The organism is Streptococcus lishijunsis, from assembly GCF_047290665.1.
Lineage (GTDB): Bacteria > Bacillota > Bacilli > Lactobacillales > Streptococcaceae > Streptococcus.
Window position 1 is genome coordinate 1 of record NZ_JBLBUC010000006.1, and the last position, 84,911, is coordinate 84,911.

The 84,911-nt window shown below is 40.6% G+C and carries 82 protein-coding genes, 2 tRNA genes, 2 pseudogenes, 1 riboswitch and 2 other annotated features; of the genes and pseudogenes, 73 read left to right on the forward strand and 13 right to left on the reverse strand.

Annotated features, from left to right (window positions below; translation table 11 throughout):
• Positions 1–79: 79 nt before the first annotated feature.
• The 12 genes and pseudogenes from ACLN19_RS03850 (at position 80) to ftsX (ending at position 8,707) form a co-directional block, all read left to right on the forward strand.
• Entirely contained in the window at positions 80–958 is an 879-nt protein-coding gene (locus tag ACLN19_RS03850; protein ID WP_413383477.1) for an ABC transporter ATP-binding protein, read from the forward strand.
• On the forward strand, positions 955–1,683 hold the full coding sequence (locus tag ACLN19_RS03855) for an ABC transporter permease (protein ID WP_413383479.1): 729 nt from the start codon (positions 955–957) through the stop codon (positions 1,681–1,683). Before ACLN19_RS03850 ends, ACLN19_RS03855 begins: the two co-directional genes overlap by 4 nt.
• Before the next feature lies 1 nt (position 1,684).
• The gene (locus ACLN19_RS03860; protein WP_413383481.1) at positions 1,685–2,230 is read left to right on the forward strand and encodes a hypothetical protein; all 546 of its coding nucleotides are present in this window, start codon (positions 1,685–1,687) and stop codon (positions 2,228–2,230) included.
• A 12-nt stretch (positions 2,231–2,242) separates the two neighbouring features.
• Positions 2,243–2,395 (forward strand): annotated as a pseudogene (locus tag ACLN19_RS03865) (histidine kinase); the annotation flags it as partial.
• Positions 2,396–2,494: 99 nt separating this feature from the next.
• Positions 2,495–2,779, forward strand: coding sequence for an ATP-binding protein (locus ACLN19_RS03870; RefSeq protein WP_413383637.1), 285 nt, complete (start codon positions 2,495–2,497; stop codon positions 2,777–2,779).
• Positions 2,776–3,375, forward strand: a complete 600-nt coding sequence (locus ACLN19_RS03875) for a response regulator transcription factor (protein WP_413383483.1) — start codon at positions 2,776–2,778, stop codon at positions 3,373–3,375. The genes ACLN19_RS03870 and ACLN19_RS03875 overlap by 4 nt, the downstream gene beginning before the upstream one ends.
• Positions 3,376–3,551: 176 nt before the next feature.
• Positions 3,552–4,169: a hypothetical protein gene (locus tag ACLN19_RS03880; RefSeq protein WP_413383485.1), complete on the forward strand. Its 618-nt coding sequence runs from the start codon at positions 3,552–3,554 to the stop codon at positions 4,167–4,169.
• 9 nt (positions 4,170–4,178) lie between these two features.
• Positions 4,179–4,688 carry an HdeD family acid-resistance protein gene (locus ACLN19_RS03885; protein ID WP_413383487.1) on the forward strand — a complete coding sequence of 170 codons (510 nt, stop codon included), beginning with the start codon at positions 4,179–4,181 and terminating at the stop codon, positions 4,686–4,688.
• 109 nt (positions 4,689–4,797) lie between these two features.
• A complete protein-coding gene (queG, locus tag ACLN19_RS03890; protein WP_413383489.1) occupies positions 4,798–5,925 on the forward strand; it encodes a tRNA epoxyqueuosine(34) reductase QueG in 1,128 nt (375 codons plus the stop codon).
• Positions 5,926–5,974: 49 nt separating this feature from the next.
• Positions 5,975–7,076, forward strand: a protein-coding gene (prfB, locus tag ACLN19_RS03895) for a peptide chain release factor 2 (protein WP_413383491.1) whose coding sequence is annotated in 2 segments (ribosomal slippage) — positions 5,975–6,046 and positions 6,048–7,076 — 1,101 coding nt in all. Because the reading frame shifts where the segments join, the coding sequence is not laid out codon by codon here.
• Positions 7,077–7,098: 22 nt separating this feature from the next.
• Positions 7,099–7,791 carry a cell division ATP-binding protein FtsE gene (gene ftsE / locus ACLN19_RS03900; RefSeq protein ID WP_413383493.1) on the forward strand — a complete coding sequence of 231 codons (693 nt, stop codon included), beginning with the start codon at positions 7,099–7,101 and terminating at the stop codon, positions 7,789–7,791.
• Positions 7,784–8,707 carry a permease-like cell division protein FtsX gene (gene ftsX / locus ACLN19_RS03905; protein WP_413383495.1) on the forward strand — a complete coding sequence of 308 codons (924 nt, stop codon included), beginning with the start codon at positions 7,784–7,786 and terminating at the stop codon, positions 8,705–8,707. The genes ftsE and ftsX overlap by 8 nt, the downstream gene beginning before the upstream one ends.
• Before the next feature lie 33 nt (positions 8,708–8,740).
• On the opposite strand, the gene ACLN19_RS03910 is transcribed toward ftsX, so the two are convergent.
• The 3 genes from ACLN19_RS03910 to ACLN19_RS03920 form a co-directional block, all read right to left on the reverse strand.
• A complete protein-coding gene (locus tag ACLN19_RS03910) occupies positions 8,741–9,370 on the reverse strand; it encodes a DUF4811 domain-containing protein (protein WP_413383497.1) in 630 nt (209 codons plus the stop codon).
• A complete protein-coding gene (locus ACLN19_RS03915; protein ID WP_413383499.1) occupies positions 9,367–10,872 on the reverse strand; it encodes an MDR family MFS transporter in 1,506 nt (501 codons plus the stop codon). The genes ACLN19_RS03910 and ACLN19_RS03915 overlap by 4 nt, the downstream gene beginning before the upstream one ends.
• Positions 10,873–11,004: 132 nt before the next feature.
• Positions 11,005–11,643 (reverse strand): MBL fold metallo-hydrolase, encoded by a 639-nt coding sequence (locus tag ACLN19_RS03920; RefSeq protein WP_413383501.1) that lies wholly within the window; start codon positions 11,641–11,643, stop codon positions 11,005–11,007.
• Positions 11,644–11,740: 97 nt separating this feature from the next.
• Here ACLN19_RS03920 and ACLN19_RS03925 point away from each other — a divergent pair, with 97 nt between their 5' ends.
• The 3 genes from ACLN19_RS03925 to ACLN19_RS03935 are packed head-to-tail and all read left to right on the forward strand — an operon-like array spanning position 11,741 to position 15,962.
• Entirely contained in the window at positions 11,741–14,200 is a 2,460-nt protein-coding gene (locus ACLN19_RS03925) for a bifunctional DnaQ family exonuclease/ATP-dependent helicase (RefSeq protein ID WP_413383503.1), read from the forward strand.
• 31 nt (positions 14,201–14,231) lie between these two features.
• Entirely contained in the window at positions 14,232–15,455 is a 1,224-nt protein-coding gene (gene pepT, locus ACLN19_RS03930) for a peptidase T (protein ID WP_413383505.1), read from the forward strand.
• A gap of 15 nt (positions 15,456–15,470) precedes the next feature.
• On the forward strand, positions 15,471–15,962 hold the full coding sequence (locus ACLN19_RS03935; RefSeq protein ID WP_413383507.1) for an EbsA family protein: 492 nt from the start codon (positions 15,471–15,473) through the stop codon (positions 15,960–15,962).
• On the opposite strand, the gene ACLN19_RS03940 is transcribed toward ACLN19_RS03935, so the two are convergent.
• Positions 15,949–16,146 (reverse strand): ferredoxin, encoded by a 198-nt coding sequence (locus ACLN19_RS03940; RefSeq protein ID WP_413383509.1) that lies wholly within the window; start codon positions 16,144–16,146, stop codon positions 15,949–15,951. The two genes, ACLN19_RS03935 and ACLN19_RS03940, sit on opposite strands and share 14 nt — an antisense overlap.
• A gap of 45 nt (positions 16,147–16,191) precedes the next feature.
• On the opposite strand from ACLN19_RS03940, the gene ACLN19_RS03945 reads away from it, so the two are divergent.
• The 20 genes from ACLN19_RS03945 (at position 16,192) to msrB (ending at position 30,051) form a co-directional block, all read left to right on the forward strand.
• A complete protein-coding gene (locus tag ACLN19_RS03945; protein WP_413383511.1) occupies positions 16,192–16,719 on the forward strand; it encodes an SAG1386/EF1546 family surface-associated protein in 528 nt (175 codons plus the stop codon).
• Positions 16,720–16,730: 11 nt separating this feature from the next.
• Positions 16,731–17,414 carry a (d)CMP kinase gene (gene cmk / locus ACLN19_RS03950; protein ID WP_413383513.1) on the forward strand — a complete coding sequence of 228 codons (684 nt, stop codon included), beginning with the start codon at positions 16,731–16,733 and terminating at the stop codon, positions 17,412–17,414.
• 20 nt (positions 17,415–17,434) lie between these two features.
• Positions 17,435–17,562: a sequence feature (ribosomal protein L20 leader region), on the forward strand.
• A gap of 14 nt (positions 17,563–17,576) precedes the next feature.
• Positions 17,577–18,107, forward strand: a complete 531-nt coding sequence (gene infC / locus ACLN19_RS03955) for a translation initiation factor IF-3 (protein ID WP_413383515.1) — start codon at positions 17,577–17,579, stop codon at positions 18,105–18,107.
• 38 nt (positions 18,108–18,145) lie between these two features.
• The gene (gene rpmI / locus ACLN19_RS03960) at positions 18,146–18,346 is read left to right on the forward strand and encodes a 50S ribosomal protein L35 (RefSeq protein ID WP_413383517.1); all 201 of its coding nucleotides are present in this window, start codon (positions 18,146–18,148) and stop codon (positions 18,344–18,346) included.
• A gap of 48 nt (positions 18,347–18,394) precedes the next feature.
• Complete coding sequence (rplT, locus tag ACLN19_RS03965; RefSeq protein ID WP_413383519.1) at positions 18,395–18,754, forward strand: 50S ribosomal protein L20; 360 nt, start codon at positions 18,395–18,397, stop codon at positions 18,752–18,754.
• A 103-nt stretch (positions 18,755–18,857) separates the two neighbouring features.
• Positions 18,858–20,027, forward strand: coding sequence for a CapA family protein (locus ACLN19_RS03970; RefSeq protein ID WP_413383521.1), 1,170 nt, complete (start codon positions 18,858–18,860; stop codon positions 20,025–20,027).
• Positions 20,008–20,559 (forward strand): GNAT family N-acetyltransferase, encoded by a 552-nt coding sequence (locus ACLN19_RS03975; RefSeq protein WP_413383523.1) that lies wholly within the window; start codon positions 20,008–20,010, stop codon positions 20,557–20,559. Before ACLN19_RS03970 ends, ACLN19_RS03975 begins: the two co-directional genes overlap by 20 nt.
• A 68-nt stretch (positions 20,560–20,627) precedes the next feature.
• Complete coding sequence (locus ACLN19_RS03980) at positions 20,628–20,969, forward strand: metal-sulfur cluster assembly factor (protein ID WP_413383525.1); 342 nt, start codon at positions 20,628–20,630, stop codon at positions 20,967–20,969.
• Between the two features lie 22 nt (positions 20,970–20,991).
• Complete coding sequence (gene ilvD / locus ACLN19_RS03985; protein WP_413383527.1) at positions 20,992–22,698, forward strand: dihydroxy-acid dehydratase; 1,707 nt, start codon at positions 20,992–20,994, stop codon at positions 22,696–22,698.
• Positions 22,699–22,818: 120 nt separating this feature from the next.
• Positions 22,819–22,893: a sequence feature (ribosomal protein L21 leader region), on the forward strand.
• Between the two features lie 17 nt (positions 22,894–22,910).
• Positions 22,911–23,225, forward strand: a complete 315-nt coding sequence (rplU, locus tag ACLN19_RS03990) for a 50S ribosomal protein L21 (protein ID WP_413383529.1) — start codon at positions 22,911–22,913, stop codon at positions 23,223–23,225.
• Positions 23,226–23,230: 5 nt separating this feature from the next.
• Entirely contained in the window at positions 23,231–23,563 is a 333-nt protein-coding gene (locus ACLN19_RS03995) for a ribosomal-processing cysteine protease Prp (RefSeq protein WP_413383531.1), read from the forward strand.
• A gap of 22 nt (positions 23,564–23,585) precedes the next feature.
• Positions 23,586–23,879 carry a 50S ribosomal protein L27 gene (gene rpmA, locus ACLN19_RS04000; protein ID WP_018164419.1) on the forward strand — a complete coding sequence of 98 codons (294 nt, stop codon included), beginning with the start codon at positions 23,586–23,588 and terminating at the stop codon, positions 23,877–23,879.
• A 118-nt stretch (positions 23,880–23,997) separates the two neighbouring features.
• Positions 23,998–24,189, forward strand: coding sequence for a helix-turn-helix domain-containing protein (locus tag ACLN19_RS04005; protein ID WP_413383534.1), 192 nt, complete (start codon positions 23,998–24,000; stop codon positions 24,187–24,189).
• A gap of 122 nt (positions 24,190–24,311) precedes the next feature.
• Positions 24,312–25,151, forward strand: coding sequence for a thymidylate synthase (locus ACLN19_RS04010; protein ID WP_413383536.1), 840 nt, complete (start codon positions 24,312–24,314; stop codon positions 25,149–25,151).
• An 87-nt stretch (positions 25,152–25,238) separates the two neighbouring features.
• On the forward strand, positions 25,239–25,745 hold the full coding sequence (locus tag ACLN19_RS04015; RefSeq protein ID WP_413383538.1) for a dihydrofolate reductase: 507 nt from the start codon (positions 25,239–25,241) through the stop codon (positions 25,743–25,745).
• A gap of 2 nt (positions 25,746–25,747) precedes the next feature.
• Positions 25,748–25,918, forward strand: coding sequence for a hypothetical protein (locus ACLN19_RS04020; protein WP_413383540.1), 171 nt, complete (start codon positions 25,748–25,750; stop codon positions 25,916–25,918).
• A 45-nt stretch (positions 25,919–25,963) separates the two neighbouring features.
• Entirely contained in the window at positions 25,964–27,193 is a 1,230-nt protein-coding gene (clpX, locus tag ACLN19_RS04025) for an ATP-dependent Clp protease ATP-binding subunit ClpX (RefSeq protein WP_413383542.1), read from the forward strand.
• Positions 27,194–27,202: 9 nt separating this feature from the next.
• Positions 27,203–27,799 carry a ribosome biogenesis GTP-binding protein YihA/YsxC gene (gene yihA / locus ACLN19_RS04030; RefSeq protein WP_413383544.1) on the forward strand — a complete coding sequence of 199 codons (597 nt, stop codon included), beginning with the start codon at positions 27,203–27,205 and terminating at the stop codon, positions 27,797–27,799.
• 424 nt (positions 27,800–28,223) lie between these two features.
• Positions 28,224–28,802, forward strand: coding sequence for an aminodeoxychorismate/anthranilate synthase component II (locus ACLN19_RS04035; RefSeq protein ID WP_413383546.1), 579 nt, complete (start codon positions 28,224–28,226; stop codon positions 28,800–28,802).
• 304 nt (positions 28,803–29,106) lie between these two features.
• Positions 29,107–30,051 carry a peptide-methionine (R)-S-oxide reductase MsrB gene (msrB, locus tag ACLN19_RS04040; RefSeq protein ID WP_413383548.1) on the forward strand — a complete coding sequence of 315 codons (945 nt, stop codon included), beginning with the start codon at positions 29,107–29,109 and terminating at the stop codon, positions 30,049–30,051.
• 26 nt (positions 30,052–30,077) lie between these two features.
• Here msrB and trhA read toward each other — a convergent pair whose 3' ends face one another.
• Together trhA and ACLN19_RS04050 are read right to left on the reverse strand one after the other, a co-directional pair.
• Entirely contained in the window at positions 30,078–30,734 is a 657-nt protein-coding gene (trhA, locus tag ACLN19_RS04045; RefSeq protein WP_413383550.1) for a PAQR family membrane homeostasis protein TrhA, read from the reverse strand.
• Positions 30,703–31,167 carry a DUF1836 domain-containing protein gene (locus ACLN19_RS04050; protein WP_413383552.1) on the reverse strand — a complete coding sequence of 155 codons (465 nt, stop codon included), beginning with the start codon at positions 31,165–31,167 and terminating at the stop codon, positions 30,703–30,705. The genes trhA and ACLN19_RS04050 overlap by 32 nt, the downstream gene beginning before the upstream one ends.
• A gap of 267 nt (positions 31,168–31,434) precedes the next feature.
• Between ACLN19_RS04050 and murB the strand changes: the two genes are divergently transcribed.
• From murB to nt5e, 6 genes are all read left to right on the forward strand, one after another.
• Positions 31,435–32,340 carry a UDP-N-acetylmuramate dehydrogenase gene (murB, locus tag ACLN19_RS04055; RefSeq protein WP_413383554.1) on the forward strand — a complete coding sequence of 302 codons (906 nt, stop codon included), beginning with the start codon at positions 31,435–31,437 and terminating at the stop codon, positions 32,338–32,340.
• A gap of 24 nt (positions 32,341–32,364) precedes the next feature.
• Positions 32,365–33,519 (forward strand): ABC transporter ATP-binding protein, encoded by a 1,155-nt coding sequence (locus ACLN19_RS04060; RefSeq protein WP_413383556.1) that lies wholly within the window; start codon positions 32,365–32,367, stop codon positions 33,517–33,519.
• Positions 33,503–34,297: an ABC transporter permease gene (locus ACLN19_RS04065; RefSeq protein WP_413383558.1), complete on the forward strand. Its 795-nt coding sequence runs from the start codon at positions 33,503–33,505 to the stop codon at positions 34,295–34,297. Before ACLN19_RS04060 ends, ACLN19_RS04065 begins: the two co-directional genes overlap by 17 nt.
• Positions 34,294–35,070 (forward strand): ABC transporter permease, encoded by a 777-nt coding sequence (locus tag ACLN19_RS04070; RefSeq protein ID WP_413383560.1) that lies wholly within the window; start codon positions 34,294–34,296, stop codon positions 35,068–35,070. Before ACLN19_RS04065 ends, ACLN19_RS04070 begins: the two co-directional genes overlap by 4 nt.
• Entirely contained in the window at positions 35,063–36,136 is a 1,074-nt protein-coding gene (locus tag ACLN19_RS04075) for an ABC transporter substrate-binding protein (protein ID WP_413383563.1), read from the forward strand. The genes ACLN19_RS04070 and ACLN19_RS04075 overlap by 8 nt, the downstream gene beginning before the upstream one ends.
• 150 nt (positions 36,137–36,286) lie before the next feature.
• Complete coding sequence (gene nt5e / locus ACLN19_RS04080) at positions 36,287–38,584, forward strand: cell surface ecto-5'-nucleotidase Nt5e (protein WP_413383565.1); 2,298 nt, start codon at positions 36,287–36,289, stop codon at positions 38,582–38,584.
• Positions 38,585–38,657: 73 nt separating this feature from the next.
• On the opposite strand, the gene plsY is transcribed toward nt5e, so the two are convergent.
• Complete coding sequence (gene plsY, locus ACLN19_RS04085; RefSeq protein ID WP_413383567.1) at positions 38,658–39,296, reverse strand: glycerol-3-phosphate 1-O-acyltransferase PlsY; 639 nt, start codon at positions 39,294–39,296, stop codon at positions 38,658–38,660.
• 186 nt (positions 39,297–39,482) lie between these two features.
• Between plsY and ACLN19_RS04090 the strand changes: the two genes are divergently transcribed.
• The 5 genes from ACLN19_RS04090 (at position 39,483) to pabB (ending at position 47,951) form a co-directional block, all read left to right on the forward strand.
• Positions 39,483–40,616 carry a hypothetical protein gene (locus tag ACLN19_RS04090; protein ID WP_413383569.1) on the forward strand — a complete coding sequence of 378 codons (1,134 nt, stop codon included), beginning with the start codon at positions 39,483–39,485 and terminating at the stop codon, positions 40,614–40,616.
• Positions 40,617–40,716: 100 nt separating this feature from the next.
• The gene (gene parE, locus ACLN19_RS04095; RefSeq protein ID WP_413383571.1) at positions 40,717–42,666 is read left to right on the forward strand and encodes a DNA topoisomerase IV subunit B; all 1,950 of its coding nucleotides are present in this window, start codon (positions 40,717–40,719) and stop codon (positions 42,664–42,666) included.
• 9 nt (positions 42,667–42,675) lie between these two features.
• The gene (locus ACLN19_RS04100) at positions 42,676–43,725 is read left to right on the forward strand and encodes a hypothetical protein (RefSeq protein WP_413383573.1); all 1,050 of its coding nucleotides are present in this window, start codon (positions 42,676–42,678) and stop codon (positions 43,723–43,725) included.
• A 60-nt stretch (positions 43,726–43,785) separates the two neighbouring features.
• Positions 43,786–46,239 (forward strand): DNA topoisomerase IV subunit A, encoded by a 2,454-nt coding sequence (gene parC / locus ACLN19_RS04105; protein WP_413383576.1) that lies wholly within the window; start codon positions 43,786–43,788, stop codon positions 46,237–46,239.
• Between the two features lie 2 nt (positions 46,240–46,241).
• Complete coding sequence (gene pabB / locus ACLN19_RS04110; protein WP_413383579.1) at positions 46,242–47,951, forward strand: aminodeoxychorismate synthase component I; 1,710 nt, start codon at positions 46,242–46,244, stop codon at positions 47,949–47,951.
• 29 nt (positions 47,952–47,980) lie between these two features.
• Here the strand turns inward: pabB and ACLN19_RS04115 are convergent, their stop codons facing one another.
• Positions 47,981–48,268 (reverse strand): DUF2316 family protein, encoded by a 288-nt coding sequence (locus ACLN19_RS04115; RefSeq protein WP_413383581.1) that lies wholly within the window; start codon positions 48,266–48,268, stop codon positions 47,981–47,983.
• 139 nt (positions 48,269–48,407) lie between these two features.
• Here ACLN19_RS04115 and ACLN19_RS04120 point away from each other — a divergent pair, with 139 nt between their 5' ends.
• The 18 genes from ACLN19_RS04120 to ACLN19_RS04205 all read left to right on the forward strand — a co-directional run bounded on the left by ACLN19_RS04120 (position 48,408) and on the right by ACLN19_RS04205 (position 65,252).
• Entirely contained in the window at positions 48,408–49,430 is a 1,023-nt protein-coding gene (locus ACLN19_RS04120) for a branched-chain amino acid aminotransferase (protein WP_413383583.1), read from the forward strand.
• Between the two features lie 69 nt (positions 49,431–49,499).
• Positions 49,500–49,730, forward strand: a complete 231-nt coding sequence (locus tag ACLN19_RS04125; RefSeq protein WP_413383585.1) for a DUF2969 domain-containing protein — start codon at positions 49,500–49,502, stop codon at positions 49,728–49,730.
• A gap of 133 nt (positions 49,731–49,863) precedes the next feature.
• Positions 49,864–49,944, forward strand: a tRNA-Tyr gene (locus ACLN19_RS04130).
• Between the two features lie 52 nt (positions 49,945–49,996).
• Positions 49,997–50,068, forward strand: a tRNA-Gln gene (locus tag ACLN19_RS04135).
• 127 nt (positions 50,069–50,195) lie between these two features.
• Entirely contained in the window at positions 50,196–51,398 is a 1,203-nt protein-coding gene (rpsA, locus tag ACLN19_RS04140; RefSeq protein WP_413383587.1) for a 30S ribosomal protein S1, read from the forward strand.
• Positions 51,399–51,596: 198 nt separating this feature from the next.
• Positions 51,597–52,454 carry a GRP family sugar transporter gene (locus ACLN19_RS04145; protein ID WP_413383639.1) on the forward strand — a complete coding sequence of 286 codons (858 nt, stop codon included), beginning with the start codon at positions 51,597–51,599 and terminating at the stop codon, positions 52,452–52,454.
• 63 nt (positions 52,455–52,517) lie between these two features.
• Complete coding sequence (locus ACLN19_RS04150) at positions 52,518–53,468, forward strand: competence protein CoiA (RefSeq protein ID WP_413383589.1); 951 nt, start codon at positions 52,518–52,520, stop codon at positions 53,466–53,468.
• Between the two features lie 10 nt (positions 53,469–53,478).
• Positions 53,479–55,281, forward strand: a complete 1,803-nt coding sequence (gene pepF / locus ACLN19_RS04155; RefSeq protein WP_413383591.1) for an oligoendopeptidase F — start codon at positions 53,479–53,481, stop codon at positions 55,279–55,281.
• A 463-nt stretch (positions 55,282–55,744) separates the two neighbouring features.
• Positions 55,745–56,794: an LLM class flavin-dependent oxidoreductase gene (locus tag ACLN19_RS04160; protein WP_413383593.1), complete on the forward strand. Its 1,050-nt coding sequence runs from the start codon at positions 55,745–55,747 to the stop codon at positions 56,792–56,794.
• An 11-nt stretch (positions 56,795–56,805) separates the two neighbouring features.
• Positions 56,806–57,417 carry an HAD-IA family hydrolase gene (locus ACLN19_RS04165; protein ID WP_413383595.1) on the forward strand — a complete coding sequence of 204 codons (612 nt, stop codon included), beginning with the start codon at positions 56,806–56,808 and terminating at the stop codon, positions 57,415–57,417.
• A gap of 96 nt (positions 57,418–57,513) precedes the next feature.
• Positions 57,514–58,083, forward strand: a complete 570-nt coding sequence (locus ACLN19_RS04170) for an NAD-dependent epimerase/dehydratase family protein (protein WP_413383598.1) — start codon at positions 57,514–57,516, stop codon at positions 58,081–58,083.
• 5 nt (positions 58,084–58,088) lie between these two features.
• Positions 58,089–58,532 (forward strand): SRPBCC family protein, encoded by a 444-nt coding sequence (locus ACLN19_RS04175; RefSeq protein ID WP_413383600.1) that lies wholly within the window; start codon positions 58,089–58,091, stop codon positions 58,530–58,532.
• Entirely contained in the window at positions 58,519–58,986 is a 468-nt protein-coding gene (locus ACLN19_RS04180) for an RrF2 family transcriptional regulator (protein ID WP_413383602.1), read from the forward strand. Before ACLN19_RS04175 ends, ACLN19_RS04180 begins: the two co-directional genes overlap by 14 nt.
• 45 nt (positions 58,987–59,031) lie before the next feature.
• On the forward strand, positions 59,032–59,742 hold the full coding sequence (locus ACLN19_RS04185; protein WP_413383604.1) for an O-methyltransferase: 711 nt from the start codon (positions 59,032–59,034) through the stop codon (positions 59,740–59,742).
• Positions 59,743–59,838: 96 nt separating this feature from the next.
• A complete protein-coding gene (locus ACLN19_RS04190; protein WP_413383641.1) occupies positions 59,839–60,906 on the forward strand; it encodes a peptidylprolyl isomerase PrsA in 1,068 nt (355 codons plus the stop codon).
• 255 nt (positions 60,907–61,161) lie between these two features.
• Positions 61,162–61,644 carry an LURP-one-related/scramblase family protein gene (locus tag ACLN19_RS04195; RefSeq protein WP_413383606.1) on the forward strand — a complete coding sequence of 161 codons (483 nt, stop codon included), beginning with the start codon at positions 61,162–61,164 and terminating at the stop codon, positions 61,642–61,644.
• Positions 61,645–61,662: 18 nt separating this feature from the next.
• Positions 61,663–64,281: an alanine--tRNA ligase gene (alaS, locus tag ACLN19_RS04200; RefSeq protein WP_413383608.1), complete on the forward strand. Its 2,619-nt coding sequence runs from the start codon at positions 61,663–61,665 to the stop codon at positions 64,279–64,281.
• Positions 64,282–64,388: 107 nt separating this feature from the next.
• Positions 64,389–65,252 carry an arginase family protein gene (locus ACLN19_RS04205; RefSeq protein WP_413383610.1) on the forward strand — a complete coding sequence of 288 codons (864 nt, stop codon included), beginning with the start codon at positions 64,389–64,391 and terminating at the stop codon, positions 65,250–65,252.
• A 29-nt stretch (positions 65,253–65,281) separates the two neighbouring features.
• Here ACLN19_RS04205 and thiT read toward each other — a convergent pair whose 3' ends face one another.
• The 5 genes and pseudogenes from thiT to nrdH form a co-directional block, all read right to left on the reverse strand.
• Complete coding sequence (gene thiT, locus ACLN19_RS04210; protein WP_413383612.1) at positions 65,282–65,842, reverse strand: energy-coupled thiamine transporter ThiT; 561 nt, start codon at positions 65,840–65,842, stop codon at positions 65,282–65,284.
• A 57-nt stretch (positions 65,843–65,899) separates the two neighbouring features.
• A riboswitch (TPP riboswitch) is annotated at positions 65,900–65,998 on the reverse strand.
• Positions 65,999–66,053: 55 nt separating this feature from the next.
• The gene (gene nrdF, locus ACLN19_RS04215) at positions 66,054–67,016 is read right to left on the reverse strand and encodes a class 1b ribonucleoside-diphosphate reductase subunit beta (RefSeq protein WP_413383614.1); all 963 of its coding nucleotides are present in this window, start codon (positions 67,014–67,016) and stop codon (positions 66,054–66,056) included.
• 92 nt (positions 67,017–67,108) lie between these two features.
• A pseudogene (locus tag ACLN19_RS04220) lies at positions 67,109–67,354 on the reverse strand (nuclear transport factor 2 family protein); the annotation flags it as partial.
• Positions 67,355–67,460: 106 nt separating this feature from the next.
• Positions 67,461–69,620: a class 1b ribonucleoside-diphosphate reductase subunit alpha gene (nrdE, locus tag ACLN19_RS04225; protein ID WP_413383616.1), complete on the reverse strand. Its 2,160-nt coding sequence runs from the start codon at positions 69,618–69,620 to the stop codon at positions 67,461–67,463.
• Positions 69,621–69,655: 35 nt separating this feature from the next.
• Entirely contained in the window at positions 69,656–69,880 is a 225-nt protein-coding gene (gene nrdH, locus ACLN19_RS04230) for a glutaredoxin-like protein NrdH (protein ID WP_413383618.1), read from the reverse strand.
• A gap of 412 nt (positions 69,881–70,292) precedes the next feature.
• Here nrdH and ACLN19_RS04235 point away from each other — a divergent pair, with 412 nt between their 5' ends.
• From ACLN19_RS04235 to rlmD, 9 genes are all read left to right on the forward strand, one after another.
• Entirely contained in the window at positions 70,293–70,556 is a 264-nt protein-coding gene (locus ACLN19_RS04235) for a phosphocarrier protein HPr (RefSeq protein WP_413383620.1), read from the forward strand.
• 2 nt (positions 70,557–70,558) lie between these two features.
• A complete protein-coding gene (ptsP, locus tag ACLN19_RS04240; RefSeq protein WP_413383621.1) occupies positions 70,559–72,292 on the forward strand; it encodes a phosphoenolpyruvate--protein phosphotransferase in 1,734 nt (577 codons plus the stop codon).
• Positions 72,293–72,451: 159 nt separating this feature from the next.
• The gene (locus ACLN19_RS04245; RefSeq protein WP_413383623.1) at positions 72,452–77,638 is read left to right on the forward strand and encodes a G5 domain-containing protein; all 5,187 of its coding nucleotides are present in this window, start codon (positions 72,452–72,454) and stop codon (positions 77,636–77,638) included.
• Between the two features lie 153 nt (positions 77,639–77,791).
• The gene (locus tag ACLN19_RS04250) at positions 77,792–79,222 is read left to right on the forward strand and encodes an NADP-dependent glyceraldehyde-3-phosphate dehydrogenase (protein ID WP_413383625.1); all 1,431 of its coding nucleotides are present in this window, start codon (positions 77,792–77,794) and stop codon (positions 79,220–79,222) included.
• 136 nt (positions 79,223–79,358) lie between these two features.
• Positions 79,359–80,642, forward strand: a complete 1,284-nt coding sequence (gene aroA / locus ACLN19_RS04255) for a 3-phosphoshikimate 1-carboxyvinyltransferase (RefSeq protein WP_413383627.1) — start codon at positions 79,359–79,361, stop codon at positions 80,640–80,642.
• Positions 80,635–81,111: a shikimate kinase gene (locus ACLN19_RS04260; protein WP_413383628.1), complete on the forward strand. Its 477-nt coding sequence runs from the start codon at positions 80,635–80,637 to the stop codon at positions 81,109–81,111. The genes aroA and ACLN19_RS04260 overlap by 8 nt, the downstream gene beginning before the upstream one ends.
• The gene (pheA, locus tag ACLN19_RS04265) at positions 81,108–81,932 is read left to right on the forward strand and encodes a prephenate dehydratase (protein ID WP_413383630.1); all 825 of its coding nucleotides are present in this window, start codon (positions 81,108–81,110) and stop codon (positions 81,930–81,932) included. Before ACLN19_RS04260 ends, pheA begins: the two co-directional genes overlap by 4 nt.
• 22 nt (positions 81,933–81,954) lie before the next feature.
• Positions 81,955–83,283: an LCP family protein gene (locus tag ACLN19_RS04270; protein ID WP_413383633.1), complete on the forward strand. Its 1,329-nt coding sequence runs from the start codon at positions 81,955–81,957 to the stop codon at positions 83,281–83,283.
• A gap of 75 nt (positions 83,284–83,358) precedes the next feature.
• Positions 83,359–84,711 (forward strand): 23S rRNA (uracil(1939)-C(5))-methyltransferase RlmD, encoded by a 1,353-nt coding sequence (rlmD, locus tag ACLN19_RS04275; RefSeq protein ID WP_413383635.1) that lies wholly within the window; start codon positions 83,359–83,361, stop codon positions 84,709–84,711.
• Positions 84,712–84,911 lie beyond the last annotated feature (200 nt).

Sequence of the window (84,911 nt, forward strand, 5' to 3'; positions counted from 1 at the left end):
TTTCTTTAGTGTAGAACACTTTATAAATATTGTCTAGTTTAGTGTAACCGATTCAATAATAGTGTAAAGGAGACAAGCTATGATTGAGTTAAGTCACGTATCCAAAGTGATTAAGAGTAACCTTATTTTACAAAAGATGTCCTTTAGCATTGGTAAAGGTGAGTGTGTGGCCTTGATAGGTCCTAATGGCGCTGGTAAGACGACCTTGATGAGGTGTTTGTTAGGTGACAGTTTAATTAGTTCAGGGCGTATTAGCATCAATGGGCTATCACCTCGCGATGATAAACTTAAACAGACAGTGGCTTTTTTGCCACAAGAAAATGCTTTGCCAAAAGACTTAAAAGTGATTGAACTGCTTCATTTTTTTCAAGAGATTTATAAATCGCCCCTTTCTGAGGTAGAGATAGATGCTCTTTTGGGATTTACAGATGAGCAAAAGCAACAATTTGCCGGTAAGTTATCAGGTGGGCAAAGACGCCTCTTGTCTTTTATCTTGACCTTAATCGGAAAGCCATCTGTTCTCTTTTTAGATGAGCCGACGGCAGCTATGGATACTTCGACACGCAAGCGTTTTTGGGAGATTGTGGGCCACTTGAGGGAACAGGGTGTGACGATAGTGTATTCGTCTCATTATATCGAAGAAGTAGAGCATACCGCAGGGCGTATCTTAGTGCTACATAAGGGGCAGCTCATCAAAGACACTACCCCTTATCAGATGCGTTCAGAAGAGCGTGAAAAGCAATTTACGCTACCAAAAGAGTATATGAGCATACTGGATGATTTAGATGATGTCCGTGACATTGCTGACACCTTAGATAGCTTTAGCTTTAAGACTAAAGATCCTCGGAGAGTATGGCATTTGTTAGAGCGCTTGGAGTGTCCTATAGCAGATATTGAGATGGTCAATAAAACCTTGCTCGATAGCTTATTTGATAACACAGAGGAGGTCCTCAAATGATTGCTTTATTAAAAATCGACTATTTACAGACGAAACGTCAGTGGCTTGCCTTTGTGATGGGGATTGGTATGCCAGTCTTGTTTTTCCTTTTGTTTTCTTCTATGTTTACCAACTCTACCGATGATTTTCATGAGTTGACACGCAACTATCTGTTGACCATGACAGGCTTTAGCATGAGTGGTTTTGGTTTGTTTAGTTTTCCTAGTATTTTAGACGATGATAAAAGAACAAACTGGTTTACCCAGATTCAGCACTCTCCAATCACCCTTAGCTGTTATTATGGTATCAAATTGTTGAGAGTTATTATCTGCTATATCCTAGCTATTGTGGTTAATTTTACGGTAGGGGCACTCTTTCGTGAGGTGAGAATGCCTGCTTTTGATTGGTTGATGTCGGCTATTTTGTTGCTTTTAGGCAGTTTAATCTATCTGGCTATTGGGTTGCTATGTTCAACGATTACGTCAAAGCAGTTAATGATGGGTTTATCTAATATCTTATTTTTTGTCTTGGCTATTTTTGGAGGTTCTTGGATGCCTTATGAAGTTCTTCCGTCTTGGATGCAGCAAGTAGCTCATGTGATGCCTAGTTATCATGCTAATCAGCTGGTATTGACTTTTGTCAATAAAGGTCAGCTAAATGTCTTATCATTTTGTATAGTTCTTGGCTATGCTGTAGTTATTACTATGATAGCGATCTTTCTTCGAAAACGACAAGAGGTGAATTGATGTGAAGGCTTTTTGGCAGTTCCTAAAGGACAAACATTCGATGTACTACGTCTCTTTACTGTATCTGATTTTTCCCTTTTATTATTCCTTAACAGGTGTGTATGATAGCTATGTCCTTAGCTTGACGGTCTTATTTATGGCTAGCTATCTAGGACTGTTGTCACGGCCTAAGGGTTTGTTGGTAAATGTCTTGTGGGTTTATCTATGTGTGTATGTCCTTGTGATGACTTACACGCAGTCACCACAGATGAGCATGTTTTCCTTTTATTTATCCAATATTTTGACATGGCATTTCCAAGATGATAGTAAATTAAGTTTTCGCTATGTGACGTTTTATGCTTTGATGATAGCTCTTTTATACCCTATTACCGTAGGGGTGAGTATTGAAGTGACTATTTTTCTTTTGGTGATGTGGTTTGTCAATATCGGGATGATGTATGGTATGCAAGTGGAGATTTATCAGAGACGTCTAGAGACAGAATTGAGCGCTAAAAATGAGTCTATCAACTTGCTACTAGCTGAAAATGAGCGTAATCGCATTAGTTAGGATTTACATGATACGCTAGGTCATGTTTTTGCGATGATGAGTGTCAAAAGTGAGCTCGCTTTGACCTTACTAGAGCAGAAGCACTATGAGCAAGCCAAAAAAGAGATTACAGAATTACAAATCATTAGTCGCAAATCGATGAAAGAAGTCAGAGAGTTAGTCCATACGATTAAACACCATAGCTTTGAGACAGAGTTACGTATCTTAGCAGATATGCTAGAGTTGGCAGAGATTGAGGTGAGCGTTAAGCAAGAGCCTATCTTAATGACTAGTGAACAAGAGACGATTTTGAGCATGGTATTACGAGAGCTATGCAATAACCTCATCAAGCACGCTAGATGTCAGCATTGTTGTATTAGCGTTTATGCTAGTCAATCAAGTCTTCATCTGAGTATTGAGGATGATGGTGTTGGCTTTTCAGATATTACTGGTCAAGAGTTGGCGGCGATCAAAAATCGCCTTTTGCCTTATGGAGGGCAGGTGGAGATTGTCTCAGCTTACAGTCCTACGCATATCCAAGTTGACTTGCCTAGAGAGGAGTCTATGTGAAATTATTGGTAGCAGAAGATCAGAGTATGCTAAGAGATGCTATGTGCCAGCTTCTTAGTATGCAAGAAGGTGTTACAGAGGTTCTACAAGCCTCAAGCGGTACAGAAGCCATGGCTATACTCGCTAAAGAAGCGATAGATGTGGCTGTCTTAGATATCGAAATGCCAGAAGCTAGTGGCTTAGATGTCTTAGACTGGGCTAAAAAAGAGGTTCCTACTATTAAAATCATCATTGTCACGACCTTTGAGCGTCCAGGCTATTTTGAAAGAGCCTTAAAGTCTGGTGTGGATGCTTTTGTGCTAAAAGAAAGACGCATTGCAGATTTGATGAGCACGATTAGACATGTCTTAGAGGGGCAAAAAGAGTATTCGCCTGAGCTAATGGCAGGCTACTTTACACAGCAAAACCCTCTAACCCATCAGGAACAAACCTTATTAAGGGCTGTGGCTAAAGGTTTATCAAACAAAGAGATTGCTAAAGAGTTGTTTTTATCCAATGGGACAGTTCGTAATTACATGTCCACGATTTTGACCAAGCTAGATGCAGACAATCGTACAGACGCTCTACGTATTGCCAATGATAAGGGATGGCTTTAAAAGCGCTACCTGCGCTTTTTTTGCTGTCTGATATAACAGGTGGGAGCTTTTATTAGGGCAATTACTTTTTAGACATAGTGTTAATAAGCGACTAAAATAATGAGAAAAAAATGACAACTATATTGCAAGTAAATGAGACACGTGTTATACTAATGGCGTTAGAAATGAGGTATGTTATGGAAACCATAATTGTAACAAACTTTGCAGTGGAAAGCCAAGCCTACCAAGCTTTTTCTGAAATCAAGAACAGTAGAAGTAACGCCCTGTCTTTGATTTCACAAGCTGCCTTGGTGGTTAAGGTTGATGAGCATGTGAAGATTTTGGAGTCTTTCAATGACTCGTCTAATGACGAAACCATTGTTGGCGGTATTGTCGGTGGTCTTATCGGCGTTTTAGCAGGTCCTATTGGCTTGATTTTTGGCTCTGCGATTGGTGTCTTAGCAGGTGCTGCTATTGATGATAATGCTGATGATAAGGAATCTCTCTTGATTGAGCAGGTGATGCAAGATATTACTAGCGCTGATGGTGTGACCTTGGTCGCTTTTGCGCAAGAAGAAGATGGTCAGCTCTATGATAGCATTATGGCCAAATTTGACACAGCAACGACACGCTATGATGCGGCAGAAGTGGCAGATGAGCTCTCTTTGGCACATAAAATGGAAGCTGATTTGAAAAAACAAGCTAGCCTTGAGTTGCGTAAGGAAAAACGTCAGAATCGTCAAAAACGTCATCAAGACCGCAAGGAAGAGATGAAACGTTATTTTGATGCCTTAAAAAGCAATTCAAAACACTAGGAGGCGTCCATGGTATCCAATCGTATTTTGTCCTTTATTGCTGGCCTTATCTTAGCTTTGGTTGGTATTTATCTCTTTTTTGTACCATCTGTAGATTTGTTTTCACTGAGTTGGCTTTTAGCGCTAGCCTTTTTAGTAGGAGCTATGGCAGAAATCATTCGTTACTTTAGTACAGATAAGGCCTATCGTAATATCTGGCTCTTGTTGGCAGCTATTATTTCTGGTTTGTTTGGGATTTATTTGCTCTATGGTTACTTTTTGACCTTGCCTATTATTGTACCGACTGTGGTTGGTTTTTGGATTTTACTCTTAGGTTTTGTTCGCTTGTTCCAAAGCTTTGGGACAAGTAGTCAAGCCAGCACGGCAGCTAAACAGTTATGGCATGCCGTAGGAATGATTATTTTAGGTGTCGTTTTGATGTTTAATCCTTTGTTAGCTAGTATTATTGTCGCTTATGTGGTGGCTATTACCTTGATTTATCAAGGCTTTGTGCTGATGATTATGACCTTTAAGCCTTAAGGATGATGATTATTATTTAGACTGAGAAAGAGGTGAGTGATAAGCTCAGCTCTTTTTTGTCATCAAACTTTAACTTGTGTCATAGACGCTTTTTCTTTACAATAAAGCTATGGACTTGAAAGAAGAAATCAAGCATTTAGCCCAATCTATTGGTATTTCTAAGATAGGATTTACCACAGCTGATGATTTTGCTTATCTTGAAAAATCACTGCGCCTTGCTGTCGAAGAAAAGCGTCAGTCAGGGTTTGAGTATAAGGTGATTGAAGATCGTATTTACCCAGAGCGCTTGCTGGAAGGCGCAAAGACCATTATCTCAATTGCGGTTGCTTACCCGCATAAACTTCCCCAACAACCGCAGAAAACCACTTATAAGCGAGGAAAATTCACCCCTAATTCCTGGGGTTTAGATTATCATCATGTGGTCGGTGATAAGTTGGAGCGCTTAGCGCGTGGCATCGAGGATTTATGCGACGGTGTCTCCTTTAAGCAAAAAGCTATGGTTGATACAGGGGCTTTGGTGGATACGGCAGTAGCTAGGCGAGCAGGTATTGGCTTTATCGGAAAAAATGGTCTGGTCATCTCCAAAGAGTTTGGCTCTTATATGTTTTTGGGAGAGTTAATCACTAATTTAGAGATTGAGCCAGACAGCCCAGTAGATTACGATTGCGGTGATTGCACAAGATGTTTAGAGGCTTGTCCGACATCCTGTTTGATTGGTAATGGCAGTATGGATGCTAAGCGTTGCTTGTCTTTTCAAACGCAAGATAAAGGCATGATGGCGCTAGAGTTTCGCAAGAAAATCAAGACCGTCATCTATGGTTGTGATATTTGTCAGATTTCTTGCCCTTATAATAAAGGACTTGATAATCCACTAGCAACACCGATAGAGCCTGATTTAGCACATCCTGAGTTGATTCCTTTTTTAGAATTATCTAATAAACAATTTAAAGAACGTTTTGGCATGGTTGCGGGTTCTTGGCGGGGTAAAAATATTTTACAGCGAAATGCGATTATCGCTCTAGCCAACAGCCATGACCGCTCCAGTGTGCCTAAGCTGCTTGAAATCATTGACAAAAATAACAATCCTATCCACACGGCTACGGCTATTTGGGCTTTAGGTGAGATTGTCAAAAAACCAAACAGTGAGATGATAGCCTTTTTAGAAGCTATAAAGACCGAGGATCAAGCAATTGAAGAGGAGCGTTCGGCAGTTCTTTTGCGATGGCAAAATAGCTAGTCTTATGTTAAAATAGATGAGATTATACTAAGAAAACGAGGTATGTAATATGGATATGGCAGAAATTCGCCAAAAAATAGTAGCCAATCAAGAGAAGTTGACTAGCTTCAGGAGGTCTCTTTGACTTAGAACGATTAGAAGAAGACATCGCCCTCTTAGAAAATCGGATGACAGAGCCAGATTTTTGGGATGATAATATCGCTGCCCAAAAAACCTCACAAGAATTAAGTGAACTCAAGCAAACCTATGACAATTTTCATACCATGGAAAGTCTGTGCGAAGAGACAGAGTTGATGCTTGAGCTGTTAGAAGAGGATCCTGACCTTATGGATGAGTTGGAGGAGAGCTTAGCTAAGCTAGAGCGTTTGATGACTAGCTATGAGATGACGCTCCTTTTGTCAGAACCTTATGATAATAACAATGCTATTCTTGAGATTCATCCTGGCTCAGGTGGTACCGAAGCTCAGGATTGGGGCGATATGTTACTTAGGATGTATACACGCTATGGTAATGCCAAGGGCTTTAAGGTAGAAGTCCTTGATTATCAAGCAGGTGATGAGGCAGGTATAAAGTCTGTGACGCTTTCTTTTGAAGGCCCTAATGCCTACGGTCTTTTGAAGTCTGAGATGGGGGTTCATCGCTTAGTGAGGATTTCGCCTTTTGACTCAGCTAAGCGTCGTCATACGTCTTTTACATCTGTTGAGGTCATGCCAGAGTTGGATGATACCATTGAGGTGGATATCCGTGATGATGATATCAAGATGGATACCTTTCGCTCAGGCGGAGCTGGTGGGCAAAATGTCAACAAAGTCTCAACAGGTGTACGTCTCACCCATATTCCAACAGGAATTGTCGTCGCCTCTACTGTTGATAGAACGCAGTACGGTAACCGTGATAGGGCAATGAAGATGCTTCAAGCAAAGCTCTACCAGCTGGAGCAAGATAAAAAAGCCCAAGAAGTTGATGCACTCAAAGGAGACAAAAAAGAGATCACTTGGGGTAGTCAAATTCGCTCATATGTCTTTACGCCCTATACCATGGTCAAGGATCATAGGACTGGTTTTGAAGTGGCGCAGGTCGATAAGGTCATGGATGGTGACATTGACGGCTTTATCGATGCTTATCTCAAATGGCGTATCAACGAAGATTAAAAACTAAAATAAAGGAAATATTATGGCTTTAATAGAAATGCGAGATGTGACGAAGAAATATCGTCGTTCATCAACAGCTCTTAGAGGCATTACACTTAGTGTCAGCCAAGGCGAATTTGTCTATTTGGTAGGTCCGTCTGGAGCAGGGAAATCAAGCTTTATCAAACTACTTTATCGTGAGGAAGCAGTGACGTCTGGTCGATTGAGCGTAGGTAGTGTTGATTTGACTAAGATTAAACGACGTCACATCCCTAAATTAAGACGCAGTATAGGGGTTGTCTTTCAGGATTTTAAGTTGTTGCCGACAAAAACCGTCTATGAAAATATAGCCTTTGCTATGCAAGCTATCGGTAGCAGACGGCGCGATATTAAAAAACGTGTCCCAGAAGTGCTGGATTTGGTTGGTCTAAAGCATAAACAACGCTCTTTTCCACATCAATTATCAGGTGGGGAGCAACAGCGTGTCTCAATTGCGCGTGCGATTGTCAATAACCCTAAATTGCTCATAGCTGATGAGCCGACAGGAAACTTAGACCCTGAGATTTCGATGGAAATCATGAAGGTGTTAGAGCGTATCAATCTACAAGGGACAACGATTATCATGGCAACGCATAATAGCCAAATCGTCAATACCCTACGCCATCGTGTGGTTGCTATTGAGGATGGACGTATTGTCCGAGACGAAGAGAAAGGAGAATACGGTTACCATGATTAGATATTTCTTTAGACCTTTGTGGGAATCTATCAAGAATCTAAAGCGTAATTTTTGGATGGTGTTTGCTTCAGTCACTTCAATGGTGATTACGCTAACGCTTTTAGGGGCAGTCTCTGCTGTTCTTCTTAATATGGAAAAAACAGCTAGCAGTGTGGAAGAAAAGGTTCAGATTCGAGTTTATCTGGACTTTACCTCAACTGATGGACAAGAGCAGGTCACAGACTTGACAGGGGCTAGCGTCACCAATAACGACTATCATAAGATTTATGACCAGATTGCCTCCATTAAGGGGGTTAAGTCGATTAGTTACTCCAGTAAAGATGATGAGCTAAAAAAACTACAAGAAACCAATCCAGATACCTATACCTCCCTTGAGGGTGACGGTAATCCGCTATCAGATGTCTATGATGTCAAAGTCTCACGAGACAATGAAGTTAAGACAGTTGCTGAAGAGATTAAAAAGATTTCAGGTGTTGAGGATGTGACCTACGGAGGTGCAGACACAGACAGTATGATTAGTTTCTTACAAGGTGTGCGTCTTTGGGGAATGGTTGGTGTTGTCGTCTTTATTGTGATTGCCATTTTATTAACCTCAAACACGGTTCGCTTGACTATTCGAGCGCGTAAGCGTGATATTGAAATCATGCGCTTGGTTGGTGCGACCAATGCTTATATCAGAGGACCTTTCTTTTTTGAGGGGATTTGGATTGGTATTTTAGGGGCGATTTTACCAGCTTTAGCTCTTTATTTTGGTTATCATTTTGTCTATAAAGATGTGATATCAACCTATCCAGGCTTCTCCTTTTACACTCCACAGGAGTTTCTGCCATATGCGATAGGAGGGCTCTTTGCCTTTGGTATTATTATCGGCTCTTTTGCCTCTATTTTATCAATGCGTCGCTATTTAAGAGCTTAATGAAAAATACTGCTGACAATCAGCAGTATTTTTTTATGGCGTTAAGAGTCTTTTTTTGAGATTAGTGAGCTGTTCACTTGTGGTAATGGTCGCTAGCTCTGATCCTAAGCTTTGGTTTTGCTCAGGTGTCAGGGCAATCCAATTGTCTTGTGGAAGGGTGACCAGGTTACTCTCAGAGATGAGTTCTTTATCCTCCTTAGCAAAGCCGTAGAGGAGTTTGGCTAGCTTTGAGGTGAAGGTATAGTGGGTCTTTTTCGTTGTTAAGGTGGCTAAAGGGACATTGGCATAGGTGAAGTTAGAGCTGATTTTGATAGCTTCTGTCGGATTTTTCATATCAGGGACAAAATGTTTGCTAGCGGTTTTATCTGAAGCCTTATCACGATAAATCAAGATAGTATCGGTGGCTTTTTTACCAATAGGACTATAGAGGAGCAGATTGTAATAGTTTTGATTAGGAGCTGCGCTGTAGATAGTTTGGGTGCTGGTATCTGTCTTTAGGGCCATACCTGTGTGGTTGACAAAGTGGTCTGTCAGCGCATAAATAGAGGCCACAAAGGTAATAAGCGAGAGACTCCCTAGCAAATAGCACCAAGTCTTTGAGCTAATCAAACACCAACTGACAAATGTCAAGAGTGTAGTGGCTATGATAAGGACAATGATCATTCTTGTTCTCCTTTCTCAGTAGCAATAACCTTACCTTTACGTAACAAGAGGGAGATGAGAAAGCCAATGATGGCAAAGGCTACCCCTATGGCAAATGAGGCATGAAAACCATCAAGGCTTGCTTCAATCGTTTGGTTGGCATATTGGATGGGGTCATCTAATTTTAGATTGTCCAAGGGTTTGTGGGTATTGATAATATTTTGCGTAACGCTAGAGAGCAGTGCGACAACGACAGCTGATGCGATTTGGCGTACAGTGTTGTTGGCTGCGGTAGCATGAGAAGCTTGATGAGGTGGCAAGGCACTCATGGCACTAGCTGTCAGAGGCATAAGCACAACTGCGATCCCAAACATTCGGACGGCATATAGCAGTGTAATAAAATGAACAGGCATATCAGCGCTAAAAAAGATGAACGGTATTGTGCCAATAGCCAAAATGCTAAAGCCAATCAAAGCCATTGGTCTAGCGCCAATCTTATCATAGACTTTTCCTGCTATGGGGCTTACAATCCCCATGACAAGGGCACCAGGCAGTAAAGCTAGGCCAGATTGTAGTGCGGAGAGACCGTGGACATTTTGCATATAAGGGGCAAGCATCATCTCAACCCCCATCATAGCCATCATGGCAAAGGCAATAGCAGCAGTTGTTACTGAAAATTGCTTGTTTTTAAAAATAGCGACATTTAAAAATGGCCTTTTCATATGAAGTTGTTTCAGAGCAAAAAGCGCAATGATAGCAATCCCCAATAAGATAGGAACGATGACGTGAATAGGATCACTCCATCCGTGACTAGCGACATTACTAAATCCCCATAAGAAACTTCCGAATCCTAAAACCGATAGTAGTAAAGATACCATGTCTAGGCTAATAGCCTCATTAGCGATGACATCCTTAATAATAAAGGGGGAAAAGATAAGAGTGATGATAAGAATAATCAAAGGAAGGATAAAAATAGCTCTCCAGAGCAGATGAGTGTGATAAAAGATAAAATCCTGTTTTAAAATCCATCCAGCTAGTGTCGGACCTACAGCAGGCGCTAGCCCAACGACCAAACCGTTTAATCCCATCGCTGCACCGCGCTCTTCAGCAGGAAAGACATTGACCATGACGACTTGCATAAGGGGCATGGTAATACCGACCCCACAAGCTTGGATAATGCGACCAAACAAAAAAATGCTCCAGTTGGATGTTGGAGTAAAGGTAGTGATTAAAAGTCCTAAAATGATGAGACTATAGGCCGATATGTAGAGCTTTTTAGTGGAAAAGCGTGTCGCTAAAAAAGCTGAGACAGGAATCATAATGCCGTTTGCCAGTAAAAACCAAGTTGTGGCTTGCTGGGCGGTTGACATGCTGATATGAAAACTTTTCATCAAGGTAGGAATGGCGGTTCCAAGACTGGTTTGATTGAGTACACCAGCAAAAGTGGCTACCAATAAAAGCAAAATCATCAGATTCCGATTATAAGGTTTGCCGTGAATATCATGTGTCGTATAAGCGTTCATGGTATCTCCTTTTCTATATAATAATGAAAATCCTAAAAAATAAGGTATTTTAAGATTCTTGTCATATTTTATGCCTATTTTGATCATTTGTCAATGCTGACTCAAAAAAAGCTGGCAAACCAGCTTTGTTGACTATGAGATAAAGAAGGGATTGAAGTGTTTTTCGTGGCCGATAGTTGTCTGCTTGCCATGACCAGGATAGACCTTGTAGTGATTGGGGAGAGTAAAGAGCTCAGTCTTGATACTAGAGAGAAGTGTCTCTAAATCCCCTGTCGGCAAGTCAACACGACCAATGCTATTGTTAAAAAGAGTATCACCAGAAAAGACGACCTCATCTTTAGGAAATACAAAGGAAACACCACCAATAGAGTGCCCTGGTGTTTTTCTAACGCTAAAGTCAAAACCAGAGAGATGGTAGTCTTGTCCGATGGTAAAATACTCATCAGCGTCTTGGATGATGACATCTGCCATATCATCATGACGTGGTAGCCCTGAGAGATTGTCAACAGGCGAGCCAAGCCATGTCCTTTCTTCCTTAGAGACATAGACAGGAGGATGATTAAAAGTACGACGTAGCTCATCGACACTCATGATATGATCGTAGTGTGTATGCGTCAGTAAAATAGCAGCGACTGGCTTATGGATAGCCTTTAGTGTCTCGATAATAGTTTCAGTGTCACTACCTGGGTCAATGACAAGGACAGCTTGGTCATTGACGAGGTAGTAGGTGTTTTCATAAGCAATAGCATTTAGGGTTTGTTTAATAATCATAAGTCTAGTGTAGCAAAAAATGGCAGAAAAAAACAGTCCTTTTAGGCTAGGGTTTCTATTGTTCAGATGGGAAAAAGAGTGCTATAATGGTAATGTTATGGTCAACAAAGAAAAACAAAAATATGCTGTCGTTGATTTGGAGGCGACTTCAGCAGGAAGTCAGGCAGCTATTATCCAAGTAGGCATTGTTATCATCGAAGGTGATCGCATTACTAAAACGTACAGTACAGATGTCAACCCCCACGAAACATTAGATGAACATATCGTTCAGCTGACAGGGATTAGTGATGAACAACTAAGTTTGGCTCCTGATTTTGGAGAGGTAGCAGCTCAGATTTTTGAGTTGATAGAAGATTGTATTTTTGTCGCGCACAATGTCACGTTTGATGCTAATTTGTTAGCTGAGCAGCTTTTTTTAGAGGGCTATGAATTGCGGACGCCTCGTATGGATACTGTGGAGCTAGCGCAGCTCTTATATCCGACTTATGATAAGTACAATTTAGCTTATCTAGCAGAGGTCTTGGGTTTAGACTTGTCGCAAGCTCATACAGCTATTGCAGATGCTTATGCGACAGCGCAGCTTTTTTTACGTTTGCAACAAAAAGCTCAAAGCCTGCCAAAAGAAGTCTTAGGACAGCTCTTAGTCTTGGCTGATAATTTACTGTTTGAAAGCAGAATGCTGTTGGATGAAGCTTATAAGAAAGCTCATTATCTTGATAATCCTGACTACAAGATTTGTCACGGTCTAGTCCTTTATCGTCCCCATCAAAGCCTCACACCAAAAGTCTTGTCAGAGGACTTTGCGCTCAATATGGCTCAGCTATCCTTGGAGGCACGTCCGCTACAAAGTATGGTAGCAGACGCTATCACTAAGCAGCTCACCACACAGGCACCTACTTTTATAGAAGCGCAAGCAGGCATTGGAAAGACTTATGCTTACCTTTTGGCACTATTAGCTAGTCGTCTTGATGAGCAGCTGATTATCTCGGTTCCGACTAAAATCCTACAGGACCAGCTCATGGCAAAAGAGCTACAATCTATTTTAGATGTTTTTGGTATAGAAGCGATTAGCTTAAAGGGACCTAGGAATTATATCAAGCTTGATGCCTTTTACCAGAGCTTACAAGAGGTGAGTGATAATCGACTCATCAACCGTTTTAAAATGCACCTGTTAGTCTGGTTGACAGAGACTAGGACAGGAGATTTGGATGAAATCAAGCAAAAACATCGTTTTGAGAGTTATTTTGATCGTCTAAGGCACGATGGTCAGCTAGCCTCTAGTTCTTTATTTTCCGAGTTTGATTTTTGGTTTAGTCAGTATGAAAAGGCAAAATATGCCCCACTTTTAGTGACCAATCATGCTTATTTTTTAGAGCGAGTCCAAGATGATAAGGCTTTTGCTAGAGGAAAGTACCTTGTTTTTGATGAGGCACAAACCTTGGTCAGTCGTCTCGATCAGTTTTCACGCCAACGTCTTGATATGACAAGTCTTCTTGAGGACTTATCAAAGCTATCAAAGACCTGTCAGGATGTGCTCCAAAAGCGTATTTTGGAGAGTTTAATCTTTGAGTTGTCCTATCTCGTAGAACACTACCATAAGACTAAGATTTCAGAAATAGCAATTGAGCATGTCAAGAACATCCGAGAGCTGATCGCAGAGTCCAGTGCGCCACTTGATGCCTTAAGAGCACTTTTTGATGAGCGATACAGTAGTTTTTGGTTTAGTTGTGATAACTTAGAGGATAAGAGAGTGGTAGTATTGCAAGCAGCCACTAGTGAGCTCCTTCATTTTCCAAGCTTTTTACCTGAGACCAAAAAATGTTACTTTATATCAGCGACCCTATCCATTAGTCAAGAAGTCAGCTTAGCTGACTTACTAGGTTTTAGTGAGGCTGAGTTGATTTGTTTTTCTAAGGAAAAGCTAGCGCAACAAAAGCTGTTTATTGATGAGACGATGCCTGATGTGCCTAGGGGAAAAGACGAGGAGTATATCACAGCTATTGCACAGCGTCTCAAATCATTACTAGCTTTGGGACATCCGATTTTAGTCTTATTTACTAATAAAGCAACCATGCTAGAGGTATCAGAAATGTTAGAGGTGTGGGAGATTAAGCATCTGACTCAGGATAAAAATGGTCCTTCTCAAAATGTCAAGCAACGCTTTGATAAGGGGGAGTCTCTTTTACTCCTGGCTACGGGTGCTTTTTGGGAAGGTGTCGATTTTGTGAGTGCCGATAGGATGATTGAGGTGATCACACGTCTGCCTTTTGATAATCCGTCTGATGCTTTTTCTAAAAAAATCACAGAGTATCTCACTAAGCAAGGTAAAGAAGCTTTTTCAGCTTATTTTTTACCTGCCATGTTGTTAAGACTAAGGCAAGCTATCGGTAGAACCATGCGTCGTACGACGCAACGCTCAGCTGTATTGGTATTAGACAAGCGTATCGTAACCAAGTCTTATGCGCCATTTGTTTTAGAAGCGCTGGAAAAAGATTATGAGATTTCTTGTCAAAATTTTGACAAATCATTGGTAGAGATAGAAAAATTTCTGTTATAATAGTATGTAATGAGAATGAGGTGACTTAACTATGAAGTATCCAGATTTACTAGAGCGTTTTTTGACCTATGTCAAAATCAATACGAGAAGTAATCCAGACAGTACAACAACACCAACAACACAAAGTCAGGTTGATTTTGCCCTTAAGGTATTAAAACCTGAAATGGAGGCTATTGGTCTTGTTGATGTGCATTATCTCCCTGAAAATGGCTATATTGTAGGGACTCTTCCTGCGACAGATGAGAGTGTTAAGACTAAGATTGGCTTTATTGCGCATATGGACACAGCTGATTTTAACGCTGAAGGGGTCAACCCTCAGATTGTTGATTATAAAGGTGGTGTGATTGAGCTTGGTCAATCTGGCTATCAGCTAGATCCCAAGGATTTTCCAGCTTTAGAGCATTATCATGATCAGACGTTGATTACAACAGATGGGCATACGCTTTTAGGAGCAGATGATAAGGCAGGGATTGCTGAGATTATGGCAGCTATGCATTATTTAAATCAACATCCTGAGATAAAGCACGGTGAGATTCGAGTCGGTTTTGGTCCTGATGAGGAAATCGGCATCGGTGCCGATAAGTTTGATGTAGCTGATTTTGATGTGGATTTTGCTTATACTGTTGACGGTGGTCCACTAGGAGAGTTGCAATATGAAACCTTTAGTGCTGCAGGTCTTGAATTGACCTTTGAGGGACGCAATGTCCATCCTGGAACAGCCAAAAATCAGATGATCAACGCTCTTCAAATGGCTATTGATTTTCATAATCGCTTGCCAGAAGACGACAGACCTGAAAAGACAGATGGTTACCAAGGTTTTTACCATTTACTAGAGATGGCAGGTAATGTCGAGGAGGCTAAAAGTAGCTATATCATCCGTGATTTTGAAGATGCGTCTTTCAAAGCCCGTAAAGCCCGTGTTGAAGCTATCGCCAAAGAGATGAATGACGCTTTTGATAGCCCGCGCGTGACAGTGTCGCTCTATGACCAATACTACAATATGAAAAAAGTCATTGAAAAAGATATGACGCCTGTGGATTTGGCTGAAAAAGTGATGAAAGAACTTGATATTACACCGATTATCGAGCCAATCCGTGGAGGGACAGACGGCTCTAAGATTTCCTTTATGGGAATTCCAACACCTAACCTTTTTGCTGGTGGGGAAAATATGCATGGCCGTTTTGAGTTTGTCAGCCTTGAAACTATGGCAAAAGCAGTCGATGTTATCGTTGGTATCGCTAAAGAAGTTGAGTAATAAAAGGGGTCTTAGATGATTAAACTCTTTGGGAAAATAAGATACCATTGGCAGCCTGAGCTGTCTTGGTTGATTATTTACTGGTCTATTGCCTTTATTCCAATTTTTATTGGCTCTGCCTTGATTTTTGAGCGACTCGAAATTTCTAGACAAGCCCTTATTTTATTTGCTTTATTTATTGTTTTGATTGGAGCAGGTTTTCATCGTTACTTTATCATTGAAGATGATGGGATACTCAATATCGTCTCACTCAACATCTTTAAAAAATCACGAGTAGCGCTTTGTGATATTACTAAAGTCGAGGTGACACGCTCTACGCTAACGCTTTATATCAAAGGGCAAAGTAAGCGTAGCTTTTACATGCGCAAGTGGCCTAAGAAGTATTTTATTGATGCTCTTGTCATCAATCCAGCGTTTGCTGGGGAGGTAGAGCTGATTGATAATTTCATCAAATTAGACTATTTTAAAGCTTATCAAAAGGATAAAAAAGCTCTTACAAAATCGTAAGAGCTTTGGTAGGGCAAGCTTTGACAGCTTGCAGCGTATCCTTATCGCTATCTGGAACTTGGCATTCCTTATCATCAGTCGTTGAAAATAAGACGATACCTTCATCGTCATAATCAAAAAGAGATGAGTAGGTTTGACAAAGTCCACAAGCGATACATTTTTCTGGCGTAATCTTTACTTTCATATAACTATTGTAATATGATTTTATCAATTTAACAAGGGGGATAGCATGGCTAAGGAACCATGGGAAGAAAAAATGGTTGACACAAAGGAGGAATCACGTTCACGTCGTAATTCTATTAGCACATCTTGGATTACAGGTATCTTGAGTGTCTTTTTCATTATTGTTGTAGCGATATTATTTATTGTCTTTTATACCTCAAATCGAGGTGGTGATAAGGCGACAGAAACAGCAGGTTTTGCAGGAGCTAGCTCATCGTCAAGCTCTGTGGTGAGTCAAAGTTCAAGCTCCAGCCAAGCCAGTCAAGCTAGCCAATCTAGCGCAGAAGAAAGCCAAGAATCAAGTAGTGAGGAGAGCAGTCAAGCTAGTGAACCTAGCACAGAAGAAAGTGTAGAAACGTCAACTTCATCTACGGTTTCAAATGGTTCAACAATTACCGTTTTAGCTGGTGAAGGTGCTGCTTCTATTGCTGCTAGAGCAGGTATATCTGTCGCTCAACTTCAAGCACTTAATCCAGATCATATGACACTTGGTTATTGGTATGCCAATCCTGGTGATCAAGTTTATATCAACTAGTAAGGAGCCTTATGACATCTATTTGTATTGCTATTGATGGACCTGCCTCTAGCGGAAAAAGTACGGTGGCTAAGTTGATTGCTAAAGACCTTGGCTACACTTATCTGGATACAGGAGCCATGTATCGTTCAGCGACATACTTGGCGCTAAAGTATCATCTTGATGAGACAGATGTAGAAGCTATCTTAGAGGTTTTAAGAAAATCACCCATTTCATTTGCAAGTGCCGATGACGGAAGCCAGCGTGTTTTTCTAGGGGAAGAAGATGTCACTCTAGCGATTAGACAACCTGATGTGACTAATGCTGTCTCAAAAATTGCTGCTTTATCTGAGATTCGACAAGAACTAGTGGCGCAGCAGCGTCGTATTGCCAAAGATGGTGCCATTATCATGGATGGACGTGATATTGGTACAGTTGTCCTCCCTGATGCCCAATTAAAGATTTTCTTGGTTGCATCTGTTGAGGAAAGAGCTGAGCGTCGCTTTAAGGAAAATATAGAAAAGGGGATTGCTTGTGACTTAGAGACCTTGAAAGCAGAAATTGCGGCGCGTGATTATAAGGATAGTCATCGGGCTATCTCCCCCCTAAAACCTGCTAGTGATGCCATTATATTTGACACGACAGGAGTCTCCATAGAGGGTGTTGTAGCTTTTATTAAAGAAAAAGCGCAAAAAAAGATTGACAGCATGAATTAGTCATGCTATACTAGTAACAATGAGAAAAGCAGAAGTGAGAGCTTCTCGCCTTGCGACTAACGTTGTCTGGCTCTACAAGTCAAAGTTTCTAGTGAAACGATAACTGTAGTGCGGACTTGGTTTGTCAAGTCCGCTTTCGTTTTTCTCTAAAAATATGAAGAGGTGAAGATCATAGCTAAGAAAGATCTATTCATTAACGATGAGATTCGTGTTCGCGAAGTTCGTCTAGTTGGTCTTGATGGTGAACAATTGGGTATCAAACCACTGTCAGAAGCGCAAGCTATTGCTGATGATGCAAATGTTGATTTGGTCCTTATTCAGCCCCAAGCTACACCACCTGTTGCGAAAATTATGGACTATGGTAAGTTCAAATTTGAGTATCAAAAAAAACGTAAGGAACAACGTAAAAAACAAAGCGTTGTAACGGTCAAAGAGATTCGTCTAAGCCCTGTAATTGATAAAGGGGACTTTGAGACAAAACTCCGTAATGGACGTAAGTTCCTTGAGAAAGGAAACAAAGTTAAGGTTTCCATTCGTTTTAGAGGACGTATGATTACTCATAAAGAAATTGGAGCAAAGGTATTGGCTGATTTTGCTGAAGCAACCCAAGACATTGCTATTATTGAGCAAAGAGCTAAGATGGACGGACGTCAAATGTTCATGCAGCTTGCACCAATTCCAGACAAGAAATAATTGTCACTTAATTATTTAGTATCAGAGGAGAAATTATCATGCCAAAACAAAAAACACACCGCGCATCAGCTAAACGTTTTAAACGTACAGGTTCTGGTGGTTTGAAGCGTTTCCGCGCTTACACATCACACCGTTTCCACGGTAAAACTAAAAAACAACGTCGTCATCTTCGCAAAGCTTCAATGGTATCTGCTGGAGACTTTAAACGTATCAAATCTATGCTTACTCGCATGAAATAAGCCTAGACGACTAGTATTATCATATTATAAAATTCGGAGGATATATAAATGGCTCGTGTTAAAGGTGGCGTTGTATCACGCAAACGTCGTAAACGTGTTTTAAAATTAGCTAAAGGTTACTATGGTGCAAAACACATCTTGTTCCGTACAGCAAAAGAACAAGTAATGAACTCTTACTACTATGCATACCGTGACCGTCGTCAGAAAAAACGTGATTTCCGTAAATTGTGGATTACACGTATCAATGCGGCAGCTCGTATGAATGGTTTGTCATACTCACAATTGATGCATGGTTTGAAATTAGCTGAAATCGAAGTTAACCGTAAAATGCTTGCTGATTTGGCAGTTAACGATGCAGCAGCCTTTACAGCTCTTGCAGATGCAGCTAAAGCAAAATTAGCTAAATAAAACTAAAGCCTAAGATAACTTAGGCTTTTTATTTTTAGAGCAGATGTGACTTTTGAATTACCTTTTATCTATGCTATAATAAAGGTATTAGGAGGGATTAGCAATGAAATACAAATGGACGACTGTTTTAGCTTTAGCCTCTCTGTTGGTTTTATTAGCAATTGGTGCTTTTAGGGATATGACGGCTAGTAAAGAGCTGTCAAAAGCTAGTCATCATGATACCAAGACAGCTAGAGTTGTAGCCAATGGTGATATTTTGATTCATAATGTCCTTTATGCTAGTGCGCAAAAAAATGATGGTAGCTATGATTTTAGACCTTATTTTAAGTATATTAAGACTTGGATTGAAGAAGCTGATTTAGCGCTTGGTGATTATGAGGGGACGATTCGGCAAGACTATCCGTTAGGAGGCTATCCGTTATTTAATGCTCCTGAGGATATCGCTTATACACTGAGAGATGTTGGTTACGACGTGATTGATTTGGCGCATAATCATATCCTAGATTCTGGCTTAGATGGTGCCTTAAATACAGCCCAACTCTTCCAAGAGCTTGGTTTGGATACTATCGGTATCTATGCTACTGATAGGCAAAGTGAACCTATTTTAATAAAGGATGTCAATGGGATTAAAATAGCTATTTTGGGTTATGCTTATGGTTATAATGGTATGGAAGCTAATCTAACACAAGAAGAATACAACAAGCATTTGTCAGATTTGGATGAGGCTAAGATGGAGGAAGAGATCAAAAAGGCTGAGCGTTTGGCTGATGTCACTATCGTTATGCCACAGATGGGTGTAGAGTACCAGTTAGAGCCAACTGATGATCAAGTCACTTTGTACCATAAGATGATTGATTGGGGAGCAGATGTCATCTTTGGTGGGCATCCACATGTAGTAGAACCTGCTGAAACCGTGATGAAAGATGGCGATAAAAAATTTATTATATACTCCATGGGCAATTTTCTCTCTAATCAAAGACTCGAGACAGTTGATAATAGTTGGACAGAGCGAGGGCTATTGATGGATATCACCTTTAAAAAGACAGGACAAAAAACGGTTATCGAGACAGTCAAAGCGCATCCGACAATGGTTTGGGCATGGTCTAAAGGGAGTGTAGGTAGCGAAGGATACGACCTTTACAACTACCGTACCTTAGTGTTGGAAGATTTTATTGAGGGTGGAAAATACCGCAATGAACTAGATGATACAATGAAAGAGAGGGTTGATACCGCTTATCAGGAAATGGTTGAGCATGTCAACCTCAAATGGTGATATGAAAACAAAACAAGTACGATTGATGACTGCTAGCTCTGCTGATGTGAAAGGTCTCTACTATCATTCCTTTCCCAAGGAAGAGCGTCTGCCTTATGTTTTATTGACTTTAGGAGCTTATCGGCATAAAGTAGATTTTGACGCTTATTATGATAAAGATGCCTTTTGTGGCTTTTCTTATACTTATATGTCACAAGACTATGTCTATGTTCTCTTTTTAGCAGTAAATGATAAGTATCAAGGACAAGGTTATGGGACACAGATATTAGAGAGTCTTAAAGCTAAAGCAGGAGATAGAGCTCTCGTGTTGACCATTGAACCTTTGGATGAGTCAGCTGCGAATTATCAGCAACGTCTCAAGCGTCTCGCTTTTTACGAGCGTAATGGTTTTAAAGCAACCCCGTACACTTATCACGAAAAGAAAGAGCGCTATACGGTTCTTTCGACGCGACCAATCAAAGATAAGAAAGCTTTAGAGAAGGTCTTTAAAGATGCTGTTGCACACCTTATTCCTACAAAAATAACAAAATAAAGATTTTTCTGAAAAATCTTTATTTTGTATGGTATAATAGATAGCAAGAATTAAGGAGAGGTGATGACATGAGAGATGATATTAAGATAAATACTAGAGCCGCTGCGATTAGCCACAAGCTAGTCGAGAAGTTGCAGACCGTCTATGATCCAGAAATCGAATTAGACGTTTACAATCTTGGCTTGATTTATGAAATTGATTTGGACGAGAAGGGGCATTGTCATCTCGTCATTACTTTCACTGAGGCGAGCTGTACGTGTGTGGAGACATTACCTGCTGAGTTGGTGAAGGTCTTAGGAGAGATTGAGGAGATTTCTTCTGTGACAGTTGAGGTGGTGTGGAAGCCTGTTTGGAAAATGACACGCATCAGCCGTCTTGGAAGAATCACTCTAGGTATTAGCCCAAGGTAATATGTGAAAAAAGGAGACTAAAATGACAGAAGAAACAAAAGATTTTCGTATTAGAAGTCACGTCTATGATGGCATGGTACGTTCTCCAAACCGTGCTATGTTGCGTGCAACTGGAATGACTGATGACAACTTTGACAAGCCTATTGTAGGTGTCATCTCGACATGGGCGGAAAATACACCTTGTAATATCCATTTGCATGATTTTGGGAAATTGGCTAAAAAAGGAGTTAAACAAGAAGGTGCCTGGCCTGTTCAGTTTGGAACTATTACCGTAGCAGATGGGATTGCTATGGGGACACCAGGGATGCGCTTTTCATTACCATCACGTGATATTATTGCAGATTCCATAGAAGCAGCCGTCAGCGGTCATAATTGCGATGCACTTGTGGCTATTGGTGGTTGTGATAAAAATATGCCAGGTTCTATGATTGCAATTGCTAACACAGCTATTCCAGCTATTTTTGTCTATGGTGGTACTATTGCTCCAGGTCATTTAGACGGAAAAGATATTGATCTGGTGTCTGTTTTTGAAGGGGTAGGACGTTGGAATCATGGGGATCTTAGTGCTGAGGAAGTGCGTCGTATCGAGTGTAATGCTTGTCCTGGTCCTGGTGGCTGTGGAGGAATGTACACGGCAAACACCATGGCATCTGCCATTGAAGCGATGGGCATGAGTCTTCCAGGGTCATCGTCTCATCCTGCGGAATCTAAAGAAAAAGAGCGCGATGTCGAAGAAGCGGGTCGAGCTGTTGTCAAGTTGCTTGAGATGGGTATTACACCAAAAGACATTATGACACGAAAAGCCTTTGAAAATGCGATTACAGTTGTTATGGCACTTGGCGGATCGACCAATGCGATTCTACATTTGATGGCTATTGCGCATGCAGCTAATGTTGATTTGACTTTGGATGATTTCAATGATTTTCAAGAGCGTGTACCTCACTTAGCTGATCTTAAACCATCAGGAAAATATGTTTTCCAAGACCTCTATAATGTCGGTGGCGTGCAAGCAGTGATGAAGTATCTCTACCAAAATGGCTATCTTCATGGAGATTGCTTGACGTGTACAGGTAAAACGCTAGCGGAGAATCTAGAGAGTGCCCCAGATCTTAAAGAAGGTCAAAAAGTCATTATGCCACTTGATAAGCCAAAACGTGAAGATGGACCTTTGATTATCTTACGAGGCAATCTTGCCCCAGATGGTGCAGTAGCTAAGGTTTCTGGGGTTAAGGTGCGTCGTCATGAAGGGCCAGCCAAGGTCTTTAACAGTGAAGAAGATGCTGTTAAGGCTGTACTAGCTGATGAGATTGTTGACGGGGATGTTGTTGTTGTTCGCTATGTAGGTCCAAAAGGTGGTCCTGGTATGCCTGAGATGCTCTCTTTATCGTCTATTCTTGTCGGTAAAGGACAGGGCGAGTCAGTCTGTCTTTTGACAGATGGGCGTTTCTCTGGCGGTACGTATGGTCTGGTGGTAGGGCATATTGCTCCAGAAGCACAGGTAGGCGGTCCTATTGCTTATCTAAGGGATGGTGATACGGTTATTGTTGATCAAGATACTAAAGAGATTACCATGAAAGTATCTCAAGAAGAGCTTGATAAGCGAAAAGCTGAGACGACGATTCCATCACTTTATTCACGAGGTGTTCTTGGTAAGTACGCTCATATCGTCTCATCATCGGCTAAAGGAGCTATCACAGACTTTTGGCGTCCAGATGATACTAAAAAGTAGGCTATATACTGTGTTAAGAGAGTGCCTATCTTTTTGTCAATAAAATGTTTAGAATAGTTGGGCCAAAAATCTTGAAAGTTCTCTAGAAGTATGATAGAATAATAGCTGTTGACTTATGCACATCCTGTGCAACCGCACGAACACTGTCTTTAAGCAGTACGATACTCACAGTGCAAGGCGAGTCTTCACCAAAATATTATAGGAGGTGCATCATGAGCACATATGCAATCATCAAAACTGGTGGTAAACAAGTAAAAGTTGAAGTCGGTCAAGCTATCTACGTTGAAAAATTGGACGTTGAAGCAGGCGCTGAAGTGACATTTGACCAAGTCGTTCTTGTCGGTGGAGAAACAACTAAAGTTGGTACACCTGTTGTTGAAGGTGCTAGCGTTGTTGGAACTGTTGAAAAACAAGGAAAACAAAAGAAAGTTGTTACATTTAAGTACAAACCTAAAAAAGGTAGCCACCGTAAACAAGGTCATCGTCAACCTTATACAAAAGTAGTGATTAAGGCTATCAACGCTTAAAAACAATGATTCAGGCAATATTTACAAGGGATGCTAAGGGCTGGTCTGAGATGACAATCACAGGTCATGCTGGTAGCGGTGAGTATGGCTTTGATATTATTTGTGCATCGGTATCTGTCTTAGCTTTTAACTTTATCAATTCAGTGGAGTTAATGACGAAACAGACGCCTGTTGTTGATAGTGTTGATGATGGCGGTTATCTCGTCGTTAGGCGACCAGATGACCTGACAGAAGAAGAGTGTAGGATTTGGCAGACTCTTTTTGAATCAGTCGTGATTGGCTTGACCAATTTGTCTGAAAATGAAGGAAATTATGTCAAAAAACCTATCATTCACTAAGATTCAACGAAAGGAAAAACTCATGATTAAACTTAATCTTTCAAACTTACAATACTTCGCCCACAAAAAAGGTGGAGGTTCTACATCTAACGGACGTGACTCACAAGCAAAACGTCTTGGTGCTAAAGCTGCAGACGGTCAAACTGTAACAGGTGGATCAATCCTTTACCGTCAACGTGGTACACATATCTATCCAGGTGCCAACGTTGGACGCGGTGGAGATGATACCCTTTTTGCAAAAGTTGAGGGCGTTGTTCGTTTTGAGCGTAAAGGTCGCGATAAAAAACAAGTTTCTGTTTACCCTATCGCTAAATAAGCCTTAAACGTTCGTTAACTAAGCTTTCCTAGATATCTAGGAGAGCTTATTTTGTTATATGAAAACTATTTGAATCGTATTGGTTAGAAACTATGGTTTAGGTTGAAAAGAGGTAAATATGATTGAAGTATTATCAAAAGAAGAGTTACTGCTTTTACTGACAAGTCATTCTCGCTATCAGATAGCAAAAGTGACGGGTATTTCTCAGCAGACGTTGTCCAATTATGCAAATGGTGTAACCAAAATAGGTGGTATGTCTTATGATAATGTTATTAAGCTGACTGAGTATGCTAAGAGTCAAGCGTTATAAGCCTAAACATACTGTTAAGGGTGATATTTTTCTGAACTACAGTATTGTATTTAGCGCTTTTTGGAGGTTGCTAGTAGCAAAGCGCTCACTTTTTTGTTAAAATAATCTTTTGGAGGACAGTTATGACAAAAGCAGATACTATTTTTAAGCATAATATTAGAAAGATTATGTCAGAAGGTGTTTTTTCTGAAAATGCCCGTCCAACCTATCAATCAGGTGGGCAAGCTAATTCTAAGTATATTACAGGTGCTTTTGCTGAGTATGACCTTAGTAAAGGGGAGTTCCCAATCACGACCTTACGTCCTATCCCTATAAAAAGTGCCATTCGTGAAATCTTTTGGATTTATCAAGATCAATCTAATAGCCTTGAATTGTTAAATGATAAGTATCAAGTCAAATACTGGAATGAGTGGGAAGTGGATGGTACAGGTACCATTGGACAGCGCTATGGGGCAGTGGTCAAAAAGCATGCCATTATCCAAAAAATTCTCCAACAATTAAAGGAGAACCCTTGGAATCGTCGTAATGTTATTTCTTTATGGGATTATGAAGCGTTTGAAGAGACTGATGGGCTTTTGCCTTGTGCTTTTCAGACTATGTATGATGTCAGACGCGTTGATGGTGAGATCTACCTTGATGCAACCCTAACCCAACGCTCCAATGATATGTTGGTGTCTCATCATATCAATGCCATGCAGTATGTCGCGCTTCAGATGATGATTGCCAAGCATTTTGGCTGGAAGTTAGGAAAGTTCTTTTATTTTGTTAATAATCTTCATATTTATGACAATCAATTTGACCAAGCAGAAGAATTGCTTAGACGTGTTGAGACTGATTGTCAACCACGATTAGTCCTTAATGTGCCTGATGGGACAGATTTTTTTGACATTAAGCCTGAGGATTTTGAATTAGTGGATTATGAGCCTGTTAAACCCCAATTAAGTTTTGACTTGGCTATTTAATGTTAAGGAAAGTTAATAACCATAACTTTATCTCAGCAATTTTGTTGAGATTTTGTTACAATAATAGAAATCAAAAAGGAGGCGAAGATGACATCAAGAGTGATAGCCCTTTGGGCAGAGGATGAATCGGGTGTGATTGGACGTGATAATCGTCTGCCCTGGCATCTTCCAAAGGAACTCCAACATTTTAAACAAACAACCATGAATCAAGCCATTTTGATGGGACGTGTCACTTTTGAAGGGATGAAACGTCGGGTCTTGCCTGGTCGTGTGACCCTGGTTTTGACCCATGATAGGTCTTATCAGGCAGAAGGGGTCCTTGTAGTCCATAGTGTAGAAGAAGCACTTGAGTGGTTCAAGACACAAGAGAAAGACCTCTATATTATTGGTGGCGCCAAGGTTTATGCGGCTTTTGATGGTTATTATGATGCAGCTATCAAAACAGTAGTTCACGGTCATTTTGAAGGAGATAGATCTTTTCCTAGTCTGTCAAAAAGTGCTTTTGTCAAGGAAAGTGAGAGCTATTATGAGGCTGATGAGGCAAATGCTTATCCTTTTACTGTCCAAACATATATCGTAGGAGAGAAAAGATAGTTATGGAAAAAAGTTTATTTGGTCTTTTTACAGCTTTTTTGACCGTTATCTGTCTTTGTTTAGCCGTAGTCGCAGCTCGTAAAAAGCGTTATGGGCTAGGAGTGATTTTTTTACTAAATAGCTTTTCCAATTTGGTGACTACTATCCAAGCTTTTTATGGAAGTTTTTTTTAACAAACGAAGATACTATATCAATATATCAATCATTTAGGAGAAACAATGGTTAGAAATAGAGCTAACGATGTAAAAGTAAATTGTTCCTTTTGTGGAAAAAGTCAAGATGAAGTTAAAAAGATAATTGCAGGCAACAATGTCTATATCTGTAATGAATGTGTTGCTCTAACACAAGAAATCATTCGTGAAGAATTGGCAGAAGAGGTATTAGAAGATTTAGCAGAAGTTCCAAAACCAAAGGAGCTTTTAGCGATTTTAAACCAATACGTTGTCGGTCAAGACAGAGCTAAGCGAGCTTTAGCAGTAGCTGTTTATAATCACTATAAACGTGTTAGTTTTTCTGAAAGCCAAGATGAAGAAGACGTTGATCTACAAAAATCAAATATCTTGATGATAGGTCCTACTGGCTCTGGAAAGACCTTTTTGGCGCAAACATTAGCGAAAAGTCTTAATGTTCCTTTTGCGATTGCAGATGCGACGTCTTTGACAGAGGCAGGCTATGTGGGAGAAGATGTTGAAAATATCCTCTTAAAACTGATTCAAGCAGCTGATTTTAATATAGAACGTGCAGAACGCGGCATTATCTATGTCGATGAGATTGATAAAATTGCTAAAAAAGGGGAAAATGTCTCTATTACACGTGATGTTTCTGGTGAGGGAGTTCAGCAAGCCCTTCTTAAAATTATCGAAGGAACAGTGGCTAGTGTTCCACCGCAAGGGGGACGTAAACACCCTAACCAAGAGATGATTCAAATTGATACTAAAAATATCCTCTTTATCGTAGGTGGTGCCTTTGATGGTATTGAAGATATCGTCAAACAACGTCTTGGTGAGAAGGTCATCGGCTTTGGGCAGAACAATCGTCAATTATCCGACGATGCGTCTTATATGCAAGAAATTATCTCAGAAGATATTCAAAAATTTGGGCTCATTCCAGAGTTTATAGGTCGCCTGCCAGTTGTGGCTGCGCTTGAGCGCTTGACATCAGATGACTTAGTACGTATCTTGACTGAACCAAAGAACGCTCTCGTAAAACAATACCAAACCCTCTTATCTTATGATGGTGTGGAATTGGTATTTGACAAAGATGCTCTGATTGCGATTGCAGATAAGGCTATTGAGCGTAAAACAGGTGCAAGAGGATTGCGCTCAATCATTGAGGAGACCATGCTAGATGTGATGTTTGAAGTGCCTAGCCAAGAAGGAGTCACCAAGGTTCGTATTACTAAAGAAGCCGTAGAAGGGACAGATAAGCCTGTCCTTGAGACGGCTTAGGGAGTGCTTATGGCTGAAGAATATCTTAATACGCATAATGCTTCTCTGTTATTGAGCGCAGCTAACAAGTCCCACTACCCACAGGATGACTTGCCAGAAGTGGCTCTAGCAGGGCGTTCTAATGTTGGTAAATCAAGCTTTATCAATACCCTTTTAGGACGTAAAAATCTAGCTAGAACCTCAAGCAAACCTGGTAAGACACAGTTGCTCAATTTTTTCAATATTGATGATAAATTGCGCTTTGTCGATGTTCCAGGCTATGGTTATGCCAAGGTTTCTAAGAGTGAGCGTGCCAAGTGGGGCAAGATGATTGAAGAATATCTGGTGACACGTGACAATCTTCGAGTAGTCGTTAGCTTAGTTGATTTGAGACATGAGCCCAGTCGAGATGATATTCAGATGTATGAATTTCTTAAATATTATGACATTCCTGTCATCATAGTGGCGACTAAGGCTGATAAAATCCCGCGTGGTAAATGGAACAAACACGAAGCTATCATAAAGAAACAATTACAATTTGAAAAAGGGGATGCCTTCATCTTATTTTCATCCGTTGATAGGACTGGTTTGGATGACGCTTGGGACACGATTTTAGATTATTTATAATGGGCTTATAGCCCATTTTTTAGTGTCATAGAAGGATAATGTTCGTGTTTTGTGAATTGTTTGAGAATGGATTTCTTTTTTGAGCAAATACAAAGCAAAAGTCTTGACAAACTCTTTTTTAGTTGTGTATAATGTTTGCAAATAAATGTCTTCATTAATTTGTTAGGCGCTCCTTATTGTGTGACTTGTTTGTTGGACGATAAGAGAGGGCACTCGTTATTTAGAGGTAGTTCAGTGTCAAGTGAGGTGGCACCGTATGTTCTATATGCCCTCGTACAGAAGTTTATTTCTGTGTGGGGGTATTTTTTATCAGGTAAAACCATTGTTGTGGGAAAATATTGTAACAGATAGTCTGTCCTCTATAATAATATTTTTGAAAAGACTATACATAAAGAAGAGCATTTATACAGACGGGAGAGATCGTATGATTTTATTGATTGATAATTATGATTCGTTTACCTTTAACCTTAAGCAATATATTAGCCGTTTTGAGACAGTTATCGTCTTACGTAATGACGATGAGCGCTTGTATGAGACGGCTCAAAAAGCAGATGCTCTAGTCTTTTCCCCAGGGCCTGGTTGGCCAGCTGATGCAGGGCAGATGGAAGCCTTGATTAGAGATTTTGCTGGAAAAAAGCCTATGTTAGGTATTTGCCTTGGACATCAAGCTATTGCTGAGACTTTTGGAGGGCGGCTTGATTTAGCCAAACATGTCATGCACGGTAAGCAAAGTCAAATGCTGATTGAAGGAGAGTCCCCTATTTTTGAAGGAGTTGAGAAGGAAACGGCTATCATGCGTTATCACTCGATTGTTATTTCGCAGATGCCAGATGCCTTTGAAGTGACGGCAAGAACAGCTGATGATCAGGAAATCATGGCTATTCAACATCAAGAGCTAGACATTTATGGTTTGCAGTATCATCCAGAGTCCATTGGCACTGATGAGGGAATGAAGATGGTGGAAAATTTTTTAACCTTGGTGACAAAAAGAAAACAGGCTTAAGGATGGGAAAGATTTCTGAAAGAAGTGTTTTTGAAATGAGTTACTGCAATAGAGTTAACCGCTTTAGATAATCATCTCTCTAGATTAACGCAATAGAGGTCAGACGCTTTACGCCGCTCTTATATGATATCATTGTAGGTTCTGCCATTGTTCAAGTCTTATACAAGTGAAAAATAAGTAATCGTTACTTTTATGGCCAAAAGCCTAGCACTTATCATCTCAAAAGAGTAATCATCTCCTTATCAAGCCTTTAGCGTTTCATTTGGGCGCTCTTATGGTACAATTGAGAAAAGGAGGGCTTTTTATGACACAAGATTTGTATTTAGCGGGCGGTTGTTTTTGGGGATTAGAAGAGTATTTTGCACGTATCAAGGGGGTGCTGGATACAACCTCAGGCTATGCCAACGGCAATGTCGAGACGACCAATTATCATCTTTTAAAGCAGACTGATCATGCAGAGACTGTACATATCACTTATGATGAGCAGCAAGTTAGCTTGTATGAGTTGTTGGCTTATTATTTTCGTGTGATTGATCCCTTGTCTGTCAATCGTCAGGGCAATGACCGAGGACGTCAATACCGTACAGGGATTTACTACACTGATGAGACAGAGCAACTGCCGATTATCAAGACAGTCATGGCAGAGCAAAGTGCTAAGTATCAGCAAAGCTTAGCTGTTGAAGTGGAGCCGTTAAGACACTATATTTTAGCTGAGGATTATCATCAAGACTATCTTCAAAAAAATCCAAATGGCTATTGTCATATCGATGTGACGTTGGCAGAAAAACCTTTGATTGATAGCCTTGATTATCATAAAGAGACCAAGGAGAAGCTTAAAGAACGTCTCACTCCCAATCAATATGCTGTGACGCAGGAGTCAGCGACAGAACCCGCTTTTCAAAATGACTTTTGGAATCATTTTGATGAAGGTATCTATGTTGATGTCACGACAGGACAGCCTCTTTTTAGCTCTAAGGATAAGTTTGAGAGTGGCTGTGGTTGGCCTAGCTTTGCAAGCAGTATTGCACCAGAAGTAGTCACTTATCATGAGGATAAGAGCTATGGTATGAATCGTATTGAAGTGAAAAGCCAGGTAGGACAAGCCCATCTAGGTCATGTCTTTGAAGACGGTCCTAGTGAGCTTGGGGGGCTACGTTATTGTATCAATTCAGCAGCTCTTCGCTTTATTCCTAAAGCTGAGATGGCCTCGCAAGGTTACGAGTCCTTATTAGCACTATTTCAAGATTAAAAGAGTCAGGTTTAACCTGACTCTTTTTAGAGCATAACGTAAACAATACCCATATAGTGAAGGGCTGAGGCAAGCATGATAAAGAGATGCCAAATCATATGATCATAAGCACGTCCTCGTGCATAAAAGACGGCTCCGATGGTGTAAGCTAGCCCTCCAGCAAGCATAATCATCAAGAAAGTCAGAGATGTTTTAGTGATTAAGGCAGGGAGGATAAAAATAACTAACCATCCCATCATCAAGTAGAGGAAGAGGCTGAATTTTTCATTGATACGTTTAGCAAAAATCTTATAAAGAATCCCAAAGACGGTGGTTCCCCATTGTAAGATGATAATAGTGTATCCTAACCATCCTCCGACTAAAGATAGAGCAACAGGGGTGTAGCTCCCTGCAATGGCAATATAAATCATGGAATGGTCAATAATGCGTAGGACATATTTTTGAGGGGAATTATAAGACATGGAGTGGTAGATAGCCGATGATAAAAACATTAAAAAGAGACTAATGACAAAAATCGACATCCCAATCGACTCTACCAAACCATAATGTTGAAAACTATATATGGCCGTGTAAGGTAGTAAAATCAACATGGCTAGGCTTCCGATAGCATGGGTGACACTATTGGCAACTTCTTCGCCAAAGGTAAGAGGTTTACTTAATTTTAGAGATCGTGCTGGACTCATGTGGCGCTCCTTCTAGGTCTTTGACCAATTGCTGTGTATGATGGTAGAGCTTTAAGGTCTGGCAAGCCGCAACGACCACTTCAGGTAAATTGTGACTTTCATCTCCATTCATACAAGCGACAAAACTATCATAGCTCTCTTTTGAGCGGTTATGGCTAGTCAAAAGCGCTAAGGTCTGGCTAATATCATGAATGGAAAAGACGTTTTTTAGTGTAGTAATGACAATCAAGCGAGCCAGTTGCTTGCGATTGTACTTTTTTTTGATAGGTTTTGTCAGTTGTTGATGCTTGACATAATTGTTAATCATCGAAGCGGTCAACCCCTTGTCACTAGCGATATTACTTTGTGTCACTTGATTGACATAGAGTAAGACCTGATCGAGATACAGATCAATAGCAGGGAGCTCTTCCCAGCTAGGATAATGATAAGACATAATAACAAAACTCCTGTCATCTAGTATTGATAACTAGATTATATAAACTTTGAAATTATTTGTCAAGAAAGAAGATGGTAAAATAGGTATTTTAAAAAGAGAATAGCGTGGTAGTCTTATCAGAGCTTATAGGCTTTGATAAAATATTCCTCTTTTCTCTGGTGTTCATATCGCTTTTTTTTTGATATAATGAAGTTAGGTCTTTGACCACTTTATAGAATAAAATGAAGGAAAGCTGAGACATGTGTCCCAGCTACTTTACTGTGTATGTTAGAAAAATTACAAGAGGAATTAAAAGGGATTGATATTCGTATTGATGAACCTTTGAAAAAATATACTTATACCAAGGTTGGAGGGCCAGCTGATTTTTTGGCTTTTCCTAGAAATCGCTATGAGCTTGTGCGTATTGTTGATTTTGCCAATCGCTATGGGATTGATTGGCTTGTCCTTGGCAATGCTAGTAATCTCATCGTTCGTGATGGAGGTATTCGCGGTTTTGTTATCATGTTTGATAAGCTCAATGCAATTACGGTCAATGGTTATGTGATTGAAGCAGAGGCTGGAGCTAATCTCATCGAGACCACGCGCGTTGCGCGTTTTCATAGTTTGACTGGTTTTGAGTTTGCCTGTGGTATTCCAGGTAGTGTCGGCGGAGCTGTGTATATGAATGCTGGTGCTTACGGTGGTGAGATCGCTCATATCTTATTATCAGTACGCGTCTTGACTAGAAACGGTGAGATAAAGACCTTGGACAATCGAGAGATGGCATTTGGCTATCGCCACTCTGTTTTACAAGAGCAAGGTTGTGTTGTTATTTCGGCGAAATTTGCCCTCAAGCCAGGAGATTTTACGCAAATCAGTCAAGAGATGGACAGGCTAAATCATCTACGTGCCCTTAAGCAACCGCTAGAGTATCCGTCGTGTGGTTCGGTATTTAAACGACCCGTGGGCTATTTTGCTGGTAAACTCATTAGTGACGCAGGACTTCGAGGACTTCGTGTGGGTGGTGTCGAAGTCAGTCAAAAGCATGCTGGCTTTATGGTTAATGTCGCTGAGGGTAGTGCCAGAGATTATGAAGACTTGATTCAGCAGGTGATTGCTAAGGTTAAGGATGATTCTGGTGTTACCTTAGAGCCTGAAGTAAGAATTATTGGAGAAAGAGTGGACCATTAGCGTCCTGTGGAGGTTTTATGACAAGTGACTAATCCGATTATTTCCTTTAAACATGTGTCTAAGACATTTGATGATAATCTAACCCCTGTCTTAAAAGATATCAATTTTGATTTAGAAGAAGGGAAATTTTACACACTTTTGGGAGCATCTGGGAGTGGGAAATCTACTATTTTGAGTATTATCGCAGGGCTCTTAGAGCCGACGTCTGGCGATATTTATCTTGATGGTAAGCGTCTTAATGACATTCCTATCAATAAACGTGATGTGCATACAGTTTTTCAAAATTACGCCTTGTTTCCCCATATGAGTGTCTTTGAAAATGTCGCTTTTCCGCTAAAATTACGAAAAGTTGACAAAAAAGAGATTAAGAAGCGTGTCCTTGAGGCTCTTAAAATGGTGCGTTTGGAAGGTTATGAGAAACGAGCCATTCATAAGCTATCAGGCGGTCAACGCCAACGTGTGGCTATTGCACGTGCCATTATCAATCAACCTAAGGTAGTGCTTTTAGATGAACCCTTGTCAGCGCTTGACTTGAAGTTGCGCACTGAAATGCAGTATGAGCTTAGAGAATTGCAACAACGCTTGGGGATTACCTTTGTCTTTGTGACGCATGATCAAGAGGAAGCGCTAGCTATGAGTGATTGGATTTTTGTCATGAATGAAGGCGAAATCGTACAATCAGGAACACCCGTGGATATTTACGATGAGCCTATCAATCACTTTGTTGCCACCTTTATTGGTGAGTCAAATATCATCGAAGGTAAGATGATAGAGGATTATTTGGTCGAATTTAACGGCAAACGCTTTGAGGCAGTTGATGGTGGGATGCGTCCAAATGAGTCTGTCGAGATAGTCATTCGTCCTGAGGATCTTCAAATTACCCTGCCAGAAGAAGGGAAATTACAAGTGAGTGTTGATACCCAGCTCTTTAGAGGGGTCCACTATGAGATTATCGCTTATGATGATTTGGGAAATGAGTGGATGATACACTCGACACGAAAAGCGATTGAAGGAGAGGTTATCGGACTAGACTTTACGCCAGAAGATCTTCATATTATGCGTCTCAATGAAACAGAAGAAGAGTTTGATGCTCGTATCGAGGAATATGTGGATGTTGATGAGCCAGAAGACGGTCTGATCAACGCTATTGAGGAGGAACGTCATGAAGAAAATACCTAGTTTTTTCTCACTTCCTTATATTTTGTGGCTCTTTTTGTTTGTATTAGCCCCTGTAGCTTTGATTGTTTGGACCTCTTTTTTTGATATTGAAGGGCATGTGACTTTAGCCAATTACAAGACTTTTTTTAGCTCATGGACTTATCTTTTGATGAGTTTTAATTCAGTCCTTTATGCAGGGCTAATTAGCCTAGTGACGCTAGTAATTAGCTACCCAGCAGCTTATTTCTTAACGAAGCTTAAGCATAAGCAGCTGCTTTTGATGTTGATTATTTTGCCGACTTGGATAAATCTCCTCTTAAAAGCCTACGCTTTTATGGGGATTTTTGGGCATCAAGGTGGTGTTAACGCCTTTTTGAGCTTTATTGGTATAGGGGCAAAGCAGCTTTTATTTACGGACTTTGCTTTTGTGTTTGTAGCTAGCTATATTGAATTGCCTTTTATGTTGCTGCCGATTTTCAATGCGCTTGATGAGATTGACAATAATCTCATCAATGCCAGCTACGACTTAGGGGCAAATGGTTGGCAAACCTTTCGTCAGGTCATCTTTCCGTTGTCTCTTAATGGCGTGCGAGCAGGGGTGCAGTCCGTCTTTATCCCAAGTCTTAGTCTTTTTATGTTGACCAGATTGATTGGGGGAAATCGTGTCATTACACTAGGAACGGCTATTGAGCAACATTTCTTGACGACGCAAAATCGTGGCATGGGATCAACCATAGGAGTCATCCTTATTTTAGCTATGATTGTTGTAATGTGGTTAACAAAGGAGAGACGCCAATGAAAAAACTTGCTAATCTTTATTTAGCTCTTGTTTTTGTCGTTCTTTATGTTCCTATTGTTTATTTGATTGTCTATTCTTTCAATAGCGGTGGTGATATGAATGGCTTTACAGGAGTTACCTTTAAGCATTATCAAGAACTATTTGCAGATAGTCGTTTGATGCTTATCTTGCTACAAACCTTTTTGTTGTCATTTTTAAGCGCTTTGTTAGCCACTATTATTGGGACTTTTGGGGCTATTTGGATTTATCAAGTCAAAAAAAGACGTCAGCAGAGTCTTCTGTCTCTCAACAATATCCTCATGGTTGCGCCTGATGTCATGATTGGTGCTAGTTTTCTACTCTTATTTACAGCTTTAGGCTTTCAGTTGAGTTTTGTATCTGTCTTATTAAGTCACATTGCCTTTTCGATCCCTATTGTGGTTTTGATGGTTTTACCTCGCCTTAAGGAAATGAATGATGACATGATCAATGCAGCCTATGACCTTGGCGCAAGTACTTGGCAGATGTTACAAGAGGTGATGTTGCCTTATTTAACCCCTGCGGTTATTTCAGGATTTTTCATGGCCTTTACCTATTCACTTGATGATTTTGCAGTTACCTTTTTTGTACAAGGAAATGGTTTTTCAACGCTTTCCGTTGAGATTTACTCTAGGGCACGCCGAGGTATCTCACTAGAAATCAATGCCTTATCGACTATCGTCTTTCTCTTTAGTATTTTATTAGTAGTTGGTTATTACTACATTGTCAGAGAAAAGGAGGACAAGCATGCGTAGATTATATGCCTTTATTCTTGGGATTGTAGCTATTATTCTTGTTCTTGTCCTTGCAACGAGTATCATGCAACAGCAAACGAGTACGACCAAGCAAGCCGATAAATTAGTTATCTACAACTGGGGGGATTACTTGGACCCTGATTTATTAAGCCGTTTTACCAAAGAGACAGGTATTGAGGTACAGTATGAGACTTTTGATTCAAATGAGGCCATGTACACCAAGATCAAGCAGGGTGGAACGACCTATGATATTGCAGTGCCTAGTGATTACATGATTGATAAGATGATCAAAGAAAATCTCCTTGTCAAACTCGATAAAAAGCGTATCACAGGTTTATCCCATATCAGCGATGAGTTTTTAGGAAAAACCTTTGATTCTAACAATGACTATTCCATTCCTTATTTTTGGGGTACAGTAGGTATTGTTTATAATCGCAAAATGGTTACAGATAAGCCTGAGCATTGGCGTGACTTGTGGCAAAAAGATTACACTAATAATATTCTCTTGGTTGACGGTGCGCGTGAAGTTATGGGAGTTGGGCTTAACAGTTTAGGTTATAGCGTCAATACCAAAAATATGGAAGAACTTAATCAAGCACTAGTGCGTTTGCAAGAATTGACTCCTAATATCAAGGCTATCGTCGGTGATGAGATGAAGGGTTATATGATTCAAGAAGATGCTGCCATAGGTGTTACTTTTTCAGGTGAAGCCCGTGAAATGTTAGAGGCAAATGAAGATTTGGTTTATGTTGTCCCAAGCGAAGGGTCTAACTTGTGGTTTGACAACTTGGTCATTCCAAAGACAGTAAAGCACCAAAAAGAAGCTTATGCCTTTATCAACTTTATGCTTGATCCTAAAAATGCTGCGCAAAATGCACAATATATCGGTTATGCTACACCTAATAAAGATGCTAAAGCCTTGCTACCAGATAGCATCCAAAATGACCCTGCCTTTTATCCTGATCATGATGTTATCAATCATCTGGAAGTCTATGATAATCTAGGGCTAAAATGGCTAGGTATCTACAATGACCTCTATCTACAGTTTAAGATGTATCGTAAGTAAAAGAACTCATAACCTTGAGTTCTTTTTTTGAAGCATAGAAAGCTGAAAAATAACTTAATTTTTGCTGAAATAATTCTAAAAGTAGTGTATAATAAAACAGTAGACAGACGTCACGTTTAAAAAAGATATAGATATAACGAGGAGGCATTTGTGAAAAAGAAACATTTATTGTTATCGAGTATCTTATTATCGACACTTTTAGCAACAGGTGTCGCAGCAGAAGAAGTTGAAAATACTTCTCTTAATGAGCTCAATTTGGAGACGACGAGTCAGGAGCTCTCTTATGATGATGTCCCAGAAGCTGTTGAGCTTGTATCAGAAGATAGCGAAGTAGTAGAAACTCCAGCAGATGTGGTATCTGAAGAGATGGATAATGCTGATGATATTGTCAGTGAGTTGGTTTCTGAGGATGCGCCAGAAGCAGTGGTTGATCGTGCTGACGATACACTCGAAGGAAATGCTGATGAAGCACTAGAAGAAGGTGATGTGGTAGATGATGAGGAAGAAGTTGCTGAAGAGAGTGATACACTGACCATCATTCACACAAATGACATTCATGGGCGTATTCTTGAAGAATCAAGTGTTATTGGGACTGCTAAGTTGGCTCAGGCGGTTGAAGAGAGTCGTCAAGAAACACCAACTTTCGTCTTTGATTCTGGAGATGCCTTCCAAGGACTTCCTATCAGTAATAGCAGCCAAGGTGAAGATATGGCGGCTATCATGAATGCGATTGGTTACGATGCTATGGCGGTTGGTAATCACGAGTTTGATTTTGGACTTAATCAACTCAAAAAATTACGTGAGTTATTGACTTTCCCACTACTTAGCGCCAATACTTATGTTAATGGTGCTCGTTTATTTGACGCTTCTGCTATCATTGATAAGACAGAAGATATTGAAGGCGATGAAGTTGTAGTTATTGGTGTCACTACACCTGAGACGGCAACTAAAACACACCCAAGAAATGTGGAGGGTGTTAGCTTTAGTGACCCTATTTCAGAAGTGGAAGGGGTTATTGCTGAGATTGAGGCACGTGCAAAGGCACAAGGAAAGACATATAACAATTATGTTATTTTAGCTCACCTTGGTGTGGATACAACAACACCGCTAGAGTGGCAAGGTTCAAGTCTTGCACAAGCTCTCTCTAAGAATGCTTTGCTAGCGGATAAGCAGGTCATTATTTTGGATGGGCATTCGCATACGGCCAAGACAGATACTTATGGACATGTCATCTATAACCAAACAGGTAGCTACCTCAATAATATTGGTTATGTAACGCTAAATAGTCAAGAGGTGCTAGCAGGTCTTCTTACAGCTAAAGAAGCTAAACAGTTGGAGGAAGATTCAGAAGTTGCAGCACTTGTAAAGGCGATCAAAGATAAGTATATCGCTGAAAATGCAGTCGTTGTACTTGATAATAGTCCTGTGGAACTTAATGGTCAACGTGAGAATGTCCGCGTTCGTGAGACTAATCTTGGAAATATCGTTACCGATGCGCTTTATGATTATGGTCAAACAGGCTTTTCACATCGTACAGATTTAGCTGTGACTAACGGTGGTGGTCTGCGCGAAACTATTCAAAAAGGAAAAGCTGTTACCAAAGGAGATATCATTGCTGTTTTACCATTTGGAAATATCATCTCTCAAATCCAAGTGACAGGTCAGCAGATTAAAGATATGTTCATCAAATCGCTCGGTTCTATCAATCAGGTAGATGAGACAGGAGCTCTTGTTCTTGATGACAATGGACAACCTCTTCTTGAGCCAAGCGGTGGTTTCTTACAAGTATCAGGCGCTAAAGTTTATTACGATACGACACTTTCTGGTGCTGATCGTATCTTGGCAATTGAGATTTTAGATCATGAAACAAATACTTATAAAGCGCTAGATTTAGCGAAAAACTACTATTTGGCTACAAATGATTTCTTGGCAGCGGGTGGTGATGGCTATACGATGTTAGGTGGGACACGTGAAGAAGGACCATCTATGGATGTTGTATTTGCTAATTTCTTGGCGAAAGCTGATTTAAGCCAGTATGCTATTATCAACCCTAATACGCGTACCATTTCTATCTCATCAAGTGGCTTTGCTGCTATGAGTCAAGAAGATAGCTTAGTTGAGGATAAGACTGAGGATCTTCAAGTTAAGCCTAATGAAGATAGTAAAGTCAATGGTGATAAAACGCCATTGAAACAAGCTAAAAGGCCTCTAGAAAAAGCACCAGCCAATCTTGCGGCTAATGTGACCTACCGTTTAGAAGCCTTTAGTGCAGCACCAATTGGAGACAATAGCACTATGCTAACGCGCTATGCAGGGCAATATTTGCCATTTACAGATGGTGAAGTGCTCACTCTACCATTGACTACAAGTCGTAGTTCTGTTGTTGCGATGGCTCTGGGATTGATCCTTTTGATTGGTGGTCTTATCGGTGTACGCAAACGCTCGTAAACGACCTAATAGTATGAAAAAGGTGTTTAACTAATAATGCATTTTGCTATATAAAAATAAGCTGCTTAGCAGCTTATTTTTTTGGCTTTTGATGACTCAAATTGAGTCCAAAGGGGACGAGATTTTCCTGTTTTTGTCGGATACGTGAGAGGTTATCGCGATGACGTATAATAATAATTGAAGCAATAGCAAGGGTAATTAGTGTAAAGAGAGGATCGTAGCTGTCCAAGATAAAATGATAAGCAGGAAAGATCAGAACGGCTAAAATACCTGCGATAGCTGCTGTGACACTGGCTAGTGAAATCATGCTATAGAGATAGAGGACTATGAAAAAAATACTGAGCAAAAAAAGCAATAACAGCGGAGAATAACCAAGTAAGACCCCTGCGCTAGTAGCGACTGCCTTTCCTCCTTTAAAGCGAGCAAAAAGGGGGAAAGTGTGCCCTAAGATAGCAAAAAAACCAAAGAGTAAAGGATTTAACCCAATACCAAAACACATGGGAAGAACCGTGGCGATAGTCCCTTTTAGGGCATCGATGATAAAGGTTGTGATACCTGCTTTAGCCCCTAAAATGCGAAACGTGTTAGTCGTGCCAGTGTTACCACTACCGTGTTCACGTAGATTAGTATGATAAAAAAGTTGCCCAATCCATAAGCCAGATGGAATAGAACCTAGCAGATAGGCGATGAGAATAAAAACTAAAACTTTCATAAGTCTAGTATATCATAAAAGCAAAGAGAAGGTAGATTTTTAGAAAAATGTCATTGATTTGACAAATTATATCAGGACTAGGCTTAGAGATAGCGATTGCAAAATAAAGTCAAACTTGATAAAATAAGGGTATTAAAAACGTATGGATAGTTAACATCATGTTATCAGAAAAAGGAGGAGGCGAGTATGGAAGATTGGGAGAAAAAAGCTTACTTAGACAAGGCTCAAAAAGAGCAAGAAAAGCAAACCAAGCTATATCAACAATCATTAGATAATCAACGGTATCAACAAGACCAGCTACGTCGAGATAATGAGCGCTATCAAGAAGAGCAGCGCCTAGAACGCTATGAAAAAGAGATGCGTGATAAAATAGATAAGCTCAAGTTAGAGCTGGCTAAGGCACAAGATCCTGTGGAGCAGCTGAATATTCAAGAATTACTAGAAGAAGCTAAACAAGAGCAAGCGCAGTATTTTGAGGAAAAAGCTGAGCGTGAGAGGCTTGCTAGAGAGGCTGAAAAAGAGCGCAGAGCAGCGATGCTTATCGCTCAAAAAGAAGAGGAAGAGCGCTTAGCTGCAGAGCAAAAAGAAGCGAAAGTAAAGCGTATTTGGCGTATCTTTTGGGGTGTTTTGTTGTCACTATTGACAGCAGTTCTTCTTTTTCTGGTATGGGGATTCTTTCTCTCATCCGATGATAAAAGAGAAGAGGCTACAAGTCAGTTTGCCTCATCAAGCACGTCTAAAAGTACAACTAAGACCTCATCAAGTAGCTCTTCAAGTAGTTCTAAGTCTAGCTCGACTCACTCATCTAGCCAAAGCGACACTGCGGTAAGTAGTGAGATTCAAGAAGTTCCTGTTTATTATGCGGTGCGTGTTAAGATTAAAGATTTGCATATTAGGAGTAATCCTTATGTTCGAGATGAAACCTCTCCTTATATCACACCTGGTGTTTATACCATTGTAGGTACTGTATCAGCAGATGGCTATACTTGGGGACGTTTAGCGAGTGGTGAGGGATGGATTGCGCTAGAATATACAGAGCCTGCTGACGCAAGTACATCTAGCGACGTTAATACAAAGGATTTGACGGTAGATCAGGTTAAAAATTGGGTCACTCATGCTATTGATGCTCAAGGCTATAGTGTGGATGATATTAGTAATATTACAGTAAAGACAGGTAGTGATAGGTTGGTTTATGCGACGGTGACTATGGCATCTGATAGTGGTAGTCGTCAAATAGAGTATCGTATCTCGTCAAGAGGCTACTTGGAACAAAAATTTTCCGATACGTGGTATGTTCAATCCAGAGAATACGAAGAATAAAAACAGCATTGCTGTTTTTATTTTGGTTGATTTTGTAAAGGATTTGCAAAAAAGCTTAAAAACTTGTAAGATAGAACAGATGACGATTCTGGAGGAAACTATGTCCAAAACAGATATTACAATAGAAAATTATGGCGATGAGGCCATTCAGGTATTAGAAGGGCTTTCTGCGGTGCGTAAGCGCCCAGGGATGTATATCGGCTCAACAGATAGCCTAGGACTTCATCATTTGGTCTGGGAAATCGTGGACAATGCCGTTGATGAGGCTTTGTCTGGTTTTGGTAATCAGATTGATGTCACTATTCACAAAGATGGTAGTCTTAGTGTAAGTGACCAAGGTCGTGGTATGCCAACAGGTATGCATGCTATGGGGATTCCAACGGTTGAGGTGATTTTCACAGTGCTTCATGCAGGTGGAAAGTTTGGTCAAGGTGGCTACAAGACATCAGGTGGTTTACATGGTGTAGGGTCATCAGTGGTCAATGCTCTCTCGAGTTGGTTGGAAGTGACTATCACAAGGGACGGACAGGTTTACCGTCAACGCTTTGAAAATGGTGGTGAGCCAGTCACAAGCTTGGAAAAAATTGCCAAAGCACCTAAGTCACAATCAGGGACAACAGTTACGTTTATGCCTGATAGTCGTATTTTTTCAACGACCAATTTTAAGTTAAACACAATTGCTGAGCGTCTGAAAGAGTCTGCTTTCTTGCTAAAGGAAGTAACGATGACTTTGACAGATGAGCGAGAAGAAAAGCCTGAAACCCTTCGTTTTCACTATGAAAATGGTGTTCAAGATTTTGTAGAATACCTCAATGAAGATAAAGAAAAATTAACACCAGTCGTGGCCTTTTCAGGTCAAGAGCAGGGCTTTTTTGTCGATGTAGCTCTGCAATATAATGACGGTTTTTCAGACAATATCCTCTCTTTTGTCAATAATGTGCGTACCAAAGATGGCGGCACGCATGAGACAGGCTTAAAAACGGCGATTACTAAGGCGATGAATGACTATGCTAGAAAGACAGGTCTGCTAAAAGAGAAGGATAAAAACCTAGAAGGTTCTGACTATCGTGAAGGGTTGTCTGCTGTCTTGTCTCTCTTAGTGCCAGAGGAGTATCTCCAGTTTGAAGGGCAAACCAAAGATAAGCTAGGTAGCCCTTTAGCGCGTCCTGTTGTTGAGAGCTTGGTGTCAGAGCAGTTGACCTTTTATTTGATGGAAAATGGTGAAATAGCGACACGTCTGATTCGTAAGGCTATCAAAGCCAGAGATGCTAGAGAAGCTGCCAGAAAGGCGCGTGATGATTCACGCAATGGGAAAAAATCTAAAAAAGATAAGGGACTTTTGTCTGGGAAATTGACCCCAGCACAGTCTAAAAACCCACAAAAAAATGAACTTTATCTGGTCGAGGGTGATTCTGCGGGTGGTTCAGCCAAGCAAGGACGAGATCGAAAATTCCAAGCTATTTTGCCTTTACGTGGTAAGGTGCTTAATACCGCCAAAGCTAAGATGGAAGATATCCTTAAAAATGAGGAAATCAATACCATGATCTACACCATTGGTGCAGGGGTTGGAGCGGATTTTAAGGTTGAGGATGCCAATTATGATAAGGTGATTATCATGACCGATGCCGATACAGATGGTGCGCATATTCAGACCTTGCTTCTAACCTTCTTTTACCGTTATATGAGACCACTTGTTGAGGCGGGGCATGTCTATATCGCTCTACCACCTCTTTATAAAATGTCTAAGGGTAAAGGTAAAAAGGAAGAAGTGGCTTACGCTTGGACAGATGGTGAGCTAGAGGACCTTAGAAAACAATTTGGACGTGGTGCTAATCTGCAGCGCTACAAGGGGCTTGGTGAGATGAATGCCGATCAACTGTGGGAGACGACTATGAACCCAGAGACGAGAACCCTGATTAAGGTTACCATAGACGATTTGGCACGCGCAGAGCGCCGAGTCAATACCCTTATGGGAGATAAGGTCGAACCTCGCCGCAAGTGGATTGAGGACAATGTCACCTTTACCTTAGAAGAAAATACAGTGTTTTGATGAGGACGTATGAAAAAGAGAACAAGTAGGAAATCCTATGCGCTAGCTAGACAGCGCCAAATGCAATTAAGAGCTGACGATAAAAGCGTAGTAATGCCAGCTAAGTCTAGTACGGTAGTCGCTACAGAAGTTTCAGCTAATCAGAGAACCAAGTGGTCAAAAGTCAAATCGACTATTCCTCTTGTGTTATCACTTGTCGCAGTGAGCTTGTCAGGAGCTAGCCTTTATCTCACACAAGCTAAGACAGAGGTAGTGGATGAGGCGCATTTTACCCTTGTCCAAAATCTTTGGCAGGACAAGCCTAGCTATACACTCTACAATGAGTCGCAAACGCCTTTGGCTATTTTGCCACAGACTCGCTATGCGATGTACGTTCCTGCGACTTTAGAGATGACCTCAAAAGAGGGATTTAAGCAGTCGCAGTTGATTTTACTCCCTGTAGATGAGGATACGGTTCTTTCTCAGACAAGTACGGGCCAGACCATGGATGCCCTTGAGACATCAGTGTTACCTAAGTCTTTTTATGCCAAGATGACATCAGGACAGTTGCGTCATAAAGCATATGGAACTAAGGGAAAAGATGAGATGACCTTTGAGCTTAAGGTCTATCCTTTTTTAGCGATTGAGACAGAGCTGAGCTATGCTTACAGAGATAAGCCAGAGCATATGCTACATGAGACTTTTATTGCAACACCTTGGAGCAAAGTTGCGCTCACCAAAGCTCGAGCGCGCGATTTAGCTGATTATAAGCAAAATATGCTACATTTTTCTGATAATGAGCTACGCTTATCAGCAACGAGCAATATCTATGATCTAGCCTTTAAACAATTAACCAAACAGTTTGATAAATGGCTGCCTAATATGACTCAAAAAGCAAAGAGCTTAGAGGATCAAGAGCGTTTTTATGCCTTGATGGGGATTAAGTGGGATACACGGATTGATCCGACAAAGGAGAGTTTCTTGACTAAGGTATCTGATCTTGAGAACTTCAACAATCTAGGTAGAGAACTCTCAGATAAGCTGATTCCTGCCTATAATCCTCTATACCCTAAAGATTAGTCTGATAGTGAGGATTTTTTTAGGACAGTTATCAAGCCAGTAGCAAAAAGAAGGGATATTATGTCTAACATTCAAAAGATGTCCCTAGAGGACATTATGGGAGAGCGCTTTGGACGCTACTCTAAATATATTATTCAAGAGCGTGCGCTTCCTGATATTCGTGATGGGCTAAAGCCTGTCCAACGTCGTATTCTCTATTCGATGAATAAAGATGGCAATACCCATGATAAGGGATTTCGAAAGTCAGCCAAGTCGGTCGGCAATATCATGGGGAATTTCCATCCGCATGGGGATTCTTCTATTTATGATGCTATGGTGCGGATGAGTCAGGATTGGAAAAACCGTGAAATACTGGTGGAGATGCACGGCAATAACGGCTCTATGGATGGTGATCCGCCAGCAGCTATGCGTTATACCGAGGCTCGTTTGTCTGAAATAGCAGGCTATCTGCTTTCTGATATTGACAAAGGAACGGTGCCATTTGCTTGGAATTTTGATGATACGGAAAAAGAGCCTACGGTCTTGCCTGCTGCTTTTCCTAATCTTTTGGTCAACGGGGCAACAGGTATCTCAGCAGGTTATGCGACCGATATTCCACCGCACAATCTAGCTGAGGTGATCGATGCGGTTATCTATATGATTGATCACCCTAAGGCAAAACTTGATAAGTTGATGCAATTCTTACCTGGTCCTGATTTTCCGACAGGGGCTATTATCCAAGGGCGTGATGAAATCAAAAAAGCCTATGAAACAGGCAAGGGGCGCGTGGTTGTACGCTCTAAAACCAGCATTGAAAAACTAAAAGGTGGCAAAGAACAAATCGTAGTCACCGAATTGCCGTATGAGGTCAATAAAGCTATCTTAGTCAAGAAAATGGATGAGATTCGCTTTAATAACAAGGTACCTGGGATAGCTGATGTGCGTGATGAATCAGACCGAGATGGGTTGCGTGTGGTCATCGAGTTGAAAAAAGACGCTAATTGTCAAGCTGTTCTCAATTATCTGTTGAAGTACACAGATTTACAGGTCAACTATAATTTCAACATGGTGGCTATTGACAATGCAACGCCACGTCAAGTGGGTCTTTTGACGATTTTAGCGAGTTATATCAAACACCGTAAGACCATTATTATTGAGCGCTCTAAGTATGATAAGCAAAAAGCCGAGAGACGTCTGCATATCGTTGAAGGTTTGATACGTGTTATCTCTATTTTAGATGAGGTGATTGCTCTTATCCGCTCTAGTGATAATAAAGCTGACGCTAAGGAAAATCTTAAAGTAAGCTATGATTTTTCAGAAGAGCAAGCAGAAGCGATTGTCACCTTACAGTTGTATCGTTTGACGAACACAGATATTGTCACTTTGGAAGAAGAAGAGGCGACACTTAAAGATAACATCGCTATTTTAAACGCTATTATCGCTGATGATAAAACCATGTACAATGTCATGAAAAAAGAACTACGTGACGTTAAAAAACGCTTTATGAGTCCCCGTCTCAGTGAGCTTCAGGACCAAGCACAAACGATAGAAATTGATAGTGCGAGCTTGATTGTTGAAGAAGATACGTATGTCAGCGTAACACGTAGCGGCTATATCAAACGTACGAGTCCCCGCTCTTTTTCAGCTTCTAGTGTAGAAGAGCTAGGTAAGCGTGACGATGATGAGCTGCTTTTAGTGCAGGCAGCAAAGACCACACAACACTTGTATGTGTTTACCAATTTGGGTAATGTCATCTACCGTCCTATTTATGAATTAGCAGATATTAGATGGAAGGATATTGGCGAGCATTTGTCGCAAAGCATTACGACCTTTGGGGCAAATGAAGAGATTATCCGTGCAGATATTGTAGATGATGTTGATGAGACGACTTACCTCACAGTGACACGTCAAGGTCAGATAAAGCGATTTGCTCAAAAGGATATCAAACCTTGGCGTACCTACAAGTCAAAAGCTAGTAAATACGCCAAGTTAAAAGATGACTTTGACCGTGTTCTCATGATAATGCCAGTACGTGACGAAGATGTGATGCTGATGAGTGAAAAAGGCTATGCGCTACGATTTTCAAGTCAGGAAGTGCCTATTGTAGGTAATCGTGCGGCTGGGGTTAAGGCAATCAATCTTAAGGATGGGGATATTCTTGCGGCGGCCTTTTTGGTGATTAGTGATAGTTGTTATGTGTTGACGCAGCGTGGTAGTCTCAAGCGTATGTCTGTGGATGTGATTGCACAGACCAGCCGAGCCAAGCGAGGTGTTTTGGTTCTTCGAGAGCTAAAAGCCAATCCTCATCGTATTGTCAGCGCAGGTTGTGTGAGACAGACACAAGACTCCCTTGACCTCTTTTCTGAGGAGGTCGATCATCAAACTGAAGAATTAGAGATTGTATCAAAAGCTGGTAAGCGTTATCGTGTAGTACTAGCTGATTTGAGCTTGTCTGAGCGTACGAGCAATGGCTCCTTTATTTCGGATACGATCTCTGATGAGGAAGTCCTACAAGCAAGATTAGTGATGAGGTAGCTATGCACCACAAGACAGTAATAGATTTTAAGGAATTAGGAAAACGTCTGATCTTTACCAATCCTTTAACAGAGCTGAGAGCTAGCCAGTTAAGTGAAGTAAAGCCACTTATTGAGCAGGTGGAGGCTTATCAGAAAAAAGGGTATTATGTTGTTGGTTATATAAGCTATGAGGCATCTCCTGCTTTTGAACCATATGCTAAGGTGAATAGTGAGCGCTTGACATCAGAAGAGCTCGCTTACTTCACGGTTCACAATCAAGTAGAGATGTGTGATTTTCCTTTGACCTATGAGGATGTGGAGCTACCAAAAGTTTGGCAAGAATCTGTTAGTGAGAAGGCTTATCAAGAAGCTATTGAACAGATTCATCATCATATCCGTCAAGGCGATACTTATCAGGTTAATTATACGATGCAGTTGAGTGCTCCTTTAGACCTTGATAGTTTTGCCGTTTATAACCGTTTGGTTGTTGAGCAGGGAGCGTCATACAATGCCTATATTGCTCATGACGGCTTTGCCGTTGTCTCAGTGAGTCCAGAGCTCTTTTTTGACAAAAAGGGTCAGCTCTTAAAAACGCGACCGATGAAGGGGACGACCAGTCGTGGCCTGTCTTTGGCAGATGATCAAGAAAAAGCTACTTGGTTAGCTCAGGATAGTAAAAATCGTTCTGAAAATCTGATGATTGTGGATCTTTTACGCAATGACATGGGGCGTATTTCAGAGACAGATAGTGTAAAAGTAAGCAAGCTTTGTCAGCTAGAAGCTTATAGCACAGTGTGGCAGATGACCTCAACAATTGAAAGCCGTCTATCACCTGAGACATCTCTAAGTGATATCATGACAGCTCTGTTTCCGTGCGGTTCGATTACAGGTGCCCCGAAAATAGAGACGATGGCTATTATTGAGTGCTTAGAAAAAAAGCCCAGAGGCGTTTATTGTGGGACAGTGGGAATTTGTCTGCCAAATGGAGATATGCTGTTTAATGTAGCGATTAGAACACTGCAGATAGCTTCTGGTTCTGCTTTTTATGGCGTTGGCGGCGGTATTACTTGGGATAGCCAATGGCAGAGTGAGTATGAGGAGACTAAACAAAAAAGTGCGATTTTACACCGCAAAAAAAATCTTTTTGACCTTGTAACGACAGGGAAAGTGACTCATAGAGAGCTTGATTTTAAAGACCAACATCTCAAGCGTCTTGAAGAAGCAGCGACTTACTTTTCTTATCCATTTGATAAAGAAGCTTGTTGTATTAGGTTAGAGCAGACTTTAGATGGATTAGAGTTAGATGAAACTTATCGATGTCGTCTATCCTTATCAAAATCAGGAGAGCTAGATATTAGCTTAGATAAGCTGGATGATTTAGCAGAGTCTATGTTGAGTGCTGTGGTAGTTGAGCGTGAGTTGGAGGAAACTCCGCACCTTTATTTTAAGACGACTCATCGACCGCATATTCCTAAAGCTCCTTATGAGCAGCTCTTTGTCACAAAGGATGGCGATTTAGCGGAGACTTCAATAGCTAATCTCATTCTTGATATTGATGGGCAATGGTACACGCCACCAGTGTCAGTAGGTCTTTTAGCAGGAATTTACCGTCAGCATTTACTAGATAACGGAAAAGTTATTGAAAAACGCTTAACACTAGACGATTTAGAGCGAGCGAGAGCTGTTTATGCCTGCAACAGTGTCAGAGGTCTCTACCCTTTGCGTATTTAAAAAAGATAGGATTTCTCCTATCTTTTTTGTTAGTTTTCTCGCCATGGACGTTGGTAGCTATACCAGCGGTTTGCCGCATGATTGGCTAAGCGAGACCAAGGATAGACCTCTTTTCCTTCTTTTAGGAGCATATCCTCAAGATAATCACGTAGCTGCCAAACATAGCTAGGATTTGGTGATGTCATCTCTAAGATATCATCTAATAAATCTAAGGGAATGTGGCTCTCTTTTGCGACTCTATCCTTAGAATAGTTAAGACGCCTTAGATTTTCTTGCAGTTCAAAAGCAGTGTTTTCTTTTTCTTGATGTGTTAACATAGCCATCCTCCTTTAGTTTTAGTTATCATAACCTAGTCAGGCAATCTTGTCAATAAAAAACTATCTGAAAATTCAGAAGAGCTTGCAAATTATTTGAAAAAGTGTACAATAAGAATAAGAAAACGGAGAGGAAGAGATTATGACAGTAGAACTTGATTGGGAAAACCTAGGCTTTACTTACCGTAAATTACCTTATCGCTATATTGCACATTATAAGGACGGTGCGTGGGATAAAGGACGTTTGAGCGAGGATGCGGAGCTCCATCTATCAGAGAGCTCCCCTGCCCTTCACTACGGGCAACAAGCATTTGAAGGCTTGAAGGCTTATCGGACGAAAGAGGGGAGCATCCAATTGTTTCGCCCAGATCAAAATGCTGAGCGTCTTCAACGTACAGCTGATCGCCTTTTAATGCCACAAGTACCAACAGAGATGTTTATTGATGCCGTCAAGCAAGTCGTTAGAGCCAATGCCGATTATGTCCCTCCTTATGGTAGTGGAGCCAGTCTTTATTTACGTCCGCTTTTGATTGGGGTGGGTGATATTATTGGTGTTCAGCCAGCCAAAGAGTATATTTTTACGATTTTTGCAATGCCAGTCGGCAATTACTTTAAAGGTGGTTTGGCACCGACGAATTTTATTGTCTCAGAGACCTATGATAGAGCAGCTCCTCACGGAACTGGTGCAGCTAAGGTTGGTGGCAACTATGCTGCTAGTTTGCTTCCAGGGAAGTATGCGCATGATCATCAGTTTTCAGATGTCATTTATTTAGACCCAGCAACACACACTAAGATTGAGGAGGTAGGCTCTGCTAATTTCTTTGGTATCACCAAGGATAATGAGTTTATTACACCACTTAGTCCGTCTATTTTACCGTCTATCACTAAGTATTCCCTCTTACATCTTGCCAAAGAACGCTTTGGGATGACAGCTATTGAAGGAGACGTTAGGATTGATGAACTAGATCAATTTTCAGAAGCAGGTGCTTGTGGAACAGCGGCTGTTATCTCCCCTATTGGTGGTATCCAGTACCGTGATACGTTTCATGTCTTTTACAGCGAGACAGAGGTAGGTCCTGTGACACGTCGATTGTATGATGAGTTGACAGGGATTCAGTTTGGAGATATAGAAGCTCCAAAAGGATGGATTTATAAAGTTGATTAAAGATGAGCTTGCTCTTGCAAGCTCTCTATTTTTTGTGTAAAATAGTAGGAAAATCCTAAGGAGATAAGCATGGCAAAAAAAGACAAAAAAATTGAGATTCAACTAACAGATGCACTGGTCGATGTAAATGGTAATCAAGTTGAAGGTAGCCAACTCATTATTGGCAAACGTGTTGTAGGCGATATTGTGGAGTTAGACAGCAAGTTTGCTGTGATTAAAGACGCTCAAGTAGATACATTTTATAAGACACTTGATCAAGCTATGGCAGCTATTATCGAAGACTACAATCTTCACCATTGAGTTTAAGAAGGTGTTATAAGGCAGAAAGCATAGCACTTTTTGTCTTTTAGCGCTTATCATCAAAAATAACAAAGATATTAGTGAAAAAAGCTTGCCAGATAAGAAAAACTATGCTAGAATAGTATTTGTTTTTGGAAGGGTAGCGAAGTGGCTAAACGCGGCGGACTGTAAATCCGCTCCTTCGGGTTCGGGGGTTCGAATCCCTCCCCTTCCATATTATCAAGAGGGGCGTTTTGCCCCATCTTGTGTTTATAAAAAGTTTATTTTGGGGTATAGCCAAGCGGTAAGGCAAGGGACTTTGACTCCCTCATGCGTTGGTTCGAATCCAGCTACCCCAGTCAAAGGTATCAGACATGTGTATGTTTGACACCGTAAAAGCGATAGTCATGTCCTTGCGGGTTACCTTGAAAAATATAGTGTTATCAAAAGCTAGTCTTGCTAGCTTTTGTTGGAGGATTTTTTAGAATGAATGAATTTGAAGATTTGCTAAACAGTGTTAACGACGTTAACCCAGGTGATGTTGTTACTGCAGAGGTTTTAACAGTTGATAATAACCAAGCAAATGTTGTTATTGAAGGAACTGGTGTTGAAGGTGTTTTGACACTTCGTGAATTGACTAACGAACGTGAAGCTGATATTAACGATTTTGTTAAAGCAGGTGATACTGTTGAAGTGCTTGTTCTTCGTCAAGTCGTAGGTAAAGATACTGATACTGTAACTTTCCTTGTCTCTAAAAAACGTTTGGAAGCTCGCAAAGCATGGGATAAACTTGTTGGTCGTGAAGGTGAAGTCGTTACTGTTAAGGGGACTCGCGCTGTCAAAGGTGGACTTTCTGTTGAATTTGAAGGACTTCGTGGATTTATCCCAGCTTCAATGATTGATACACGTTTTGTCCGCAATACAGAAAAATTTGTAGGTCAAGAATTTGATGCTAAAATCAAAGAAATTGATCCATCAGAAAGCCGTTTCATCTTGTCACGTCGTGATGTTGTAGAAGCTGCTGCTGAAGAAGCACGTAAAGAAGTCTTTTCTAAACTTGAAGTAGGTTCAGTTGTAACTGGAACAGTTGCTCGTTTGACAAGCTTTGGTGCTTTTGTTGACCTTGGTGGTGTTGATGGGCTTGTTCACGTGACTGAATTATCACATGAGCGTAACGTTTCACCAAAATCAGTAGTATCTGTTGGTGAAGAAATTGAAGTAAAAGTGCTTGCTATTGATGAAGAAGCAGGACGTGTATCATTATCACTTAAAGCAACTACTCCTGGACCATGGGATGGCGTTGAGCAAAAACTTGCTGCAGGTGATGTTATCGAAGGTAAAGTAAAACGTTTGACTGACTTTGGTGCCTTTGTTGAAGTCTTGCCAGGTATTGATGGTCTTGTACACATCTCACAAATTTCACACAAACGTGTTGAAAATCCAAAAGATGTTCTTTCAGTAGGTCAAGATGTTACTGTTAAAGTTCTTGAAGTGAATGCTGCTGATGAGCGTGTATCACTTTCTATCAAAGCGCTTGAAGAACGTCCAGCACAAGCTGAAGAAAACAACTCTGAAAAACGTCAATCACGCCCACGTCGTCCACGTCGTCAAGAAAAACGTGATTACGAATTGCCAGAAACACAAAGTGGTTTCTCAATGGCTGATTTGTTTGGTGATATTGAGTTATAATAAGTTAAAAGATTTGTCTAACGACAAATCTTTTTTTACGGATACAGCTTTAGTATCTGGACAAGTTTATTACAAGAGAAAGGGCTAAAAGAATTCTCATAATTTTCACAAAAACAATTGACGATAAGCTTGCTTTTTGATAGGCTAGAAAGGAATGCTTTAAAGAATAAAGGAGGATATAGTGTTATTATGTCAGCTATTGGTTTACTAATCGCGCTGATCCCAGCTTTTGGCTGGGGAATTCAACCTTTGATTTTGAAAAAGATTGGCGGAACACCTGTCAATAGTATGTTGGGTTTTGGGATTGGATCTACCATAGTTGGATTATGTGTACAAATGCTTTACAGCCCTGCTGGTCTAAATAGTTCAGCGTTTTTGTTGAGTTTTATTTCTGGTATGTTTTGGGTTATTGGGCAGGCTGGACAAGTCTCTAGCTATGACATTATTGGTGTGTCCAAAACCATGCCCATTTCAACAGGTTTGCAGTTATTAGGCACGTCTATCATCAGTATGTTAGCCTTTGGAGAATGGGCTAGTCTTAGCTCAAAAATTTTTGGTTTTTTAGCGATTGCTCTATTGATATTTGGGGCTTATCTGACTTCTTTTGAAGAAGAAATTAAAGAAAAAGCCAATCGCCATTTGATAAAGGGTGTACAGATTCTTTTGTGGACTAGTTTTGGGTATTGGTTTTACAGTGCGGTGCCTAAGATGGTCAATGCGCAAGGGTTGTCAATGTTTTTACCTCAGATGTTAGGGGTGCTTGTTGGCTCTATCATCTATGCTTTCTTTAAAGAGCGCCAAGCTTTTTGGGCTAAAGAAAGTTGGCAATCTGTTGGCGTTGGATTGATTTTTGGGATTGCTTCATTAGCTTATATCTTCTCAGCTAAGTTAAATGGAGTCACTCTAGCCTTCATTTTAACACAGTTAAATGTGATTATCTCTACCTTAGGTGGTATTTATATCCTAAAAGAAGGAAAAAGCAAGCGAGAATTTCGTTTGACTTATCTAGGACTTTTGATTATCGTCGCAGCAAGCATTATGACAATTTTTTTATAATGAAGTGGACTCACACATGTATGTGTGAGTTTTTTTACGAATAGATAAAAGAGGAGTTAGCTTATGTTTGTTGCCTATAATCATTTGGGTCAGTACGTTAATGTGTTGGAAAAAGTTCCTGAAAAGGGTTCTTTTACTTGTCCACTCTGTCAAAAAGCGGTAGTCTTAAAGCGCGGATCAGTGATGCGTCCGCATTTTGCTCATGTTCGTCTAGAGGCTTGTCATTTTTCAGGGGAGAATGAATCAGCAGAGCATCTTAGTTTGAAGGCGGCATTATATCATGCCTTAGTAAAATCTGCCAAGGTTAGTGTGGAGACTGTCTTGCCTGAAATTGACCAGATTGCGGATATTTGGGTCAATGATCATCTGTCTTTAGAAGTTCAGTGTAGTCGTTTATCTCAAGAAAGGTTGATAGAGCGTACGAAAGCTTACCAGACGGCAGGTTATCAGGTGTTATGGTTATTAGGAGAGCGCTTGTGGCTGAGAGATCGTTTGTCGCCTTTACAAAAGCAATTTCTCAATTTTTCAGCCAATATGGGATTTTATTATTGGGAGTTGGATGCTAAAAAGCGATGTTTACGCTTAAAATACCTTATTTATCAAGATATGAAGGGACGTTTATATTATAAAACGAAGACGTGCTCGTTTGATGGGGATATTTTAGCTTTTTTACGTTTACCCTATCGTCTGAAGAAGGTTGAGAGCTATCGCGTTAAGCAAGATGATAAGATACAGGACTATATTCAGTTGAAACTTTATCAAAACAATAACTATTGGCTAAAAGAGCAAGAAAAAGCCTATATGGCAGGGGATAACCTCTTGACGCGCTCTTTAGCTGATTATTATCCTCAGATAAGGCCTATTGAAAAAGGACAGGAGAGTTGCTTAATTACACAGGATTTGCAGCCTTTTTACCGACAATTTGAACGTTATTATCAAAAAGAAGGTTATCAAACACATCAAACCCTTTACCCTCCAGCCTTTTATGGTAAAATAGAAGAAATGGGAATTTAAGGAGGTTACTATGTCAGACAATCGTTCGACTATTGAGGAAAAGTACACTTGGGACTTGACCAGTGTTTTTGCCAGTGATAAGGACTGGGAAGTAGAATGGGAATCCCTGTCTAAAGCTTTAGACGAAGCTAAAAACTATGCTGGTCATCTACTAGATTCTCCCGAGTCTTTGCTAACTATAACAGAGCTTAACTTGGAGTTGTCACGTCGTATTGAGACGGTCTATGTCTATGCATCTATGAAAAATGACCAGGATACTACTGTAGCCAAATATCAAGAATATCAGGCTAAAGCTACTAGTATCTATGCGAAGTTTAGCGAAGTCTTTGCTTTTTATGAGCCAGAATTCATGGCTTTGTCAGAGAAGGAGTATCAAGATTTTGTTCAAAGAGAGCCTCGTCTAGCCGCTTATGCGCATTTCTTTGAGACTTTATTTGTTCAAAAAGACCATGTCTTATCACAAGCAGAAGAAGCTTTGTTGGCTGGAGCAGGTGAGATTTTTGGAGCAGCAGGTGAGACCTTTGAGATTTTAGACAATGCTGATATTGTCTTTCCTTTGGTGCATGATGAAGAGGGCAAGGAAGTACAACTGAGCCATGGAAACTTTATCAGCTTGATGGAGTCAAAAGACCGCACAGTGAGAAAAGAAGTCTATGAAGCGCTCTATCAAGTCTATGAGCAGTACCAACATACTTACGCTAAGACCCTTCAAACCAATGTTAAAGTTCATAACTATACGTCTCGTGTACGTCATTATACATCGGCTCGCCAAGCAGCCTTAGCTGCCAATCATATTCCTGAGAGTGTCTATGATACCCTTGTTGAAGCAGTGCATGAGCATCTTCCGCTATTACATCGTTATATGCGTCTTCGCCAAAAAGTACTTGGCTTAGATGACTTGAAAATGTATGATGTGTATGTACCATTATCTGAGATGGATATGTCTTATAGTTATGAAGAAGCTCTTGATAAAGCAGAGTCTGTTTTAAGTATCTTTGGTCAAGAGTATAGCGATTATGTCCATAAAGCTTTCACAGAGCGTTGGATTGATGTCCATGTCAATAAAGGAAAACGCTCAGGTGCGTATTCTGGTGGTTCTTATGACACGAATGCCTTTATGTTGTTGAATTGGCAAGACACGCTAGACAATTTATTTACCTTAGTGCACGAGACAGGACACAGTTTACATTCTAGCTTTAGCCGTGCTTATCAGCCATATGTCTATGGTGATTATAGTATCTTTTTAGCAGAGATTGCCTCTACGACCAATGAAAATATTTTAACAGAGACATTGCTGAAGGAAGAAACAGACCCTAAGAAACGCTTTGCTATTTTGAACCATTACCTAGATGGCTTTAAAGGGACAGTCTTTCGTCAAACGCAGTTTGCTGAATTTGAGCAAGCCATACATCAAGCCGATCAAGAAGGTATTGTCTTGACGAGTGAATACCTGAATAATCTCTATGCTGAGCTAAATGAACGCTATTATGGTTTGGCTAAGGAAGATAACCAACTGATCCAATATGAGTGGGCACGCATTCCGCATTTTTACTACAATTACTATGTTTTCCAATATGCGACAGGCTTTGCAGCCGCTAGTTATTTGGCGGAGCGTATCGTTCATGGCAGCCAAGAAGATAAAGACGCTTATCTTGATTACCTCAAGGCAGGTTCTTCTGATTATCCGCTTAATGTCATTAAAAAAGCAGGTGTGGATATGGAGCAAAAAGACTATCTCAATGCTGCATTTGCAGTCTTTGAAGAGCGCTTGAGTGAGTTAGAAGCACTTGTGGAGCAGGGAGCTCACCTATAAGAATTAGACAAAAACTAGAGAAATGTCCTCTAGTTTTTTAGTTGTTGTGAAAAAGATCTTGTCATTTGTCAAAAAGCCATGTAAAATAGATTTCGGACCAAATAATTGTCCCTTACTTTGAAAAATGTTACACTTATAAAGAAAATAACAAGCAGTAAAAGGAATTGGATACAGTTGTTGGGAGTATAGGATGTTTGGTGTCATAGGCGATATCGTAAATGAGTTTTCGATTAGAAGAAGAGGTATCTGCGTGTGACCTTCTATGTATGATAATGAGACGTGCTTAGACTAGGTGAACAGTTGAGTCAACTCCCAACTTGTTAATCTATATCCTCCAGATAATCTGAACAATGCGAGTGATAGTGAGTTGAAAGCGTTATTATAAAAGGAAGCTATATCCTTAGTGATCCTTTAAAAACAACTCTGCAAAGAAGATTATGTGGGCTAAATCTAGGAGGTTACCATGAAATTATCTATCCTAAATCTAGTACCAATTCGGCAAGGAAGTCACTATCAAGAGGCTGTTTTGCAGATGAAGCGTTTAGCTCAAAAAGCAGAGCAAGAGGGCTATGAGCGTTACTGGATTGCTGAGCATCACAATACCACAACATTTGCTAGCTCGGCGACACAATTGTTGATTCAAGAGGCACTCAGTGCCACAGAGCATATCCGTGTGGGTTCTGGTGGTGTCATGTTGCCAAACCATAGCCCTTACTTAGTTGCAGAGCAATATGGAACGCTAGATAGTCTTTATCCTAACCGTCTTGACTTGGGCTTGGGCAGAGCTCCTGGGACAGATAGAGAAACAGCAAGGGCTTTGAGACGCTCACCTATTGATAATACACATCAGTTTGATGAGGATATTAGAGAGTTGCGGAGCTATTTTGAGGGAACAGCGTCGGTACACGCCTATCCAGCTGAAGGTCGTGAGGTCCCTTTTTATGTGTTGGGTTCTAGTACAGATAGTGCTTTTTTAGCTGCAAAATTAGGGCTTCCTTATGCTTTTGCGGCACATTTTGCGCCCAATATGATGGAAGAGGCGATTAGTATTTACCGATTACGCTTTCAGCCGTCTAAGTATTGTCAACGGCCTTATGTGATTTTAGGGGCTAATGTCATTATGGCAGACAATCCAGATTTGGCAGCGCATTTAGCGACCAGTCAAGTCCAGCTCTTTGTGGACATTGTCACAGACAAGCAAATGGGGCTTCGCCCACCTGTCGAAGATGAGGAGACTGTTTGGCGTCAACTGATGGCCATCAAGGGAGTTCCTCATTTTGGCCCAGTAGCTTTTAGTGGCGGTAGCTTTATTCATCAAGAGCGAAAATTAGTAGAGCGTATGTCTGGCTTGAGCCTTATAGGCGATAAAGAGACTATCACGAAACAATTATTGGACTTAAAGAGAACCGTTCCGATTGATGAATTGATGGCTGTGACTTACATTTATGATGAACAAGCCCAGCATCGCTCTGTCGAGTTGTTGGCTGAGGTCATCAAGGAAAATAGATTATAAAGGAGTACTAGATGACAGCTTTTATCTGGGATCTTGATGGGACATTGATAGATTCTTATCCCGCTATTATGGAAGCTTTAGAGGAGACCTATGCTTATTTTTCCTTGGGTGAGTGGCAAGCCCAGCGTGTTCATGAGCTTATTTTAGAGACTTCAGTAGGCGCTCTTTTAAAAGAGCAAGCAGAGCGTCATCAGATACCATTTGAGACTTTGCGACAATTTTTTGATAAGGAGCAGACCAAGCGTGACGATAAGATTGTGTTGTTACCTCATGCTAGAGAGATACTTGATTGGGCATCTAGACAAGGTATCACGCAATATATGTACACGCATAAGGGAGCTAGTACGTCTCAAGTGTTAAACGAACTAGGGATAGATGCTTATTTTACAGAAGTATTGACGGGTGTTTCTGGTTTTAAGAGAAAACCGCATCCGCAAGCAATCCTATATATCATGGATAAGTATCATCTCAATCCTGAGACAACTTATTACATCGGAGATCGTTTGCTTGATTTAGAAGTGGCTAGAGCTGCTGGTATCAAGTCCATCAATCTCAGTCAAAAGACAAATGCCTTTAATCAAAACATAAAGGATTTATCAGATATAAAGACCATCTCATTGTAAGAAAGCGGAATGCTTTCTTTTTTATCGAAAAACCGTTGACATTTTTTATCCTAGGATATATAATATCTTTAGAACAAACAAGAAAAGAGGAAAACGATGACAAAGGTTGTATTATTAGGTGGTAATGGTTATATTGGTCGTCAGGTGATGCGTGAGTGGCTAAAGAGAGATGATAAGCTTATCTGCTATGTGGTTGCACGCTCTGAAGCTAAAGAAGCTTTTGATGCGCGTGTGCACTACATCCAAGCTGATGTGGCAGATGTAGTGCTGTTGAAGGAAGCTTTACCAGATAGGGTTGATTATATCGTTGATTTTGTAGGCAGACCAGAAGCAAATCCTAAACGTTTTAGAGAACTGAATGACCTGCCTGCTCAGACGATGCTAGAGTTAGCTCAGCTAAAACAAGCAAAGGCTATGGGTTTTATAGGAGGTAGGCTTGGTCCTAAGTCATTTATTCAAGGGAAAAAGCGTATTATAGAGGCGTTATCAACAAGTGGTATTCGATTAGAAGTGGTAGAGCCTACTATTGTCTATGGAGAAGATCGAAAGGATCTTATGGCAAAGTTAGTGCCTTTGTTACAAGTGCTAGGACGTGTCTTTAAGTCTGTCTCTCCTGTATATGTTGGTGATGTAGCTCAGGAATTAGTCGATAAATTGATAGGGTAAGGTAGATGAAAAAGCGTGTTATTGTTGAAGAGTGGATAGATGCACCGATAGAGCAAGTATTTGATTGGTTTTATAAGTCAGAAAACTTTAAACAATCGCCGATTGTCTTTAGCTCTAAATGGCGACAAGGTAAGCATAGTATTGGTGCTAGGCGTGATATTATCATGATAGCAGGCTGGTATTTTGAGGAGATTACAGCTGTTTCTTATCAGCGCTTTATTCGTTATCGTGTCATTAAGTCCTTTCCAAAGGTCAGACAGGATTTCACTGAAATAGCCTTTGTAGAAGGGGCTGATGGTGTCTTAGTTCGATGGACCATTGATGTTGAAGTACCTATTAAGTTGATAGGAAAAGGCTTGAGCGAACTGGCTGGTAAAGTGGCTGGGCTTTTATATCGCAGTATCATACGTGCTGGAAAGAGAGTGTTAGAAACAAATGAAAATTCCTAAAAGTCTTGAGCAGACGATCTATGTCCTACTGATGTTAGCCCTTCAAAAAGGGCATACGCCTGTCAAAAGTCATGTTCTTAGCCATATCTTAGGTGTATCAGATTCTTATTTGAAAAAGATTTTGATGACCTTGACAAAAGCAGGTCTAGTCACTTCTAATGCTAGTAAATTGGGTGGTTATCAATTAGCTAAATCTATCGAGGATATTAGCTTGGCTGATGTTATGAAGGCTATTGATGGGGCAAAAGAAATACAGTTTAACCACTTGTCAAAAGCTATTTTTGAAGATGAGGAGCATGTCTTAGAAGGTGAGGATAAGATTAAAAGTAGCTTAGTGTTAGGTTTTACAGCGTTTTACGAGTCTCTTGAGCAGTTAAAATTGGCAGATTTGTTGCATCGTTATGCTTATCAGGAGGGCTATATTGATTGGAATGAACGGATGTCATCATTTTAGAGCCTTAATCTAGTTTTCTAGTAGATTTTTGATATAATAGAGAGTATGGTAGAATCATATTCAAAAAATGCAAACCACAATATGAGACGTCCTGTCGTCAAAGAAGAAGTGGTAGCTTATATGCGCGAGCATCAACGTCAAAATACAGGCTTTTTAGCGGAGTTAGAGACATTTGCTAAAGCTGAAAATATTCCTATCATTCCTCATGAAACAGTCGCTTATTTTCGTTTATTGATGCAGACCTTACAACCAAAATCAATCCTTGAAATAGGGACAGCCATCGGCTTTTCAGCACTTTTAATGGCAGAAAATGCTCCTTTAGCAAAGATTACAACCATTGATCGTAATGAAGAGATGATAGGGTTTGCTAAAGCTAATTTTGCTAAGTATGATAATAGGCAACAAATTACGCTTTTAGAGGGTGATGCGGTTGATTTATTGCATGATTTAGAGGATACTTATGATTTTGTCTTTATGGATTCAGCTAAATCAAAGTACATTGTCTTTTTACCAGCGATTTTAGAGCGTGTCAAAACAGGTGGTATTATCGTAATGGATGATGTCTTTCAAGGTGGCGATATTGCCAAACCAATTATGGAAGTTCGCCGTGGACAGCGCACCATTTATCGTGGTTTACAGCGTCTTTTTGAAGCGACACTAGACAATCCAGACCTGACAGCTAGCTTGGTACCTCTAGGAGATGGTTTATTGATGTTACGTAAAAATGCTGATAAGGTTCATTTGGGTGAAAATTAAGCACATTTTAAGAAAGTATGGTATAATAGGGCAGATTGATGTATGCTATGATTAGTACACGTCTGCATTTTATGGAGCAAGGAGATACAATTCATGATGACTAAACGCCGCAAATTTGCAGCAGGCTTGGTGACTATCTTATCGGTAGCGACACTTGCAGCTTGCTCTTCGACCTCAAAAGACTCTTCAGTGATTACCATGAAAGGTGACACTATCACAATAGGTGAGGTTTATGATCAGGTTAAAAATAACACTGTAACGCAACAAGCTGTATTGACCTTGACGCTTCAACGTGTGTTGCAATCACAATATGGTGACAAAGTCACTGACAAAGAAGTGAGCGAGGCTTATAACAAAGCTGCTGAGCAGTATGGTACTTATTTTTCAGCTATCTTAGCACAACAAGGCATGACAGCAGAGACTTACAAACAACAAATCAGAGTTCAAATGCTGGTCGAAGCTGCTGTTAAAGAAGCTGCTGAAAAAGAATTGACAACTGATAACTATAAAAAAGCCTTTGAATCTTACGTGCCAGACACTAAGATTGAAGTGATTAAGTTGGATTCAGAAGATTCGGCTAATGCGACGCTTTCAGAAGTTAAGGCTGAGGGAGCTGACTTTGCAGCGATTGCTAAGGATAAGACAACTGAGACTGATAAAAAGTCTGAATACACTGTGAATTCTTCAACAAGCACATCTACGTTGCCATCAGCAGTGCTTAGTGCAGCTTTATCTCAAGACGCAGGTGCAACGTCTGATGTCATCACAGTAACAGGAACAACATCGTCATCATACTACATTGTCAAGGTTGTTAGCCGTGAAGATAAGAGTGACAACTGGAAAGACTATAAGAAACAATTAAAAGCCATCATCTTAAATCAAAAAGAGACCGATCAAAACTTCCAAAACCAAGTGTTATCAGAAGTGCTTAAAAAAGCTAATGTCAAGGTCAAAGATGCAGCCTTTAATAGTATTATGTCTGCTTATATCAATAATAGCTCTGTAAGCTCTAGTGCTTCAACAGATGCCTCTTCAAGTGAAAGTGAAGCATCAAGCAGTAACTCAGAAGAGAGCACAAGTACGTCTGAAGAGACTGCAAATAGCGATGAGAACGCAAGCACAGAGGCTCAAGAAAGTGAAACACAAGAGTCACAAGCACAGTAGTTACTTGACCAAGTCTCAAAAAGACAGTATAATATAAAACGGTTGCTATGCTTTTAGCACCTTACTATCAAGAGGATATCTTTAAAGACTGGATACAGAAAATTGGCGGTAGCTGCGAGCCAAGGATGGTCATAAGATTGGGCTACTTGGTGGTCATATTATAGACTAATGAAGAATGACAAGTTCATTGAATGAAGGTGGTACCGCGGTTTTTCGCCCTTCGTTAGATGAGCTTGTTTTTTGTAGGTAAAGAAGATGAAACAGTTTGCTATTAAGCAAAAAATGTGGTCATTAGGTGGACGTTTTATGATTGTTGATGAGATTGGAGCTCCTTGTTACGAGGTGGAAGGGAGTTTATTTAAACTCTCAAAAAGCTACACCCTCTACAATAACCAAGGGCAGGCTGTCAGTCGATTGACAAGGTTATTGTGGCATATCATGCCACATTTTAAGGTAGTATTAGCTACTGGTCACTCTTTTATGGTCAAGAAAGATTTTCGTTTATGGCGATCTCACTATACTATCCTTGGTTTAGATATGGAGGTACAGGGAAATGTCTGGGAGATGTCTTTTCAATTGTTAAAGGATGGACAACTCATCGCTGAGATTTCTCAAGAGTGGCTACGATTAACATCTACTTACAAGGTGATCGTTTATGATGAGAGGTATAGCGATTTGGTATTGTCGTTAGTGATTGCCATTGACTATGTTAAGGAACAAAAGGCAAAAGCCTACTAAATGATAGAGGAGATACAGATGAAACAAATGACAAGTGCGCAAGTGCGCCAAATGTGGTTAGATTTTTGGAAATCAAAAGGGCATTCCGTTGAACCTTCAGCGAATTTGGTGCCTGTCAACGATCCGACCTTACTATGGATCAATTCAGGTGTTGCAACCTTGAAGAAATACTTTGATGGCTCCGTTATCCCAGAGAATCCGCGTATTACGAATGCGCAAAAAGCCATTCGTACTAACGATATTGAAAATGTCGGTAAAACAGCTCGTCATCATACGATGTTTGAGATGTTAGGAAACTTTTCAGTTGGTGATTATTTCCGTGACGAAGCTATTGAATGGGGCTATGAGCTTTTGACAAGTCCAGAGTGGTTTGATTTTCCTAAGGATAAGCTCTATATGACTTATTACCCAGAAGATAAAGATTCTTACAATCGTTGGATTGCGCTTGGTGTGGATCCTAGCCATCTAATTCCGATTGAGGATAACTTCTGGGAAATCGGTGCTGGACCTTCTGGACCAGACACTGAGATTTTCTTTGACCGTGGTAGCGATTTTGACCCTGAGAATATCGGTATCCGTCTTTTAGAAGAAGACATCGAAAATGACCGCTACATTGAGATTTGGAATATCGTTTTGTCACAATTCAATGCAGATCCAAGTGTGCCGCGCTCTGAATATAAAGAGCTGCCACACAAAAACATTGATACGGGTGCCGGACTTGAGCGCTTGGTGGCTGTTATCCAAGGGGCAAAGACTAATTTTGAAACTGACCTTTTCATGCCTATCATCCGTGAGATTGAAAAGCTCTCTGGTAAGACCTATGATCCAGACGGTGACAATATGAGCTTTAAGGTCATTGCTGACCATATTCGCTCTCTAGCTTTTGCTATTGGTGATGGGGCTCTTCCAGGTAATGAAGGGCGTGGTTATGTCCTTCGTCGCTTGCTTCGTCGTGCGTCGATGCATGGACAAAAATTGGGAATTGACGGACTTTTCCTTTATAAATTAGTGCCAACAGTTGGGCAAATCATGGAAAGCTATTACCCAGAAGTGCTAGAAAAGAAAGATTTTATTGAAAAAATCATTAAAAGTGAAGAAGAGTCATTTGCGCGCACCATCAATACTGGTCAGCATTTTGCAGAGCAGTTGATGTCACGCTTAGAAGAAGAAGGTAAAACAGAGATTTCTGGTCAAGATATCTTCAAACTTTATGATACTTACGGTTTCCAAGTGGAATTAACCGAAGAATTAGCTGAAAATCGTGGCTTTACTCTGGATTATGCTGGATTTGAAAAAGCTATGAAAGAGCAGCAAGAGCGTGCGCGTGCTAGTGTGGTCAAGGGTGGCTCTATGGGTATGCAAAACGAAACCTTATCAGGCATTACAGAGCCGTCTGCCTTTGACTATGAGCATCAAGAGCTAGATGCGACCTTATCTGTTATTGTGGCTAACGATACACGCTATGATATGATTTCAGAAGGTCAAGCTCTTCTTGTCTTTGATAAGACGCCATTTTATGCTGAAATGGGTGGTCAAGTAGCTGACCATGGTGTGATTTTAAATGCTAAGGGTGATCTTGTAGCGCAAGTCACAGATGTCCAAAAAGCACCAAATGGTCAAGCACTCCATACAGTTGAAGTTCGTGCTTCTTTAGCTGTTGGTGATACTTATCATTTAGTTGTTGACCATGAGCGTCGCAATCGTATCATGAAAAACCATACAGCTACTCACCTTCTTCATGCTGCCCTGCACCATATTATTGGTCAACATGCGACACAGGCTGGCTCTCTTAATGAAGCAGAATTTCTACGTTTTGACTTTACGCATTTTGAAGCTGTTTCAAGTGAAGATTTGAAGCGTTTAGAGCGTGAAGTCAATGAAAAAATCTGGGAAGCTATTCCTGTAACGACGGTTGAGACAGATATTGATACGGCTAAAGAGATGGGCGCTATGGCTCTCTTTGGTGAAAAGTATGGTAAAGAGGTTCGCGTTGTCTCTATTGGTGACTACTCTGTTGAGCTATGTGGGGGAACACACCTCAAGAACACGTCTGAAATTGGTATTTTCAAGATTGTCAAGGAGGAAGGTATTGGCTCAGGGACACGTCGTATCCTGGCTGTGACAGGACGTGAAGCTTACATGGCATTTCGTGAGGAGGAAGAAGCCCTCAAGAGCATTGCAAGTACGCTAAAAGCGCCTCAATTACAACAAGTACCAAGCAAGGTAGAAGCTCTTCAAGAAAATCTGCATCATCTGCAAAAAGAAAATGCAGCCTTGAAAGAAAAAGCGGCAGCGGCTGCTGCAGGTGATGTCTTTAAGGATGTCAAGGAAGTATCAGGCAAACGCTATATTGCAACACAAGTCTCAGTTTCTGATGCGGGAGCCCTTCGTACTTTTGCAGATCAGTGGAAACAAAAAGATTATTCAGATGTTCTTGTCTTAGTGGCAGCTATTGGGGATAAGGTAAATGTCCTGGTTGCTAGTCAATCAGCGGATATTCACGCTGGAAATATGATTAAATCATTGGCGCCAATCGTTTCAGGACGAGGTGGCGGAAAAGCTGATATGGCCATGGCAGGTGGTTCAGACGCATCGGCCATTCCAGAATTATTAAAAGCAGTAGCTGATTTTATTTAAAAAAGAAAACTATTATACGGACTGATAAAGTTGTATAATAGTTTTTTATATGTTATATTGTTATAGTATGTTTAAAACATCACTATCTTTTAGTAAAGGAGTTTATCATGACGAATACCTTACGTGTGAGTTTCCCTCAATGGCAAGGGGGAAATCGTCCAGAATATTATTTGGGAGCTCAATTACTAGATTTTTTGGCCCCTAAGACGACACAAGAAACCCTTTATATCCCTGTTAGTCAGGAATCAACCGCAGAGACTAAAAAAGACGGGATTGTAGCTAAAGAGCAATTGTTGAGCCAGACAAAGATAGCTCTTGAGAAGATTGGCTCTAAAAATCCTGATAAGCTGGTCATTTTAGGCGGCGATTGTAGTGTTGATTTAGCCCCATTTGCTTATCTGTTAGAGAAATATGGTCCTGAGAAGACTGGTATTTTGTGGATAGATAGTCACATGGATATTTTCACCCCTGAGACATTTGAAAACTATCATGCTATGGTGGTCACGAGTTTATTAGGTGAAGGGGATAAAGACTTTGCCAATCTTGTGGCTCAAAAGTTGCAGCCAGATAATATTGTCTATGCAGGCATCAATGACCCCAGCGAAAAAAATCGTGAACTGTACGATAAATATCGCTTTAAAACCTTTGATAAGAAAGAGGTAGAAGACACTCCAAATCTTATCGTAAAAGCCCTTAAAGAGAGAGGGATTGAGCATTTGATGATTCATTTTGACTTAGATGTGCTGAGCCTGAATGAGTTTAGAGCGACTTATTTTGCAGAATTACCCATTTATGATAAGAGTCGTCAACATTTGCCAGAAGCCACAAGTCTAAAAGGTGTGGTTAATCTGATCCAAGAAGCGGATAAGGCCTTTAATCTCGTAGGGCTAGGTATCACAGAGCATCTACCTTGGGATGCCATTATTCTCCAAAAGATGTTAGCAGAGTTGCCATTGATTAGCGAATCTTAAAAAAATCACCCTTGTTAAAGGGTGATTTTTTAATTAACTTCTAATAACTTTGGCGATGATAGGATAATAATGGTTAGGCTGATGACCGTGATAGACCATGTTAGTAAACCAGTTGTGCCATTGACACTAATGGAGTAGGCTACTGCTCCGACACCTTTTGGTGCGTAAGAGCCCCAAAAAAGCACGCCTGCGTAAAAATGTAAGAGGTAGCGAACGAAACAAGCTATGAAGGCTGCTAGGTAAGCTGTTAAGAGTACTTTTGTGCGCTGTTTTTCTTTAAGATAAACTTGGATACGCCCAGAAAAAAGACCAGCAAGCCCCATAACTGTAAACGCAAAGATATATTCAATGAAGGCTTGATAGGGTGTCAATATATAGGCTTTTCCTAAAACAAAATGCAACAAACCCCAGATAAACCCACTGATTAGCCCATACTTTAAGCCACGTCTAAGGCTAATAAAGATAAGAGCAATAGCCCCAAATGAAGGGGTGAACCAAGAGGCAAAGTCAGGGATAAGTGACAATACCATAGCCAAAGCGGCAAAGAGAGCGGCTTCGACAAGAGCGGTGCGGTTAGATGACTTAGACATAAAAACTCCTCTCAAATCAGAAAGGAGTGTTGTGTCGATAGTTTACAAATAGGTATCTACTAGTAACGTCACAATCCCTACGCTCGTCCTAACGAGATCAGGTTAGAGGATTTCGCAAAAAGGCGATCTCAGCTCAAGGCACTCCCTTGTGATATGTAATTGCTTACAAGTTTATCATAAAAGGATAAGCTTGTCAATGATAATATCTCATCTACTCTAAGCCGTACTGATAATCACTATCTTGCATGGCTTCTACAGTCCCTAGTAAGTAGCCATTTCCGACTTGAGAGAAGAAGTCGTGGTTAGAGGTACCTGTTGAAATACCATTCATAACAATAGGATTGACATCATCTGCCGTATCAGGGAAAAGTGGGTCCTGCCCTAGATTCATCAGTGCTTTATTGGCGTTATAGCGTAAAAAGGTCAAGACTTCTTCGGTCCAACCGACTGAGTCATAGAGTGAGTGAGTGTAAGCTTCCTCATTTTCATAGAGTTGATAGAGAAGGTCATACATCCAGTCACGAAACTCACTTTGTTGCTCTTCTGAAAGCTCGTTAAAGCCAAGTTGGAATTTATAGCCGATATATGTCCCGTGGACAGACTCATCACGGATGATGAGTTTGATGATTTCAGCGACATTAGCGAGCTTATTATTACCAAGATAGTAAAGCGGTGTGAAAAAGCCTGAGTAAAAGAGGAAGGTTTCCAGATAAGTAGAGGCAACCTTCTTTTGAAGAGGACTACCATTTTGGTAAATCTCGTTGATAATCCGTGCTTTTTCTTGGAGGTATTGGTTGTTGTTTGTCCACTCAAAGATGTCTTCGATCTCACTTTTGGTGTTAAGCGTTGAGAAGATAGAGGAGTAGGATTTGGCGTGGACAGACTCCATAAATTGAATATTATTAAGAACGGCTTCCTCATGAGGGGTACGGACATCGGCACGAATGGCTTCGACACCTGATTCTGATTGCATGGTATCAAGAAGAGTTAAGCCTCCAAATACCTTTCCGACCAAGTCTTTTTCCTCATCAGAGAGCTTACGCCAGTCATCAAGGTCATTTGAGAGGGGAATACGAGTGTCGAGCCAAAATTGCTCTGTCAGCTTTTCCCAAGTTGATTTATCAATAAGATCTTCAATTTCATTCCAATTGATGGCTTGATAATAGGTGGTCATGTGTATCTCCTTAGATTCAGAGGGTAAATAGAAGGGGCTTAGAACATTGAGTGTCTAGACTTGCTATCCGTTATGACTTCTTGGATACTATCCTAATGCTCAATAATTTTGTCATTGTCATCAAAACGGAAAAAATCCATGGTGACGTAGTCTTTATTATCAGGATGCCCCCAACTTTGATGGGTATGTAGCGCTACAAGATCACCTTCAGCAATCACACGTAAAAAGCGGATACTTTTATCAGGATATTCTTCTTGCATGCGGTTAAAATAAGCGATAAAACCGTCTTTGCCGTCTTCGACTAGAGGGTTGTGTTGGAAGTAGTTATCACCGACATAATCAGCAACAGCTTGTTATGGGTTACCTTCAAAAGCAGTACGGTAAAAATTGACTGCGGCTTCTTTACGTTTGTTTTCCTTAGTCATGAAACTCTCCTTTTAGTGGCTAAATAACGCAAGACTCACACTGGTTAGCGCCGACTTCATCTCCATCGTCTGTAAAGGTACGAATATAGTAGATCGATTTTAAGCCTTTGTTGAAGGCGTAGTGGCGTAAAATAGAGAGGTCACGTGTGGTTTGCTTGCTTTGTGTCTTCCACTCGTAGAGTCCTTCAGGAATGTCACTGCGTAGGAAGAGGGTAAGCGATAACCCTTGATCGACATGCTCTGTTGCAGCAGCATAGACATCGATGACTTTACGCATATCCATGTCATAAGCTGAGGTATAGTAAGGAATAGTGTCTGTTGAAAGACCAGATGCTGGGTAGTAGATTTTACCGATTTTCTTTTCTTGACGCTCTTCGATACGTTGTGTAATAGGGTGAAGAGAGGCAGAGACATCGTTGATATAGCTGATAGAGCCATTAGGAGCAACAGCTAAGCGGTTTTGATGGTAAAGCCCATCTGTCATGACAGCTTGACGGAGTGCCTCCCAATCGCTTGCCTGTGGGATAAAATGATCTTTAAAGAGCTCTTTGACTAGAGGGCTCTTAGGTACGAACTGTCCTGTCACGTATTTATCAAAGTAAGTGCCGTCAGCATAGCGCGATTTGTCAAAATCAGCAAAGCGTTCCTGGCGTTCACGTGCGATAGCATTTGATTCTACTAAGCTCCAATAGTTCATCAGCATGAAGTAGATATTGGTGAATTCGACAGATTCAGGACTACCATAAGCAATATGGTTTTGAGCAAAGTAAGAGTGTAGTCCCATAGCACCAAGACCGATAGTGTGTGCGCTACTGTTGCCATTTTTGATAGTTGGGACAGCTTCGATATTAGAGTTATCTGTCACAAAAGTAAGGGCACGTACCATAGCACGGATAGAAGCACCAAAGTCAGGTGATGTCATCATATTCACGACATTGGTTGAGCCGAGGTTGCATGAAATATCAGTTCCAAGTTCTTCAAATTCCTGTGCATCATTGATACGGCTAGGTTTTTGAACTTGAAGAACCTCAGAGCAGAGATTGGACATGATGATTTTGCCATCAACAGGATTATGACGGTTAGCGGTATCGATATTGATGATGTAAGGATAGCCAGACTCTTGCTGCAATTTAGAAATCTCAGTTTCAAGGTCACGTGCCTTAATTTTAGTTTTAACGATGTTAGGATTAGCTACCATTTCATCATATTTAGCAGTGATGTCGATGTAGTTGTATGGCAGGCCATACTCGCGCTCTAGCGAATAGGGGCTAAAGAGATACATATCATCGTTGTTACGGACCAACTCGTAAAACTTATCAGGAACAGTAATTCCAAGTGAGAGGGTCTTAACGCGTACTTTTTCATCGGCATTTTCTTTTTTGGTTGATAAAAAGTTGAGAATATCAGGATGAAAGACATCTAGATAAACGGCGCCAGCTCCTTGACGTTGACCGAGCTGATTAGAATAAGAAAAACTATCCTCAAATAACTTCATGACAGGTACGACCCCAGAAGCAGCACCAGCATACCCTTTAATAGGAGCGCCAGCTTCACGAAGGTTGCTAAGAGAAATCCCTACACCACCTCCGATACGTGAGAGTTGAAGGGCAGAGTTGATGGAGCGTCCGATGGAGTTCATATCATCAGTAACTTGGATCAAAAAGCAAGAGACAAATTCTCCGCGTCGGCTACGTCCAGCATTTAAAAAGCTAGGTGTCGCAGGTTGATAGCGCTGGTTAATCATCTCAGTTGCCAAACGACGCGCTAACTCCTCATTGCCATCAGCAAAATAAAGGGCATTAAAGAGAACACGGTCTTCAATGCTTTCTAAATAGTAGTTGCCATCATTGGTTTTGAGGGCATATTGTTGATAAAATTTATACGCAGCCATAAAAGATTTAAAGCGAAACTGATGAGCTTTAAGTTCTTTTGACAACTCTTCGATAAAAGCAGGTTGATATTTTTGAATAAAGGCTTTTTCAATATAATCATGCTCTATGAGGTAGCTAATTTTTTCAGTAATAGATGTAAATGCCATGGAATTTGGAAGTACATTTTCATGAAAAAAAGCACGAAGAGCTTCTTTGTCTTTATGCAGAGGAATTTGTCCATTGATAGGACGGTTAATTTCATTATTTAAGCGAAAGTAAGAGACATCGCCCAATTCTTTTAAACTCATAATATTTCCTTTTCAAATGAAGTGATGTGTTGGTTTTAAATGATTTCTTTTAGCTTACTAGGTTGAAAACCAGAAAAACGTACCTCACCAGCTTCAATAACTGGAGCAGCTTTGAAACCAAGATTAACCAGATAAGCGATTTTATCAGGTTGTTCGTCGATGTTGATTTCTTCAAAATCAGCATTGTGTTGCTCGAGGAATTTCTTAGTCATTTTGCATTGCATACAGTTGTTTTTTGAAAACAAAGTAATCTTAGCCATGGTTTCACTATCTCCTTTGTAATGTGATACCTAAATAGCATATCTAAATATAGTCAAAAAAGCAAGGATTTTTTCTAGAAATACTATATATAGTGTAGAGTGTTTATTTATAATGCTAAATATGGGGTTTTATCAAATCAAACTCTGATGTTAAAACACTCTTAAAAGCGCAGTAAGTATTCTTTAGGATAGGTAATCTTAGCTAGACAATACCCTCTAAAATGTATAAAAATAACAAGGTCTTTATTATATGTAGAAAAGGAGAAATTATCTAAAAATAATAAAGTGAAATAAGCCGTTTGACATTTTAATCTTGAAAAAGGGTTTAGCTTATGTTATAATTTTAACTTGTAAGGGTTACCATACAGATAACCCAATATTTACTATTATTTAAAATAAAGGAGAATCCATTATGGCTTCAAAAGATTTCCACATTGTTGCAGAAACAGGTATCCACGCACGTCCAGCTACTTTGCTTGTTCAAACAGCTAGCAAATTTGCTTCAGACATTACACTTGACTACAAAGGTAAATCAGTAAATCTTAAATCTATCATGGGTGTTATGAGTCTTGGTGTTGGTCAAGGTGCAGATGTGACTATTTCTGCTGAAGGTGCTGACGCTGACGATGCTATCGCAGCTATCGAAGAAACAATGACAAAAGAAGGATTAGCGTAAATATGACAGAAATGCTTAAAGGAATTGCTGCATCTGATGGTGTTGCCGTTGCTAAAGCATATCTACTTGTCCAACCGGATTTGTCATTTGAGACTGTTACAGTTGAAGATACAAATGCAGAAGAAGCTCGCCTTGATGTAGCCTTAAAAGCATCACAGGACGAGCTTTCTGTTATCCGTGAAAAAGCAGTAGATAGCCTTGGTGAAGAAGCTGCAGCCGTATTTGATGCTCACTTAATGGTTCTTGCTGACCCAGAGATGATTGGTCAGATAAAAGAGACAATTCGTGCGAAACAAGTTAACGCAGAGAGTGCTCTGAAAGAAATCACAGACATGTTCATCACTATTTTTGAAGGCATGGAAGATAATCCTTACATGCAAGAGCGTGCTGCTGATATTCGTGACGTTGCTAAGCGTGTTTTAGCGCATCTCTTGGGTGCTAAATTACCAAATCCTGCTACCATTGATGAAGAGTCTATCGTGATTGCTCATGATTTGACACCTTCTGATACAGCACAGTTAAATAAAGCTTTTGTTAAAGCGTTTGTGACAAACATCGGTGGACGTACAAGCCATTCGGCTATTATGGCACGTACTCTTGAGATTGCTGCTGTTCTTGGTACAAATGATATTACTGAGCGTGTTAAAGATGGCGATTTGATTGCTGTTAACGGTATTACTGGTGATGTTATCATCAACCCTACAGATGAGCAAATTGCTGAATTTAAAGCTGCTGGTGAAGCTTATGCTAAGCAAAAAGCTGAGTGGGCTTTATTAAAAGACGCAAAGACTGTAACAGCAGACGGTAAACACTTTGAGTTGGCAGCTAACATCGGTACACCAAAAGATGTTGAAGGTGTTAACGATAATGGTGCTGAGGCTGTTGGACTTTATCGTACAGAGTTTCTTTATATGGACTCTCAAGATTTCCCAACTGAAGATGAACAGTACGAAGCTTATAAAGCGGTTCTTGAAGGAATGAATGGCAAACCTGTTGTCGTTCGTACAATGGATATCGGTGGTGATAAGGAGCTTCCTTACTTTGATCTTCCAAAAGAGATGAATCCATTCCTTGGTTTCCGTGCGCTTCGTATCTCTATCTCAGAGACTGGTAACCAAATGTTCCGTACACAGCTTCGTGCTCTTCTTCGTGCTTCTGTACATGGTCAATTACGTATCATGTTCCCGATGGTTGCGTTACTAAAAGAATTCCGTGCAGCTAAAGCTATCTTTGAAGAAGAAAAGGCTAATCTTAAAGCAGAAGGTGTTGCCGTTTCAGATGATATAGAAGTAGGTATCATGATTGAAATTCCAGCAGCAGCTATGCTTGCGGACCAATTTGCTAAAGAAGTTGATTTCTTCTCAATTGGAACAAATGACCTTATTCAATACACAATGGCGGCAGATCGTATGAACGAGCAGGTATCATATCTCTACCAACCATATAATCCATCTATCCTTCGTTTGATTAACAATGTGATCAAAGCAGCTCATGCAGAAGGTAAGTGGGCAGGTATGTGTGGTGAGATGGCTGGTGATCAGACTGCTGTTCCGCTTCTTGTTGGTATGGGACTCGATGAGTTTTCAATGAGTGCTACTTCAGTTCTTCGTACACGTAGCTTGATGAAGAAACTTGATACAGCTAAGATGCAAGAATATGCGAACCGTGCTCTCACAGAGTGCTCAACTATGGAAGAAGTTATTGAACTCGGTAAAGAGTATATTGGCTTTGGCTAAACTTGATAAAAAGCTAGTTTCCACTTTGGAAGCTAGCTTTTTTGTGCTCTTTCTTCATTAAATGTCACAAATATGAGAAGTGTTTCTATTGATGAAAAAAATTAAATGTGATATAATATGAGATGGAAAATAATAATCAATTGGAGAGAAGGGGAGTATATGAATTCCAAAAAACATAAAGGAATGGATTGGTATGCGACAAAGCAACGCTTTTCTATTCGTAAGTATCATTTTGGTGTAGCAAGTGTCCTTTTGGGAGCAGTTTTAGCAACTGGGACTGTGGCTATTCAAAATGTTCAAGCAGATGAAACAACCGTTAGCACAGTTGTCGCTAACACTGAAAACCAAGTAACAACTGATGAAACACAAACGAGTGAGTTGCAAGCTCAATTAGCATCTTCTGAGAGCCAAACTCTACCCGTCTTAACAGAGTCAACTGTTGAGATAGGCTCAGAAGTCTCTTCAGTTACTGAGCTGGTCAGTGAGCCTGAAGTTTTAACAGAAGATACAGAGTATATTGTAGAAAGTGAAAAGGCCTCCTCGGGAGTTTTGGTTAATGCTAACGACAGTTTAGGTGAGGTTCAAACACCTATGAGAGAAGAGATTGACATGATGGAAGAGGAAGTTATCTCAGAAGGGGTTGAGGCTGAGATTTCTGAGTTGCCTGTACTATCTGAAGAAGCTTCTAAGGAAATACCTCAAAAAAAAGAAATTGTTGATACTTCTCTGCAAGTTTCAAATGAAGTAGTAGTTAGTGAAAGATTAAAAATCCAAAAAAATCTTCAAGAAACGGCATTAGTCAAGCGAAGAGATGAGCGAGATCTGTATACTACTACATTACCAACGTTACGTTCAGTAACATTCAGAGCTAGTCAATCGTCTGATGAGGTTCAGGTATACAGTCAGGTTCAAAGTTTTTCTGATAAACCTGGTGGAACGATTTCGGACTTTAAGGGTTATGTGGTAAAGAGTGCCCATACACCTACAACAGATAATATTCGTTTTGAATTTGATTATACGCCAACAATTGCTGCTGGACGGACAACAGAGGTTCCCTTTGTGTTTGGGATTGGTTATTCGGCCAACTTTAAACTAGTGCAAAATAGTCTTAAAGTAAATGGGCAAACCGTTCCGTATTATAAATCAGATAATGGTTCTGAGTGGTACTGGTCTTCCAGTCAGAAAGTCCGTATTGGTCAGAAAAATAGAGTAGAATTTGTAGCGCAAGCAGTTACAGAAAAAATTCACTATAGTAATGTTAACCCAACGATTGGTACAGCTAATACAGGGAACTATAACCGTTTCTTTTATCCCTTATCAGGTGATGCCATTGTTCGGAATACAACCACTGGTACTGTAAAGTTTGATGCAAAAACATTCCAAGAAACGATTGAGGAAATTGAGGGACCTAAGTTACCGGAGCCTAAGGTAGAAACTTCTGCAATTCCGTTTACAACAGAATACAAGGCAGATGAAAGCCTAGAGGTTAATACTCAAGCGACAGAGCGTGAGGGTGTAGACGGTGAACAGACAGTCACGACTACCTACAAAAAAGAAGGGACAGAGATTGTTGAAACCAAGGGTGAGCCAGTCGTTACCAAAGAACCGGTTGCGAAGATTGTTAAAGTTGGTACGAAGCCAACTGTTGTAACAGAAACAATCGAGTTTAAGACAGTTTATCAAGATGATCCAAGTATGAATCCTACTGATCCAGAAGTGCTTGTCACGGAAGGAAAAGCGGGTCAAAAGACAACGACTACAACATATCGCTTGGATGAGAAGACGGGAACTGTCACTCCAAATACGCCAACTGAAGAAGTTGTAGCAGCAGTGGATCGTGTTGTTCGCCGTGGTGTTGGTCAAGAAAGCAAGATTGCTTTTGAAACTACTTATGTAGCCAATGAGAATTTGGAAGCTGGTCAACAAGAAGTTGTGACAGAAGGTGTGGAAGGAACACGCCATCCAAATGGCGAAGTTCTTAAGGAGCCTGTGACTAAGGTTGTTCAAGTTGGAACAAAACCAAAAATTGAAGTGACTGCTATTGCCTTTGAGACGATCTATGAAGAAGATCCAAATATGAAGGCGACAGATCCAGAAGTTGTTCTTGTGGAAGGACAAAACGGAGAAATCGTAGTTACAACGACCTATACGCTAGATACTAAGACAGGGACTCTTAGTGAAAATGAGCCAACTGAAAAAGTTACAGCACCTGTCAATCGTGTGGTCAAACGCGGTGTTGGACAAGAAACAACTATTCCATACAAGACGGTCTATCAAGCAGATGAAACTCTTGAAGCTGGTGAAAAACAAACCAAAACACAAGGTGTTACTGGTGTTATGCAACCTGATGGTAGCATCAGTAAGCAAGCTGTTGATGAACTTATCTTAGTCGGAACTAAGCCTAAAGTCGTAGAAGAGATGATTGCTTATGAGACATTCTACGAAGCAAATGATGAACAGCCGCTAGGTGATGAACGCATCAAGAATACGGGTGTTAAAGGATTAATTGTTACTACAACGACTTATACTTTAGACACGACAACTGGGAACGTAACAGCTAGTGAGCCAGTTAGTGAGACAGTTCGTAAGGTTATCAATCGTATCGTACGTCTAGGTACAAAGCCAACTGAAAAAGAAACAGCAATTGCTTATGAGACCGAGTATGTGACAGACGACAAGATGGGGATTGATGATCCAGAAGTTGTTGTCCAAGAAGGTCAAGCAGGTAAGCGTGTTGTTACAACGACTTATAAGGTAGATAAGACAACAGGGGCAGTAACACCAGACAAGGAAGTAGAAACTTCTACTCCAGCGGTCAATAAGATTGTTAAACGTGGTGTCGGTAAAGAGACAATTATCCCTTACAATACTTTCTATGAAGCTGATGAAACGCTTAATGTTGGTGAGCGTGTTGTCACTAAAAAAGGTGAGCTTGGACTTCGTCATCCCAATGGAGTCATTACTAAGACAGCTGTATCAGAATATGTCAAAGTTGGTACAAAACCAACTGTAAGTACAGAAGTGATTGTCTATAAGACAGTTTATCAAGATGATCCAACTATGAAGACAACGGATCCTGTCGTTCTGGTGACAAAAGGTCAAGATGGTCTCAAGACAAGTACAGTGACTTACACCCTTGATACTATGACAGGTAATGTTATTGCTCAAGCACCTCAAGTGACGACAACTCCAGCAGTCGACGAAGTGATTAAGCGTGGTGTTGGTGAGGACACAGTGCTTTCTTATGCGACTGTTTATGTGGCTAATGATAAGCTTGACTATGGTAAACGTCAAACAGTGACCAAAGGTGAGACAGGACTTCGTCATCCAAATGGTACAGTGACTAAAGCAGCAGTTGATGAGGTAATTGCTGTTGGTACTAAGCCAGAAGTGACTGAAGAAAGCCTAGCATACAAAGTCATTTACCAAGATGATCCAACTATGAAAGTCAGTGAGCCTCAAGTTGTACTTGTCAAAGGTCAAGATGGCTTGAAAGTGACAACGGTGACTTACACTCTAGATACAAAGACAGGAGATGTCACTCAAAATACCCCAGACATCAAGCTAACTGCGGCAGTTGACGAAGTGATTAAGCGTGGTGTTGGTGAGGATACAGTACTTTCTTATGCGACTGTTTATGTGGCTAATGATAAGCTCGACTATGGTAAACGTCAAACAGTGACCAAAGGTGAGACAGGTCTTCGTCATCCAAATGGCACAGTGACCAAAGCAGCAGTTGATGAGGTAATTGCTGTTGGTACTAAGCCAGAAGTGACTGAAGAAAGCTTAGCTTACAAAGTCATTTACCAAGATGATCCAACCATGAAAGTCAGTGAGCCTCAAGTTGTACTTGTCAAAGGTCAAGACGGTTTGAAAGTGACAACGGTGACTTACACTCTAGATACAAAGACAGGAGATGTCACTCAAAATACCCCAGACATCAAGCTAACTGAGGCAGTTGACGAAGTGATTAAGCGTGGTGTCGGTGAGGACACAGTGCTTCCGTATGATACTCTTTATGTAGCTAACACAGCAGTTGATAGAGATGTTAGGGTAGTTAAACAAGCTGGACAACACGGACTTCGCCACCCAAATGGTACAGTCACTAAAGAGCCTGTGACTCTTATTATTGAGGTAGGGACAAAACCTACGGTTGTCGAAGAGACATTGGATTTTATCACCGTTTACCAAAATGATGCGAGCATGAAAGCTAGTGAGCCAGAAGTTCTTGTTAAAGAGGGGGTTCTTGGCAAGAAAATCAGTACGACGAACTATACCTTAAATGAAAAGACAGGCGAGGTGAGCTTGTCACCTGTTCAAGTTGAGCTGATTCCTGCTGTGAATCGTATTGTGAAGCGTGGTATCGGTGAAGACACCGTGTTGCCGTATGAGACAAGCTATATCGCTGATGAAACGATGGCTGTGGGCAGACGTCAGTTGGTGACTAAAGGTGAAAATGGTGTCCGTCATCCAAACGGTACAGTCACAAAAGAAGCTGTTACAGAAGTGGTTAGAATCGGTACAGAACCTATCACAAATCTTGAAAAATTACCATATAAGACAATTTATCAAGATGATGCTACTATGAAAGCAGATGATCCAGAAGTGATCGTCGTGGCAGGTAAGACTGGGCTTAAGACAACAGTGACTACATTTACGTTAGATACTAAGACAGGTGATGTGACAGCAAATGAACCTCATGTGCTTACAGTAGATGCTGTAGATGAGGTGATTAAGCGTGGTGTTGGAGAAGATACACTGCTTCCATACAAGACAGTTTTTGTGGCAAATGCTGAGCTTGATTATGGTATTCGTAACGTTGTTGTAGAAGGTATCGAAGGTATTCGTCATCCAAATGGTAGCATTACCAGAGAGGTCGTAAATGAAGTGATTGAAGTAGGTGTCAAACCTCACATCACAGAAGAGATCCTTGCTCATAAGACGATTTACCAAGATGATCCAACTATGAGCGTTAACGATCCAGATGTTATTGTAGTGGAAGGTGTTGATGGCAAACGTATCATCAAGGTCACTTATCTTCTTAATGAAGAGACTGGTGAGGTTACTGCACAAGTTTCTGAGCAATTGATTGCTCCTATTGATGAGGTGATTAAGCGTGGTATTTGTGAGCCAGCTCCACTTCCAGAGCCATGTCCTGCCCCAATTACAGAACCATGCCCTACTCCTATGGTAGAGGTTGTAGAAGAGCAAGAAGCGCCAGTTGTGGCTGAAATGCTTCCTGAGACAGGCGATGACAATTCTGCAGCAGCAGTAGGTGTCGGTGCTATTCTTCTTGGTATGATTGGTCTATCAGGTATATCTGGTCGTAAAAAATCAGAAGAGTAAGCTTTATAGCTGATAAAAACTATCTTCTCCTATGAGAAGGTAGTTTTTTGTTATTATTGTGTCTAAATTTTCAGATATTTTATGTAGCAAATAATTGCTAAATATCTAAAAAATGATAAAATAGTAACTAACTAATATTAGGAGGAATTACATTTGGCTAAAGCTTATAAAAACTATGTGAACGGCGAGTGGAAACTTTCAGATGAGAGTATTGCAATCTATGCTCCTGCGACTGGTGAGGAGTTGGGGACAGTTCCTGCCATGACAACTGAAGAAGTTGATTATGTTTATGCGTCTGCTCGTAAAGCGCTTCCGAAATGGAGAGCTCTTTCTTACGTTGAGCGTGCTGCTTATCTTCACAAAGCAGCGGATATCTTAGAGCGTGATGCTGAAAAAATCGGTGCAGTCTTATCTAAAGAAATTGCTAAGGGCTATAAATCAGCAGTAGGTGAGGTTATCCGTACTGCTGAGATTATTCATTATGCTGCTGAGGAAGGACTTCGTATGGAAGGTGAAGTTCTTGAGGGTGGTAGTTTTGAAGCGGCTAGCAAAAATAAAATTGCCATTGTACGTCGTGAGCCAGTAGGTCTTGTACTTGCTATCTCACCATTTAACTACCCAATTAACTTGGCAGGTTCTAAGATTGCTCCAGCGCTTATTTCAGGAAACGTTGTTGCCCTTAAGCCACCAACACAAGGCTCTATTTCAGGTTTGCTTTTGGCAGAAGCTTTTGTAGAAGCTGGTATTCCTGCTGGTGTCTTCAATACGATTACAGGTCGTGGTTCAGTGATTGGGGATTATATTGTTGAGCATGAGGCAGTTAATTTCATTAACTTCACAGGTTCAACACCAGTTGGTGAGCGTATCGGTAAATTGGCAGGTATGCGCCCAATCATGCTTGAGTTAGGTGGTAAGGACTCTGCTATTGTTCTTGAAGATGCTGATATTGAGTTGGCTGCTAAAAATATCGTAGCTGGGGCATTTGGCTATTCAGGACAACGTTGTACTGCCGTTAAGCGTGTACTTGTTATGGAATCAGTGGCAGATGAGTTGGTAGAAAACATTTGTCAAAAAGTGCTTGATTTAACAATTGGGATGCCAGAAGATGACACAGATATTACACCATTGATTGATAAGAAGGCTGCTGACTTTGTAGAAGGTCTTGTCAATGATGCGAGTGAAAAAGGTGCAACTGCCCTTACTGAGATTAAACGCGAAGATAATCTTATCTGTCCTGTTCTTTTTGATAAGGTGACAACAGATATGCGTCTAGCTTGGGAAGAGCCATTTGGTCCTGTTCTTCCAGTTATTCGTGTGAAATCTGTGGAAGAAGCCGTTGAGATTTCAAATAAATCTGAATATGGTCTTCAAGCGTCTATCTTCACCAACAACTTCCCATTAGCCTTTAAAGTAGCTGGTGAGCTAGAGGTTGGAACTGTGCACATCAACAACAAAACACAACGTGGTACAGATAACTTCCCGTTCTTGGGAGCTAAGAAGTCTGGCGCTGGTGTACAAGGTGTGAAGTACTCTATCGAAGCGATGACAAGTGTTAAATCTGTTGTATTTGACATTGCAAAATAAGCTTTTTAGAGAGCTTTGGTTTACCAAAGCTCTTTTTGTTTTGCATTAAAAAGATTTTTAAGTCTTTACATAAAATGGTAGTGGTTTAGGGGGAAAATATGCTACAATAGAAATATTACTGTAACGGGAGATAAGTATGAAGCTTCAAGCTAATAGTGAACAATTACAAGGAACGATTCGTGTTCCAGGTGATAAATCAATTAGTCATCGTGCCATTATGTTTGGTAGTATCGCGACAGGTGACACTAAGGTTTATGATATTTTGCGTGGCGAAGATGTCCTCTCAACCATGCAAGCTTTTCGTGATATGGGAGTGGTGATTGAAGATGACGGTAAGACCGTGACGATCCAAGGTATTGGTTTTGATGGTTTAAAGGCCCCTAAAAAGGCACTTAATATGGGAAATTCTGGGACCTCTATTCGTTTGATAGCGGGCTTGTTAGCAGGACAAGATTTTGAGGTAGAGATGTATGGTGATGACAGTCTGTCAAAGCGTCCCATGGATCGCATTACCCTACCTTTGCAGCAAATGGGTGTCACCATATCAGGTCAGACAGAGCGTGATTTACCACCCCTTAAAATGCGAGGTAGTCAGTCTTTAAAGCCTATTAATTATCATTTACCAGTCGCTTCTGCACAAGTGAAGTCTGCTCTCATCTTTGCTGCCTTGCAAGCACAGGGGGAGTCAGTACTTGTCGAAAAAGAAAAAACACGCAATCATACTGAAGATATGATTAAACAGTTTGGTGGAGAGATTGCCATCAAGGGTAAGGAAATTCGTATCTCAGGTGGTCAAGTGTTTCAAGGGCAGGAAGTGACTGTTCCAGGTGACATTTCTAGTGCAGCCTTTTGGCTAGTAGCAGGTCTAATTGTCCCAAATAGCAACATTAGGCTAGAAAATGTCGGTATCAATGAAACACGTACAGGTATCATTGATGTTATTAAAGCTATGGGAGGTAAGATTAGCCTATCGGATATTGATGAAGTCGCTAAAGCAGCCACCATAAGGGTTGAAACATCAGAGTTACATGGTGTCGAGATTGCAGGTGATATTATTCCACGTCTTATTGATGAGTTGCCTATTATTGCGCTTCTTGCGACTCAGGCACAAGGAGAGACAGTCATTCGTGACGCTGAGGAGTTGAGAGTCAAAGAAACAGACCGTATCCAAGTGGTTGCTGATGTGCTAAATAGTATGGGAGCTGATATTGTAGCGACAGCAGATGGGATGATTATCAAAGGTAAAACACCTCTTCATGGCGCTAAAATCAATACTTTTGGTGACCATCGTATCGGGATGATGGCTGCCATTGCTGCACAAGTCGCTCAAGATGGAGACGTTGAGATTGAAAGAGCGGAGGCTATCAATACGAGTTATCCGACTTTCTTTAGTGATTTGGAGGCGTTACGACATGGCTAAAGTATTGATTGGGTTTATGGGAGCGGGTAAATCAACGATTGCTGAATTACTAGACTCAGATTACATTGATATGGATAGTGTCATTGCGGAGCGAATTGGGATGAGTATTGCTGATTTTTTTGCTAGCAAAGGTGAAGAGGCTTTTCGGCAGATCGAATCACAAGTGCTAGAGGAGTTATTAGAGAGCAATCATGTCATCTCTACAGGTGGTGGCGTTGTTGTTAGTGAGAAAAATCGCCGTTTATTAGCTAAACACGGTGAGACTGTCTATCTAAAGGCTCCTTTTGAGACTCTCTATGAGCGTATTGGCGCAGATACGAGCAATGTCCGCCCTTTATTTGTCAATAACAGCAAAGCTGATTTTAAAGCTATCTTTGAAGGACGACAAGACTGGTACGAAGAAGCATCTAATATCGTTGTTGATGTAGCTGATAAAAGTCCAGAAGCGATCATTGAGGTTTTGCGATGAAAGTGGCTTATTTAGGACCGTATGGGTCATTTACACATCTTGTGGCTAGTAAAAGTTTTACTAAAGATGAGCTCATCGCGTTTCCAAGTATCACTGAGGTGATGAAAGCTTATGAGGAGCATCAAGTGGATTACGCCATTATTCCTGTGGAGAATTCTATTGAGGGGTCTGTTCACGAAAGTTTAGATTATCTTTTTCATCAAGCTGATATTAGTGCGGTTGCTGAGGTTATTCAACCCATCAAACAGCAATTATTAGCGACGAAGCGAGATAAACCTATTGACAAAATTCTCTCACATCCTCAAGCGATTGCACAGGCTAAACGCTACATCAAAGACCATTACCCTAAGGCTCTTTTAGAGACAACTACTAGCACTGCTTATGCAGCGCGCTTTGTATCTGAACATCCTAATGAGCCTCTAGCAGCTATTGCTCCTTTACAGGCAGCAAAGACCTATCATTTAGAAGTTGTTGCCAAGGATATTCAAGAAATTGATGAAAATTACACACGCTTTTGGATTTTGGGAGATAGTCAACCTAGTATCAGTTTAGAAAAAGAAAAACAGAAAATGACGTTAGCTTTGACGCTTCCTGATAATCTGCCAGGCGCTCTCTATAAAGCCTTGTCAGTCTTTGCTTGGAGAGGCATTGATTTGACTAAGATTGAGAGTCGCCCTTTAAAAACAGTTTTAGGTGAATATTTTTTCATTATTGATCTTCTGGTTGAAGATAAGCACTTAGTGGGATATGCCTTAGAAGAATTGGCGACGGTTGGTATCCGTCCTAAGATTTTAGGAGAATATCATATCTACCACCTATAACATTTTTATGCAGGAATACTAAATGACAAATCGAACTAATGGACTGACGCATCACGAGCAGCTTCGTTATCATTATTTATTGCAAAATTTACAATATCTCAATGAAACAGAGCGTAGAGAGTTTAATTACCTTCATCAAAAAAGTCAAACGAGAGAGCCTAGTCAGTTTGTAGCGCAGACTGAGAAGCCTCAAGAAGAGAAAACGCCTATTTTTCATGACCCAGCGTTTGATAAGCTAGATACTCTAGAAGAGCTTCCTCTTTATCCCCATCAGCCACGTGAGAGTAAGAAGAGATCACGAGAAGATAGAGAAAACAAAAGGCACTCAAAACCTTCCTCACCTAAAAAACGTAAAGGGATTAAACGCGTTTTTTTAGGGCTCATAGCGGTTTTTCTGGCTTGTGTCTTAGGGATGTTAGTGATGTTTTTTAGAGGGATGTCAGATGTTGGTGGAAATGGTTCTGATTATCAAGCAGCCGTTACAGAGTATTTTGATGGTCAAGAAACGTCTGACGGCACCAATATTCTTGTGCTTGGTAGCGATCAACGAGTGACACAGGGATCAACAGATGCTAGGACAGACACCATTATGGTTGTTAATGTCAACAATAGTTCTGGTAAAGTCAAGTTAGTTAGCTTTATGCGGGATACCTTGGTGAATATTCCTGATTATAGTGTCGGCGATTATACTGATATCAAGTTAAATACGGCTTTTAATCTAGGGGAGCAAGATAATAGCCAAGGAGCAGAGTATATCCGACAAGTCTTAAAACATAATTTTGATATTGATATCAAATACTATGTTATGGTAGATTTTGAGACATTTGCAGAGGCTATCAATACCATGTTTCCTAATGGTGTGGAGATAGACGCACGATTTGGGACAGTAGATGGTCAAAAAGTATCATCTGTTGAAGTACCAGATGATTTGATGGCAAAAGATGGTGTTGTACCTAATCAAACGATTACGGTGGGTAAGCAACGCATGGACGGACGGACACTCTTAAATTATGCTCGTTTTCGGAAAGATGATGACGGTGATTTTGGTCGTACTCAGCGTCAACAACAAGTCATGTCTGCTATCGTTTCTCAAGTTAAAGATCCAACGAAGCTCTTTACAGGAGCTGCGGCAGTCGGCAAGGTGTTTGCGATAACATCGACTAATATCTCTTATTCTTTCTTGCTATCTCATGCTATTTCTATCTTATCCGATGCTCAAAAAGGCGTCGAACAAGTCACCATACCAAATGAAGGGGATTGGATCGACACGATGGATATGTATGGTGGAGCTGGTCTTGATATTGATTTTGAGAAATATCAGGGAGTCTTATCAGATATGGGTCTACGTTAGTGCTTTTATGGTATAATAAAGTAAATGGAGCGTATGCTCCTTTTTCAATGATGTCAAATAGAGAGTTGAGAGTATATGAAAAAAAATGATATAATTCAGGCAACAATTACAGACCTTAGTCATGATGGTCTAGGGGTTGCTAAGTTAGATGGTTTAGTAATTTTTGTGGACAATGCTCTGCCAGAAGAAGTAGTTGACTTGCGTATTTTAAAGGTGACAAAGAGGTTTGCTTATGCTAAAGTTGAGCGCTATATCACTAAGTCAGAAGATCGTGTGGATGATTTGGATCGAGCGTATCTACGCAGTGGTATTGCTGATCTGGGGCATATGACTTATGAAAAACAGCTCCTATTTAAACGTCAGCAAGTGGAAAATGTCCTCAGAAAAACAGCGAAATTAGAGGCTGTGTCTGTCAATGACACTCTTGGCCTGCCCCACCCTTACGCTTATCGTAATAAGGCTCAAGTGCCTGTTAGGCGTGTCAATGGTCAACTAGAGATTGGTTTTTTTAGAAAAGGCTCTCACGATTTACTCCCTTTAGAAGATTTTTTGATTCAAGATAAGGAGATTGATCGCTTACTGCTTTTTGTCCGTGATTTGCTACGTCGCTACGACGTTAAACCATATGATGAGGCGACCAAGTCAGGCTTAATCAGGCATTTAGTGGTTAGACGAGGTTTCTATATAGGGGAGATGATGTTGGTCTTGGTGACGACACGTCCTAAAATCTTTCGTTTAGAAGCGATGATTGAAAAGCTTAGAGCTGCTTTTCCACAATTGGTCTCTATCGTGCAAAATATCAATGACAAGGATACCAATGCTATTTTTGGCCCAGAATTTAAGACATGCTACGGTAGAGACTATATCGTGGATGAGATGTTAGGCAAACGTTACGAGATTTCAGCCCAGTCCTTTTACCAAGTCAACACGCAGATGGCAGAGCTATTGTATGAGACAGCTATTGCGTTTTCAGAGTTAAATCAAGATGATGTCGTTATTGATGCTTATTCGGGTATTGGGACCATAGGGCTTTCATTTGCAGACAAGGTCAAAGCGGTGTATGGTGTCGAAGTTGTCGAGCAGGCGGTCTATGATGCCAAGAAAAATGCTCAGTTAAATCACATAACCAATGCGCACTATGTAGCAGATAGTGCTGAGCGAGCAATGGCAAATTGGCAAAAAGACGGCGTTCAAGCCAATGTGATTTTTGTTGATCCACCACGTAAAGGATTGACCGAAAGCTTTATCAAAGCAAGCGTTCGCATGGAACCAACTAAAATAACCTATATCTCATGTAACCCAGCCACCATGGCACGTGATGTTGCCCTATATGAGAACTTAGGATACAAACTCACCAAAGTCCAACCTGTTGATCTTTTCCCGCAAACGCATCACGTGGAGTGTGTAGCTCTGCTCGTAAAAGCCTAGAAACCTTTGAGTGATAGGGTAATGGAAAAACTTGATTATGAAGCGTACCCCCAAAGTTAGATAGAAAATCTAACTTTTGGGGGTTATTTTTATGAAATTGGCTTATAGCCCAAGGAGAGACTTTATAGTTAAATGAAATAAAAGTAGTACATTTATGGTATAATGTATTTATGGCATATTCATTAGATTTTCGTAAAAAA

What these genes read in the sequence shown, in the direction of transcription:
- ACLN19_RS04120 (WP_413383583.1), top strand. Translation starts at nt 48,408, where the DNA reads ATGACAGTAGAACTTGATTGGGAAAACCTAGGCTTTACTTACCGTAAA.
- ACLN19_RS03940 (WP_413383509.1), bottom strand. Translation starts at nt 16,146, where the DNA reads ATGAAAGTAAAGATTACGCCAGAAAAATGTATCGCTTGTGGACTTTGT.
- plsY (WP_413383567.1), bottom strand. Translation starts at nt 39,296, where the DNA reads ATGAAAGTTTTAGTTTTTATTCTCATCGCCTATCTGCTAGGTTCTATT.
- nrdE (WP_413383616.1), bottom strand. Translation starts at nt 69,620, where the DNA reads ATGAGTTTAAAAGAATTGGGCGATGTCTCTTACTTTCGCTTAAATAAT.
- ACLN19_RS04150 (WP_413383589.1), top strand. Translation starts at nt 52,518, where the DNA reads ATGTTTGTTGCCTATAATCATTTGGGTCAGTACGTTAATGTGTTGGAA.
- ACLN19_RS03855 (WP_413383479.1), top strand. Translation starts at nt 955, where the DNA reads ATGATTGCTTTATTAAAAATCGACTATTTACAGACGAAACGTCAGTGG.
- rpsA (WP_413383587.1), top strand. Translation starts at nt 50,196, where the DNA reads ATGAATGAATTTGAAGATTTGCTAAACAGTGTTAACGACGTTAACCCA.
- ACLN19_RS04205 (WP_413383610.1), top strand. Translation starts at nt 64,389, where the DNA reads ATGACGAATACCTTACGTGTGAGTTTCCCTCAATGGCAAGGGGGAAAT.
- parC (WP_413383576.1), top strand. Translation starts at nt 43,786, where the DNA reads ATGTCTAACATTCAAAAGATGTCCCTAGAGGACATTATGGGAGAGCGC.
- ACLN19_RS04190 (WP_413383641.1), top strand. Translation starts at nt 59,839, where the DNA reads ATGACTAAACGCCGCAAATTTGCAGCAGGCTTGGTGACTATCTTATCG.
- nrdH (WP_413383618.1), bottom strand. Translation starts at nt 69,880, where the DNA reads ATGGCTAAGATTACTTTGTTTTCAAAAAACAACTGTATGCAATGCAAA.
- ACLN19_RS03850 (WP_413383477.1), top strand. Translation starts at nt 80, where the DNA reads ATGATTGAGTTAAGTCACGTATCCAAAGTGATTAAGAGTAACCTTATT.
- ACLN19_RS04100 (WP_413383573.1), top strand. Translation starts at nt 42,676, where the DNA reads ATGAAAAAGAGAACAAGTAGGAAATCCTATGCGCTAGCTAGACAGCGC.
- ACLN19_RS04165 (WP_413383595.1), top strand. Translation starts at nt 56,806, where the DNA reads ATGACAGCTTTTATCTGGGATCTTGATGGGACATTGATAGATTCTTAT.
- pepF (WP_413383591.1), top strand. Translation starts at nt 53,479, where the DNA reads ATGTCAGACAATCGTTCGACTATTGAGGAAAAGTACACTTGGGACTTG.
- ACLN19_RS04050 (WP_413383552.1), bottom strand. Translation starts at nt 31,167, where the DNA reads ATGTCTTATCATTATCCTAGCTGGGAAGAGCTCCCTGCTATTGATCTG.
- yihA (WP_413383544.1), top strand. Translation starts at nt 27,203, where the DNA reads ATGGCTGAAGAATATCTTAATACGCATAATGCTTCTCTGTTATTGAGC.
- ACLN19_RS04005 (WP_413383534.1), top strand. Translation starts at nt 23,998, where the DNA reads ATGATTGAAGTATTATCAAAAGAAGAGTTACTGCTTTTACTGACAAGT.
- ACLN19_RS03920 (WP_413383501.1), bottom strand. Translation starts at nt 11,643, where the DNA reads ATGATTATTAAACAAACCCTAAATGCTATTGCTTATGAAAACACCTAC.
- ACLN19_RS04065 (WP_413383558.1), top strand. Translation starts at nt 33,503, where the DNA reads ATGAAGAAAATACCTAGTTTTTTCTCACTTCCTTATATTTTGTGGCTC.
- ACLN19_RS04010 (WP_413383536.1), top strand. Translation starts at nt 24,312, where the DNA reads ATGACAAAAGCAGATACTATTTTTAAGCATAATATTAGAAAGATTATG.
- ACLN19_RS03870 (WP_413383637.1), top strand. Translation starts at nt 2,495, where the DNA reads ATGACTAGTGAACAAGAGACGATTTTGAGCATGGTATTACGAGAGCTA.
- queG (WP_413383489.1), top strand. Translation starts at nt 4,798, where the DNA reads ATGGACTTGAAAGAAGAAATCAAGCATTTAGCCCAATCTATTGGTATT.
- ftsX (WP_413383495.1), top strand. Translation starts at nt 7,784, where the DNA reads ATGATTAGATATTTCTTTAGACCTTTGTGGGAATCTATCAAGAATCTA.
- ACLN19_RS03910 (WP_413383497.1), bottom strand. Translation starts at nt 9,370, where the DNA reads ATGATCATTGTCCTTATCATAGCCACTACACTCTTGACATTTGTCAGT.
- ACLN19_RS03935 (WP_413383507.1), top strand. Translation starts at nt 15,471, where the DNA reads ATGATTAAACTCTTTGGGAAAATAAGATACCATTGGCAGCCTGAGCTG.
- clpX (WP_413383542.1), top strand. Translation starts at nt 25,964, where the DNA reads ATGGTTAGAAATAGAGCTAACGATGTAAAAGTAAATTGTTCCTTTTGT.
- rpmA (WP_018164419.1), top strand. Translation starts at nt 23,586, where the DNA reads ATGATTAAACTTAATCTTTCAAACTTACAATACTTCGCCCACAAAAAA.
- thiT (WP_413383612.1), bottom strand. Translation starts at nt 65,842, where the DNA reads ATGTCTAAGTCATCTAACCGCACCGCTCTTGTCGAAGCCGCTCTCTTT.
- msrB (WP_413383548.1), top strand. Translation starts at nt 29,107, where the DNA reads ATGACACAAGATTTGTATTTAGCGGGCGGTTGTTTTTGGGGATTAGAA.
- ACLN19_RS04125 (WP_413383585.1), top strand. Translation starts at nt 49,500, where the DNA reads ATGGCAAAAAAAGACAAAAAAATTGAGATTCAACTAACAGATGCACTG.
- nrdF (WP_413383614.1), bottom strand. Translation starts at nt 67,016, where the DNA reads ATGACCACCTATTATCAAGCCATCAATTGGAATGAAATTGAAGATCTT.
- ACLN19_RS03980 (WP_413383525.1), top strand. Translation starts at nt 20,628, where the DNA reads ATGAGAGATGATATTAAGATAAATACTAGAGCCGCTGCGATTAGCCAC.
- cmk (WP_413383513.1), top strand. Translation starts at nt 16,731, where the DNA reads ATGACATCTATTTGTATTGCTATTGATGGACCTGCCTCTAGCGGAAAA.
- ACLN19_RS04035 (WP_413383546.1), top strand. Translation starts at nt 28,224, where the DNA reads ATGATTTTATTGATTGATAATTATGATTCGTTTACCTTTAACCTTAAG.
- alaS (WP_413383608.1), top strand. Translation starts at nt 61,663, where the DNA reads ATGAAACAAATGACAAGTGCGCAAGTGCGCCAAATGTGGTTAGATTTT.
- ACLN19_RS04015 (WP_413383538.1), top strand. Translation starts at nt 25,239, where the DNA reads ATGACATCAAGAGTGATAGCCCTTTGGGCAGAGGATGAATCGGGTGTG.
- ACLN19_RS04115 (WP_413383581.1), bottom strand. Translation starts at nt 48,268, where the DNA reads ATGTTAACACATCAAGAAAAAGAAAACACTGCTTTTGAACTGCAAGAA.
- ACLN19_RS03945 (WP_413383511.1), top strand. Translation starts at nt 16,192, where the DNA reads ATGGCTAAGGAACCATGGGAAGAAAAAATGGTTGACACAAAGGAGGAA.
- rlmD (WP_413383635.1), top strand. Translation starts at nt 83,359, where the DNA reads ATGAAAAAAAATGATATAATTCAGGCAACAATTACAGACCTTAGTCAT.
- ACLN19_RS04235 (WP_413383620.1), top strand. Translation starts at nt 70,293, where the DNA reads ATGGCTTCAAAAGATTTCCACATTGTTGCAGAAACAGGTATCCACGCA.
- ACLN19_RS04185 (WP_413383604.1), top strand. Translation starts at nt 59,032, where the DNA reads ATGGTAGAATCATATTCAAAAAATGCAAACCACAATATGAGACGTCCT.
- ACLN19_RS04020 (WP_413383540.1), top strand. Translation starts at nt 25,748, where the DNA reads ATGGAAAAAAGTTTATTTGGTCTTTTTACAGCTTTTTTGACCGTTATC.
- ACLN19_RS04260 (WP_413383628.1), top strand. Translation starts at nt 80,635, where the DNA reads ATGGCTAAAGTATTGATTGGGTTTATGGGAGCGGGTAAATCAACGATT.
- rpmI (WP_413383517.1), top strand. Translation starts at nt 18,146, where the DNA reads ATGCCAAAACAAAAAACACACCGCGCATCAGCTAAACGTTTTAAACGT.
- parE (WP_413383571.1), top strand. Translation starts at nt 40,717, where the DNA reads ATGTCCAAAACAGATATTACAATAGAAAATTATGGCGATGAGGCCATT.
- ACLN19_RS04075 (WP_413383563.1), top strand. Translation starts at nt 35,063, where the DNA reads ATGCGTAGATTATATGCCTTTATTCTTGGGATTGTAGCTATTATTCTT.
- ACLN19_RS03915 (WP_413383499.1), bottom strand. Translation starts at nt 10,872, where the DNA reads ATGAACGCTTATACGACACATGATATTCACGGCAAACCTTATAATCGG.
- pabB (WP_413383579.1), top strand. Translation starts at nt 46,242, where the DNA reads ATGCACCACAAGACAGTAATAGATTTTAAGGAATTAGGAAAACGTCTG.
- ACLN19_RS04195 (WP_413383606.1), top strand. Translation starts at nt 61,162, where the DNA reads ATGAAACAGTTTGCTATTAAGCAAAAAATGTGGTCATTAGGTGGACGT.
- trhA (WP_413383550.1), bottom strand. Translation starts at nt 30,734, where the DNA reads ATGAGTCCAGCACGATCTCTAAAATTAAGTAAACCTCTTACCTTTGGC.
- ACLN19_RS04160 (WP_413383593.1), top strand. Translation starts at nt 55,745, where the DNA reads ATGAAATTATCTATCCTAAATCTAGTACCAATTCGGCAAGGAAGTCAC.
- ACLN19_RS03885 (WP_413383487.1), top strand. Translation starts at nt 4,179, where the DNA reads ATGGTATCCAATCGTATTTTGTCCTTTATTGCTGGCCTTATCTTAGCT.
- ACLN19_RS03880 (WP_413383485.1), top strand. Translation starts at nt 3,552, where the DNA reads ATGGAAACCATAATTGTAACAAACTTTGCAGTGGAAAGCCAAGCCTAC.
- ACLN19_RS03925 (WP_413383503.1), top strand. Translation starts at nt 11,741, where the DNA reads ATGGTCAACAAAGAAAAACAAAAATATGCTGTCGTTGATTTGGAGGCG.
- ACLN19_RS03995 (WP_413383531.1), top strand. Translation starts at nt 23,231, where the DNA reads ATGATTCAGGCAATATTTACAAGGGATGCTAAGGGCTGGTCTGAGATG.
- pepT (WP_413383505.1), top strand. Translation starts at nt 14,232, where the DNA reads ATGAAGTATCCAGATTTACTAGAGCGTTTTTTGACCTATGTCAAAATC.
- ACLN19_RS04180 (WP_413383602.1), top strand. Translation starts at nt 58,519, where the DNA reads ATGAAAATTCCTAAAAGTCTTGAGCAGACGATCTATGTCCTACTGATG.
- rplT (WP_413383519.1), top strand. Translation starts at nt 18,395, where the DNA reads ATGGCTCGTGTTAAAGGTGGCGTTGTATCACGCAAACGTCGTAAACGT.
- ACLN19_RS04070 (WP_413383560.1), top strand. Translation starts at nt 34,294, where the DNA reads ATGAAAAAACTTGCTAATCTTTATTTAGCTCTTGTTTTTGTCGTTCTT.
- ilvD (WP_413383527.1), top strand. Translation starts at nt 20,992, where the DNA reads ATGACAGAAGAAACAAAAGATTTTCGTATTAGAAGTCACGTCTATGAT.
- aroA (WP_413383627.1), top strand. Translation starts at nt 79,359, where the DNA reads ATGAAGCTTCAAGCTAATAGTGAACAATTACAAGGAACGATTCGTGTT.
- rplU (WP_413383529.1), top strand. Translation starts at nt 22,911, where the DNA reads ATGAGCACATATGCAATCATCAAAACTGGTGGTAAACAAGTAAAAGTT.
- ftsE (WP_413383493.1), top strand. Translation starts at nt 7,099, where the DNA reads ATGGCTTTAATAGAAATGCGAGATGTGACGAAGAAATATCGTCGTTCA.
- ACLN19_RS04170 (WP_413383598.1), top strand. Translation starts at nt 57,514, where the DNA reads ATGACAAAGGTTGTATTATTAGGTGGTAATGGTTATATTGGTCGTCAG.
- ACLN19_RS04090 (WP_413383569.1), top strand. Translation starts at nt 39,483, where the DNA reads ATGGAAGATTGGGAGAAAAAAGCTTACTTAGACAAGGCTCAAAAAGAG.
- ACLN19_RS03970 (WP_413383521.1), top strand. Translation starts at nt 18,858, where the DNA reads ATGAAATACAAATGGACGACTGTTTTAGCTTTAGCCTCTCTGTTGGTT.
- ptsP (WP_413383621.1), top strand. Translation starts at nt 70,559, where the DNA reads ATGACAGAAATGCTTAAAGGAATTGCTGCATCTGATGGTGTTGCCGTT.
- pheA (WP_413383630.1), top strand. Translation starts at nt 81,108, where the DNA reads ATGAAAGTGGCTTATTTAGGACCGTATGGGTCATTTACACATCTTGTG.
- ACLN19_RS04245 (WP_413383623.1), top strand. Translation starts at nt 72,452, where the DNA reads ATGAATTCCAAAAAACATAAAGGAATGGATTGGTATGCGACAAAGCAA.
- murB (WP_413383554.1), top strand. Translation starts at nt 31,435, where the DNA reads ATGTTAGAAAAATTACAAGAGGAATTAAAAGGGATTGATATTCGTATT.
- ACLN19_RS03975 (WP_413383523.1), top strand. Translation starts at nt 20,008, where the DNA reads ATGTCAACCTCAAATGGTGATATGAAAACAAAACAAGTACGATTGATG.
- ACLN19_RS04270 (WP_413383633.1), top strand. Translation starts at nt 81,955, where the DNA reads ATGACAAATCGAACTAATGGACTGACGCATCACGAGCAGCTTCGTTAT.
- ACLN19_RS04175 (WP_413383600.1), top strand. Translation starts at nt 58,089, where the DNA reads ATGAAAAAGCGTGTTATTGTTGAAGAGTGGATAGATGCACCGATAGAG.